This window comes from Salipiger sp. ABF4_146, from assembly GCF_056161345.1.
The window spans coordinates 1-110,155 of the sequence record NZ_JBSWYX010000003.1 but is presented as its reverse complement, the minus strand read 5'-3'; the positions used below and the strand labels follow the sequence as shown (position 1 = coordinate 110,155).

Annotated in this window: 110 protein-coding genes and 2 pseudogenes (1 of these 112 cut by a window edge); 65 read left to right on the top strand and 47 right to left on the bottom strand. The window is 65.9% G+C overall.

All coding sequences use genetic code 11. From position 1 onward, the window contains the following. The 4 genes in view from ACXAJT_RS05900 to ACXAJT_RS05885 are tightly spaced (each overlapping or abutting the next) and all read left to right on the top strand, a layout consistent with a single transcriptional unit that may run on beyond the window. Positions 1-805 carry the 3' portion of a branched-chain amino acid ABC transporter permease gene (locus ACXAJT_RS05900; RefSeq protein ID WP_475233777.1) on the top strand. The gene continues 116 nt to the left of window position 1, outside the view, so only the last 805 of its 921 coding nucleotides appear in the window; its start codon lies beyond the left edge, outside the window; the stop codon is at positions 803-805. Next, the gene (locus ACXAJT_RS05895) at positions 802-1,785 is read left to right on the top strand and encodes a branched-chain amino acid ABC transporter permease (protein WP_475233775.1); all 984 of its coding nucleotides are present in this window, start codon (positions 802-804) and stop codon (positions 1,783-1,785) included. Before ACXAJT_RS05900 ends, ACXAJT_RS05895 begins: the two co-directional genes overlap by 4 nt. Continuing rightward, a complete protein-coding gene (locus ACXAJT_RS05890; protein ID WP_475233774.1) occupies positions 1,778-2,527 on the top strand; it encodes an ABC transporter ATP-binding protein in 750 nt (249 codons plus the stop codon). The genes ACXAJT_RS05895 and ACXAJT_RS05890 overlap by 8 nt, the downstream gene beginning before the upstream one ends. Next, a complete protein-coding gene (locus ACXAJT_RS05885; protein ID WP_475233771.1) occupies positions 2,524-3,210 on the top strand; it encodes an ABC transporter ATP-binding protein in 687 nt (228 codons plus the stop codon). Before ACXAJT_RS05890 ends, ACXAJT_RS05885 begins: the two co-directional genes overlap by 4 nt. A 92-nt stretch (positions 3,211-3,302) precedes the next feature. On the opposite strand, the gene carB is transcribed toward ACXAJT_RS05885, so the two are convergent. After that, entirely contained in the window at positions 3,303-6,659 is a 3,357-nt protein-coding gene (gene carB / locus ACXAJT_RS05880; protein ID WP_475233769.1) for a carbamoyl-phosphate synthase large subunit, read from the bottom strand. A gap of 350 nt (positions 6,660-7,009) precedes the next feature. Next, positions 7,010-8,242 (bottom strand): class I SAM-dependent methyltransferase, encoded by a 1,233-nt coding sequence (locus ACXAJT_RS05875; RefSeq protein WP_475233766.1) that lies wholly within the window; start codon positions 8,240-8,242, stop codon positions 7,010-7,012. A 183-nt stretch (positions 8,243-8,425) separates the two neighbouring features. On the opposite strand from ACXAJT_RS05875, the gene aspS reads away from it, so the two are divergent. Then, the gene (aspS, locus tag ACXAJT_RS05870; protein WP_475233764.1) at positions 8,426-10,207 is read left to right on the top strand and encodes an aspartate--tRNA ligase; all 1,782 of its coding nucleotides are present in this window, start codon (positions 8,426-8,428) and stop codon (positions 10,205-10,207) included. Between the two features lie 17 nt (positions 10,208-10,224). After that, positions 10,225-10,956, top strand: a complete 732-nt coding sequence (locus ACXAJT_RS05865) for a BglII/BstYI family type II restriction endonuclease (protein WP_475233763.1) — start codon at positions 10,225-10,227, stop codon at positions 10,954-10,956. Positions 10,957-11,070: 114 nt separating this feature from the next. Here ACXAJT_RS05865 and ACXAJT_RS05860 read toward each other — a convergent pair whose 3' ends face one another. The 3 genes from ACXAJT_RS05860 to ACXAJT_RS05850 form a co-directional block, all read right to left on the bottom strand. Continuing rightward, positions 11,071-11,703: an MT-A70 family methyltransferase gene (locus ACXAJT_RS05860; protein WP_475234164.1), complete on the bottom strand. Its 633-nt coding sequence runs from the start codon at positions 11,701-11,703 to the stop codon at positions 11,071-11,073. 193 nt (positions 11,704-11,896) lie between these two features. Next, a complete protein-coding gene (locus ACXAJT_RS05855; RefSeq protein ID WP_475234162.1) occupies positions 11,897-12,373 on the bottom strand; it encodes a hemerythrin domain-containing protein in 477 nt (158 codons plus the stop codon). Between the two features lie 106 nt (positions 12,374-12,479). Next, positions 12,480-13,199, bottom strand: coding sequence for a response regulator transcription factor (locus tag ACXAJT_RS05850; protein ID WP_475233761.1), 720 nt, complete (start codon positions 13,197-13,199; stop codon positions 12,480-12,482). Between the two features lie 246 nt (positions 13,200-13,445). Between ACXAJT_RS05850 and mce the strand changes: the two genes are divergently transcribed. Beyond that, positions 13,446-13,850, top strand: a complete 405-nt coding sequence (mce, locus tag ACXAJT_RS05845; protein WP_475233760.1) for a methylmalonyl-CoA epimerase — start codon at positions 13,446-13,448, stop codon at positions 13,848-13,850. A gap of 9 nt (positions 13,851-13,859) precedes the next feature. Beyond that, positions 13,860-14,153, top strand: a complete 294-nt coding sequence (locus tag ACXAJT_RS05840) for a DUF1467 family protein (protein ID WP_475233759.1) — start codon at positions 13,860-13,862, stop codon at positions 14,151-14,153. A 42-nt stretch (positions 14,154-14,195) separates the two neighbouring features. Here the strand turns inward: ACXAJT_RS05840 and ACXAJT_RS05835 are convergent, their stop codons facing one another. Beyond that, positions 14,196-14,897, bottom strand: coding sequence for an EI24 domain-containing protein (locus ACXAJT_RS05835; RefSeq protein ID WP_475233757.1), 702 nt, complete (start codon positions 14,895-14,897; stop codon positions 14,196-14,198). Then, entirely contained in the window at positions 14,894-15,472 is a 579-nt protein-coding gene (locus tag ACXAJT_RS05830; protein WP_475233756.1) for a nitroreductase family protein, read from the bottom strand. The genes ACXAJT_RS05835 and ACXAJT_RS05830 overlap by 4 nt, the downstream gene beginning before the upstream one ends. 207 nt (positions 15,473-15,679) lie before the next feature. Between ACXAJT_RS05830 and ACXAJT_RS05825 the strand changes: the two genes are divergently transcribed. Further along, positions 15,680-15,937, top strand: coding sequence for a DUF167 domain-containing protein (locus ACXAJT_RS05825; RefSeq protein WP_475233754.1), 258 nt, complete (start codon positions 15,680-15,682; stop codon positions 15,935-15,937). 10 nt (positions 15,938-15,947) lie between these two features. On the opposite strand, the gene ACXAJT_RS05820 is transcribed toward ACXAJT_RS05825, so the two are convergent. After that, positions 15,948-16,193 carry a hypothetical protein gene (locus ACXAJT_RS05820; protein WP_475233753.1) on the bottom strand — a complete coding sequence of 82 codons (246 nt, stop codon included), beginning with the start codon at positions 16,191-16,193 and terminating at the stop codon, positions 15,948-15,950. 218 nt (positions 16,194-16,411) lie between these two features. Here ACXAJT_RS05820 and ACXAJT_RS05815 point away from each other — a divergent pair, with 218 nt between their 5' ends. The 12 genes from ACXAJT_RS05815 (at position 16,412) to ACXAJT_RS05760 (ending at position 26,322) form a co-directional block, all read left to right on the top strand. After that, complete coding sequence (locus ACXAJT_RS05815) at positions 16,412-17,122, top strand: M48 family metallopeptidase (RefSeq protein ID WP_475233752.1); 711 nt, start codon at positions 16,412-16,414, stop codon at positions 17,120-17,122. A 93-nt stretch (positions 17,123-17,215) separates the two neighbouring features. Continuing rightward, positions 17,216-17,473, top strand: coding sequence for a DUF6455 family protein (locus ACXAJT_RS05810; protein WP_475233751.1), 258 nt, complete (start codon positions 17,216-17,218; stop codon positions 17,471-17,473). A gap of 40 nt (positions 17,474-17,513) precedes the next feature. After that, positions 17,514-17,804: a DUF6455 family protein gene (locus ACXAJT_RS05805; RefSeq protein WP_475233749.1), complete on the top strand. Its 291-nt coding sequence runs from the start codon at positions 17,514-17,516 to the stop codon at positions 17,802-17,804. A 3-nt stretch (positions 17,805-17,807) separates the two neighbouring features. Next, entirely contained in the window at positions 17,808-18,062 is a 255-nt protein-coding gene (locus ACXAJT_RS05800) for a DUF6455 family protein (protein ID WP_475233747.1), read from the top strand. A gap of 231 nt (positions 18,063-18,293) precedes the next feature. Continuing rightward, a complete protein-coding gene (locus tag ACXAJT_RS05795) occupies positions 18,294-19,298 on the top strand; it encodes a TRAP transporter substrate-binding protein (protein WP_475233746.1) in 1,005 nt (334 codons plus the stop codon). Positions 19,299-19,399: 101 nt separating this feature from the next. Then, positions 19,400-19,897 (top strand): TRAP transporter small permease, encoded by a 498-nt coding sequence (locus ACXAJT_RS05790; protein ID WP_475233744.1) that lies wholly within the window; start codon positions 19,400-19,402, stop codon positions 19,895-19,897. Then, positions 19,897-21,177, top strand: coding sequence for a TRAP transporter large permease (locus ACXAJT_RS05785; RefSeq protein ID WP_475233742.1), 1,281 nt, complete (start codon positions 19,897-19,899; stop codon positions 21,175-21,177). Before ACXAJT_RS05790 ends, ACXAJT_RS05785 begins: the two co-directional genes overlap by 1 nt. Before the next feature lie 83 nt (positions 21,178-21,260). After that, a complete protein-coding gene (gene gpmI, locus ACXAJT_RS05780; protein WP_475233741.1) occupies positions 21,261-22,778 on the top strand; it encodes a 2,3-bisphosphoglycerate-independent phosphoglycerate mutase in 1,518 nt (505 codons plus the stop codon). Further along, a complete protein-coding gene (locus ACXAJT_RS05775; RefSeq protein ID WP_475233739.1) occupies positions 22,775-23,887 on the top strand; it encodes a murein hydrolase activator EnvC family protein in 1,113 nt (370 codons plus the stop codon). Before gpmI ends, ACXAJT_RS05775 begins: the two co-directional genes overlap by 4 nt. Before the next feature lie 7 nt (positions 23,888-23,894). Continuing rightward, on the top strand, positions 23,895-25,259 hold the full coding sequence (locus tag ACXAJT_RS05770; RefSeq protein ID WP_475233738.1) for a S41 family peptidase: 1,365 nt from the start codon (positions 23,895-23,897) through the stop codon (positions 25,257-25,259). A gap of 146 nt (positions 25,260-25,405) precedes the next feature. Further along, entirely contained in the window at positions 25,406-25,888 is a 483-nt protein-coding gene (locus ACXAJT_RS05765) for an RNA pyrophosphohydrolase (protein WP_475234161.1), read from the top strand. Then, the gene (locus ACXAJT_RS05760) at positions 25,885-26,322 is read left to right on the top strand and encodes a hypothetical protein (protein WP_475233736.1); all 438 of its coding nucleotides are present in this window, start codon (positions 25,885-25,887) and stop codon (positions 26,320-26,322) included. Before ACXAJT_RS05765 ends, ACXAJT_RS05760 begins: the two co-directional genes overlap by 4 nt. A gap of 1 nt (position 26,323) precedes the next feature. On the opposite strand, the gene ACXAJT_RS05755 is transcribed toward ACXAJT_RS05760, so the two are convergent. Further along, entirely contained in the window at positions 26,324-27,598 is a 1,275-nt protein-coding gene (locus ACXAJT_RS05755; protein ID WP_475233734.1) for a lytic murein transglycosylase, read from the bottom strand. A gap of 67 nt (positions 27,599-27,665) precedes the next feature. Continuing rightward, positions 27,666-27,953 (bottom strand): WYL domain-containing protein, encoded by a 288-nt coding sequence (locus tag ACXAJT_RS05750; protein WP_475233732.1) that lies wholly within the window; start codon positions 27,951-27,953, stop codon positions 27,666-27,668. A gap of 10 nt (positions 27,954-27,963) precedes the next feature. On the opposite strand from ACXAJT_RS05750, the gene ACXAJT_RS05745 reads away from it, so the two are divergent. Further along, complete coding sequence (locus ACXAJT_RS05745; RefSeq protein ID WP_475233731.1) at positions 27,964-28,131, top strand: hypothetical protein; 168 nt, start codon at positions 27,964-27,966, stop codon at positions 28,129-28,131. Positions 28,132-28,173: 42 nt separating this feature from the next. Here the strand turns inward: ACXAJT_RS05745 and rnr are convergent, their stop codons facing one another. Then, entirely contained in the window at positions 28,174-30,501 is a 2,328-nt protein-coding gene (rnr, locus tag ACXAJT_RS05740) for a ribonuclease R (RefSeq protein WP_475233730.1), read from the bottom strand. 221 nt (positions 30,502-30,722) lie between these two features. On the opposite strand from rnr, the gene dapE reads away from it, so the two are divergent. From dapE to ACXAJT_RS05720, 4 genes are all read left to right on the top strand, one after another. Continuing rightward, positions 30,723-31,880 (top strand): succinyl-diaminopimelate desuccinylase, encoded by a 1,158-nt coding sequence (dapE, locus tag ACXAJT_RS05735; RefSeq protein WP_475233728.1) that lies wholly within the window; start codon positions 30,723-30,725, stop codon positions 31,878-31,880. A 402-nt stretch (positions 31,881-32,282) separates the two neighbouring features. Next, a complete protein-coding gene (locus tag ACXAJT_RS05730; RefSeq protein ID WP_475233726.1) occupies positions 32,283-33,464 on the top strand; it encodes an aminotransferase class I/II-fold pyridoxal phosphate-dependent enzyme in 1,182 nt (393 codons plus the stop codon). A gap of 21 nt (positions 33,465-33,485) precedes the next feature. Then, entirely contained in the window at positions 33,486-36,953 is a 3,468-nt protein-coding gene (locus ACXAJT_RS05725; RefSeq protein WP_475233724.1) for a DNA translocase FtsK 4TM domain-containing protein, read from the top strand. Positions 36,954-37,262: 309 nt separating this feature from the next. Then, positions 37,263-37,844: a LolA family protein gene (locus tag ACXAJT_RS05720; protein WP_475233722.1), complete on the top strand. Its 582-nt coding sequence runs from the start codon at positions 37,263-37,265 to the stop codon at positions 37,842-37,844. A 57-nt stretch (positions 37,845-37,901) separates the two neighbouring features. Here the strand turns inward: ACXAJT_RS05720 and ACXAJT_RS05715 are convergent, their stop codons facing one another. Beyond that, positions 37,902-38,498: a transglycosylase SLT domain-containing protein gene (locus tag ACXAJT_RS05715; RefSeq protein ID WP_475233720.1), complete on the bottom strand. Its 597-nt coding sequence runs from the start codon at positions 38,496-38,498 to the stop codon at positions 37,902-37,904. 252 nt (positions 38,499-38,750) lie between these two features. On the opposite strand from ACXAJT_RS05715, the gene hspQ reads away from it, so the two are divergent. Further along, entirely contained in the window at positions 38,751-39,077 is a 327-nt protein-coding gene (hspQ, locus tag ACXAJT_RS05710; RefSeq protein ID WP_475233719.1) for a heat shock protein HspQ, read from the top strand. 52 nt (positions 39,078-39,129) lie between these two features. On the opposite strand, the gene ACXAJT_RS05705 is transcribed toward hspQ, so the two are convergent. The 7 genes from ACXAJT_RS05705 to ACXAJT_RS05675 form a co-directional block, all read right to left on the bottom strand. Further along, on the bottom strand, positions 39,130-40,173 hold the full coding sequence (locus tag ACXAJT_RS05705; protein WP_475233718.1) for a threonine aldolase family protein: 1,044 nt from the start codon (positions 40,171-40,173) through the stop codon (positions 39,130-39,132). Next, positions 40,174-40,644, bottom strand: a complete 471-nt coding sequence (locus ACXAJT_RS05700) for a YcgN family cysteine cluster protein (protein ID WP_475233717.1) — start codon at positions 40,642-40,644, stop codon at positions 40,174-40,176. After that, a complete protein-coding gene (locus ACXAJT_RS05695; RefSeq protein WP_475233716.1) occupies positions 40,641-41,573 on the bottom strand; it encodes a bifunctional riboflavin kinase/FAD synthetase in 933 nt (310 codons plus the stop codon). The genes ACXAJT_RS05700 and ACXAJT_RS05695 overlap by 4 nt, the downstream gene beginning before the upstream one ends. Positions 41,574-41,584: 11 nt before the next feature. After that, on the bottom strand, positions 41,585-43,054 hold the full coding sequence (gene pdxR, locus ACXAJT_RS05690) for a MocR-like pyridoxine biosynthesis transcription factor PdxR (RefSeq protein ID WP_475233715.1): 1,470 nt from the start codon (positions 43,052-43,054) through the stop codon (positions 41,585-41,587). Positions 43,055-43,247: 193 nt separating this feature from the next. Then, a complete protein-coding gene (locus ACXAJT_RS05685; protein ID WP_475233714.1) occupies positions 43,248-43,901 on the bottom strand; it encodes a YggS family pyridoxal phosphate-dependent enzyme in 654 nt (217 codons plus the stop codon). Next, positions 43,892-45,358: a tetratricopeptide repeat-containing sulfotransferase family protein gene (locus ACXAJT_RS05680; RefSeq protein ID WP_475233713.1), complete on the bottom strand. Its 1,467-nt coding sequence runs from the start codon at positions 45,356-45,358 to the stop codon at positions 43,892-43,894. Before ACXAJT_RS05680 ends, ACXAJT_RS05685 begins: the two co-directional genes overlap by 10 nt. Before the next feature lie 108 nt (positions 45,359-45,466). Next, on the bottom strand, positions 45,467-46,450 hold the full coding sequence (locus ACXAJT_RS05675; RefSeq protein WP_475233712.1) for a porin: 984 nt from the start codon (positions 46,448-46,450) through the stop codon (positions 45,467-45,469). A 280-nt stretch (positions 46,451-46,730) separates the two neighbouring features. Here ACXAJT_RS05675 and ACXAJT_RS05670 point away from each other — a divergent pair, with 280 nt between their 5' ends. Further along, positions 46,731-47,228, top strand: coding sequence for a DUF3576 domain-containing protein (locus ACXAJT_RS05670; RefSeq protein WP_475233710.1), 498 nt, complete (start codon positions 46,731-46,733; stop codon positions 47,226-47,228). Positions 47,229-47,330: 102 nt separating this feature from the next. On the opposite strand, the gene ACXAJT_RS05665 is transcribed toward ACXAJT_RS05670, so the two are convergent. Further along, positions 47,331-48,590 carry a glycosyltransferase family 4 protein gene (locus ACXAJT_RS05665; RefSeq protein ID WP_475233708.1) on the bottom strand — a complete coding sequence of 420 codons (1,260 nt, stop codon included), beginning with the start codon at positions 48,588-48,590 and terminating at the stop codon, positions 47,331-47,333. Between the two features lie 243 nt (positions 48,591-48,833). Here ACXAJT_RS05665 and leuS point away from each other — a divergent pair. The 4 genes and pseudogenes from leuS to holA form a co-directional block, all read left to right on the top strand. Continuing rightward, positions 48,834-50,603: pseudogene (gene leuS, locus ACXAJT_RS05660) on the top strand (leucine--tRNA ligase); the annotation flags it as partial. Positions 50,604-50,849: 246 nt separating this feature from the next. Continuing rightward, a pseudogene (locus tag ACXAJT_RS05655) lies at positions 50,850-51,560 on the top strand (class I tRNA ligase family protein); the annotation flags it as partial. Then, positions 51,547-52,044 (top strand): LPS assembly lipoprotein LptE, encoded by a 498-nt coding sequence (gene lptE, locus ACXAJT_RS05650; protein WP_475233707.1) that lies wholly within the window; start codon positions 51,547-51,549, stop codon positions 52,042-52,044. The pseudogene ACXAJT_RS05655 and the gene lptE, both read left to right, overlap by 14 nt. A gap of 38 nt (positions 52,045-52,082) precedes the next feature. Continuing rightward, the gene (gene holA / locus ACXAJT_RS05645; RefSeq protein WP_475233705.1) at positions 52,083-53,111 is read left to right on the top strand and encodes a DNA polymerase III subunit delta; all 1,029 of its coding nucleotides are present in this window, start codon (positions 52,083-52,085) and stop codon (positions 53,109-53,111) included. Here the strand turns inward: holA and ACXAJT_RS05640 are convergent. From ACXAJT_RS05640 to pyk, 6 genes are all read right to left on the bottom strand, one after another. Further along, on the bottom strand, positions 53,108-53,392 hold the full coding sequence (locus ACXAJT_RS05640; protein ID WP_475233703.1) for a YrhK family protein: 285 nt from the start codon (positions 53,390-53,392) through the stop codon (positions 53,108-53,110). The two genes, holA and ACXAJT_RS05640, sit on opposite strands and share 4 nt — an antisense overlap. 91 nt (positions 53,393-53,483) lie before the next feature. Further along, on the bottom strand, positions 53,484-54,554 hold the full coding sequence (gene pheS, locus ACXAJT_RS05635) for a phenylalanine--tRNA ligase subunit alpha (protein WP_475233701.1): 1,071 nt from the start codon (positions 54,552-54,554) through the stop codon (positions 53,484-53,486). 226 nt (positions 54,555-54,780) lie between these two features. Continuing rightward, positions 54,781-55,146, bottom strand: a complete 366-nt coding sequence (gene rplT, locus ACXAJT_RS05630) for a 50S ribosomal protein L20 (RefSeq protein ID WP_475233699.1) — start codon at positions 55,144-55,146, stop codon at positions 54,781-54,783. A 17-nt stretch (positions 55,147-55,163) separates the two neighbouring features. Next, the gene (gene rpmI / locus ACXAJT_RS05625) at positions 55,164-55,364 is read right to left on the bottom strand and encodes a 50S ribosomal protein L35 (protein ID WP_475233698.1); all 201 of its coding nucleotides are present in this window, start codon (positions 55,362-55,364) and stop codon (positions 55,164-55,166) included. 147 nt (positions 55,365-55,511) lie between these two features. Beyond that, the gene (locus ACXAJT_RS05620; protein WP_475233696.1) at positions 55,512-56,834 is read right to left on the bottom strand and encodes a methyl-accepting chemotaxis protein; all 1,323 of its coding nucleotides are present in this window, start codon (positions 56,832-56,834) and stop codon (positions 55,512-55,514) included. A 126-nt stretch (positions 56,835-56,960) separates the two neighbouring features. Continuing rightward, positions 56,961-58,406: a pyruvate kinase gene (pyk, locus tag ACXAJT_RS05615; protein WP_475233693.1), complete on the bottom strand. Its 1,446-nt coding sequence runs from the start codon at positions 58,404-58,406 to the stop codon at positions 56,961-56,963. Between the two features lie 215 nt (positions 58,407-58,621). Between pyk and ACXAJT_RS05610 the strand changes: the two genes are divergently transcribed. Next, positions 58,622-59,359 carry an N-formylglutamate amidohydrolase gene (locus ACXAJT_RS05610; protein WP_475233691.1) on the top strand — a complete coding sequence of 246 codons (738 nt, stop codon included), beginning with the start codon at positions 58,622-58,624 and terminating at the stop codon, positions 59,357-59,359. Positions 59,360-59,386: 27 nt separating this feature from the next. Continuing rightward, a complete protein-coding gene (locus ACXAJT_RS05605; protein WP_475233689.1) occupies positions 59,387-59,698 on the top strand; it encodes a DUF1244 domain-containing protein in 312 nt (103 codons plus the stop codon). A 167-nt stretch (positions 59,699-59,865) separates the two neighbouring features. Here the strand turns inward: ACXAJT_RS05605 and ACXAJT_RS05600 are convergent, their stop codons facing one another. Next, the gene (locus ACXAJT_RS05600) at positions 59,866-60,003 is read right to left on the bottom strand and encodes a hypothetical protein (RefSeq protein ID WP_475233687.1); all 138 of its coding nucleotides are present in this window, start codon (positions 60,001-60,003) and stop codon (positions 59,866-59,868) included. Here ACXAJT_RS05600 and ACXAJT_RS05595 point away from each other — a divergent pair. Beyond that, the gene (locus tag ACXAJT_RS05595) at positions 60,002-60,619 is read left to right on the top strand and encodes a glutathione S-transferase family protein (protein ID WP_475233685.1); all 618 of its coding nucleotides are present in this window, start codon (positions 60,002-60,004) and stop codon (positions 60,617-60,619) included. The two genes, ACXAJT_RS05600 and ACXAJT_RS05595, sit on opposite strands and share 2 nt — an antisense overlap. On the opposite strand, the gene ACXAJT_RS05590 is transcribed toward ACXAJT_RS05595, so the two are convergent. Beyond that, the gene (locus tag ACXAJT_RS05590) at positions 60,616-61,407 is read right to left on the bottom strand and encodes a helix-turn-helix transcriptional regulator (RefSeq protein ID WP_475233684.1); all 792 of its coding nucleotides are present in this window, start codon (positions 61,405-61,407) and stop codon (positions 60,616-60,618) included. The genes ACXAJT_RS05595 and ACXAJT_RS05590 overlap by 4 nt on opposite strands. Positions 61,408-61,493: 86 nt before the next feature. On the opposite strand from ACXAJT_RS05590, the gene ACXAJT_RS05585 reads away from it, so the two are divergent. From ACXAJT_RS05585 to ACXAJT_RS05555, 7 genes are all read left to right on the top strand, one after another. After that, positions 61,494-62,591 carry an ABC transporter ATP-binding protein gene (locus ACXAJT_RS05585; RefSeq protein ID WP_475233682.1) on the top strand — a complete coding sequence of 366 codons (1,098 nt, stop codon included), beginning with the start codon at positions 61,494-61,496 and terminating at the stop codon, positions 62,589-62,591. Beyond that, positions 62,591-63,508: an ABC transporter permease gene (locus tag ACXAJT_RS05580; RefSeq protein WP_475233680.1), complete on the top strand. Its 918-nt coding sequence runs from the start codon at positions 62,591-62,593 to the stop codon at positions 63,506-63,508. Before ACXAJT_RS05585 ends, ACXAJT_RS05580 begins: the two co-directional genes overlap by 1 nt. A gap of 187 nt (positions 63,509-63,695) precedes the next feature. Beyond that, positions 63,696-64,505 carry an ABC transporter permease gene (locus ACXAJT_RS05575; protein ID WP_475233678.1) on the top strand — a complete coding sequence of 270 codons (810 nt, stop codon included), beginning with the start codon at positions 63,696-63,698 and terminating at the stop codon, positions 64,503-64,505. A 43-nt stretch (positions 64,506-64,548) separates the two neighbouring features. Further along, on the top strand, positions 64,549-65,574 hold the full coding sequence (locus ACXAJT_RS05570) for an extracellular solute-binding protein (RefSeq protein ID WP_475233676.1): 1,026 nt from the start codon (positions 64,549-64,551) through the stop codon (positions 65,572-65,574). Positions 65,575-65,576: 2 nt separating this feature from the next. Then, the gene (locus ACXAJT_RS05565; RefSeq protein ID WP_475233675.1) at positions 65,577-66,338 is read left to right on the top strand and encodes a carbon-nitrogen hydrolase family protein; all 762 of its coding nucleotides are present in this window, start codon (positions 65,577-65,579) and stop codon (positions 66,336-66,338) included. Between the two features lie 3 nt (positions 66,339-66,341). Continuing rightward, on the top strand, positions 66,342-67,706 hold the full coding sequence (locus tag ACXAJT_RS05560; protein WP_475233673.1) for an aminotransferase class III-fold pyridoxal phosphate-dependent enzyme: 1,365 nt from the start codon (positions 66,342-66,344) through the stop codon (positions 67,704-67,706). Positions 67,707-67,800: 94 nt separating this feature from the next. After that, positions 67,801-68,511, top strand: coding sequence for a phasin family protein (locus tag ACXAJT_RS05555; protein ID WP_475233671.1), 711 nt, complete (start codon positions 67,801-67,803; stop codon positions 68,509-68,511). 132 nt (positions 68,512-68,643) lie between these two features. On the opposite strand, the gene ACXAJT_RS05550 is transcribed toward ACXAJT_RS05555, so the two are convergent. Together ACXAJT_RS05550 and ACXAJT_RS05545 are read right to left on the bottom strand one after the other, a co-directional pair. After that, positions 68,644-70,413: a PHA/PHB synthase family protein gene (locus ACXAJT_RS05550; protein ID WP_475233670.1), complete on the bottom strand. Its 1,770-nt coding sequence runs from the start codon at positions 70,411-70,413 to the stop codon at positions 68,644-68,646. Positions 70,414-70,560: 147 nt separating this feature from the next. Continuing rightward, the gene (locus ACXAJT_RS05545; protein ID WP_475233668.1) at positions 70,561-71,403 is read right to left on the bottom strand and encodes a DUF6473 family protein; all 843 of its coding nucleotides are present in this window, start codon (positions 71,401-71,403) and stop codon (positions 70,561-70,563) included. A 163-nt stretch (positions 71,404-71,566) separates the two neighbouring features. Between ACXAJT_RS05545 and ACXAJT_RS05540 the strand changes: the two genes are divergently transcribed. Continuing rightward, positions 71,567-72,442, top strand: a complete 876-nt coding sequence (locus tag ACXAJT_RS05540) for a 3-hydroxybutyryl-CoA dehydrogenase (protein WP_475233667.1) — start codon at positions 71,567-71,569, stop codon at positions 72,440-72,442. A 148-nt stretch (positions 72,443-72,590) separates the two neighbouring features. Here ACXAJT_RS05540 and ACXAJT_RS05535 read toward each other — a convergent pair whose 3' ends face one another. From ACXAJT_RS05535 to ACXAJT_RS05505, 7 genes are read right to left on the bottom strand one after another with little or no spacing between them, the layout of a single operon-like run. After that, positions 72,591-73,469, bottom strand: coding sequence for a lysophospholipid acyltransferase family protein (locus ACXAJT_RS05535; protein WP_475234159.1), 879 nt, complete (start codon positions 73,467-73,469; stop codon positions 72,591-72,593). A 36-nt stretch (positions 73,470-73,505) separates the two neighbouring features. Next, entirely contained in the window at positions 73,506-73,787 is a 282-nt protein-coding gene (locus tag ACXAJT_RS05530; RefSeq protein WP_475233665.1) for an HPr family phosphocarrier protein, read from the bottom strand. A gap of 35 nt (positions 73,788-73,822) precedes the next feature. Next, the gene (locus tag ACXAJT_RS05525; RefSeq protein WP_475233663.1) at positions 73,823-74,221 is read right to left on the bottom strand and encodes a PTS sugar transporter subunit IIA; all 399 of its coding nucleotides are present in this window, start codon (positions 74,219-74,221) and stop codon (positions 73,823-73,825) included. Further along, the gene (gene rapZ, locus ACXAJT_RS05520; protein ID WP_475233662.1) at positions 74,218-75,138 is read right to left on the bottom strand and encodes an RNase adapter RapZ; all 921 of its coding nucleotides are present in this window, start codon (positions 75,136-75,138) and stop codon (positions 74,218-74,220) included. The genes ACXAJT_RS05525 and rapZ overlap by 4 nt, the downstream gene beginning before the upstream one ends. Positions 75,139-75,140: 2 nt before the next feature. After that, positions 75,141-75,572, bottom strand: coding sequence for an HPr kinase/phosphorylase (locus ACXAJT_RS05515; protein WP_475233661.1), 432 nt, complete (start codon positions 75,570-75,572; stop codon positions 75,141-75,143). Between the two features lie 4 nt (positions 75,573-75,576). After that, a complete protein-coding gene (locus tag ACXAJT_RS05510) occupies positions 75,577-77,289 on the bottom strand; it encodes an ATP-binding protein (RefSeq protein WP_475233658.1) in 1,713 nt (570 codons plus the stop codon). Positions 77,290-77,292: 3 nt separating this feature from the next. After that, positions 77,293-77,994, bottom strand: a complete 702-nt coding sequence (locus ACXAJT_RS05505; protein WP_475233657.1) for a response regulator transcription factor — start codon at positions 77,992-77,994, stop codon at positions 77,293-77,295. 382 nt (positions 77,995-78,376) lie between these two features. On the opposite strand from ACXAJT_RS05505, the gene ACXAJT_RS05500 reads away from it, so the two are divergent. From ACXAJT_RS05500 to ACXAJT_RS05490, 3 genes are all read left to right on the top strand, one after another. After that, complete coding sequence (locus ACXAJT_RS05500) at positions 78,377-79,975, top strand: phosphoenolpyruvate carboxykinase (RefSeq protein ID WP_475233655.1); 1,599 nt, start codon at positions 78,377-78,379, stop codon at positions 79,973-79,975. After that, complete coding sequence (locus tag ACXAJT_RS05495; protein WP_475233653.1) at positions 79,975-80,541, top strand: DUF3859 domain-containing protein; 567 nt, start codon at positions 79,975-79,977, stop codon at positions 80,539-80,541. The genes ACXAJT_RS05500 and ACXAJT_RS05495 overlap by 1 nt, the downstream gene beginning before the upstream one ends. A gap of 453 nt (positions 80,542-80,994) precedes the next feature. Beyond that, positions 80,995-81,495, top strand: a complete 501-nt coding sequence (locus ACXAJT_RS05490) for a type III secretion system chaperone family protein (RefSeq protein ID WP_475233651.1) — start codon at positions 80,995-80,997, stop codon at positions 81,493-81,495. A gap of 25 nt (positions 81,496-81,520) precedes the next feature. On the opposite strand, the gene ACXAJT_RS05485 is transcribed toward ACXAJT_RS05490, so the two are convergent. Then, positions 81,521-82,450, bottom strand: a complete 930-nt coding sequence (locus tag ACXAJT_RS05485) for an L-lactate dehydrogenase (protein ID WP_475233650.1) — start codon at positions 82,448-82,450, stop codon at positions 81,521-81,523. 219 nt (positions 82,451-82,669) lie between these two features. Between ACXAJT_RS05485 and purE the strand changes: the two genes are divergently transcribed. Then, positions 82,670-83,161 carry a 5-(carboxyamino)imidazole ribonucleotide mutase gene (gene purE / locus ACXAJT_RS05480; RefSeq protein ID WP_475233649.1) on the top strand — a complete coding sequence of 164 codons (492 nt, stop codon included), beginning with the start codon at positions 82,670-82,672 and terminating at the stop codon, positions 83,159-83,161. A 287-nt stretch (positions 83,162-83,448) separates the two neighbouring features. Further along, positions 83,449-84,522 carry a 5-(carboxyamino)imidazole ribonucleotide synthase gene (locus ACXAJT_RS05475; protein WP_475233647.1) on the top strand — a complete coding sequence of 358 codons (1,074 nt, stop codon included), beginning with the start codon at positions 83,449-83,451 and terminating at the stop codon, positions 84,520-84,522. A gap of 28 nt (positions 84,523-84,550) precedes the next feature. Here ACXAJT_RS05475 and ACXAJT_RS05470 read toward each other — a convergent pair whose 3' ends face one another. Further along, positions 84,551-85,693, bottom strand: a complete 1,143-nt coding sequence (locus ACXAJT_RS05470) for an alpha-D-ribose 1-methylphosphonate 5-triphosphate diphosphatase (protein WP_475233645.1) — start codon at positions 85,691-85,693, stop codon at positions 84,551-84,553. 106 nt (positions 85,694-85,799) lie between these two features. Here ACXAJT_RS05470 and ACXAJT_RS05465 point away from each other — a divergent pair, with 106 nt between their 5' ends. The 7 genes from ACXAJT_RS05465 to ACXAJT_RS05435 all read left to right on the top strand — a co-directional run bounded on the left by ACXAJT_RS05465 (position 85,800) and on the right by ACXAJT_RS05435 (position 93,207). Continuing rightward, complete coding sequence (locus tag ACXAJT_RS05465; RefSeq protein WP_475233643.1) at positions 85,800-86,243, top strand: NUDIX domain-containing protein; 444 nt, start codon at positions 85,800-85,802, stop codon at positions 86,241-86,243. Between the two features lie 47 nt (positions 86,244-86,290). Then, complete coding sequence (locus tag ACXAJT_RS05460; RefSeq protein WP_475233640.1) at positions 86,291-87,235, top strand: ABC transporter permease; 945 nt, start codon at positions 86,291-86,293, stop codon at positions 87,233-87,235. After that, on the top strand, positions 87,232-88,047 hold the full coding sequence (locus ACXAJT_RS05455; RefSeq protein WP_475233638.1) for an ABC transporter permease: 816 nt from the start codon (positions 87,232-87,234) through the stop codon (positions 88,045-88,047). The genes ACXAJT_RS05460 and ACXAJT_RS05455 overlap by 4 nt, the downstream gene beginning before the upstream one ends. Next, positions 88,044-89,753: an ABC transporter ATP-binding protein gene (locus ACXAJT_RS05450; protein ID WP_475233636.1), complete on the top strand. Its 1,710-nt coding sequence runs from the start codon at positions 88,044-88,046 to the stop codon at positions 89,751-89,753. The genes ACXAJT_RS05455 and ACXAJT_RS05450 overlap by 4 nt, the downstream gene beginning before the upstream one ends. Further along, the gene (locus ACXAJT_RS05445; RefSeq protein ID WP_475233634.1) at positions 89,731-91,176 is read left to right on the top strand and encodes an aldehyde dehydrogenase family protein; all 1,446 of its coding nucleotides are present in this window, start codon (positions 89,731-89,733) and stop codon (positions 91,174-91,176) included. Before ACXAJT_RS05450 ends, ACXAJT_RS05445 begins: the two co-directional genes overlap by 23 nt. A 60-nt stretch (positions 91,177-91,236) precedes the next feature. Further along, entirely contained in the window at positions 91,237-91,977 is a 741-nt protein-coding gene (locus tag ACXAJT_RS05440) for an SDR family oxidoreductase (protein ID WP_475233632.1), read from the top strand. Between the two features lie 225 nt (positions 91,978-92,202). After that, the gene (locus tag ACXAJT_RS05435; protein WP_475233630.1) at positions 92,203-93,207 is read left to right on the top strand and encodes a P1 family peptidase; all 1,005 of its coding nucleotides are present in this window, start codon (positions 92,203-92,205) and stop codon (positions 93,205-93,207) included. A 51-nt stretch (positions 93,208-93,258) separates the two neighbouring features. Here the strand turns inward: ACXAJT_RS05435 and ACXAJT_RS05430 are convergent, their stop codons facing one another. The 4 genes from ACXAJT_RS05430 to ACXAJT_RS05415 are packed head-to-tail and all read right to left on the bottom strand — an operon-like array spanning position 93,259 to position 97,317. Continuing rightward, the gene (locus ACXAJT_RS05430) at positions 93,259-94,047 is read right to left on the bottom strand and encodes an SseB family protein (RefSeq protein WP_475233628.1); all 789 of its coding nucleotides are present in this window, start codon (positions 94,045-94,047) and stop codon (positions 93,259-93,261) included. Then, a complete protein-coding gene (locus ACXAJT_RS05425; RefSeq protein WP_475233625.1) occupies positions 94,044-94,649 on the bottom strand; it encodes a uracil-DNA glycosylase family protein in 606 nt (201 codons plus the stop codon). Before ACXAJT_RS05425 ends, ACXAJT_RS05430 begins: the two co-directional genes overlap by 4 nt. A 47-nt stretch (positions 94,650-94,696) precedes the next feature. Next, positions 94,697-95,566, bottom strand: a complete 870-nt coding sequence (locus ACXAJT_RS05420; protein WP_475233623.1) for a polysaccharide deacetylase family protein — start codon at positions 95,564-95,566, stop codon at positions 94,697-94,699. Then, positions 95,563-97,317, bottom strand: coding sequence for a carbamoyltransferase family protein (locus ACXAJT_RS05415; protein WP_475233621.1), 1,755 nt, complete (start codon positions 97,315-97,317; stop codon positions 95,563-95,565). The genes ACXAJT_RS05420 and ACXAJT_RS05415 overlap by 4 nt, the downstream gene beginning before the upstream one ends. A gap of 241 nt (positions 97,318-97,558) precedes the next feature. Between ACXAJT_RS05415 and ACXAJT_RS05410 the strand changes: the two genes are divergently transcribed. Continuing rightward, positions 97,559-98,218 (top strand): ABC transporter ATP-binding protein, encoded by a 660-nt coding sequence (locus tag ACXAJT_RS05410; RefSeq protein WP_475233619.1) that lies wholly within the window; start codon positions 97,559-97,561, stop codon positions 98,216-98,218. Continuing rightward, positions 98,196-99,902, top strand: a complete 1,707-nt coding sequence (locus tag ACXAJT_RS05405; RefSeq protein ID WP_475233618.1) for a capsule biosynthesis protein — start codon at positions 98,196-98,198, stop codon at positions 99,900-99,902. Before ACXAJT_RS05410 ends, ACXAJT_RS05405 begins: the two co-directional genes overlap by 23 nt. A 73-nt stretch (positions 99,903-99,975) precedes the next feature. Here ACXAJT_RS05405 and ACXAJT_RS05400 read toward each other — a convergent pair whose 3' ends face one another. After that, complete coding sequence (locus ACXAJT_RS05400) at positions 99,976-100,551, bottom strand: NADPH-dependent FMN reductase (protein WP_475233617.1); 576 nt, start codon at positions 100,549-100,551, stop codon at positions 99,976-99,978. Between the two features lie 238 nt (positions 100,552-100,789). On the opposite strand from ACXAJT_RS05400, the gene ACXAJT_RS05395 reads away from it, so the two are divergent. Beyond that, positions 100,790-101,578 carry a MauE/DoxX family redox-associated membrane protein gene (locus ACXAJT_RS05395; protein ID WP_475233616.1) on the top strand — a complete coding sequence of 263 codons (789 nt, stop codon included), beginning with the start codon at positions 100,790-100,792 and terminating at the stop codon, positions 101,576-101,578. A 70-nt stretch (positions 101,579-101,648) separates the two neighbouring features. Here the strand turns inward: ACXAJT_RS05395 and ACXAJT_RS05390 are convergent, their stop codons facing one another. The 3 genes from ACXAJT_RS05390 to ACXAJT_RS05380 form a co-directional block, all read right to left on the bottom strand. Next, a complete protein-coding gene (locus tag ACXAJT_RS05390; RefSeq protein WP_475233615.1) occupies positions 101,649-102,575 on the bottom strand; it encodes an electron transfer flavoprotein subunit alpha/FixB family protein in 927 nt (308 codons plus the stop codon). After that, entirely contained in the window at positions 102,575-103,333 is a 759-nt protein-coding gene (locus tag ACXAJT_RS05385; RefSeq protein ID WP_475233613.1) for an electron transfer flavoprotein subunit beta/FixA family protein, read from the bottom strand. Before ACXAJT_RS05385 ends, ACXAJT_RS05390 begins: the two co-directional genes overlap by 1 nt. A gap of 391 nt (positions 103,334-103,724) precedes the next feature. Further along, positions 103,725-106,040 (bottom strand): DNA topoisomerase IV subunit A, encoded by a 2,316-nt coding sequence (locus ACXAJT_RS05380; protein WP_475233612.1) that lies wholly within the window; start codon positions 106,038-106,040, stop codon positions 103,725-103,727. Between ACXAJT_RS05380 and ACXAJT_RS05375 the strand changes: the two genes are divergently transcribed. From ACXAJT_RS05375 to ACXAJT_RS05345, 7 genes are all read left to right on the top strand, one after another. After that, complete coding sequence (locus ACXAJT_RS05375) at positions 106,039-106,236, top strand: hypothetical protein (protein WP_475233609.1); 198 nt, start codon at positions 106,039-106,041, stop codon at positions 106,234-106,236. The genes ACXAJT_RS05380 and ACXAJT_RS05375 overlap by 2 nt on opposite strands. Beyond that, the gene (locus ACXAJT_RS05370) at positions 106,233-106,796 is read left to right on the top strand and encodes an SH3 domain-containing protein (protein ID WP_475233606.1); all 564 of its coding nucleotides are present in this window, start codon (positions 106,233-106,235) and stop codon (positions 106,794-106,796) included. The genes ACXAJT_RS05375 and ACXAJT_RS05370 overlap by 4 nt, the downstream gene beginning before the upstream one ends. A gap of 92 nt (positions 106,797-106,888) precedes the next feature. Next, on the top strand, positions 106,889-107,764 hold the full coding sequence (locus tag ACXAJT_RS05365; protein ID WP_475233604.1) for an SDR family NAD(P)-dependent oxidoreductase: 876 nt from the start codon (positions 106,889-106,891) through the stop codon (positions 107,762-107,764). A gap of 89 nt (positions 107,765-107,853) precedes the next feature. Beyond that, a complete protein-coding gene (locus tag ACXAJT_RS05360; RefSeq protein ID WP_475233602.1) occupies positions 107,854-108,054 on the top strand; it encodes a twin transmembrane helix small protein in 201 nt (66 codons plus the stop codon). Continuing rightward, positions 108,055-108,630, top strand: a complete 576-nt coding sequence (locus tag ACXAJT_RS05355; RefSeq protein WP_475233600.1) for a cob(I)yrinic acid a,c-diamide adenosyltransferase — start codon at positions 108,055-108,057, stop codon at positions 108,628-108,630. Between the two features lie 297 nt (positions 108,631-108,927). Beyond that, a complete protein-coding gene (locus ACXAJT_RS05350; protein ID WP_475233598.1) occupies positions 108,928-109,623 on the top strand; it encodes a hypothetical protein in 696 nt (231 codons plus the stop codon). Positions 109,624-109,743: 120 nt separating this feature from the next. Further along, positions 109,744-110,155: GTP-binding protein (locus tag ACXAJT_RS05345; RefSeq protein ID WP_475233596.1), on the top strand; the 412-nt coding region annotated here is incomplete at its 3' end.

The following is a 110,155-nucleotide window of genomic DNA, read 5'->3' as shown; positions in this document are numbered from 1 at the left end:
CGCCCATGGCTCGCTCTACATGGTTGGTGCTTTTGCCGCTGCCGCCACCGCTGCCGCCACCGGCTCTTTCGCGCTGGCATTGGTCGCGGCGCTGGCCGCCGCCGCCGCTGCGGGGGCGCTGGTCGAGCGGCTGGTGATCCGCAGGCTGTATGATCGCGACCACCTCGATCAAGTGCTGGCCACTTTCGCGCTGATCCTGATCTTCTCGGAAGGCACGCGCTGGATCTTCGGATCCTTCCCGCTCTATCTCGACATCCCCGAGGCGCTGTCGGGGCCGGTCACCTTGCCGGGGGGCATTCAGTACCCGCTCTACCGGCTGTTCATCATCGGCATGGGCCTTGTGGTCGCCGCGCTGCTGTTCTGGCTGATTGCCCGTACCCGTCTGGGTATTCGCATCCGCGCCGGCGAGAACGACCGCGAGATGATCGCCGCGCTTGGCGTCGACATCGCGCGGCTCTACACGCTGGTCTTTGCGCTTGGCGCGGCGCTGGCAGGGCTGGCGGGAGCGCTCGTGGGCGCGATCCAATCGGTGCAGGTGGGCATGGGCGAGCCGGTGCTGATCCTCGCCTTCGTGGTGATCGTCATCGGCGGCATCGGCTCGATCGAAGGGGCGCTTGTCGGGGCGCTGCTCGTCGGTCTGACCGACACGTTGGGCGGCATCTTCCTGCCGCAGCTGTTTGGCCTGTTCATGGAGCCCGCCGCCGCCACGCAGACCGGCGCGGCGCTGGCCTCGATGGCGATCTACGTGCTGATGGCGGCGGTGCTGGTCTGGAAACCCACCGGCCTCTTCGGAGCGAAATCATGAGCCGCGAACGTCTACTGGGCGCTGCCGTGCTGCTGGCGCTCGGCCTCGTGCCGCTGGCCGCGCATGTCATGGGCGAGCCCTTCACCATCACGCTGGCGACCCGCGCCGCGATCCTTGCGCTGGCGGCCGTGGGCCTCAATATCGCGCTGGGGATCGGTGGGCTGGTGAGCCTCGGCCACGCCACCTTCTTCGGCATCGGCGGCTATGCCATGGGCATCCTCGCCAGCCACGTGCAGAACTACGAGCCGATGTTCGAATGGCCGTTCCTGTTCGAAGGCTCGACCTCGATGCCGCTGATCTGGCTGGTGGGGGTGCTGGCCTCGGCGTTGGCAGCGCTGCTGATCGGGCTTTTGGCGCTGCGCACCTCGGGCGTCTACTTCATCATGATCACGCTCGCCTTCGGGCAGATGTTTTACTTCTTCTCGATCTCGTGGAGCGCCTACGGCGGCGAGGACGGGCTGTCGATCTACGTGCGCAACGGCTTTCCGGGGCTGAACACGCTCGACCCGATCCAGTTCTTCGGCCTGTGCTACGCGGTGCTCTGCCTCGTGCTGCTGGGGGCCCACCTGCTCGCGCGCAGCCCTTTCGGCCTTGCCCTCGGCGCGGCGCGGCAGAGCCCGGACCGGGTTCAGGCGGTGGGGCTGGATCCCAAGCGTCTGCGGCTGGTGGGCTTTGTCATCTCGGGGGCGGTGACCGGCCTCGCAGGGGCGCTCTTTGCCGACCTCAACCGTTTTGTCAGCCCCACCATGTTCAGCTGGCAGACTTCGGGTGAGATCATGGTATTCATCATCCTTGGCGGCGTCGGGCGGCTGTTCGGCCCGGTGGTCGGCGCGGCGGTCTTCGTCATGCTGGAGCATTTCCTCGGCGACATGTCCGAGTTCTGGCACATCTGGCTGGGGCTATTGCTGCTTGCGGTGGTGCTTTTCGCGCGTGGTGGCATCGTCGGGCTGCTGGCCGGACGGGGGCGCGCGCATGACTGACGCCATTCTTGAAACCCGTGGGCTGGTGAAGAGCTTCGGCGCGTTGCGCGCCTCGGATGGCATCACCCTCGACCTGCGCCCCGGTGAGATCCATGCGGTGATCGGCCCCAATGGCGCGGGCAAATCGACGATGATCAAGCAGTTGTCGGGCAATATCGCGCCCGACGAGGGCACGGTGCATTTCCTCGGGCGCGATGTGACCGGCCTCAGCACCATGGCTCGCGCCCGCGTCGGGCTTGCGCGGACCTTTCAGGTCTCGGCGCTGGCGATGGAGGACACGGTGCTGCAAAACGCGCTGCTTGGCGCGCTCGGCGCGTCGAGCTCGCCCTACCGCTTCTTCCGTCCCGCCCTGAAGCGGGCGGAGTTGAAGGACCGCGCCATGGCCGCGCTGGAGCGTATGGGGCTGGCAGAGCACGCCGCCACGGTGGTCAGCGAACTGAGCCACGGCCAGCGCCGCCAGCTTGAGGTGGCGGTGGCGCTGACCCTACGCCCCAAGGCATTCCTGATGGACGAGCCGATGGCGGGCCTTGGCGGCGAGGGTTCGCAGCGGCTGACGGGCATCCTCGACCGGTTGCGCGCCGAGGCGCCGATCCTGCTTATCGAGCATGACATGGACGCGGTCTTTGCCCTTGCCGATCGCATCTCGGTGCTGGTCTACGGGCGCATCATCGCGACCGGCACCGTCGACGAGATCCGGCGTAGCCCGGAGGTGCGCGAGGCCTATCTGGGAGATGCGGCATGAGCCTGCTGGAACTGCATGATCTGACCGCCTCCTACGGTGCTTCGCAGGCTCTCTTCGGGGTGTCGCTGGAGATTGCCGAGGGCGAGGTGCTGGCGCTCATGGGCCGAAATGGCATGGGCAAAAGCACCACGGTGCGCTGCCTCTGTGGAATGATGCCGGCGGGTGGTCAGCGGCGCTTTGACGGGCGGGACATCGGCAGGCTGCCCTCGCATAAGGTGGCGCGGCTGGGGATCGGGCTGGTGCCCGAGGGGCGGCGCTGTTTCCGCGATCTTTCGGTGACCGAGAACCTGATCGCCGCCGCGCGCCCGGGCCATTGGGATCAGGGCCGGGTCGAGGCGCTGTTCCCACGCCTTGCCGAACGGCGCGGACAGGTGGCGGGCACGCTTTCGGGTGGCGAGCAGCAGATGCTCGCCATCGGGCGCGCGCTGATGACCAACCCGCGGCTGCTGGTACTGGACGAAGCGACCGAGGGGCTCGCGCCGCTGGTGCGGCAGGAGATCTGGGACGCGCTGGGGGTGCTCAAGCGCGACAGCGGCCTGTCGATCCTCGTGGTGGACAAAGCGCTGTCGGAACTGGCGCAGGTGGCGGACCGCGCGGTGATCCTCGAGCGGGGGCGGTCCGTCTGGGACGGGGTGTTCGCCGAGGTGAAGGGCGAGGTCGCGGAGAGGTATCTGGGGGTCTGAACTCGCCCGGCTCCCGCAGGACAAACGAAGCAGGACAAACGAAAAGGGGCGGGAGAATTCCCCGCCCCTTTGCTGTCTTTGATCCCGAAGGCTCAGGCCTGCAGCGACTTGACCACCAGCTCGCCTTCTTCGCGGGCCTGCATTGCCTGCGCAGCGGCGTGGGCGCCCGCGGCGGTGGTGAAGTAGGGGATCTTGTCATAGAGCGCGACCGAGCGAATTTCGCGCGAGTCGGAGATCGACGCCGCGCCTTCGGTGGTGTTGAGCACCAGCTGCACATCACCGTCCTTGAGCAGGTCAACCACGTTCGGACGGCCCTCGTAGACCTTCTTGACCACCTCGCAGGTGATGCCCGCGTCCTTGAGGAAGTTGGCGGTGCCGACGGTCGCGAGGATCTTGAAGCCGAGCCCGGCGAGCATCTGCGCGCTCTCGATCATCTGCGGCGTCTTGTCCTCGTTGCGGATCGAGATGAACACCGTGCCGGTCGTCGGCAGGTGCGTGCCCGCACCCATCTGCGCCTTGAGGAAGGCACGCGGGAACGAGCGATCCCAGCCCATGACTTCCCCGGTCGAGCGCATTTCCGGGCCGAGGATGGTGTCGACGCCCGGGAAACGGGCGAAGGGCAGCACGGCTTCCTTCACCGAGAACCACGGCATGTTCGGATCGGCCAGCGTCATCGGATCGGCCAGCGGCAGCGCCGTGTCGTAATCGGCGTTCTCGGGGTAGGGCGCGCGCAGCGGGAATTCCGAGAGCTTTGCGCCCGCCATGATGCGCGCGGCGATCGAGGCGATGGCGCTGTCGGTGGCCTTTGCGACGAAGGGCACGGTGCGCGAGGCGCGCGGGTTCACCTCGATGAGGTAGATCTCGTCGCCTTTGATCGCGAACTGCACGTTCATCAGGCCGACGACGTTCAGCGCCTTGGCCAGCGCCTCGGTCTGGCGCTTGATCTCTTCAATCACCTCGGCCGAGAGGGAGAAGGGGGGCAGCGAGCAGGCGGAGTCGCCCGAGTGCACGCCGGCCTCTTCGATGTGCTGCATGATGCCCGCCACGTGCACGTCGGTGCCGTCGCAGAGCGCGTCCACGTCCAGTTCGGTCGCACCCGACAGGTAGCTGTCGAGCAGCACCGGGCTGTCGCCCGAAACCACCACGGCCTCGGCGATGTAACGCTCCAGATGTGCCATGTCGCGGACGATCTCCATCGCCCGTCCGCCCAGCACGTAGGAGGGGCGGATCACCAGCGGGAAGCCGATCTCTTCGGCGATGGCCAGCGCCTGCGCGTCGGTCGAGGCGATGCCATTGCGCGGCTGCTTGAGGCCGAGCTGGTTGACCAGCGCCTGGAACCGCTCGCGGTCTTCGGCAAGGTCGATCGCGTCGGGCGTGGTGCCGAGGATCGGGATGCCTTCGGCTTCCAGAGCATTGGCCAGCTTCAGCGGCGTTTGGCCGCCGAACTGCACGATGACGCCGTGCAGCGAGCCATTGTCCTGCTCGACGCGCAGGATTTCCATCACGTGCTCGAAGGTCAGCGGTTCAAAATACAGCCGGTCCGAGGTGTCGTAGTCGGTCGACACGGTCTCGGGGTTGCAGTTGACCATGATCGTCTCATAGCCGGCGTTGGTCAGCGCGAAACAGGCGTGGCAGCAGCAGTAGTCGAACTCGATGCCTTGGCCGATACGGTTCGGACCACCGCCGAGGATGACCACTTTCTTGCGGTCAGAGGGGCGCGCCTCGCATTCGACCTCGCCCATCATCGGCATTTCGTAGGTCGAGTACATGTAGGGCGTCTGCGCCTCGAATTCGGCGGCGCAGGTGTCGATGCGCTTGAAGCTGGCGACGATGCCCAGGTCGGTGCGGCGCTTGCGCACGTCCTTTTCCGCGAAGCCGGTGAGCGCGGCGAGGCGGGCATCGGTGAAGCCCATGATCTTCAGCGCGCGCAGCGCGTCGGCGTCGGTCGGCAGACCGTTCTGACGCACTTCGTTCTCGGTCTCAACGATCTCGCGGATGCGTGCGAGGAACCATGGATCGAAGCTGGTGACGCCGTGAATCTCATCGTCCGACAGGCCGTGACGCATCGCCTGCGCGATGGTGCGCATGCGATCGGGGGTCTGCTGGCTGATCGCCTTGATCACAGCCGATTTGTCGGGCGCGGTCGTCCACGCATCGACGTCGACGCCGGGGATTTCCACCTCGTCAAAGCCCGACAGGCCCGATTCCATCGAGCTCAGCGCCTTCTGCAGAGATTCGTGGATGGTGCGGCCAATGGCCATCGCCTCGCCGACCGATTTCATCGCGGTGGTGAGGAACGGCTCGGAGCCGGGGAACTTTTCGAAGGCGAACTTCGGGATCTTGGTGACCACATAGTCGATGGTCGGCTCAAAGCTCGCCGGCGTCACCTTGGTGATGTCGTTGTCCAGCTCGTCGAGCGTGTAACCCACGGCCAGCTTCGCGGCGATCTTGGCGATCGGGAAGCCGGTGGCCTTGGACGCAAGCGCCGAGGAGCGCGACACGCGCGGGTTCATCTCGATCACGACCATCCGGCCGTTGTCGGGGTTCACCGCCCATTGCACGTTGGAGCCGCCGGTCTCGACGCCGATCTCGCGCAGCACGGCGATCGAGGCCGTGCGCATCATCTGGTATTCCTTGTCGGTCAGCGTCAGCGCCGGGGCGACGGTGATCGAATCGCCGGTGTGCACGCCCATCGGATCGACGTTCTCGATCGAGCAGACGATGATCGCGTTGTCCGCCTTGTCGCGGACGACCTCCATTTCATACTCTTTCCAGCCCAGCAGCGACTCGTCGACGAGGATCTGGTTCACCGGCGAGGCATCCATGCCCGAACGGCAGTAGTGCATGTAGTCTTCGCGGTTGTAGGCGACGCCACCGCCGGTGCCGCCCAGCGTGTAGGCGGGACGGATGATCGCGGGCAGGCCGATATCCTCGAGCGCATCCAGCGCGATTTGCACGCCCGCGTCGAGATCGACCTTGCCGTTGTCCTTCTTCGGCGCGGTGACGATGGTGGCGCGCGGGTTCTCGAGGCCGATGCGGTCCATGGCTTCGCGGAACAGGGCGCGGTCCTCGGCCATCTCGATGGCCTCGCGCTTGGCGCCGATCATCTCGACGCCGAATTTTTCCAGAACGCCCATTTCCTCAAGCTTCAGCGAGGTGTTGAGGCCGGTCTGGCCACCCATGGTGGGCAGCAGCGCGTCGGGGCGCTCTTTTTCGATGATCTTGGCAACGACTTCCGGGGTGATCGGCTCGATGTAGGTGGCATCGGCGAGCTCGGGATCGGTCATGATCGTGGCCGGGTTCGAGTTTACCAGGATGACCCGGTAGCCTTCCTCGCGCAGGGCCTTACACGCCTGAGCACCGGAATAGTCGAATTCGCAGGCTTGCCCGATGATGATGGGCCCCGCTCCGATGATCATGATGGATTTGATATCGGTTCTTTTAGGCATGGGGGCACCTTTATGTCATGTCGATCACGGTCGGGCAGGGGGCAGCACGCGACGGAGTCGCCGCTCCCCGCAAATTGTCGTGCGTTATAGACAGAAGCTTTGCCCACGCAACCCCAGATCCGCCTTGTTTTCCTCTGCAGAGCAAAACTTGGTGACGGCAGTACGACAGCCGGTCTGCCGCGGCGTCATTCGTGGGCCGGAAAAGGGGGCTGCGCCGCTATGGCAAGACAAGATCAGTGCGGGCACTGCCGTTGTTTGGTTGCGCCGCGCCGCCAAGGCAAAGCGCCGACCCGTGGCTGCGGGCCGGCGCTTTGTCGGAGGCTGGCGAAGTGTCTGCGAACGGAGGGTTTTTACTGCGCGGCGTGCAGCATTTCCTGCGCGTCGTGGCCGTAGAGATAATCGCGGGTGGTCGGCACGGCGTATTGCTTATGTGCGATCTGCAGGTGGAACACGCCCTGCCGCGTTTCCTCGAAGGCCGCCTCGCAGACCGCAAGATAAAAGCGCCACATGCGGATGAAGCGTTCGTCATAGCCCATCTCGCGCACTTTCGGCAGCGCCGCCTCAAAGCGTCGGCGCCAGTGGTTCAGTGTCGGGCCGTAGTGGCCGCGAAGCACCTCGATGTCGGCAGCCCAGAGGCCGGATTTCTCGAGCGAAGCGGACACTTCCGAAAGACTGGGGATGTAGCCGCCGGGGAAGATGTACTTGTCGATCCACGGAGAGGTCGGCACCGGGGGCGCGGTGTGGCCAATGGTGTGGATCAGCGCCACGCCGTCGGGCTGGAGCAGGTCCTGCACCTTCGAGAAATATTCCTGCAGGTGCGGGAATCCCACGTGTTCAAGCATGCCGACCGAGACGATGCGATCGAATTTGTCCTCGATCTTGCGATAATCGAGCAGACGGAAATCCGTCTTGTCGGCCAGCCCGAGCTCTTCGGCGCGGCGTTTGGCGGTGGCCAACTGGTTCTCTGACAAAGTCACCCCGGTGACATGCACGCCGTAATCGCGGGCCAGCGTCAGCGCCATGCCGCCCCAGCCGCAGCCGATGTCCAGCACCTTCATGCCGGGCTTCAGCAACAGCTTGTGGGCGATGTGATCCTTCTTGGCGCGCTGCGCATCTTCGAGGCTCAGGTCCGGAGCGCGGAAATACGCGCAGGAATACTGCATATCTTGGTCGAGGAAGAGCCGGTAGAGATCGTCAGAAATGTCGTAGTGGTGTTGAACGTTCGATTTCGAACGCAGCGGGTTATTGCGCTGTTCAAGACCGCGCAGGCGCACACGCAGCCTGTCCACCGCGCTGAACCACGACGGCATCCGCCCGGATTGCTGGTTGCGGATCAGAAGGGCGAGGAAATCGTAAAGCTTGTGCGGCGGGCACTCGATGCGACCGTCCATGTACCCCTCACCAAGCGCCATAACAGGATGCTTGCAAAGGTCCTTGATGATCGAGACGTCGGTGATCGTGACCTCGGCTTCAGGGCCGCCACCCGGGCCGTATTCATGCACCGTGCCGTCGGGGGCCGTGATCCTGAGCCGACCTTCAACAATCAGCCGTTTCAAGATTCTTTCGAGTATGGATACCCACATAATCAGACCCCCTTAACTCGGATTTGTTTGAAAACGGTCGAAAACGTTTGGAATCGCAAAAAGGTTCCCAGACGTTACAACACGAATGAAATATGGCAAATCCAAGTGGCCTCCCTTGACTTCCCGCCGCTCTAGCGGTGTATCGGCGCCTAACTTTCCAGCAGTTTCCGAAGGGCAAGACCCATGCATGCCTATCGCAGCCATACCTGCGCAGATCTGACCAACGCCAACGTCGGCGAGACCGTCCGCCTTTCCGGCTGGGTGAACCGCATTCGCGATCACGGCGGCATCCTGTTCATCGACCTGCGCGATACCTACGGGATCACGCAGGTGCTGTGCGATCCCGACAGCCCCGCCTTCGCCGAGGTCGAAAAGGTGCGCGCCGAATGGTGCATCCGTATCGACGGTGAGGTGAAGGCCCGCGATCCCGAACTGGTGAACCCCAAGCTGCCGACCGGCGAGATCGAAGTGTTCATCCGTGACATCGAAGTGCTGGGCGCCTCGAACGAGCTGCCGCTGATGGTCTTTGGCGATCAGGAGTACCCGGAAGAAACGCGCCTGCGCTATCGCTACCTCGACCTGCGCCGCGAGGCCATGCAGCGCAACATGACCCTGCGCTCGGACGTGGTCGCCTCGATCCGCCGCCGCATGTGGGACAAGAATTTCCGCGAGTTCCAGACGCCGATCATCACTGCGTCGTCGCCCGAAGGCGCGCGCGACTTCCTCGTGCCGTCGCGCCTGCACCCGGGCAAGTTCTACGCGCTGCCGCAGGCCCCGCAGCAGTTCAAGCAGCTGATCATGGTGTCGGGCTACGACAAGTACTTCCAGATCGCGCCCTGTTTCCGCGACGAAGACCCGCGCGCCGACCGCTCGCCCACCGACTTCTACCAGCTCGACATGGAGATGAGCTTCGTCGAACAGCAGGACGTGTTCGACACGATCTCGCCGGTGATCGCGGGCATCTTCGAAGAGTTCGGCGGTGGCCGTAAGGTCGACGCGCCGAACGAGTGGCCGCAGATCTCCTACCGCGACGCGGCGCTGTGGTACGGCACCGACAAGCCCGACCTGCGAAACCCGATCAAGATGCAGGACACCTCCGAGCACTTCCGCGGCTCCGGCTTCGCGATCTTCGCCAAGCTGCTCGAGCAGGAAGGCACCGAGGTCCGCGCCATCCCCGCGCCCACCGGCGGCTCGCGCAAGTTCTGCGACCGGATGAACGCCTTTGCCCAGAAAGAGGGTCTGCCCGGCATGGGCTACATCTTCTGGCGCGATCAAGGGCAGGGCATCGAAGCGGCCGGCCCGCTGGCCAAGAACATCGGCCCCGAGCGCACCGAGGCGATCCGCCAGCAGCTCGGCCTCGACGTTGGCGATGCCGCCTTCTTCCTTGGCGGCAAGCCCTCGAGCTTCGAGCGGGTGGCGGGAAAGGCGCGCGACGTGATCGGTGCCGAGCTGAAGCTGACCGACGAGAACCGTTTCGCCTTCGCTTGGATTGTCGACTTCCCGATCTACGAGAAGGACGAGGAGACCGGCGAGATCGACTTCGAGCACAACCCGTTCTCGATGCCGCAGGGCGGTATGGACGCGCTGAACGGCGATCCGCTCGACGTTCGCGGCTTCCAGTACGACCTCGCGTGCAACGGCTACGAGTTGGTCTCGGGCGCGATCCGGAACCACAAGCCGGATGTCATGCTGAAGGCCTTCGAAATTGCCGGCTACGGCGAGGACGAGGTGAAGAGCCGCTTTGGCGCGCTCTATCAGGCGTTCCACTACGGCGCGCCGCCGCACGGTGGCTGCGCCGCGGGCATCGACCGGATCGTGATGCTGCTGGCGGATGAGCAAAACATCCGCGAGGTCATCATGTTCCCGATGAACCAGCGCGCCGAGGACCTGATGATGCAGGCGCCCTCCGAGCCCGCTTCGGACCAGCTGATGGAACTGTCGCTGCGGGTCATCCCGCAGGAGTGACGGCAGGAGGCGACCCGGTGCTAGAGACGCTCAGAACCCGCGGCTTCGATGTCGAAGTGCGCAACCACGCCGCGGCGATTCTGAGCGTCGACTTCCCCGAAGAGACTGCCGAACTGGTCGAGACCCTGTCGGCGTTCAGCATCGAACTTTCGGAGCTGATCGCCGGCGGTGGCGGCGAGTCGGGGCAGACCCAGCGGTTGCGGCGCGCGCTCAGCGCCCGCGGCTGGGAAAAGCACAACTTCCTTGTTCAGACCATTGTCGACGGCGTCGAGCGCGACTCGATCTCGCATGAGATCGACCACGTGCGCCGCGCCGGGGCAGGACGGCTGGCGCTCGAGATCGAGTGGAACAACAAGGACCCGTTTTTCGACCGCGATCTCGAGAACTTCCAGCGTCTGCACGCGCAGTCGGCGATCTCTCTTGGCATCGTGGTGACGCGCGGTTCGTCGCTTCAGGAGCGCATGCTGCCGCGCATCCGGGGTTGGCTGGAGGCGAAGGGGCTGCAGTCCGAAGAGGATTTGCAGCGGCTCGGCATCGGTGATCGCACCGCCAAACAGCGCGCGGCGGTCGAGGCGCAGGTGGCCAAGGGCATGTCCTTCCCCGAAGCCTTCGCCCGCAAGTTCGTGGCCGACAAGTTCGGTACAGCCACCACCCATTGGTCGAAGCTTGAAGAGCGCGTGCGCCGCGGCGTCGGCAATCCCTGTCCGCTGGTGCTGATCGGTCTGCCGGAACAGATTCTCAACGGCTGACCAGCGCGCCGGACACCAAACCAAAACGCCAGCCCGAGGGCTGGCGTTTCTTCGTTCCAAGCATCTTCCAAGGCGGGACGACTGCCCGGACGGAGAGTGCGGAGCGAGCCGCGCTTACTCCGCTGCGACGCCCGAGTTGTAGCTGTAGGTCTTCCACGTCGGCTTGTAGTCGGCATCGGCCTGATTGCCCCAGACCGTCCAACCCTCTCGCACGCCGCGCCCGAACATTTCCAGATACGGCCCTTTCGAGCAGCTCTCGATCAATTCGTACTGTTCATCCGGCTTGCGCGAATGCTCGCGCTTGCGGGTCTGGATCATGTTGACCTGACGTCGGCCCGGCGCCTCGGTGCGTGCGTTCTTGCCGCGGGTGCCGAACAGCAGCAGCTCGGTCACATTGCGGAAGTAGAAGCCCACGCCGCGCCCGTCAGAGCCGCCGTCTTTGCGAATCTTGTGCCAGACGATGTTCGACTTGTAATCAAAGCCCCAGGAATTCAGCACCTGCAGCCCTTCGGGCAGCAGTGCGTTGGGCACCCAGAGGTAGCAATGCGCCATGTCCTGCAGGTGATCGGCCACCGGCAGCGCGCAAATCTCCTCGAGCGTCATCGTGGGATACCGCGCAAGGCGCTTGTGTTCGGGGGCGACTTTTCCGGTGCGATTGGTGAAACGCCACGGCGGATCCGCCATGACGGTCCCAAACCGATCATCCCCCAGAAACTCGGACAAATGTTGCGCAGCGCTTTGTGTCATTGCCGAAATATAGACCCCCAGACGCCCCTTTGTCACGCGGCTTTCGTGCCGCGCATGGCGCATTTGCGCTCTATGCGGCATTGCGAACAAAAATGGAACGGGCGGGCGGCCTGCTGCGAAGAAAAAGAGGCGCGACGCCGCAGCGTCGCGCCTCGGTCTATGGTCGGGGGCGTGCCGGCGGGATCCAGCGCGATCAGTCTTCGAGGTGGTCGGCCTTCTTCTTCTCGATCAGGCCGAGTTCCTTGTCCTTGCGGTCGAGAAACCGCTTGCCGTAGGCGTCATTCTCTTCTTGGCCCACGACCTTCTTTGCACGGGCGAACACCTCTTCTTCTTCCTCTTCCATGTGGTGCTCGTAGTCGTGCTTGAGCGTGCGGAAGCGGGTGAGCCAGCCCGGCGAAGACATGTCCATCTCGTTTAGCTCTTCGAGAATCTCGTCCATTTCGGCGTGTTCGTGCACCGAATGGCGCGCGGCGTCTTGACCCCATGTCTCTTTCAGCAGCGCCGAGTAGAACTCTTCCTCTTCGGCGGCGGAATGCGATTTGATCTCGCGGTAGAATTCGTTCCACGCTTCGCGGCGTTCCGGGCTGTCGCCTTCGGTCTTGTCGATCCGGCCCAGAAGGGTGCGGTGATGGTTATGGTCCGAGGTGATGGCATCGTAGATCGAGGTCATTTGGCGCTCCGCATGCAGGTGGCTGATGATCGGATTGGCACGGATCGTGCCTTGTCCGCCCTGCAACGCATCAGCCATGCGGCTGGTTCCGCCCTAGGGGCGCGCGCTAGATCGCGATGCGCCGGTCGAGCCGGTCGCGCAGCACAGCGGCAAGGCGCGACAGCGCATGCTCGGCTGGGCGCTTCGCGGCGCACTCCTCGGCCAGATGCGCTGCCGCAGCCTCAAGCCCGGCATCCCCGGCGCTGCGCCCGAGGCCGCCCAGGAATTGCGCCAGATAGTCGGCGACCTGCGGCGCGGGCGGGCCATCGAGCAGGGTTGCGGCATGGGCGATGTCGTCGTGATATGCCAGCGGATCGGGTCGGATCGGATCCTCCGAAACGAGCCGGATGCCGCTTGGCCTGCGGCTCGGCGGCAGGGCGGCGATGATCGCGTTCTGGAAATGCAGAAGGTTGCGCAGTGGCTTCTCCAGAAAACCGTCGGCCCCCGCCGCCAGCATCACCGGTTCGGCAAACGGATCGCCGCTGGTGCCCAGAAGCACCGGCAGGCGCGGGTTGCGGGCGGCGAGATCAGAGATCAGCCCGGCGCCAGACCCATCGGGCAGGCCGAGATCGATCACCGCGATGGTCGGTCGATAGAGGGACAAATGCCGCTGCGCCGCGCGCAGACAGTCGGCGCGGCGTATTCGGGCCCCGCTGCGCAGCGCCATCAGGCGCAGAGCATCACAGGCATATCGGCTGTCTTCCACCGCCAGCACCGTCATGCCCAGCAGCGGGCGCGTGGCGGTGGGGCGGGGTGGATGCGGCGGTTGGCGGTCACTGTCGCTCATTGTTGTCACCATCGCTCTTTTGGGGGCGCTCGTCTGGCGGCGCATTGGGCTGCATCTTTGCTTGGTGCAGAGGCGGTCCCTGCACCGCTGGCTTGTGCCACCGCCCGGACCTCTTTGCGGCGCGTCGCGGCGGTGATCCCATCCTGCGCCTCCGTGGCTAATGGGCGGTTAATGGACGCACCCGCTTGCGGCAGGGGGGCAGAGCGCGCGATAACCGGGCGACGCGAGGATTCGAGGGAGAGTGTCATGATCGGTCGTCTCAACCATGTCGCCATTGCCGTGCCCGATCTCGAGGCGGCCTCGGCGATGTATCGCGACACGCTGGGCGCCAAGGTGGGCGCGCCGCAGGACGAGCCGGACCACGGCGTGACGGTGGTGTTCATCGAACTGCCCAACACCAAGATCGAACTGCTCTATCCGCTCGGAGACGAGTCTCCGATCAAGGGCTTCCTCGACAAGAACCCCTCGGGCGGCATCCACCATGTCTGCTACGAGGTCGATGATATCCTCGGCGCGCGCGATCACCTGAAGGCGCAGGGCGCGCGGGTGCTGGGCAACGGCGAGCCGAAGATCGGCGCGCATGGAAAGCCGGTGCTGTTCCTGCACCCCAAGGATTTTCAGGGCACGCTGGTCGAGCTGGAACAGGTCTGAGGGCGCATCATGGCGATCACATCGGGCATCGTTCTTTTCGCAGTCATCTGGTTCATGACCTTCCTGTGCGTGATACCGGTGCGGCTGAAGACCCAAGGGGATTTGGGGGAGGTGGTGCCGGGCACCCACGCGGGCAGCCCCGAGGTCCACAATCTCAAGCGCAAGGCGTGGATCACCACCGGCATCTCGGCGGTGCTCTGGGCGGTCGTTGCATCGATCATCTTCAGCGGGATGATCAGCGTTCGCGACATCGACAGCTGGATGTTCAACCGGATGGGACCTGCGGTCACATGCGGAGAGTAAACGCCACGCCGCGCCGAGGAGCGGGCGTGGCGCTGTGTCGGCTCAGCCCACTGGGCGCTCGCCGTGGATGCGGTGGTAGATGTGGGTGAAGGTCGCGGCCCCGAGGATCGGGATCAGCAGGTTCACCAGCGGCACCGACAGTGGCAGCGCCATCAGCACGCCAGCCACCCAGATCGTCGGTAGGTGTCGGCGGCGCAGCACGGCGGCCTGCTCGCGTCCGACGCGGCGCATCGCGGCGAGCGTGAAGTACTCACGCCCCAGCAGAAAGCCGTTCAGTCCCCAAAAAATGAACAGCGCGAAGGGCGCGAAGAGGATGTAGAGCACCAGCGCCACAAGGTTGGCGGCGATCATCACTCCCAAAAAGCTCAGCGTGTCGCGCAGCGCTTCGCCCCAGCCGACTTCCTTGGCCGGGCCGAGTGCCGGATAATGCCGGTCTTCGACCGCCTGCGCCACGTCGTCGAGGAAGAACGAGGTGATGGCAGAGGCCACCGGCACCATCAGCACCACCGATAGCAGCAGCATCAGCGGCACCGCGCCCCAGCTGATCGCGGTGTCGACCCATGTCACGTCGCCGATCCACGGCAGGGTGACGGTGTCACCCACCAGCCATCCGACGACGGTGACGAAAACCACATAGATCAGCACAAAGAGCCCGACCGTCAGGCCGAGCCCCTTGAGCAGCACGGAGCGAAAGCGCGCGTCGCCAATCTGTCCGATGGCCGCGAGGAAGGACGCCGGGATCATGCGTCCATCCAAGTGGTGATCGCCTCGAGGTCGGGGCGCGGGCGCTCGGGCGGGGCCGAGGTCTCGGTGCCGATGTGCACAAATCCCGCGACGCTTTCGTTTGCGGCAAGGCCCAGCGTCTCTTCGACGAAGGCGCGGTCATGCGAAGCCCAGCCGGTCAGCCAGTTGGCGCCCCAACCCGAAGCCAGCGCGGCGTTGAGTAGTGCAAGGCAGGCGGCCCCTGCGGAATAGGTCTGCTCGAGCGCCGGGATTTTGGGACTGTCCTTTTGCACCTCGATCACCGCGACGCAGAGCGGGCTGTCGGCGAAGGCGGCGCGCGCTTTGGCGGCCTGATCGGGGTCCAGGCCAAGCGCCTCTGCGCGCGGGCCGACGGCCTCGGCCAGCCGGTCGAGCGCGGCCCTTTGCAGCACGATGAACCGCCACGGTTCGAGCTTGCCATGGTCCGGGGTGCGCGCCGCCGCGGTGAGCAGCGGCAACAGCGCCTCGCGGTCCGGTGCGGGGCCTTTCAGGGTCTTGGCCGGGCGCGAGCGTCGGCTGAGCAGGAAGTCCATCGCCTGCGGGTTGGGGGTGGGCATCGCTGTCTCCTCATTCAATCGCTTCCTATGTCTGCGTTTGACGGGGCGGATTCAACCGCTTGAGGTGGCATGTATTGTCAGGCGCGCCCCGCGGCCTCGCCTTGATCGCGGCAAGAGTGGCGGCTTGTGAATTGAAAGAGCAATTCGGCTCTAAGGGCGTGCCCGGTGCGAGGCCGAATGCTAAACGCGTCTTAAAGGAGCTCCGCCATGGCCAAAACCGATCTTTCGCATCTCGCATCGCCCGGCGCAGTGCTGGAGTTGCGCGTTACGCCCAAAGCTTCGCGCAATGAGGTGCGCGAGGAGGACGGGCAGATCCGCGTCTACGTCACCACCGTGCCGGAGAACGGCAAGGCCAATGCGGCGGTGGTCAAGCTGCTGTCAAAGGCTCTGGGCGTGCCGAAATCGCGCCTTACGCTGGTGCGGGGCGCGACATCTCGGGACAAGGCTTTTCGCGTGGAGGCGTGATTGCCACGGCTCACTCGCCAGTGTCGCTGCCCTGGCGGGTATAGACACCCTCGGGGAGACTGATCGCGGCGGCGAGATCGCGCATCTGGGTCATCGAGAGGGTGATCTTGTTCACCTTATCGGTGCGCGGGTCATACTGCTCGACCGTGACGCACTCCTCGAAGCTCGAGACGATTACGTCTTCCTGAAGGTGCGGATCGCCCTCGTCGACGAGGGTGACCACGGTGGCGTCGAATTCGTGCTCGATACTGAACATGTCCCCAGCCTAGACGCGCAATGCGGCGGCGGACAATCGCGAATTTGCGGCAGGCTATGAATTTCCTGTGGTTCGTGTCGCCGTGGGTCAGCGGGCAGGCAGGCCCTGCGCAGGAGACGCCGAAAGCACAATGCCGCTATCGAGTGACGGCGAGACTAGCGTGAGCCGCTGCCGCCGCCTATCCTTCCGATAGTCCCAGACCCGGAGCGAGCCGCCACATGCGCCGAATTCTGCCCCTGCTGTTTGTCCTGATGTCTGCCTGTACGGCGGTGCCGATCTCTTCGGTGCCTAGCGGCGGCGGACCGCTGTCCGGCACCGGATCGCGCGCCGCACAGCAATTTGTCGAAGTGGTGGACCGCGTCGAGCCGGTGGCCGAAAGGCAGTGCCGCTCGATTGCCTACAGCGGATCAAACTGCGATTTCCTGATCGTGGTGGATGACCGCCCCGACGAAGAGCCCAACGCCTTTCAGACCCGCGACAGTCAGGGCCGCCCGGTGCTGGCCTTCAACCTCGCACTGATCCGAGATGCGCAAAACGCTGACGAACTGGCCTTCGTCATGGGGCATGAGGCGTCGCACCATATCCTCGGGCATCTTGATCGGGTGCAGGAAGATGCCGCCATCGGCGCGATCATCTTCTCGGGCATCGCCGCGATGACCGGGGCCGACGAGGCGTCGGTGCGCAGCGCCGAAGAGTTCGGCGCCTCGGTGGGGGCGCGCACCTTCACCAAGAATTACGAGCTTGAGGCGGACGAACTGGGCACGGTGATCACCATGCGGGCGGGCTTCGATCCGATCCGCGGCGCGCGATTCTTCGAACGCCTCCCCGATCCGGGCAACCGCTTCCTTGGCACCCATCCACCGAATGGCGCCCGAATCGACGTCGTGCGCCGCACTGCGGCGGCTGTTCAGTCTGGCGGCGGGGTCTGACGTTGATGTGCATCAAGGGCAGGGGGCGCGGCCTCTGTTAGGATCATCCCCGATGAAACGGCCAATAGGGCCGAACAAACGGGGAGACATGCCATGCCCGGAGCGAAAGACTTCAAACGCCACGCCGCGCTTGTTGACCATATGGCCAGCACCGTCGGGGTTGATCTCGAAGAACAGATGATGCGCGGTCGGTTGAGCTTCACCGCGCTTGAGGACGCGGTGTTTGCCTGCACCGGCTGCACCCATCCCGACACCTGCGCGCATTGGATGGCCGCGCAGAAAGGCACCGCCGAGTCGGCGCCGTCCTATTGCCGCAACACCGAGTTGTTCCGCCAGCTTGCAGGGAGGTGAGCCGATGATTTCCGCCTGCATGAAACGCGGAGCGCGTCCGATGCCCCTGGGCGACGAGCGCGCGCATTTCTGGCGCGTGCAGCGCATGGCGCGTGCCACCGGGGTCGATCTGGTTGCGGCGCAAGATCATGGTCTGTTGCCGCAGGGCGATTGGGCCGAGATGGTCGGGCGCTGCCGCGGCTGCCTCTGGGCCGAGGGCTGTGACCGCTGGCTGGACCGGCGGGTGCCGCTCGACGCCGAGGCAGAGCACACGCCCGATGAAGTCCCCGAAGACTGCGTGAACCGGCGTACCTTCGCGGCGCTGCAAGGTGAACTCGTCCAAGAGGTGTGAGCGATGCTTGGAGACACGGCGCGGCATTTCTGGATGACCCGAAGCGTCGCACGGGTGATGGGCGTCAACCTCAGCACGGCGATGCGCCAAGGTCACCTGAGTGCCAAAGACTACGAGGTCATGGTGGCCGCCTGCCGCGGCTGCGCACTGGTCGAACAATGCGAGAAGTGGCTGGCAGCGCGGCATGATCTGGCGAAAGCGCCGCCACCGGGCTGCCGCATCGCGGGGCCGTTGACGCGGCTGCGGCGCCTGCACTGAGCTAGGTGCACTTTTTTGAGAGGGGAGTGCATCCGACTGCGGCCCGTTTCCTGGCAAGCGGGCCGCTTTTTTGTGGCGGGACGGGCTCGCTTGCGAAGGCGCGGCATGCCCAAATTCTGCCCATCGCGCGGCGGCATCGGCCTGCGCCAACGGCTCACGCGCTGTTCACTTTGACTTGCGCGCACCTCGCCCGGTAGCTAGTGCCGTCGAAAATTTCTGGAGTACCCCCGCATGGTCAAGACCCGCTTCGCGAGCGCTGCGCTCGCGCTCGCCCTTTCGCTCGGCTCCGGTGCCGCTTCGGCGCAGGACTTCGTGGCCCGGATCGGCCATCTCGAAAGCACTGCGCAGAGCCGCCACGTGCATCTCGAGAAGGTCGCTGAACTGGTCAAGGAGCGCACCGACGGCGCGGTGGAACTGCAGATCTTCCCGCAAGGCCAGCTCGGCAACCAGCGCCAGATGAACGAGGGTGTGCAGCTTGGCACCATCGAAGGTACCGTTGCCCCCGCCGCCTTCCTTGGAGGCTTTAACCCGGCGGTCTCGATCCTCGACATCCCCTATCTGCTGCCCGAGGACGCCGCCGAGGCGCAGGCGCTGCGCGAAGGCCCCTTCGGCCAGGCGCTGCTGGAGACCTTCGCCGACAAGGGCATGGTGGCGCTGATGCTCTGGCCGAACGGCAAGAAGCAGTTCACCTCGAACAAGCCGCTGGACAGCCTTGCCGACTTCGCCGACCAGAAGTTCCGGGTGATGGACAGCTCGATCCTCATCGAGCAGTTCAACGCGCTGGGTGCTTCGGCGATCGCGCTGCCCTTCGGTGAGCTTTACACCTCGCTGCAGACCGGCGTCGTGGACGGCGAAGAGAACCCGCTCGACACCATCAAGAACATGAAGTTCTACGAGGTGCAGGAGAACGTGGTGATCTCGGATCACGGCGCGATGGAAGACGTGGTGCTGTTCAACCCGATGTTCTGGGAGAGCCTCACGCCCGCCTATCAGGAAGCGATCACCGGTGCCTTCGCCGAAGTCATCCCCGAACTGACCGCCCACAAGGCCGCGGCCGTGGAAGAAGCGCTGCAGGTGATCGAGGAATCGGGCACCAATGTGCGCGTCGCCTCGCCCGAAGAGCGCGCCGAGCTGCGCGAGCTGACCTGGGGCCCGGCGTCCGAGGCCTATCTCGCCAAAGCCGGTGAGGCCGGCGAGGCGCTGCTGACCGCTTACGAAGAGGCCACCGCCGAGTAAGCCCGTGCCCTGCACGTAGATTTATCAAGACCTTGAAAGGCGCCCGGTTCTCCGGGCGCCTCTTTGCAAGCCGCCGTCCGACAACGCTCCGGAGATCACCCATGACATTCCTCAACCTGCTGCGAAGGATCGAGCGCACCATCCTTGTGGTGCTGTTCCTGACTATGGTGGCGCTGTTCTTCGGCTCGGTGGTGATGCGGGAATTCGGCGGCACGCTGGCCAGCCGCTTCGCTTGGATCGAAGAGGCGGTGCGGCTGATGAACCTCTTTCTGGTCTTTCTCGCGCTTGGTCTCGCGCTGGAGCGGGGCAAGCACGTCGGCATCACCAACCTGCGCGACAAGCTGCCAGAGGCCGCGCGGCGCTGGCTGCTGCGGGGCATCGACACGGTGGGCCTGCTGTTCTCGCTCTACGTGGCGTGGCTGGGCGTGCAGATGGTGCAGTTCGTGCTGAACTCGGGCCAGACTTCGCCAACGCTGGGTATTCCCATGGGGCTGATCTACCTCGCACCGGTCATCGGCTTCTTGCTGCTGGCGCTGCGCTACGGGCTGAGTCTGTTTGGTGTGATCGACCGCTTTGCGGCGCAGGCGGAGGCCGAGTGATGCTGGTTCTTGTCATTCTCCTCGCCGTTCTGCTGCTGCTTGCAGGGTTCGAGATGCTGCTGGTGCTGGGCGTGCCCGCGCTGGCCTACAAGGAGCTGTTCTACGCGCGTCTCCCCGACCCGGCGATTGTGCAGAAGATAGTCGGCGGCATCGACCATACCACGCTGCTGGCCATTCCCTTCTTCATCTTTGCCGCCAACCTGATGGGGGCGGGGCAGATCGCCGCGCAGCTGGTGAACGTGGTGAAGGCTCTTGTCGGCCACACCCGTGGCGGCATTGGCCATGTGGTCGTCGGCGGTTCCATGGCCTTTGGCGCGGTCTCGGGCTCGGCCCCGGCCACCGTCGCGGCCATGGGCCGGATGGTCTACCCCGAGATGAAACGGGCCGGCTACTCCGACAAGTTCAGCCTCGGCCTGCTGGTGGCCAGCGCCGAGACCTCGCTGCTGATCCCGCCGTCGATCACCCTCATCGTTTACGGCTGGATGACCGGCACCTCCATCTCCCAGCTTTTCGCCGGCGGGCTTGCGGTGGGCATCGTGCTCGGCCTCGCCTTCGCGCTCTTCGTCTGGCTGGAAGCCGGCAAGGGCGGGGTGTCGCGCGAGCCGCGCGTGCCGTGGTCCGAGCGCCTGCGGGCGATCTGGCAGGCGAAATGGGCGCTGGGAATGCCGGTGATCATCTTGGGCGGCATCTACTCGGGCTTCATCACCCCGACCGAGGCGGCGGCGGTCAGCGTGGTCTATGCCATCGTTGTCGAGGCCGTCATCCTGCGCAGCCTGACCTGGAGCGATCTGTTCAAGATCACCGAGCGCAGCGCCATCAACACCGCGATCATCTTCGTGCTGCTGGCGATGGGCGGGCTGATCTCCTTCTTCGTGACGCTGGCGCAGGTGCCGAACTCGATCATCGGCCTCCTCGAGAGCGTGGACGCGGGCTGGATCACCTTCCTGATGGTGGCCAACTTGTGTTTCTTTATCGCGGGCATGTTCATCGACCCGAACTCGGCGCTGCTTGTGCTGGTGCCGCCGCTGTTTCCTGTGGCGCAGTCGCTGGGGATCGATCCGGTACACTTCGGCATGATCGTCACGCTGAACATTTCGCTGGGGATGATCACGCCGCCGTTCGGGCTGGATATTTTTGTCGCCTCTTCGACGCTGGGCAAACCGGTGACGCAGATCATCGCCGGGGTCTGGCCGTTTGTCGTGGTCAACGTGATCGTGCTGCTGCTGATCACCTACCTGCCGCAAATCTCGCTCTTCGTGCCGAAACTTATCTTCGGCTAAGCGCAGCGGCGCGGCGGCTCTCCACATCGCCGCGCCGGGCTGCTACACCCCTCGTGACATTGAGAGCATGAGGGCGTTGCAGCATGACCACTCCGAAACCCGTTGTCCTGACCATCCTCGACGGCTGGGGCCTGCGCGACGAGACGGCGTATAACGCCCCGGCGCTGGCCAAGACGCCGACCATGGACAAGCTCTACGCCAGCTGCCCGCATGCCACGCTAACCACTTTCGGGCCGGACGTGGGCCTGCCTTCGGGGCAGATGGGCAACTCGGAAGTGGGCCACACCAATATCGGTGCGGGCCGGGTGGTGGCGATGGATCTGGGGCAGATCGACCTGTCGATCGAGGACGGGTCCTTCTTCAAGAACGAGGCCATTCTGGCGTTCGCCTCCAAGGTGAAGGACGCGGGCGGCCGCGCGCATCTTATGGGCGTGGTCTCGGACGGCGGCGTGCATGGTCATATCGAGCACATCAAGGCGGCGGTGAAGCTGCTGGTGGATCAGGGCCTTGAGGTGGTGCTGCACGCGATCACCGATGGCCGCGATGTCGCGCCGAAGTCGGGCGAGGGGTTCATGAAGGACCTTGTCGCGAGCCTGCCCGACGGTGCCAGCATCGGCACGGTGATCGGCCGCTACTACGCTATGGACCGCGACAACCGCTGGGAGCGGGTCGAGACGGCCTATGACGCGATGATCAAGGGCGAGGGCGAAAACGCCCCCGATGCTGTGACCGCGGTCAGCCAGAACTACGCCAAGGACAAGACCGACGAGTTCGTCCCCGCCACCGTCGTCGGCGGCTATCAGGGGCTGAAGGCGGGCGACGGTTTCTTCTGCCTCAATTTCCGCGCCGACCGCGCGCGAGAGATTCTTGCCGCCATCGCAGCGCCCGACTTCGACGGGTTCGCGCGTGAGACGCCCGAGCTTTCGGCGCTGCTCGGGATGGTCGAGTATTCCGACAAGCACAACGAATACATGACCACCGCCTTTCCGAAGCGGGTGATCGTCAACACGCTGGGCGAATGGGTGGCCAAGCAGGGGCTCAAGCAGTTCCGCCTCGCCGAGACCGAGAAATACCCGCATGTCACCTTCTTCCTCAACGGCGGCAAGGAGACCCCGGAGGACGGCGAGGACCGCTTCATGCCCAAGTCGCCGAAGGTGGCGACCTACGACCTGCAGCCCGAAATGTCCGAGCCCGAAGTGGCCGAACGCTTCGTCGATGCGATCGAGAAGGGCTATGACCTGATCGTCACCAATTTCGCCAACCCCGATATGGTCGGCCACACCGGCGATCTCGATGCGGCGATCAAGGCCTGCGAGGCGGTGGACGAAGGGCTTGGCAAGGTCGTGGCGGCGCTGGAGAAGGCGGGCGGCGCGATGGTTGTCATCGCCGACCACGGCAACTGCGAGACGATGTGGGACGAGGCAACCGATGGGCCGCACACCGCGCACACCACCAACCCGGTGCCGGTGATCCTCTTCGGCGGCCCCGAGGGCGCGACGGTGCATGACGGTATCCTTGCCGACGTCGCCCCGACGCTGCTGCAGCTGATGAACCTGCCGCAGCCCGAGGAGATGACCGGGAAGAGCCTGATCGACACATGAAAGCCGCGGCGCTGATCCTCTGCCTTCTGGCGGGCCCCGCACTGGCGCAGGCGCCCGGTGACGCCGCGCGGGCCGCGGCACGGGCACTGGAAGAGGCCTCGCTGCAACTTGATGCCGCCGAAGGCTCGCGCGATCGGGTGCGGGCGCTGACGCAGACCGTTACCGCCTACGAGGATGGGCTGGCGGCGCTGCGCGACGGTCTGCGCGAGGCGGCTGTGCGCGAGACCGAATTGAGCCGCCGTCTGGAGGCGCAGGACGAAGAGATCGCGCAGCTTCTGGGCGCGCTGTCGAGCCTTGGCAGCACCGCCGCGCCAGAGGCATTGCTGCATCCGGCGGGGCCGGTGGGCTCGGCGCGGGCGGGCATGCTGTTGGCTTCTGTGACGCCGGGGCTGGCGCAGGAGGCGCGGGCTCTGCGGTCCGATCTTACCGAGGTCGCCGAGTTGCGTGCCTTGCAGGAGAACGCCGCGCAGACGTTGCGCGAGGGGCTGGCGGGCGTGCAGCGGGCCCGCACCGAGCTCAGTCAGGCGGTGGCCGACCGCACCGACCTGCCGAAGCGTTTCACCGAGGACCCGGTGCGCACTGCGATCCTGATCTCGGCCACCGAGACGCTTGACGGGTTTGCATCGGGGCTGGCGCAGATCACCTCGGACGAAGCGCCGAACTCGCTGCCGCCGGTGGATGAACTCAAGGGCGCGCTGGAACTGCCGGTGCGCGGACAGGTGCTGCGCGGCGCGAACGAGGCGGATGCGGCAGGGGTCCGGCGCCCCGGCATCGTGGTCGCGACGCGGCCGCAGGCGCTGGTCACCACGCCGACGGCGGCCACCGTGCGCTATTCCGGGCCGCTGCTCGACTACGGTCTGGTGACCATTCTCGAGCCGCAGCCCGATCTTTTGTTCGTGCTGGCCGGGCTGGACGAGAGCTATGCCGAGACCGGCGAGATCCTGCCCGAAGGCGCGGCGGTGGGGTTGATGGGCGACGCGGCATCTGACAGCGCGTCACTGTCACGTGAAGGTTCCGGCGCTGGACGCACGGAAACCCTGTATATAGAGGTAAGAGAGGGCGACGCCCCCGTGGACCCGCTAGAATGGTTCGCCAGCGACAAGGGATGATCTGAGGATGAACAAGTTTCTGATGGCCGCTCTGGGCGGCACCGTGGCAGGGGTTGTGGCGACGACGCAATTCGTCGGCCCGCTGCTTGCGCAGGAGGCCGAAAAGAACACCTCCGTCTACGAGCAGCTCGACCTCTTCGGCGACATCTTCGAGCGCATCCGTGCGCAATATGTGACCGACGTCGATGACGAGAAGCTGATCGAGGCCGCCATCAATGGCATGCTCACCTCGCTCGACCCGCATTCGAGCTATTTGGCGCCCGACGATGCCGCCGACATGCGCGTGCAGACGCGCGGCGAGTTCGGCGGTCTGGGCATCGAGGTCACGCAGGAAGATGGCTTCGTGAAGGTCGTCTCGCCGATGGACGGCACCCCGGCAGACGAAGCCGGCGTCGAGGCCGGCGACTTCATCACCCATGTCGATGGCGAGTCGGTTCTGGGCCTGTCGCTCGACGAGGCGGTGGACAAGATGCGCGGGCCGGTCGGTTCCGAGATCCTCATCACCGTCGTGCGTGAGGGCGAGGAAGAGCCCATCGAGATCTCGATCATCCGCGACACGATCACCCTGACCGCGGTGCGGACGCGCCGCGAGGGCGACACCGTCGTGCTGCGCGTGACCACCTTCAACGACCAGACCTATCCCAACCTCGCCGAGGGGCTGGCCAACGAGATCGAGGAAGCCGGTGGCATGGACAAGATCAACGGCATCGTCGTCGATCTGCGCAACAACCCCGGTGGCCTGCTGACCCAGGCGATCAAAGTGGCCGACGCGTTCCTCGACAAGGGCGAGATCGTCTCGACCCGCGGTCGCAACCCGTCGGACGGTGACCGCTACAACGCGACCGAGGGGGACCTCTCGGAAGGCAAGCCGATCGTGGTGCTGATCAACGGTGGCTCGGCGTCGGCATCGGAGATCGTCGCGGGCGCGCTGAAGGATCACCGCCGCGCCGTGGTTGTGGGCACCAAGAGCTTTGGCAAGGGCTCGGTGCAGACGGTCATGCCGCTGCGTGGCGATGGTGCAATGCGCCTGACCACCGCGCGCTATTACACGCCGTCGGGCCGGTCGATCCAAGCGCTTGGCGTGTCGCCCGACATCGTCGTGGAGCAGCGTCCGCCGGAGCCGGAGAGTGACGAGGACGCCCCCGCAGGCTTCAGCCGCTCCGAGGCCGATCTGCGCGGCGCGCTGGACAACGACAGCCTGACCGAAGACGAGGTGCGCCAGATCGAGGAAGATCGCGCCAAGGCCGAGCAAGCGGCGCAGCTGCGTCAGGACGATTACCAGCTGGCCTATGCGATCGACATCCTCAAGGGCCTCAGCGTGCTGGGCGACGAGCAGGCGCTGATGCAGCAGGCCGAGGCGCGCGACGAGTAAGACCTCGACACCGTGCAACACCAAGGGCGCGTCCGCTGGGCGCGCCTTTTTTGTTATGGCGTGGGCGGCTGGCCAGCGCGGGCCTTTTCCCCGCGCCGCCGCGGCGCTAGCTTGCGCCGCAAAGCAAGGAGTCGCCGATGAAGACCATGAGCCCCGAAGAGATCGCCGCGTTGCCCTATCGCCGCAATGTCGGTGTCATGCTCGCCAATGCCGACGGGCATGTCTTTGTCGGCCAACGCATCGACAGCGACGTGCCCGCTTGGCAGATGCCGCAGGGCGGGATCGACAAGGGCGAAGAGCCGCGCGAAGCCGCACTGCGCGAGCTGGAAGAAGAGATCGGCGTCAGCCCGGCGCTGGTCACCGTCGAGGCCGAGACCGACGGCTGGATCGCCTATGACCTGCCGCATGACATCGTGCCGCGCATCTGGAAGGGCCGCTACAAGGGGCAGGAGCAGAAATGGTATCTGCTGCGCTTTCAGGGCAGCGATGCGCAGGTGAACATCGCCACCGAACATCCCGAGTTCTCGGAATGGTGCTGGCTTCCCGCCGACGAGGTGCTGGAGCAGATCGTGCCCTTCAAGCGCGCGGTCTACGCGCAGGTCATCGCCGCCTTCCGGGACAAGCTGTGATCCGGGCATTGCTGCTGGCGCTGATGTGCTGCGCCGCCGGCCCCGCGCTGGCGCTCAAATGCCTTGCGCCCGATGTGGCCCGCGACGTGCGCGCGGCGGCGGCGGACGATGCGTCGTGGTTGGCGGTCAACGGCGTGCTGGAAACCGGCCCGGTGCCACCGCGGGGCGGCGAAGTCGCCGCGCGGATCTGGGGCTGGGCCTTGGGCGATGAGGGCTTCAGCCGTCCGTTCGACAGCCGCATTACCCTGCGCGCCCTGTGTTTTGGCCCGTGGTGCGGCGAGGCCACCAGCGGCAAGCTGGCGGCACTGCTCAAGCGCGAGGGCGACCGCTACGTGCTGATCGCCGATCCCTGCGGTGCCAATCTCTGGCCCGAGCCGCGCAAGCGCCAGATCGAGACCCTGCGTCGGGCCTGCCTCAAGGCGGGCTGCAAATGACCTAGCGCAGCCGCCGCAGCACCTCGAGCGAGGCGTAACCGTCGGGCACCACACCCACCGCGCGCTGATAGTCGCGCAGCGCCTTGATGGTCATCGGGCCGATCCGCCCGTCGACCCCGGAAGGATCGAAGCCCGCCTGCTTCAGACGCATCTGCAGTTCCTTGCGCTCGCCACTGGTCAGCGCGCGCTCGTCATCGGGCCATGCTGAACGGATCGGCCCGCCGCCGAGGATACGGTCGGCCAGATGCCCGACGCCGATCACATAGGCGTCGGCGGCGTTGTAGCGCGAGATCACCTTGAAGTTCTTGAAGGTCAGGAAGGCCGCGCCCCTGTGCCCCGCGGGCAGAAGCAACCGCGCCGTGCCATAGTCGCGTACCGGCTGGCCATCCATTCCGACGACCCCGAGCCGGGCCCAGTCCGAGGGCATCCGCGCAGCATTGCCATCTGCCAGCCCGTAATCGAAGCCCTGCGGCAGCTGTACCTCGACGCCCCAGGGCTGGCCGTGGATCCAGCCGCTCTCGGCCAGATAGTTGGCGGTGGAGGCGAGCGCATCTGCCGGATCGTCCGACCAGATGTCGCGCCGCCCGTCGCCGGTCCAGTCCACCGCCAGCGCGCGATAAGACGAAGGGATGAACTGCGTGTGACCCATGGCCCCGGCCCAGCTGCCGGTCATCTGCTCGGGGGTGGTGTCGCCGTTCTGCACGATGCGCAGCGCGTCGATCAACTGCCCTTCGAAGAACTTGCCACGGCGCGAGCCATAGGCCAGCGTCGCCAGCGCCGGGATCACCGGATGCGTGCCGCGGTGGCTGCCATAGGCGCTTTCCATGCCCCAGATCGCCACCACCACCTGCCGGTCGACGCCATAGCGCGCCTCGATCTGCTGCAGCAGATCGTCATGGGCGATCATCGCCGCGCGCCCGTTCTGGATACGGCTCTCGGAGACGGCAGACCCGAGGTACTCCCAAAGCGTCTTGGTGAATTCGGCCTGATTGTTGATCTTCGCCAGCGCCTCGGTGTCGAGGTGGGGCGTGCGGAAAGCGGCGTTCAGCGTGGCCTCGCTGATCCCCTCGGCGCGGGCCCGGCTGCGGAAGGCATCGATCCAGCGCAGATACTCGCGGTCGACGGTCGCCTTGGGCACCACCTCGGCGGTGCTCAGAACCGCAGGGCGCAGCGTCGGGCGTTGCGAGGCGAGGGGCGCGGAAAAATCGGCAAGGCGGTCGGCGGCGGCCTGACTGGCCGTCAGGCAAAGCGCGAGGCCGAAAAGGCTCGGTTTCATGGGGGTCACCTGCTGCTCGTTTTTTATGGGCATAAGGCTATCGCGGCAGAGGTGATTTGCGAAGATGCTACGACGCCCACCGGCCGCCCCATCGGCAAGAGATCGCGGATGCGGTGCGGCGGGGGGCTGGACGCAAAGCCTGAGGGGGCGGAGGCCCGCGCCGGGCCCGAGCGGGCAGGTCGGCGCTCACAGCTTGATTGAACAAGTCCCGATCTCGGCCTTCCAGAGCCGCCATGAAGGCGCGGAGCATCGGCACGTGCGCGGGGCGGAAGAAGGTTTCCAGCGCCTCCATCGCGGCCATCCGGTCAAGCCGGAAGGTGCGGCAATCAGTCCGCAGCAGGCACCAGCCGATCACTCAGTGCGCATTGTTCAGCAGCAGCGAGAGCGGCTGCACCTCGCGCTGCGTCGCCGCCGCATGCGCGGCGCAGCAGCGCGGCTTCGACGCTACCGCACGCGGCATGGCACAGGCGGTGATGCGCATGGCCGAAGACAGCTTGCGCCGCGCCGGGCGCTGCGCGCGCGGCAGCCGCTGATGGACTAGGTCGCGCGCGGGCGAGAGGCGCTCTACGCGCCGCTCACCGCTGGGTCTTGCGTGTCCGGCTGACCTTGCGGGCGGTCTTTTCGCCCTTCTTGCGGGCCTGCACGTCCTTGCGGCGTGCGGGTCCTTTGCCTTTCGGCCCGCCCTTGCCCTTGCCGCCGGGGGTCTTCTTGAAGCGCCCGTAGCCCGCGGGCTTGCGGTGGCGCGGCGCTTCGACCGCTTCGCCAGCCAGTTCCAGCAGTTCCAGCCCGATGCCGCCGGTCACCGGCGTCACGTCCACCAGCTTCACCCGCACGCGCTGGCCCAGCGTGATCAGCGTGCCGGTGTCGGCGCCCATCAGCGTGCCTGCCTCGCGATCGAAGTGGAAAAACTCGTTGCCCAGATTGCGGATCGGCACCAGCCCGTCGGCGCCGCTCTCGTCGAGCTTCACGAAGACGCCGAACTTGGCGATGCCGCTGATCCGCCCGCCGAATTCCGCGCCCACGCGCTCCGACAGGTAGGCGGCAAGGTAACGATCAGTGGTGTCGCGCTCGGCCATCATCGAGCGCCGCTCGGTGTCGGAAATATGCTCGGCGGTCTGCTGCAGGCGTTCCATATCGGACTGCGACAGCCCGTCGTCGCCCCAGCCGTGCGCGGTGATCAGCCCGCGGTGTACGATGAGGTCAGAATAACGCCGGATCGGCGAGGTGAAATGCGCGTAGTTCATCAGCGCGAGGCCGAAGTGCCCGAAGTTCTCGGGGTTGTAATAGGCCTGCGTCATCGAGCGCAGCGTGGCGAGGTTGATCAGCTCTGCATCCTCGCGCCCCGCGGCGTCATGCAGCAGCTTGTTGAGATGCGCGGTCTTCAGCACCTGCCCCTTGGCAAGGTTGAGCCCGGCTGCCTGCGCCGTCTCGCGCAGCGCGTCGAGCTTTTCCATCGGCGGCTCTTCGTGCACCCGGAACAGCAGCGGCGTGCGCTTGGCGACCAGCGTCTCGGCGGCGGCGACATTGGCCAGCACCATGAACTCTTCGATCAGCTTGTGCGCGTCCAGCCGGTCGACGAAATTGACCGAGGTGACGGTGCCGTCCTCGGCCAGCACGATCTTGCGCTCGGGCAGTTCCAGATCCAGCGGCTGGCGGCGGGCACGGGCGTCGCGCAGCGCGTGATAGGCGGCGTAGAGCGGGCGGATCACATCATCGAGCAGCGGTCCGGTGCGGTCGTTGGGCTGGCCGTCCATCGCCGCCTGCACCTCGCCATAAGTCAGCGAGGCGGGCGAGCGCATCAGTCCGCGCACGAAGCTGTGGCTGCGCTTGTTGCCATCGGCGTCGATCACCATGCGCACGGCGAGGCAGGCGCGCGGCACGCCTTCGTGCAACGAGCACAGATCGCCCGACAGCCGGTCCGGCAGCATCGGCACGACGCGGTCGGGGAAGTAACTGGAATTGCCGCGCTTCTTGGCTTCGCGGTCAAGCTCCGATCCGGGCCGCACGTAATGCGCCACATCGGCGATGGCCACCCAGATCACATGACCGCCGGGGTTCTTCGGATCGTCGTCGGGCTCGGCGAAACAGGCGTCGTCGTGGTCGCGGGCGTCGGCCGGGTCGATGGTCACCAGCGGCAGATCGCGCAGGTCGGTGCGGCCCTTGAGGCCCGCCGGTTTCATCCGGTCCGCCTCCTCCAGCACCTTGGGCGGGAAAGCGTCGGGGATGCCATGCTGGTGGATGGCGATGAGCGACACCGCCTTGGGCTCCGACGGATCGCCAAGGCGCATGACGATGCGGGCCTTCGGCAGCCCCATGCGCGAGGCGCGCGGCCCGGCCTGCTCGGCCTCGACCAACTCGCCTTCCTGCGCGCCGCCCATGGCGTCGGGCGCGACCAGCCATTCCTTGTCGGCGCCCTTGTCGATCGGCACGATGCGTCCGCCCTCGGGCCCCTTGCGAAAGATGCCGACGATCTTGCGCGGGCTGACGCCGATCTTGCGAATGAGCCGCGCTTCGTAGTTGTGGTCTTCCTCGTGCACCACCTGCAGCTTGGCAAGGATGCGGTCGCCCTCGCCGAGCGCCGGATCGGTGGCGCGCGGCACCAGCAGCACCGCGGGCTCGACGCCCTCGCCGTGCCATTCCAGCGGCTGCGCGAAAAGATCGCCGTTCTCATCCGGTGCCTTGACCTGCAGCACGGTGACCGGCGGCAGCCGGTCCGGATCGCGATAGGTCTTCTTGCGCTTTTCCAGATGACCCTCGGCCTCAAGCTCCTTGAGGATGCGCTTGAGGTCGATCCGCGCAGCGCCCTTGATGCCAAAGGCCTTGGCGATGTCACGTTTTGCGGTCTGGGTCGGGTGCGCCATGATCCAGTCGAGGATCTCGGCTTTCGAAGGCAGTTTGCTCATGCCGCAGCCGTAGCACGCGCCGCGGCCAGCGTCATCGCGATTCTGAGCCCGCATGCGGGGCCATCGCGGCTTCGTCTAGACACAAATATCCCGGGGGCGACGCCGCAGGCGGCGGGGGCAGCGCCCCCTTTTGCCAGGCCGCCGCCGCAGGCCGCATCATCGGGTTTGCACGCCCCGCGGCGGCGGGGTAGCCAATGGGGAAACTGCCTCGGAGATGCCCTATGACCACCGCTTCCAAGCCCCTCGATCCCGTTCAGCTGACCGCCGACCTCATCCGCTGCCCGACGGTCACACCCGAAGAAGGCGGCGCGTTGGTGCTGCTGCAGGGCCTTCTCGAAGACGCCGGGTTTGCGTGCACACGGGTCGACCGCAATGGCGTGTCGAATCTCTTCGCCCGCTGGGGCGAAAAGGGCCATACCAAGAGCTTTGGCTTCAACGGTCACACCGATGTGGTGCCGGTGGGCGATCTTTCCGCATGGACCTGTGATCCCTTCGGTGCCGAGGTGAAGGATGGGGTGATGTACGGGCGCGGGGCCACCGACATGAAGTCCGGCGTTGCGGCCTTTGCCGCCGCCGCCGTCGATTTCGTGCGAGACACCCCGCCCGAGGGGGCCATCGTTCTGGCGATCACCGGCGACGAGGAAGGCGACGCCGTCGACGGCACCACGGCACTGCTTGACTACATGGCTGCCGAGGAGGAGCGCATGTCGATTTGCATCGTTGGCGAGCCGACCTGCCCCGAAGAGATGGGCGACATGATGAAGATCGGGCGGCGCGGCTCGATGAACGCCTTTTTCACCGTGACCGGCAAACAGGGGCATTCGGCCTATCTGCACCGCGCGCTCAACCCGATGCCCGCCATGGCGCGGCTGATGGACCGTCTGTCGAGCCATGTGCTTGACGAGGGCACCGAGCATTTCGATCCGACGACGCTGGCAGTGGTGACCATCGACACCGGCAACCCGGCGACCAATGTGGTGCCGGCGCAGACCCGTGCGACGCTCAACATTCGCTTCAACGACACCCACACCGGTGCGTCGCTGTCGGAATGGCTGCGCAGCGAGGCGGCCAAACTCGATGCGGAGTTCGGCACCAGCACCGAGGTATCGATCAAGATCTCCGGCGAGGCTTTCCTCACGCCGCCGGGCGCGCTGTCGGACCTCGTGGCGAAGGCGGTGGAGGCCGAGACCGGGCGCACGCCGGACCTGTCGACAACCGGTGGCACCTCGGACGCGCGTTTCATGCGGCACCATTGCCCCGTGGTCGAGTTCGGCCTTGTCGGCAAGACGCTGCATCAGGTGGACGAAAACGTCGAGATCGCGCAGATCGGCCAGCTCAAGGCGATCTACACCCGGATGCTGCGCGACTACTTCGCTTAGCGGCGCAGTCCGATCGGGGCTCAGACCTTGGCAGACGGCCGGTGGCCAAGGCGCGGTGAGCGCGGCGCAGGGGCAGGGCGGTTTCGGGCGCGCGCTCTGTGCGGCTCGCCTGCTTTTGGCCCGTGTCGCGCCAAGTCTGGGGCACTCGACCTGAGGCATGTAAAGCGATGCGGCAGTCACCGGGGCCGGGCAGGAAGGCTGCTGCGCCCCGGCGGCTAAGCTCCGGAACTCCCGCTTGAATTCCCGGCGTGCCGATTTGGCCGCAAAAATTTTGCTACGCTGCGGCATTCGCGCCACAGCGCTTTGGCCACGTGGACTTGCGGTAGACGAAACGCACCGCCTTGCGTATCCTTGCGGCAAAACGGGGCGTAAACGATCCCGGATCATAGAGGCAGTACTGGCATGTTCCCCGAACGGTTTTCGAACCTTCCGGCTTACGCGTTTCCGCGCCTGCGGGCGCTCATCGACTCGTTCGAGCCGGGCGGCGAGGTCATTCACATGACCATCGGCGAGCCCAAGCATCCGTTTCCCGATTTCGTCGGGGAGGTGCTGGCCGCGAGCGTGCAGGAATTCGGCAAATACCCGCCCAATGACGGCACCGCAGAACTGCGCGAAGCAATCGCCGCATGGGTGGCGCGCCGCTATGGCGTGACCATTGATCCCGCGACCCAGCTGACTCCGGTCAACGGCACCCGCGAGGGGCTCTACAACGCCGCCATGGCGCTGTGCCCCGAAACGAAGAACGGTCAGCAGCCCGTGGTGCTGATGCCCAACCCCTTCTATCAGGTCTACGCCGTGGCGGGCCTGTCGGTCGGGGCCGAGCCGGTCTATGTCAACGCCACCGCCGAAACCGGCCATCTGCCCGATATCGCCGGGCTTTCTGAGGATCTTCTGGCGCGCACCGCGCTGCTGTATATCTGCTCTCCGGCCAACCCGCAGGGCGCTGTGGCCGACCGTGCCTACTGGCAAAAGCTGATCGCGCTTGGCGAGACGCATGATTTCCAGATCCTCGCCGACGAGTGCTACTCCGAGATTTACCGCGGCGAGGCCCCGATAGGCGCGCTGCAGGTGGCGCAGGAGATGGGCGCCGACCCAGAGCGAGTGGTGATCTTCCACTCGCTGTCGAAACGCTCGAACCTGCCGGGCCTGCGCTCGGGGTTCATCGCGGGCGGTGCCGAAAGCCTGCGGCGGATCAAACAGCAGCGGGCCTTTGCCGGTGCGCCGCTGCCCCTGCCGGTGCAGCGCGTTTCCGAAAGAGTCTGGGCCGATGAGGCGCATGTCGCAGAAAACCGTGCGCTTTATCTCGAAAAGTTCGAGCTTGCGGACCGAATCTTCGGCAATGTGCCGGGGTACGTGCCGCCGCAGGCGGGATTCTTTCTGTGGTTGCCGGTCGAAGACGGCGAGGCGGCGGCGCTGAAGCTTTGGCAGGAGACCGGCGTGCGGGTGCTCCCCGGCGCCTACCTGTCGCGAGACACCGCGGACGGAAATCCGGGGAAGGGGTATATCCGGGTCGCCCTCGTGGCGCCCCGCGACGAGACCGAACAGGGGCTGACCCGCATCCGGGACTGCCTGTACGGGCAATAAGAAAAGACGACGAGGCGAGCGATGGCATATCAGGTGAAAGGGCGCGACCCGCTCTTCGACAGCAACATGCAGGCCGCGATCGAGAAGCGGGGCAAAGAGCTGGGCGGACTGGCCCTGATCGTGCTCGGCCTTCTGGCCGCGGCGATGATCGGCTCTTACACCCCCGATGATCCCTCTTGGCTGTCGGCCACCGACGCACCGGTACAGAACTGGCTGGGCCGGCTTGGCGCGTCGATCGCCGCACCGCTGTTCATGATCGTCGGTCTGGGCAGCTGGGGGCTGGCGCTGGTGCTGCTGGTCTGGGGCGCGCGCCTCGCGCTGCACCGGGGGGACGAGCGCGCGCTGCCACGTATCGTTTTCGCGCCGATCTGGATCGCGCTGGCCTCGGTCTATGCCGCGGGTCTGGAAACCGGCCCCGAATGGACTCACAGCTTCGGCCTTGGCGGGCTGTTCGGTGACATGATGATGGGCACCGCGCTTGGCATCCTGCCGCTCAGCGCCGGGTTCGGGCTGAAACTGCTGACCGTTCTGCTGGGCGTTGGCCTGCTGGCGCTTGGGGCGTTCGTGCTGGGCTTCACCAAGTTCGAACTGCAAAGCATCGGGCGCTTCCTGCTGGTCGGTCTGATCATGTCCTACGCCTCGCTGCTGAGCCTTCTGGGCCGCGGGGCAGGCGGTGCGATGCAGGCCGCGCATCGCGCGCAGGCCGCCCATTCCGAGCGTCGCGCCCGCCGCGCCGAAGAGGCCGCCGAGGCAGAGGCATGGGCCGCCGCGCAAGGGGAGTACCCCGAAGACGACCACGCGCTGCCCGAATACGCTTATGCGCAGGAACAGGCTTACCCGCAGGACCATGCCGAAGCGCCCGACCCTGCGCCGCAGCGCACCACTTCGCGGGTGCGCCGCGCTGCGCCGCCGCCGCTGGAGCTGGAGCCCGAAGAGCCCGAGCTGCTCGATGAGGACGACGCCTATGCCTACGCGCAGATGCAGGCGTGGGAAGAGGCCGCTTCGGCACCGGCGCCCGTCGCGCCGCCACGTCCGGCGCCCGAACCTGCCAAGAAGCCGGGCCTGCTGGCGCGCATCACCCGCCGCGCCGAGCCCGAGCCCGATCTTTACGACGACGAGGTGGAACTGTTGCCCGTGGATCCCGACACCGGCGAAGACCGTATCCGCGCCAAGATCGCCCACGCGGTGAAGACCCGCCGCCGCGGTGAGGCGCCCACTTTTGGCGCATCGCGCTCCGAGGACCCCAGCAAGCCGCTGACCAAGGGCCGTGGCCGTGGCCCGCAGCCGCTGATCTACAAGCCCGCGCAGCTGCTGCGCGCCGAGCCGCCGCTCACCGCCGCGCAGGCTGCTCAGCAACTGCCGCCCGAGCCGCCGCTGACGTCTGGCGAGACCCGCCGGGGGGTGCCGCCCGCGCCCGAGCATCGCGGCGCGTACGCCGCGCAGCCGCAGGGCTACGCGCAGCCCGCGGGCCCGGCGCCGTTCACCCATGCCGAAGACCCCTACGATCAGGACGCGGCGGGCGACTTCGACGACTACCGTGACTTTGACGATTATGGCGACGAGGCGCCCGCCGCGTTCCGCGCCGAAGCGCCTCGTGCGCAACCTCAGCCGGCCGCTCCGGCAGAGCCCGCCTATGCCGAGCCAGACCACGGTGCCGAAACCTACGCCGAGGCCGACTACGACGACGGCTCCGACGCACAGGGCTCCGACGCACAGGGCTTTGACGCCGGTTACCAAGACGCAGGCTATGATGACGCGGCGATGCCCGGCGGCCAGTTCGACGCCGAAGACGACGACGGCTATGACGTCCAAAGCTGGGCCGCCGAGCCTGCGCCGCAGCCCGCGCCGCGCCCCGCCATCCCCGTCGCGCAGCCAAAGAAAGTGGTGCAGAAGTCCGAACCCAAGCCGATGCAGCCGTCGCGCCGCGCTCAGGAAGAGGCGCAGCCCGGTCTCGGCTTCGACGAGAAGGCCGTGGAATACGAACTGCCGCCGCTGCACCTGCTCGCGAACCCCGAGAACATCGAGCGCCATGTGTTGTCGGACGAGGCGCTGGAAGAGAACGCGCGGATGCTGGAGACGGTGCTTGACGACTATGGCGTGAAGGGCGAGATCGTTTCGGTGCGCCCGGGCCCTGTGGTCACCATGTACGAACTGGAGCCGGCGCCGGGCCTGAAGGCGAGCCGCGTCATCGGCCTTGCCGACGACATCGCCCGCTCGATGTCGGCGCTGTCGGCGCGCGTCTCGACCGTGCCGGGCCGCTCGGTGATCGGCATCGAACTGCCCAACGACAAGCGCGAGATGGTGTCGTTCCGCGAGATCCTCTCGAGCCGCGACTACGGCGATGGCAACCAGCGCCTGCCGCTGGCGCTCGGCAAGGACATCGGCGGCGATTCGGTTGTGGCCAACCTCGCCAAGATGCCGCACCTGCTGATCGCCGGCACCACGGGCTCGGGCAAGTCGGTGGCGATTAACACGATGATCCTGTCACTGCTCTACAAGCTGTCGCCCGAGGATCTGCGGCTGGTGATGATCGACCCGAAGATGCTGGAACTGTCGGTCTATGACGGCATCCCGCATCTGTTGTCGCCGGTGGTCACCGACCCCAAGAAGGCCGTTGTGGCGCTCAAGTGGGTCGTCGGCGAGATGGAAGACCGCTACCGCAAGATGTCGAAGATGGGTGTGCGCAACATCGACGGCTACAACGGTCGCGTCGCCGAGGCACTGAGCAAGGGCGAAATGTTCAAGCGCACGGTGCAGACCGGCTTCGATGACGAGACCGGCGAGCCGGTGTTCGAGACCGAGGAATTCGAGCCCAAGAAGATGCCCTACATCGTCGTCATCGTCGACGAGATGGCCGATCTGATGATGGTCGCGGGCAAGGAGATCGAGGCCTGCATCCAGCGTCTCGCGCAGATGGCCCGTGCGTCGGGCATCCACCTGATCATGGCCACCCAGCGCCCCTCGGTGGATGTGATTACCGGCACCATCAAGGCCAACTTCCCGACGCGCATCTCCTTCCAGGTGACCTCGAAAATCGACAGCCGCACGATTCTTGGCGAGATGGGCGCCGAGCAACTGCTGGGCATGGGCGACATGCTCTATATGGCCGGCGGCGCGCGCATCACCCGCTGTCACGGTCCCTTCGTGTCGGATGAAGAGGTCGAGGAGGTGGTGAACCACCTCAAGGCCTTCGGACCGCCCGAATATGTTTCGGGTGTGGTGCAGGGCCCCGACGAGGAAAAGGCCGACAACATCGATGCGGTGCTGGGCCTCAACACCGGCGGCAACACCGATGGCGAGGACGCGCTCTACGATCAGGCGGTGGGCATCGTCATCAAGGACCGCAAATGCTCGACCTCCTACATCCAGCGCAAGCTCGGCATCGGCTACAACAAGGCCGCGCGCCTTGTGGAGCAGATGGAAGACGAAGGGGTGGTCTCGGCGGCCAACCACGTCGGCAAGCGCGAGATCCTCGTGCCCGAGCAATAACGCAGGCGGCGCGCGCCGAGGTGCTGCGCCTTGCGTATTTGAAAAAGAGAAGAAGCCCGGGGGTCGCCGCTCCCGGGCTTCTTCTCTTTGAAAATACGCCGGGGGAGCGGGCCCGGCAGGGCGCGCGGGGGCGGAGCCCCGTCTTGCCGCGTGGGCGAAGTGACGCCGCCGCGAGGAAACGTGCCCCCGGCAGGCCTTTGATCGTCGGTCCGGGCGCCCTAGATAGGCGACAACGCCTGCCTGCTATCGCATAACACCGGGGGGCGTGCGACATGGATGGCAGACCCCGAGCAAGAGGACCAAACGGAAATGATCCGCACTTTCATCGCCGCGCTCACGGCGCTTGTGCTCACCACGCTGCCGGCGGCGGCGCAGAAGCTCTCGCTGGGCGAGGTGTCGCAATATCTCAATTCGATCCAGTCGGCGCAGGGCCAGTTCACCCAGATCAATGGCGACGGCTCGATCTCCACTGGCACGATCTCGATCAAGCGGCCTGGCAAGGTGCGCTTCGAGTATAAGCCGCCCGAACAGGCGCTGGTTCTGGCATGGGCCGGGGCGGTCTATGTCTTCGACAAGAAGCTGGGCGGCCAGCCCGAGACCTATCCGCTTAGCCAGACGCCGCTGTCGATCATCCTTGCGCGCAACGTCAACCTCGGCCGCGCCGGCATGGTGACGGGCCACAGCTATGACGGCACCGCCACCACGGTCACCGCGCAGGACCCGCAGCACCCCGACCGCGGGTCGATCCAGATGAAGTTCACCGGCAATCCGGTGCAGCTGCGCCAGTGGGTGATCACCGACGCCAACGGCTCGAAGACGACCGTCGTGCTGGGCGCGCTGGCAGACAAGAACCTGCCCAACTCGGTGTTCGACGTGAACCGGGTACAATAAGCAAAAGGCCGGGCGCTGCGCCCGGCCTTCTATCACTCTCGCGACCTTTTCGCCGCGTTACCAGCGGCGCGCCTGCCGGCAGTTGGCCAGTTGCACCTCGTAGACCACGGCGCGGTTGCCGACATCCTCGGCCACACGCATCAGCCACGACTTGCCGTTGTAGGTGCCACGGGCATAGCCGGTGCGGCCTTCGTGATAGGCCAGATACTGGTTGCGCGCATCGCGCAGGCTGATGCCCAGCCGTTCGCGGCTGCCGGACATGTACCAGCCCATGAAATCGGTCGCGTCGCGGATGTCGTCGCGATCTGCGCGCCAGCGCCCGGTTGCCTCGACGTATTCGTCCCAGGTGCCGTCCAGCGCCTGACTGTAGCCGTAGGCCGAGCTTTGCCGGCCGTAGGGGATCACCCCGAGCGCATAGCGGAACGGAGTCCGCGCGTCCGAGATGAACTTGCTTTCCTGATAGATCGTCGCCATCTGCACATGCACCGGAACGCCCCATTTGCGTTCGGCTGCGCGGAAGGCGCGGATGTAGTTCGGGCGCTCACGGATGATGGCGCAGGCGTCCTCGAGGTTGTTGGGTGCCCGTCCGGCACCACCCCCTCCGCAGGACGCAGCCAATAGCACCAATGCCGCCGCGCGAAGCCATCTGCTCATCTGCCTCTCGCTTTTTCTGCTCTTGTGATGTTTTTTGCCTTTTATTGAGAGCTAATTTAGCTCAAAGGCGCCCTCGTTGGAATCACAATTCCTTCAATCCCGGGACCTCCCGGCCGGGGCGTGTTAAGAGGGGCGACCGGCGGGCGATCGCCGAACTGTCGGCCCCGGGTCCACAGTGTGTTTCCGGGCAAACGGCGCTCGGCGTTGGACAAGTTGCCCAAAAAATGTCAAAAATTGTTCTCAGAGGTAGCCATGCACACACAGCGCGCGAAATATCATCTGGGCCAGGTCGTCCGCCATCGCAAGCACCCGTTCCGGGGTGTGGTCTTTGACGTCGATCCCGAGTTCAGCAACACCGAAGAGTGGTATGAGGCGATTCCCGAAGAGGCGCGCCCCGACCGCGAGCAGCCGTTTTACCACCTGCTGGCAGAGAACGAGCAGAGCTTCTACGTCGCCTATGTGTCCGAGCAGAACCTGATTGCCGATTATTCTGGCGAGCCTGTCGAGCATCCGGATATCCCGGACCTTTTCGGCGCCTTCATCGACGGCAGCTACGAGCTGCATTTCCAGCTGAACTGAGGCAAGAGCCGCGAACGGCTCTTGCGATCGTCTTCCAATGAACCGTGCCGGCTCAGAGGGCCGCGCGCACCGCGGCGAGGAAGGCGCTGATGTCCTCGGGCTCCAGCGACCAGTCGCAGACCAGACGCCCGGTCAGCAGCTCCGCGCCGTCTCCCTCCAGATCACCGGACACATAGTAGGTGGCGCCCGCCGCCTGCACCTTGAGATGCGCATCGCGTGGCATCTCGACGAAGGCCATGTTGGCGTAGCTGTCGGTCAGCACCGAAACGCCAAGCTGTTGCAGCCCCTGCACCAGTTGCTCGCAGCGCGCGTTGGCCCGCTCGGCGAGGTCTTTCCACAGATCGCCCTCTAGGTAAGCGTCCATCTGCGCGGCAAGGTAGCGGTGTTTTGAAAAGAGATGCGCGCCGCGCTTGCGGCGATACTCGAACTCCTGCGCCACCTCGGAATCGAAGATCACCACAGCCTCGACGCCCATCAGCCCGTTCTTGGTGCCGCCGAAGACACATATATCGACGCCGGATTTCCAGCTCATCTCGGCCGGTGTCGCACCGAGCTTCACTGCGGCATTGGCGAAGCGCGCGCCGTCGAGATGCACCGGCAGCCCGTACTCCTTGGCGACGGCGGTCAGCGCCCGCAGGTCTTCGAGCGTGTAGGCGTTGCCCTTCTCGGTGAGCTGGGTGATCGACACCGGGCCGCGCTTGGGACCGTGCACGCCGCGGTTCTGCTCGCCTTCGATCACCGCGCGCAGCGCCTCCGGGGTCATGCGGTCGTCGCCCGGCACCAGCGTCAGCTTGGCGCCGCCGGAGTAGAACTCGGGCGCGTTGCACTCGTCCTCGTGGATATGCGCCACCGGAGAGCAGAACACCGTGGCGTAGGGCGGGCAGAGACAGGCCAGCGCCAGCGAGTTCGCCGCCGTGCCGGTGGGCACAAGGTAGACCGCCGCGGAGGGGGCCTCGAACAGCGTGCGAATGCGTTCCGCGACCTGCATGGACAGCGCATCGGAGCCGTAGCCCAGCGTGTGACCTTCATTCGCGCGGGTGAGCGCCTCCAGCACCTGCGGGGGGACGGGGCCGGAGTTGTCGGAGGCAAAGAACATTCAGATGGGCTCCTCGATGATATGGTCTTCCCAATCGTCCTCGCCGACTTCGAACTCGGGAACCGTGCGGCCGCGCATCGACACGCCCGCCGCGTGTACCGTCTCGGGGTCGCCCGAGATCAGCGGGTGCCAGTCGTAAAGCGGGCGGCCTTCCCAGAGCAGCCGGTAGGCGCAGGTCTGCGGCATCCAGTAGGCGTGCTCGTCGATATTGTCGGGGCGCAGGACGATGCACTCGGGCACGAACTGGTGCCGGATTTCGTATTGCGAGCACCGGCAGCTGGAATCGTCGAGCAGGCGGCAGGACACGCAGGTCAGCGCGACCTCGCCGCTGTCTTCGTCCTCGAGCTTGTTCAGGCAGCATTTGCCGCAGCCGTCGCAGAGCGCTTCCCATTCGGCCTCGCTCAGCTTGTTCAGCGGCTTGCGCTCCCAGAAGCGCGGCGCAAGGCCCTTGCGGTCGATCGGGTCGCTCATAGCGCCTCCAGAATCCGTCGCGCCTCGGCGCAGTCGAGGTCCATCTGCGCCACCAGCGCCTCCAGCCCTTCAAACTTCAGCTCGGGGCGCAGGAACTCCACCAGCCCCACCGACAGAGTGGCGCCGTAGAGATCGCCGGAGAAGTCGAAGAGGAAGGTTTCGAGATTGGCGGTGTTGACGCCGAACATCGGCCGCACGCCCAGCGAGGCGGCGCCGTGGTAGCTGCCCGCATGCGGCCCGTCGAGCACGTCGACCAACACCGCGTAGACCCCGAAGCGCGGCGGGTGCAGCCCGTCGATAGACATATTGGCCGTGGGGTAGCCGAGCTTGCGTCCAAGCTGCTGGCCGCCGCCCACCTCGCCTTCGATGCGGTGCCAGTGACCGAGCTGCGCCGCCGCCGAACGCGGATCGCCTTCGGTCAGCGCGGTGCGGATCGCGGTCGAGCTGATCTGCGCGCCGCCCTGATCGAGAATCTCGGCCACGGTCACGCCAAAGCCCATCTCGGCGCCGAAGCGCTGCAGGTCCTCGACCTTGCCCGCGCGGCCTTTGCCGAAACAGAAATCGGCGCCCACCACCACATGGCTCAGGCCCAGCCCGTCGCTCAGCACATCGCGGGCGAATTGCTCGGGCGTCAGCGCGGCCAGCGCGGCGTTGAAGTTGAGCTCGAAGAGCCGCTCGACGCCGAGCTTCTCCAGCCGCGAAGCCCGTGCCTTGGCAGACATCAGCCGGAAGGGCGGGGCGTCGGGGGCGAAGAACTCGCGCGGGTGCGGCTCGAAGGTCAGCACGCCGAAGGGCGCGCCGTCCGCCTTCTCGCGGGCCTGTTCGATCACCGCGCGATGGCCAAGGTGCACGCCATCGAAATTGCCGATGGCGACGCTGCTACCCCGGTCGCGAGGTTCGGTGAATTGGTAATCACGAATGGTCCGCATGGGGCAAAGCCCTAGCCCCGACTGCAGGGACGTGCAAGCGCCTGTGCAATGCGCTGCAACCCGGGCGCGATGCGCTCGGACGGGATAGAGCTGTAGCCCAATCTATAGAAGTTCCGCGGCCCGTCCGGGCGTTGGAAAAACGGTGCGCCCGGCTCGATCAGCACACTGTCGCGCTGCAGATCGGCGGCCAGCGCCTTGGTATCCACGCCGCGCGGCGCGCGCATCCAGAACGACGAGCCACCATGCGCGGGGGCCCCCGCGACCTGAAGCCCGTTGCGCGCGATCTCCGCCTCCATCACCTGCCGACGCTCTCCCAAGGCGCGACCGATTCGCCGCACCAGACTGTCGTAATGCCCGAGGCTGAGGAAATGCGCGGCGGTGCGCTGGATGTGGCCGGGCGGGTGGCGCAGCACCGAGGCGCGCAGCGCCCGTGCCTCGCGGATGAACGGCTCGGCGCCAACAAGATAGCCCAGCCGGAGGCCGGGGAAGAGCGATTTCGAAAAGCTGCCCACATAGACAACCCGGCCGTCGCCATCGAGGCTCTTCAGCGCTGGGGTTGGCGGCTGAAGATAGGCCATCTCAAACTCATAATCATCCTCGACGATCACCGCCCCCAGATCGCGGGCGCGCTCCAGCAGGGCATGGCGGCGGGCCAGCGGCAGGGTGGCGCCGCTGGGGCACTGGTGGCTGGGCGTGGTGAAGATCACGTCGGTGCCCTCGGGCACCGCCTCGGGCGGCAGCCCCTCGCTGTCGACGGCGATCGTAGTGCGGGCGCAGCCGGTCTGGTCGAGAAGCACGCGCAGGGCCGGGTAACACGGGTCTTCCACCGCAGCGCGGCGCTCGGGGCTGAGCAGGATCTGGCTGGCCAGCCACAGCGCGTTCTGCGCGCCCAGCGTGATCAGGATCTCTTCGGGCCGGGCCTGAATGCCGCGCCGGGGCAGGGTCTGGCGGGCGAGGAATTCCACCAACTGCGGGTCGTCGCGATCGTAATAGTCCTGCGTCAGCGCGCCGAAGTCCCGCGCCCCCAGCGCCTGCACCGCGCAGAGCCGCCAGTTGGCATGGTCGAACAGCTTCGGATCGGCCTGCCCGTAGATAAAGGGGTAGCGGTAGCTGGCCCAGTCGGCGGGCCGCTCGGGCACCGCCCCGGCGGCAAAGCGCCGGCCCATGACGCGCTGCCAGTCGACCCGTTCGGCGCGCGGCGTTTCGGGGAAATTCGGCGGCTCCGGCGCGCCGTCCGAAATGTAATAGCCCGAGCGGTCGCGCGCGGTGAGATAGTCCGAGGCCTGCAGCTCGGTATAGGCCAGCGCGACGGTGATCCGGCTGACCCCCAGATGCGCCGCCAGCTTGCGGGTCGAGGGCAGTTTCTCGCCGCGCTGGAAGCGGCCAGACAGCACGCCCTCGGCCACCATCTGCTGGATGCGGGCCTGCAGCGTGCCTTGGCCGTCGGGGCGCAGGAAAAAGGTCTCGACCGGGATGGCCATCGGATCAGTTACCTCCGGCATCGCCGGGACGGGAAAGGGGCAGGGGGGCGCTGCCCCCCTCGGCGCGGGGCGCCTCACCCCCCGGGATATTTGGGTCTAGACGAAGAGAGCCGCCTCCGGCCTTCGTCTAGACCCAAATATCCCCGCCGGAGGCAGGCGGTCCGGCGCCGCACGGGCTGCGCCGGACATGGGCTCAGCCGTAGTCGCGCGCGCCAAAGATCGCCGAGCCAACGCGCACATGGGTGGCGCCAAGCGCGATGGCCTGCTCGAAGTCTGCGCTCATGCCCATCGACAGCCCTTCAAGCCCGTTGCGCTCGGCGATCTTGGCGAGCAGTGCGAAATGCAGGCTCGGGGTCTCGTCGACCGGCGGGATGCACATCAGCCCCTTGAGCGGCAGGTCGAGATCGCGGACCTCTTTGATGAAGGCGTCGGCCTCGGCGGGCAGGATGCCGGCTTTCTGCTCTTCTTCTCCGGTGTTCACCTGCACGAAAAGATCCGGGCAAGCGCCCAGATCCTGCGCCAGCCGTGCCAGCGTCGTGGCGAGCTTTGGGCGGTCGACCGAGTGTATCGCTGAAAACAGCTGCATCGCCTGCCGCGCCTTGTTGCTTTGCAGCGGGCCGATGAGATGCACCTTTGCGTCCGGGAACTGCTCCTGAAAGGCAGGCCATTTGCCCGCGGCTTCCTGCACCTTGTTCTCGCCGAACAGCCGGTGACCCTCTTCGAGCACCGCCTCGACGCGTTCGTTCGGCTGCACCTTGCTGACCGCGATCAGCTGCGCCGAGCCGGGGGCGCGGCCCGCCTCTTTCTCGGCCTTGGCAATGCGGTCTTTGATCTTTTTCAGTCCCATGGTTCCTCTCCCCAGGCCTCGATGAAAGGCGCCAGTTCGGTTTCGTATTTCTTCCATGCCTGCGCCGAGCCCCGATAGATCGGCTGCCGCGCCTGGCTGACGCTGAGCGTTTTCACCGGCCCGCTGGCTTCATGCGACGAGAGGCACGCATCGTCCCAGTCCAGCCCTGCAGCGGCGACCAGTGCTCTGGTCTGCGGCTCGGAATCGGTGACGAGGTCTTCGTAGTGTATCTCGTGGATGCGGCCGGGCAGGGCGGTTTTCCAATGCGCGACATTGCTGCGGAAGCGTTTGATCGCGGTGGCGATCATCGGCAGATCGTTGGCATAGCGATGCGTGCCGGTGGCGAAGTGGTTCTTGTAGATCGACAGCGCGATGTCGCGCGGGTCGCGCTGCACGACGATGATGCGCGCGCCCGGCAGCGCGTGATCGAGCAACCCGAAGATCAGGTGACACAGGATCGATTTGTCGGTGATCACCCCGGCGCTGCGCCCGGTGTCGCGGGCCGCAAGGCGCATGTACTGCTCGGCAAAGGCGGCAATGCGGGCGGGGGGCTCGTCGGCGATGCGGCGCATCTGCTCGCCCGCGCCGAAGTGACCGTAGGCCAGTTTCACCGCGTGACCAAGCTCGCCACCGGCGGTGACCTGCGGGTGCGCGCCGAGGATGCGCTCGACCAGCGTGGTGCCCGAGCGCGGCATGCCGGTGACAAAGACCGGGCGCAGCGCTGGATCGGCCGGGGCCCCCGGTGTCAGCCCGTCCTGCGCGGCCCGCACGGCGGCGAACTCGCGGGCCTGCGCCGCGCTGTCGAACGGTGCGGCCTTGGCCTGCAGCGCGTTCGCCCGGCGCAGATAGGCGAAGACCTTGCCGGTCTGGCCGGTCTCTTCCATCGCCTTGGCCAGCGCAAAGCCCAGATGCATGCGCTGCCCGTCGGGCAGATCGCGGCGCGCCCAGAGCTTTTCCATGGCGCGCAGCAGCGGATCGCCCGGGGACACCTTCTTGCTGGCGAGGAAGATGCGGTAAAGCTCGGCGGCGTTGGGGTGGCGTTTGATCAGCGCGCGAAAAAGCGTCTCGGCCTCGTCGAAACGCCCCAGCAGTTGCAGGTAATGCGCTTTGTCGGCGCGCGGCTTGATCGCCTTGGGATCGGCCGCGATCTGCCGGTCGTAGGCGGCAAGCGCCTGCTCGGGGCGCCCGAGCGCGCGGTAGCGTTCGACGGCAAGGGCGGTGACCTGCGGCTGGTCTGGGGCGAGAGCCACGGTGCGGTCGAGATTGGCGAGACAGGCGTCGCGGTCACCCTGCTGGTAGCAGATCTGCGCCAGCTGGAAGGCAAGGTCCCCGCGGCGCGGCTCCATAGTCAGCACCTGTTCCAGCGCCGCGCGGGCCTCGCCGAGCTTGCCTGCGGCCAGGGCGGGGCGGACGGATTTCAGCAGGCTGGCCGTGCGCGCGGCCGAGAGTGGCAGCATGGGGGTCTCGTCTTGTGTTGTGATGCGCCCGTTGTGCCCGGTGCAGGCGCAAAAGAAAAGAGCGGGCCGAAGCCCGCTCTTCCCTAATCAGTCTAATCTCAGGAGAGATTAGAAAGACATTGCCAGGCCGAGCGAGAACGTGTCGTCGTCCGAGCCGTCAGCGTATTCGCTGTAGCCGTAGCCGGCCTGTGCAACGAGACCGCCGCCCAGGTCGTAGTTGGCTGCGAGGCCGTAGCCTTCACGCTCGCCTTCGTCTTCGAAGTCGTACTTGCCGTAGTTCAGGCCGATCGAGAACGCGTTCATCGAGTAGCCGAAGCCGAGGCCCCAGTGATCGCCGGAGTCGACGGGGAAGCCGTCTTCGCCTTCGATGTCGCTGTAGGTCGCGCCGACTTCAAAGCCGCCTGCGAAGCCTGCGGTGACGCCCATGCCCCACACTTCGACCCACTCGTCGAGCTTGAGGTAGCCAAGGCCAGCGCTCAGGTCGACGCCCGAGAAATCAGCCGAGTAGCCAACGCCTGCCGACCACAGGGTCTCGCCGGAGTCGAGTGCGCCTGCGTCTTCCGGCTTGGAGCCGTCTGCGATCTGCTCAGCCGACACCGAGAAGGTGAACGCATCGTAAGCGTAGTCGAAACGAGCGATCTGACCGTCGGAGCCGTTCACGCCCCCGTCGAACTCTGCGCCGTCGTTGAAGCCGGCGTGGATGGTTTCGTCGTCAGCCAGCGAGCCTGCGCCGCCGAGGTTCATCTCGGGGATGACGCGGTCGTAGGACGAGTCGGTGTCGCCCATGGTCAGGGTCGCGCCGCCGTAGGACACGAACAGAGCTTCACCGCCCTGGGTCCACGGGTCGGAGAATGCGTTGTCGGCTTCGTCGAGGTCGATGTTCGCACCGAAGACCAGGCCGTTGTCGGCTTCGCCGGACATGGTGAAGGTCAGGTCGATGTCGGTGAAGAACTGGACTTCGTCGTTAGCTTGGTCGAAACGCTCACCCGGGTTGTAGATACCCATCTCGGCGTAGCCCGAGAGCGTAACTTCTGCCGCGGCGACGCCTGCGGTTGCAACCAGCGCGGTGGAAGCAAACAGAATCTTTTTCATTGTTTCCCTCATGTGTTCTAAGGCACGTACCAATCCGGGTAGCCCGGCCTTGATGGAAGCTTCTATGCGCTTTGGCTGGCCGATCTGGCAACCCGCAGGAACGGACGCCCCGGCATCAAGCAATTCAGTGATGCGCAATTGCCACAAAAATATCGCGGCCCTTTCAAGGCGCTGCCGGGCGCTACGGGGGCTTGGGCAAGGCACGGATTGTCCGCTTGTGATACGCGGTGCCGGCGAGTATGCAGGGGCAACCAACCGGACGGTCAGGAGCTTTGGTTTCATGGAATATAAGCGGTTTGCGAAGGGGCTTGCGCTGACACTGGCGATGCTCGGGGTGACGGCCTGCAGCCAGCAGACATCCACGCAGACGGTGCAGACCCGCTCGGCCGACGAGATCATGGAAGCGGATGTCTACGATGGCCGCGGCGCGCCGGATTCGACGATTTGGGACATTTTCAAGTCCAAGCCCGATGCGGGCCGAGTCGGCGCGGTGAACAAATACATCTGGACCGCCTCGCTTGAGGTGCTGGATTTCCTGCCGGTCGAATCCGTCGATCCCTTCACCGGAGTGATCACCACCGGCTACGGCACCCCGCCGGGCGGCGGCACCGCCTACCGGGCGACGATCCTCGTTTCGGACCCGGCTTTGGATGCGCGCTCGCTGAACGTGGCGCTGACAACCCGCTCCGGCCCGGCCAGCGCTTCGACGGTGCATGCGGTCGAGGATGCGATCCTTACCCGGGCGCGGCAGATCCGGGCGGTCGACAGCCGCATCTGAGGCGTCAGAGGCGAAACACTAGTCAGAATTGCGAAAGGCCCGGGGATTGCCCCGGGCCTTGTTGATTCCTGTTGAGCCCGGCAGGAGGGGCGGAAGAGCCGGTCAGTCCTGCGGCGGACGCGGGGGCATGTCGCCGAGTTGGGTCACCCAATCGACGTGCCGGGGCAGGCAACGGCTGCGCAGGTCGTAGTGCTCGCGCACGTGGGCCCGCGCGGCGTCCCCGAGTCGGCGGCGCGTTTCGGGATCGTCGAGCAGCGCGCAAAGCCGATCCACCAGCGCGGCGCGATCGAAGAAATCCACCATCCAGCCGGTCTTATCCTCTGACAGCGCCTCGCGCACCGGGGCGGTGTTACTGGCGAGGATGGCGCAGCCCGCGCTCATCGCCTCGAGCAGCGACCAGCTGAGAACGAAAGGGTAGGTCAGATAGACGTGCACCCGGCTCACCTGCATCATCGCGAGGAACCGCTCGTAGGGCACCCGGCCAAGGAAATGCACCCGCGCCCAGTCGGCATCGGGGATCTGGCCGCGCACCTCGTCGATGAAGATCTGCTTCCAGCTTTTGCCGTCCGGCGGTTTCGCGCCGTAGCTTACCTCGTCACCGCCGATGAGCGTGATCTGGGCGTTCGGGCGGCGGCGCAGAATCTCGGGCAGGGCGCGCATGAACACGTGATAGCCGCGGTAGGGCTCTAGGTTGCGGTTGATGAAGGTGATCACCTCGTCGTCGCGGGTGAGCACCCTGCCGTCGTCCAGTTCGAGCCGCGCCGCGGGATCGGGGGCCACAAGGTCGGTGTCGATGCCATCGTGCGCGACGGTCAGGCGGTCCTGCCAGCGGGCGGGGAAGGTGCCCGCCTGAAACCGCGTCGGGCTGATGCCAGCGTCCATCACCTCTTCGTGCAGGCGGTTGTTGAGGTTCTTCATCCGGATTCGCTGCGCCTCGTGGAGCGAGGCGGGCTTGCTGAACTCGGGGTCGAAATCGATGAAGTCGGGCGAGGTCAGGTGATATAGCTCGCAATAGAGCCCCAGCCGTGCGTTGGGCCAGACATCCTTGAGAAACAGGCTCTCGCCCCAGCCATGGTGGGCCAGAATCACATCCGGCTCATAGCCCGTCTGCCGCAGTTGCAGCGCCGCGTTGCAGCAGCTGACGCCGCGCAGCACTTTGGTTTCGAAGTCCGTCAGGTAGGGATGGATGCCGCGCGTGCTGCCGCCGCGGATCTCATAGGGGATCACCTTCACGCCGTTCCAGACGGTGGGCTTCTTGACCTTCGGCGTCAGCGCCGTGACCTCATGGCCAAGACGCACCAGTTCCGGGGCAAGGTGCTTGTATTGGCCGGGGAAATTCTGGTGGATGCAAAGTATTTTCATGATTTACGCGACATGCCCTCTAATGGCGGGAGTGTTTCACGCCGCCTTGCGCAAACCAATGCGAAACGCCCGGAAATTGCCAGATTGATCCAGATTGGCGCAGATTGGCCATGGCAGGTTGCGGAAATGTCGCCGTGAGCGCCCGCGCGCCGGGAGAGGGCACTGGACGCCCGGCGGGGCCTGCCCTATCACCCGGCAAGACCCATCCGCACCGACCCCATCCGCTCTGAGGGACAAGAGATTATGTCGCGCTACGACCCCGCCACGATCGAGCCGAAATGGCAGGCCGCCTGGGAAGAGGCCCTGACCTTCAAGGCCACCCGCTCGGCAGACACGCCGAAATACTACGTGCTCGAGATGTTCCCCTATCCTTCGGGCCGCATCCACATCGGCCACGTGCGGAACTACACGATGGGCGACGTGATCGCCCGCTACAAAAAGCAGAACGGCTTCAACGTGCTGCACCCGATGGGCTTTGACGCCTTCGGCATGCCCGCCGAGAACGCCGCCATGGCCTCGGGCGGCCACCCCAAGGATTGGACCTATTCCAACATCGACACGATGGTCGAGCAGATGAAGCCGCTGGGCTTTGGTCTCGACTGGTCGCGCATGTTCGCCACCTGCGATCCGGAATACTACGGCCAGCAGCAGGCGCTGTTCCTCGACATGCTGGAAAAGGGCCTCGTCTACCGCAAGAACGCCGTGGTGAACTGGGACCCGGTCGACATGACCGTGCTTGCCAACGAGCAGGTCGAGAACGGCCGCGGCTGGCGCTCGGGCGCGCTGGTGGAGCGCAAGGAACTCACCCAGTGGTTCTTCAAGATCTCCGACTTCTCGGGCGAGCTTCTGGATGCGCTCGACACGCTCGATGACTGGCCCGCCAAGGTGAAGCTGATGCAGGCGAACTGGATCGGCCGCTCGCGCGGGTTGCAGTTCTCCTTCGACACGCTGGCTGCCCCCGAGGGCTTCGAGCAGATCGAGTGCTACACCACCCGCCCCGACACGCTGCACGGCGCGTCCTTCGTCGGCATCTCGCCCGACCACCCGCTCGCGAAAGAGCTGGAGCAGGGCAACCCCGAGCTTGCCGCTTTTGTGGCCGAGTGCCGCCGCATGGGCACCTCGGAAGAAGATCTGGAGAAGGCCGAGAAGCGCGGCTTCGACACCGGTCTCAAGGTGCGTCACCCGTTTGATGAAAGCTGGGAACTGCCGGTCTACATCGCCAACTTCATCCTGATGGATTACGGCACCGGCGCGATCTTCGGCTGTCCCGGCCACGACCAGCGCGACCACGACTTCTGCAGCAAGTACGGCCTGCCGATCGTGGAAACCTTCGTGCCGCTCGAAGGCGAAATCGACATTCAGGCAGAGCCCTTCGTGCCCGCCAAGACCGAGAAGGTGCGCTACACCCGTCTCGTCGCGGGCGACGAAGTGCAAACAGGTGAAGAGGGCGTCAACGCCGCTGTCGACTTCTGCGAGAAGAACGGCATCGGCGAAGGCGTGACCAAATACCGCCTGCGCGACTGGGGCCTGTCGCGCCAGCGCTACTGGGGCTGCCCGATTCCCGTGGTCCATTGCGAGGCCTGCGGCGTGGTGCCCGAGAAGAAGGAGAACCTTCCGATCGCGCTGCCCTACGACGAGGATGGCACGCCGATCGACTTCTCGGTGCCCGGCAACCCGCTCGACCGTCACCCCTCGTGGCGTGAGTGCACCTGCCCGTCCTGCGGCGCGCCGGCACGGCGCGAGACCGACACGATGGACACGTTCGTCGATTCGAGCTGGTACTTCGCTCGCTTCACCTCGCCGCGCGCCGACACGCCGATCGACATGGCCGAGGCTGAGTACTGGATGAACGTCGATCAGTATATCGGCGGCATCGAGCATGCGATCCTGCACCTGCTCTACTCGCGCTTCTTTGCCCGCGCGATGAACATCACCGGCCACCTGCCGGAAAAGAGCAAAGAGCCGTTCAACGCGCTCTTCACCCAAGGCATGGTGACCCACGCGATCTATAAACTCCGCATCGGGGTAAACCACCCGGGCATCGGGCTTGAAGAGCTCAAAACTCAGAATCCCACACGCGACAAATTCCTTTATCCCGAGGAAGTTGTGGAGTTCACTGATCCGAATGGGGCGAAGAAAGCAGTTCTGAAAACGTCCGCCGAAGCAGCAGGTATCTCTGCAAACGATACCGGCGCGCTTCTTGAGTTGTGGCTTGCAGAGAGCGAAGCACAAGATGAAGCGCGGGATTTCGGTCGCGAAATCGAGATCATCCCCTCGGCCAAGATGTCCAAGTCCAAGAACAACGTGGTCGACCCGGTCGCGATCATCGGCCAGTACGGCGCCGATACCGCGCGCTGGTTCGTGCTGTCGGACAGCCCGCCCGAGCGTGACGTGGAATGGACCGCTTCGGGGGCCGAGGCCGCGTCCAAACACCTCGCACGGGTCTACCGCATCGCCGCAGAGATCGCCGAGTCGGACGCGCCCGAGAGTGCAGAGGACAAGGCGCTGCTGCGCGAGATGCACAAGGCGATCCACGACGTGACCATGGGCGTCGAAAGCTTCGGCTTCAACGCGGCCATCGCCAAGCTCTACGCCTTCACCGGCGTGCTGGGAAAATCCAAGGCAGGATCCGCGGCCAAGAAAGAAGCGGCGAAGGTCCTCGCGCAGCTGATGTCGCCGATGACCCCGCACCTGTCCGAGGAAATCTGGCAACTGCTCGGCAGCGAAGGCCTCATTGCCAACGCGCCGTGGCCCAAGGCCGACGAGGCGATGCTGGTCGAAGACAGCGTGACCATGCCGATTCAGGTCAACGGCAAGCGCCGCGGCGAACTCACCGTTCCCAAGGACATGGCCAAGGAAGAGATTGAAAAACTCGCCTTGGCGCATGAAGCTGTGGTGCGGACCCTCGAAGGGGCCGCGCCGAAGAAGCTCATCGTAGTGCCGGGCCGGATCATCAATGTGGTCGCCTAATCGTCGAACCTTTCTCGCAGCCTGCGGCGCCCTGGCGCTCGCAGGCTGCGGCTTTACCCCGGTCTATGGGCCGCAGGGCGGCGGGCAGGCGCTGCTTGGACAGATCGCGCTGAGCGATCCCGAAAGCCCCAACGCCTATCTCTTCAACCGCCGTATCGAAGAGCGTCTGGGCCGCGCGCCAAGCGGGGCGCCGTACCGGCTCGAGACGGTGATCCAGACCGAAAGCACCGGGCAGGGCGGGCTTGCCGATGGCAACACCACCCGCATCCGCGTGGTCGGCACCGCCAGTTTCCAGCTGCGCGACACGGCAACCGCCGAAACGCTGACCGAAGGCAGCACCTCGTCCTTCACCGGCTATTCCACCACCGGCTCGACCGCCGCCACCGAGGCGTCGGAGCGCGATGCCAACGCGCGGCTGATGGTCATGCTCGCCGACCGGGTGATCGACCGCTTGATGCTGACCGCCGCCGACCTGCCGCAATGACGCCGAAGGACTGAAGCTCACCGCATGAAACACGCTGCATGAAACTTACCGGGCGCGACGCACAGGCCTTCTTTCGCAAACCGGATCCGGCGCGGTCCGGCGTGTTGCTCTACGGCGAGGACGCCATGCGCGTCGCCCACCGCCGTCAGGAGGTCATCGCCGCGCTCGTCGGTCCAGAAGCCGAGGCCGAGATGCGACTCACCCGTATGTCCGGCGCCGATCTGCGCAAGGACCCCGCAATGCTGCTCGACGCGGTGAAGGCGCAAGGCTTCTTTCCGGGCCCGCGCGTTGTCTTCGTCGAAGAGGCCACCGACGGTCTTGCCAAGACCATGGGCGCGGCGCTGACCGACTGGCGCCCCGGCGATGCGCAGATCATTGTCACCGCCGGCCAGCTCAACGCAAAGTCGGCGCTGCGCAAGCTCTTCGAAGCCGCCCCCGAGGCGCTGGCCATCGGCATCTACTCCGACCCGCCGGGGCGCGACGAGATCGAGGCGGCGCTGCAAAAGGCTGGTCTGACGCAAGTTGACCGCGCCGCCTTCGACGCGCTCGACCATCTCGCCCGCGCGCTCGAGCCCGGCGATTTCCGGCAGGTGCTGGAGAAGCTCGCGCTCTACAAGCTCGACGATCCCGCGCCGCTCACCCCCGAGGAGGTCGCCGCCTGCGCCCCCGCCTCGATCGAGGCAGAGCTTGATGACATCCTCAACGTGGTGGCCGAGGGCCGCTCGCCCGAGATTGGCCCGCTGATGCAGCGGCTGGAAGGGCAGGGGGTCGCGCCTGTCACCCTGCTGATCATGGCGATGCGGCATTTCCGCGTGCTTTATGCGCTGGCCTCGGCGCAGGGCGGTCCGCAAGCCGGGGTGCAGCGCCTGCGCCCGCCGCTCTTCGGCCCGCGCCGCGACCGTATGCTGCGGCAGGCGTCGGGCTGGAATGCCGACCGGCTGGAAGACGCGCTGTCGATGCTAATGGAGACCGACCTGTCGATCCGCTCCGCCGGCGCCCGCGCGCCTGCCATGGCGCTGGTCGAACGTAATTTCGTGCGCCTCGCCTGGCTCGCCTCGCGGCGCTAGCCGTTCTGGTCGCGCTCGGCCAGCTTCTCGATCTGCCCCATCCGCCAGAGCTTGATCTCGCGCGCCAGACGCAGCGTGGGTTTCACCATGAACAGCACAGAGCCGACGGTGAAGAGCCAAATGGCGGCGGTTTCATACTGCTTCCAGAAAAACAGCACCGAGCCGATGGTGAAACAAAGCGCGGCGCCGAAATCCACCGCCGTATGGGCGATCTCGAAAAGGGCGTAGACGCGCCGCGTGTCGGCGTTGCGCTGCCGGTTGGCGTGATTGAAGAGTTTCATGCGGCAGAAGATGGCGCGACAGGCGCAAAAGGAAAAGGCCCGGCGCTTTCGCACCGGGCCTCGAGATCTTCATACGCATGCGCCTCAGCGCTTAGCGCGACAGGCCACCATGCAGCGTCGGCACGTCGAGCGAGGCAAAGCCGTAATGGCGCAGCCAGCGCAGGTCCGAATCGAAGAAGGCGCGCAGGTCGGGAATGCCGTATTTCAGCATGGCGATGCGGTCGATGCCCATGCCGAAGGCAAAGCCCTGCCACTCGTTGGGGTCAATGCCGCCGGCCTGCAGCACCTTGGGGTGCACCATGCCCGAACCGAGCACTTCCAGCCAGTCGTCACCCTCGCCGACGGTGACCGATCCGTCCTTCCACTGGCACTGGATGTCCACCTCGGCCGAGGGCTCGGTGAACGGGAAGTGCGAGGCGCGGAAACGGGTCTTCACCGAACGACCGAAGTAGGCCGAGAAGAACTCTTCCAGCACCCACTTGAGGTTCGCCATGGAGATGTCCTTGTCGATGGCGAGGCCTTCGACCTGATGAAACATCGGCGTGTGGGTCTGGTCGTAATCGGCGCGGTAGACGCGGCCCGGGCAGATGATCCGCGTCGGTGCGCCGCCCGCTTCCATCGAGCGGATCTGCACCGGCGAAGTGTGCGTGCGCAGCACATGCGGGTCACGCTCGTCGCCCTCGGCGCGGTGCATGTAGAAGGTGTCCATCTCGGCGCGGGCCGGGTGGTGGCCGGGAATGTTCAGCGCGTCGAAGTTGTACCAGTCGGTCTCGATCTGCGGGCCTTCTGCGACGGCAAAGCCCATGTCGGCAAAGATCGCGGTGCATTCTTCCCAGACCTGGCTGACCGGGTGGATGCTGCCGCGGCGACCGCCGCGCGCAGGCAGCGTCACATCCAGCCATTCGGCCTGCAGGCGCTCGTTCAGCGCCGCATCCGCCAGCGCGGCCTTCTTGGCACCAAGGGCGGCGTTGATCTCGTCCTTCAGCGCATTGAGCTTCGGTCCCATGACCTGACGCTCTTCGGGGCTCATCTTACCCAGCTCACGCATCTTCAGGCTGATCTCGCCCTTCTTGCCGACGGCCTGCACCCGCAGATCCTCAAGCGCGGGTTCATCCGCCGCCTTGCCAATCAGATCGATATACTTGTCGCGCAGGTCGTCCATTCCGGGCCTCTTCCGAGCATCTCTTCGGGATCGTGCAGTACCGGCTGCAGGTCCGGCGCGCAAGGGCAGGGACCCTGCCTGCTTCGTCTAGATGAAAATATCCCGGGGGAGCCGCCTTCGGCGGCGGGGGCAGAGCCCCCATAGGCCCGGTTCCGTTGAAGACGACCAAAGAAAAACGCCGCCCCCCGAAGGAGCGGCGTTTCGAAATTCAGCCGTTGGCGCCGGTTCAGGCGGCCAGCGCGCCTTTCGCCTGATCGACGATGGCGTTGAAGGCTTCCGGCTCGTGCACGGCGAGGTCCGCCAGCACTTTACGGTCGACTTCGATGCCAGCCAGGTTCAGGCCGTTGATGAACTTCGAGTAGGTCAGAGCCTCGTCATGCGCGCGCACTGCAGCGTTGATACGCTGGATCCACAGCGCGCGGAAATTGCGCTTGCGGTTCTTGCGGTCGCGGGTCGCGTATTGGTTCGCCTTGTCGACGGCCTGTGCTGCAACCTTGAAGGTGTTCTTGCGACGGCCGTAGTAGCCTTTTGCCGCCTTGATGACCTTCTTGTGACGGGCGTGGGTGACGGTACCACCTTTGACTCGTGCCATTGATCAGATCTCCTCTATCAGCGGTCGTAGGGCATATAGCCCTTGACGATTTTCGCGTCGGGAGCCGACAGCGTGGTGGTGCCGCGTGCATCGCGGATGAACTTGGTGGTGCGCTTGATCATGCCGTGGCGCTTGCCGGCCTGACCTGCCATGACCTTGCCGGAGCCGGTCACCTTGAAGCGCTTCTTGGCGCTCGACTTTGTCTTCATCTTGGGCATTTTCGTCTCCTTAACGAAGTGCGTTCAGCGCGACTCGGCATGCCGCTGGAGCCGGCCGCGCGGTTAGAGGCGCCCCTATAGGCGGCAAGGGACGTCGATGCAAGCGTGAATCGCAGATGGGTTCAGTGGAGGGAGCGTTGAAACCTGTCAGGCGGCCGCTTGCCCTGCGCCGCCGCTCTTGCCATCCTTCGCGTCGACGGGCAAGCGGCCCTGTGGCGTTCCCATGCCTTCACCGGTTTCGGACTGGAAGTCGGAGATCCTGTCGTTGATCGCCGCGACGCGCGACTGAAAGGCACGGACATGATCGGCGGCGCGGTTCACCGCCGCGGCGTTGTCTTGGGTGATGGCATCAAGCTGCTGCTGCACGGCACCAACCTGCGCAACGGTCTCGCTCTGCTCGCCGGTGGCCTGCTCGATCCGCGCGAATCCGGCAACCATTGCCTCCATCACGGCCACCAACTCATCAAGGCTACTGTCCATCCGGTCCGAGCGCTGCGAAATGGTCTGTACGCGGGTCACGATGTCGGTGATCGCCTCGGCCACCTCGCCAGCGGCGTCGGTGGTCTGCTCGGCGAGCGCGCGAACCTCGGTGGCGACCACGCCAAACCCGCGCCCGTACTCACCGGCGCGCGCCGCCTCGACCGAGGCATTGAGGGCAAGCAGCTTGGTCTGCAGCGCAATTTTATCGATTACGTTGATGAAGTTGCGGATATTGCCGGTGCTTTCATCCACTTCGGCAATGGCGCTGCGGGTGCGGCGGACCTCGTCCTGCGCGGCGCGCGTGCGTTGTTCGGCCTGTTCGGCAGAGCGCGCAGACGAGCGCGCGTTCTGCGCGGTATCGGCGACGGTGTCGGTCAGCTCTGTCAGCGAGGCGGTGTTCTCTTCCAGCGAGGCGGCCTGATTCATCGTCCGCTCCGACAGGCTGTCGAAAGTCTGGCGCAGTTCCGCCGCCATCGTCGCGAGCGCGCCTGTGTCGCCACCGATGCCGCTGAACAGCCTTTCAAGCAGCGCCTCCCGCTCCTGCGCGGCGCGCGCCTCCTGCGCGGCGAAAAAATGGTCGAGCGTGACCGCTGCGTCGCCCATGGTGGCAAGCTGCACCAAGGCCGTGGCGCTTGGCAAAGCCATGGGCAACGTTGCGGCGCGCTCGAGAACCAGTCCGAGAATGCCCGCCTGATAATGCGCATAGCCGATCATATAGGCCGGATAGTCGAGCCCCGCCTCGATGAGGTTGCGGGCGATACCGGCCTGCACCTTCTCATAAGCCTCAGAAAAATCACCGCGCAGGATGAAGCCGAACTTCTGTCGCTCAACCTCCACCGTGTCGGCGGGCACGTCAGCGGGCGCGATACCGAGCGCCGTGGCATAGACCTGACGGATCATCGGCTCGAAGCCGGGCAGAATCGCGCCATGCAGTGCTGCGCCCTGATGTCTCTGCTCGTCCGTCCAGCTTTGGGAAATCGCGGGATGCATGGGCCCTCCAGATCGCTTCTCGGCACTTTAGGTGTCGAAGGCTAATCCGGAGTTAAGCCGCGCCCGCCGCAGCCCCCGGAGGGCGCGGCGGGCGCATCATGTGAGGCGTGCGGGCCTACGCCGACCTCACTCGGGGTCGGTGGAGTAGATCAGCCGCTCATCGCAGGGCGCAACGCGCAGAATGTTGGTGGTGCCCGACATGTTGAAGGGCACGCCGGCGGTCACGATGATATTGTCCTCGGTGCCGGCATAGCCCTGCGCCCGCGCCGCCCGCGCCGCGTTCACCACCGCCTGCTTGAAGCGCTCAAGCTCGCCGGTCATCACGCAGTTGGTGCCCCATGTCAGCGACAGCCGTCGGGCGGTGCCGCGCAGCGAGGTCATCGCGATGATCGGCACCCGCGGGCGCTCGCGTGCCACCAGCGCGGCGGTGGTGCCCGACGAGGTGAAGCAGCAGATCGCTTTCACGTTTGCGGTCTCGGCGATCTCGCGCGCTGCGGCGACGATGCCGTCGGCAACAGTATTGCGCTGAATGCTGCGCGAGTTTTCCATGACCTCGGTGAAGGTCGGGTCCTTCTCGACGCTGATCGCCACGTTGTTCATCGTGGTCACCGCTTCCACCGGGTACTGCCCGGCGGCGGATTCGGCCGAGAGCATCACCGCGTCGGCGCCCTCGTAGATCGCCGTCGCCACGTCCGAAACCTCGGCACGGGTCGGCATCGGGCTTTCGATCATCGATTCGAGCATCTGGGTGGCCACGATCACCGGCTTGCCGGCGGCGCGGCACTTGCGGATCAGCCGCTTCTGGATCGGCGGCACAGCCTGCACAGGCAGTTCGACGCCCAGATCGCCGCGCGCCACCATGATGCCGTCAGAGACCGCGAGGATCTCGTCAAAGGCCTTGGTCGCGGCGGGCTTCTCGATTTTCGACAGGATCGCGGCGCGGCCGTCACACAGCTTGCGCGCCTCTTCCACGTCCTCGGCGCGCTGCACGAAGCTCAGCGCCAGCCAGTCGACGCCAAGCGCCGCGGCAAACTCCAGATCGCCCCGGTCCTTTTCCGACAGCGCCGCCAGCGGCAGCACAACGTCGGGCACGTTCACCCCCTTGCGGTTGGAGATCGTGCCGCCCGCTTCCACCACGCAATTGGCGAAATCCGGGCCGCATTCCTCGACCCGCATGCGGATCTTGCCGTCGTTGACCAGCAGGTGCGCGCCGACGCCAAGCGCCTGAAAGATCTCGGGATGGGGCAGGCAGACGCGCTTTTCGGTGCCCGGCGCCTCATCGAGATCGAACCGGAAGGTGGCGCCCCATTCGATCTCTTCCGAGCCGTTGGCAAACTCGCCGACGCGCAGCTTCGGCCCCTGCAGGTCTGCAAGGATGGCGATCGGACTGTCGAGATCCTTCTCCACCTGCCGGATCGCGCGGTGCAGCTTGGTGATGTCCTCGTGGCTGCCGTGGCTCATGTTCAGGCGAAACACATCCGCCCCCGCCTCATGCAGCGTACGGATCATCTCGTAGGTGTTGCTCGCCGGGCCAAGCGTGGCCACGATCTTCACTTTGCGCAAACGTCTCATCTGGAACTCCTCGACCTCCTGCCGCGGCCGCATCGGACCGCCTTGCTGTGGAGCAGCGTATTCTTACTCAGCGTAGTGGTTCAAAGTTAAACTATCCACCACCCGCCACGTTTCGGTTATCGCTAACAGCTGTGCCTTTTATTGTCGAATTCCCTTCGTGGCGCAACTGATCTAGACATGGCACGCCATAGATGACGGCAAAGTGCAAAGCGATCATGACTCATACCTCCTATCACATCGAAGGTGCCGAGCGGAAAGGCAGGTTCGTGGTGACCTGCGATCATGCGACAAATACAGTGCCAGATGAGCTTGGGGGAACCCTCGGCTTGTCCGAGGCCGACATGGCCCGCCACATTGCCTATGATATAGGCGCGCTTGGCACCGCGCGCGCCCTCGCCGCCGCGCTCGACAGCCCTTTGGTCTGGTCGGATTTTTCGCGTCTGGTGATCGATCCCAACCGCGGCGAAGACGATCCCACACTGCTGATGCGCCTCTACGACGGCTCTGTCATCCCCGGTAATCGCCACGCCGGCGAGAAAGAGCGCGCCCGCCGCATCGCCGCCTATTGGCGGCCCTATCACGATGCTGTGGAGCGGCTGCTGCAGAGCCGCCCCGAGGCGGCGCTGGTGTCGGTGCATTCTTTCACGCCGCAATTGCGCGGGCGCCTGCCGCGGCCGTGGCATGTGGGGATTCTGCACGCGTGGGATGCACGGCTTTCCGACGCGCTGCTTGAATTGCTCGCGCAGCAGCCCGATCTGGTGGTGGGACGCAACCAGCCCTATCCGGGGCATCTGCCGGGGGATTCGGTGCACCAGCACGCGTTGAACCACGGTCGCCACAACGCGCTGATCGAACTGCGCAACGATCTGATCGAAGGGGCAGAGGATCAGGCCGACTGGGCCGCCCGGCTGGCCCCGCTGCTGAAGACCGCGCTGTCCCGCGCGCCCGGCTGACACGAACTGACACGAGAGGAGATCAAAATGGACGACCAGACCCGCATCGAGCTCGAGGCCGCTGCCTTCCGCCGACTGCGCCAGCACCTGATGGAAGACCGCCCCGACGTTCAGAACATCGACCTGATGAACCTCGCCGGTTTCTGTCGCAACTGCCTGTCGCGCTGGTACGGGGAAGCCGCCAACGCACGCGGCATCGACATGAGCAAGGCCGAGGCCCGCGAGGTCTTCTACGGCATGCCCTACGACGAGTGGCGCGCCCAGCAGGAAGCCGCGACACCAGAGCAGAAAGCCGCCTTCGAGAAGGCCTTCGCAGAGAACGTCACCAACAAGTCCTGACCTCTGCGCTTCGTCTAGACGAAAATATCCCACGGGGGTCCGGGGGTGTGAAACCCCCGGTCCCTCCCTGTCTTGTCCTGTCCTGCGCTGTCCGGTTCAGCGCGCCGCCGCAGCGTGCCTTAACAAACCGTTGCAAACCAGCCCGCAAACAGCACGCAAGGGGCCGATCAGTCGGTCTCCAGCGCCTCGAAACCGTTGATCGAGCGGGGGTCATCACGCTTGGTGATCGGGGTGGGCACGAATGCGCGTTTGACCGAAGCCCGCGCCGCAGGTGATCTGACCAAAGCAGCGCAAGGAGCGGACATGACCGACATAACCCTCTACGGACACCCCGACAGCGGTCACGCCTGCAAGGTGGCGCTGGCGCTCGCCTTGGCCGGGATCGACCATGAGGCCGTCTTCGTAGATATCTGGGCTGCGCCGGAGACCCGCCCTGCCGCCTTCCTCGCGGCCAGCCCCTTGGCGCAGGTGCCCGCGCTGGTGCTGGATGGCGTTGCGCTGACGCAATCGGGCGCGATCCTGCTGGAGATCGCCACGCGATGGCGGGTTCTGGGCGGTGAGAGCGTGGAGGGCCTGCGCCGCGGCGCGGAACTGCTGATGTGGGAGGCGAACCGCATCGGCATGTGCCTGCCGCAGTTGATCGAAGCGCGGCGTCCCCGCGGGGACAGCTTTCCCGACGGCGCGGTGGCGTGGCTCACCGGGCGCTACGAGACCGACCGAGAGACCTTCGATCGGCTCCTCGGCGCGGACGCGTTCTTCCATGGCGCGGCCCCGGGGATCAGTGATTGCGCGGTCTGGGGCTACGTGCAGTGGCTTCACAAGGCCGGGGTTGCGCCGTCGCAGGCGATGGCCGCGTGGCGCACGCGGATGCAGGCGTTGCCCGGCATGGCCTCCGCCGAGGCCTTCTTTCCCCGCATTTAGTCCGACAGTAGCGGCAGGATCAGCGAGAACAGTTCTCCCTGCGAGGAGATGCCGCATTTGCGGTAGAGTTGCTTGCGGAACACCTTCACCGTCTGCGGGCTGATCTCCAGCCGCAGTGCGATCGACACGGTGCTGTGTCCCCGCAGGATCAGCAGCGCCACCTCTGCCTGTCGTGGGCTGAGGGGGATGTCGTGCCGGGCGTGCAACGCGGTGATCAAACGCTCGGTCACCGCCGCGTCGGTGTAGTCACCCGACGAAGAGAGGTTCGACCATTGCTTGTTGCACAATCCGCAAGCAATCGGGGCGATTTTTTGTGCATAATCGAGGTCGCGGGCGGAAAAGCTGCGCCCCGAAGAGGCGTCGCGCCCGAGACAGACATGCACCGAGACCCCTTCGGCTGGGTAGGCCACATAGGCGATCTCGTCGATCAAGGTGGTGCGCTGGTAGTAGGCGGCGAAATACTCGTTCCGCAAGAAGGCGTCGGGGGCGATGTCGCGCAGCCGGTAGAGCCCGGCGGGGACTTTCCGCACATGCAGATCATGAAAGGGGTCTAGAAGGTAAGCCCCTGAAAGATAATCTTCTTCCAGACGCTCATGCACCCGCTTTTCGCGCGACTGGGTGAACAGAACCTGCGGCCTTCGCGCCTGAAAATAGGCCAGCATCGTGGTGTTATCGATCTCGAAGCTGCGCGACAGCCACTGGTAAAATGCCGCCGCGAAATCCTCGTCGCCAAGCGCCGCGATGGTGCGACCCAGATGGTCCTCGGCTGAGTTGGGCAGGTGCAGCATCATACCTCCTTGGGGGTATATACCCCCTGATGTGCCGGTTTATAGCGTGATCCTCCAGAAACCGGGGGTATAGGCAAGGAGATTCGATGCCTGTGGACGCAACTTCACCAACTGCAGAACCAGCGGCACACGCGGTCGAGATCGACAATGTGGTGAAGCACTACGGCACGTTCACCGCGCTGCATGGCGTGTCGATGCAGATCGGCGATGGCGAGTTTTTTACCCTGCTCGGTCCCTCGGGCTGCGGTAAGACCACGCTGCTGCGCTGCATCGCCGGGTTCGAGGACGTCTCGGAGGGCGCCATCCGTCTGCGGGGTGAAGACATCGCGCCGCTGCCGCCGCACAAGCGCGAGGTGAACACGGTCTTTCAGCAATACGCGCTGTTTCCCCATATGACGGTCCTTCAGAACGTCATGTTCGGCCTACAGCGGCGCGGCTGGAGCGCATCGGACGCGGGCGCGCGGGCCAAGCAGGTGCTCGAACTGGTGCAGCTTGGACAGTTCGCCGACCGCCGCCCGGGGCAGTTGTCGGGCGGCCAGCAGCAGCGCGTGGCACTGGCCCGCGCGCTGGCGCCACGGCCCAAGGTGCTGCTGCTTGACGAGCCGCTGTCCGCGCTCGATCTCAAGCTGCGTCAGGCGGTGCGCACCGAGCTGAAGGCGATCCAGCGCGAGACCGGCATCGCCTTTGTCTTCGTCACCCACGATCAGGAAGAGGCGCTGACCATGTCCGACCGCATCGCGGTGATGTCGGCGGGCCATGTGCAGCAGATCGGCACCCCGCGTGAGATCTACGAGGCCCCAATGAACCGTTTCGTGGCGGATTTCATCGGCGAGACCAACCTGCTGGATGTGAGTGTGCAGCACGTCTTTGATGACCGGGCCGAGATTGTCCTGCCCGGAGGCGCCACGCTGACCTGCCCGGCGGCGTTGGGCGCTCGGGCGGGACAGGGGCATCTGTCACTGCGGCCCGAACGGCTGGGGCTTTGCGCTGCGGGGCAGGGGCAATTGCAGGGCAGAGTCGAGGATCATGTCTATCTGGGCACCGACACGCAGTTGCACACCCGCCTGTCGGATGGCGAAGCGCTGGTGCTACGGGTGCAGAACGGCGAGGGAGCCATCCCCGAGCGCGGCGCGCAGGTCGGTATCGAGATCGAGGCAGACGCAGCGCGTCTGCTGTCGGACTGATGGCGGGCGGCGCGCCGGCGGGCGCTTCCAATTCCGAGATCTACAAGGGCAACGGGCCGAAGCTTCTGCTGCCGGCGTGGGTGTTCATTGGCATCTTTCTGGTGATGCCGGTGGCGATCATGGCGGTCTATTCCTTTCTTACGAAGGAATTTCGCGGCGGCGTCATCTGGGAGTTCACTTGGGCCGCCTACGACCAGTTCTTCCTCAATCGCGGGCTGTTCGGGGACGAGCCGCCAAGTATCGAATGGACCTATATCGGCATCTTCTGGCGCTCGATCTGGCAGGCCGGTCTGGCCACGCTGCTGTGCCTGCTGATCGGCTTTCCCACGGCGTGGTTCATCGCCACCCGCGCGGCGCGGGAGCGGTCTGTCTGGCTGTTCCTGATCACCGTGCCCTATTGGGTGAACCTGCTCATCCGCACGGTGTCGATGAAGTTCCTGATCCGCGACACCGGGCCGCTGAACGAGTTCCTGCTGGCGCTTGGGGTGATCGACACGCCGCTGGCGCTGGTGAACACCAATTTCGCGGTGCAGCTGGGGCTTTTTTACAGCTACCTGCCGTTCATGGTGCTGCCGATCTACGCGGCTGTCGAGCGCTATGACTTCTCGCTGTCGGAGGCGGCGGCGGACCTTTACGCCAGCAGTTGGCAGACGCTGCGGCTGGTGATCCTGCCGGTGGTGAAGCCGGGGATCGTGGCGGGCTGCATCCTCGTCTTCGTGCCATCGCTGGGGGCGTTTCTGGCGCCCGACCTTCTGGGCGGTGCCAAGACCTTCATGATCGGCTCGCTGATCGAAGAGCAGTTCAAGGGCGCGGCTGGGAACTGGCCGTTCGGGGCGGCGGCCTCGATGATCCTGCTGACCATCGTCATGGGCGTGCTGCTGGTGCACGCGCGGGCGCAGACGAAGGGGGCGCGGTGATGGTGGCTCTGGTGCAACGCAAGCCGGGCGAGCGTCGGCCCGTGGGATGGCGCTGCGGCCTTGGGCAAGGGTGCTTTATGGAGGCCAAATTCTGCGTCGTCGGAGTATCGCGCGCGGATGACAAAGCGCCAGCCCGCCGGAACGGGCCGGGCGCGGCCCTCCGCCCGCAACTCGGGGGGGCGTTCTGATGGCCAAACCCGTCGACCTGCGCCGCTTCACCGGCTTTCGCGCGATCACATGGCTGTGCCTTTTCGTGCTCTATGCGCCGCTGGTGATCGTGGCGATCTACAGCTTCAACGACAGCACCTCGATCACCCGATGGGGCGGCTTCTCGCTGAAGTGGTACGTGGATGTCTTCACCGGCCCCGAGGCGCCGAAGTTCCGCGACGCGGCGATCAACAGCTTCACCATCGCCATCGGCGCCGCGATCTGCGCAACGCTGATCGCCACCGCCGCCGCCGTGGCGATGAACCGGGCCGGGCGCTTCAGGGGCAAGACCGCCAGCCTCGCGCTGATCAACCTGCCGCTCATGGTGCCGGAGATCGTCACCGCCGTGGCCTCGCTGGTGTTCTTCATCACCATCGGCTTCAAGACCGGGCTGCTGACCATCTTCATCGCGCATGTGGTGTTCTGCATCCCCTTTGCCTACCTGCCGATCTCGGCGCGGATGCAGAGCGTGCCGGACATGTACGAGCAGGCAGCGATGGACCTCTACGCCACCCCGTGGGAGGCGTTTCGGCTGGTGCTGCTGCCGCTGATGGTGCCGGGGATCCTGTCGGGGTTCCTGCTGGCGTTCATCATCTCGCTCGACGACTTTTTGATCACCAATTTCGTCAAGGGTGCCGGGGTCGAGACCCTGCCCACGGCGATCTTTGGATCGGTCAAACAGGGCATCAAGCCCAACATCATGGCCATATCGACCCTGCTTCTGGGGGTCTCGGTGGTCTTCGTCACGCTCTCCTGGATCATCGGGCGGGCGGGGCAATCCAAACGATAAAAAACAAGACACCTTCCAACAGACCAACAGCGGAGACTTTGACATGAAGACCTTCCTCACCACGTCCGCGCTGGCGCTTACGCTGGCGAGTGCCGCAAGCGCCGAGGGCAGCCTCTCGCTCTACCACTGGTTCGAGTACATCCCTCAGGAATTGCTCGACAAGTTTTCCGAGGAGTACGACGTCGAGGTGACCATGGACACCTTCGACAGCAATGAGGCGCTGCTGGCTTCTCTGAAGGCGGGCAAGATGGGCAGCTACGATCTGGCCGTGCCGGGCGATTACATGGTCAAGATCATGGGCGACGAGGGCATGCTCGACACCTTTGAGCCGGAGGAACTCAGCAACTTCGACAATATCGAGGACAAGTGGCTGAACGTGGAGTTTGACCCGGGCCGGCAGTCGTCGATCCCCTACCAATGGGGCTCGACCTCGTTTTCGGTGAACAAGGAGGTCTATGACGGCCCGCTCGACAGCCTGTCGCTGATCTTCGAGCCTCCGGCGGAGTTGAAGGGCAAGATCAACGTGCTCGACACCTCGGGCGAGACGCTGACGCTGGCGTCGCTGTATCTGGGCATCCCGCAGTGCACCTCGGACCGCGAGCAACTGAAGGAGCTGAATGCACTCGTGCAGGCGGGCAAGCCCGATTGGGCGAGCTTTGGCTCGGATGTGGCCAAGGACGTGCTGGTGTCGGGCGATGCTGCAGCCGGCATGATCTGGTCCGGTTTCTCGGCCAAGGCCCGCGCCGAGGGCGCGCCGATTGAATACGTCTTCCCCGATGAAGGCATGATCGTCTGGATGGACAACGTGGTGCTGCTCAAGGACGCGCCGAACCGCGAGAACGCGCTGAAGTTCATGGATTTCCTGCTCGAGCCCGAGAACGCCGCCGCCGTAACCAATTACGCGCAGTACACCGCGGGCGTGAAGGGTGTCGAAGAGTTCCTTGAACCGGAGGTTGCCAATTCGCCGGAGTCGAACCCGCCGGCGGACGTGAAGGGTGTCTTCGTCGAGGCCTGCGCCCAAGAGGTGCAGGAAATGTACGATGCAATCTGGACCAACCTGAAGAAGTGAAGATGAAACTAGCCCTTTATCAGGGGCCGCCGATCGGCGGCGACATCGAGGCGGGACTGTCCCGCCTCGGCACCCAATTGGCCGCCGCTGCTGCGGCTGGAGCGCGCATGCTCGTTGCGCCGGAACTGTTCCTGCCCGGCTACAACCAGCCTGATCTGCATGGCGCGCTGGCGCAGCCGCGCGATGGCGACTGGGCGCACCGGCTGTCGGCGCTTGCGCGCGAGAGCGGCTGCGGCCTGTGCGTCGGCTGGGCCGAACGCGAGGGCGAAGCGGTCTACAACGCTGCCACCTGCTGGGACGCCAGCGGCACCGAGCTGGGCCACTACCGGAAAATCCAGCTGTTCGGCCCGATGGAGAAGGCCAGCTTTGTGCCCGGCTCCGAGTACTCCCTGTTCGACCTGGACGGCCTGCGGGTGGCCATGCTGATCTGTTACGACGTCGAGTTCGCCCCGCATGTGAAGGCGCTGGCGGAACGCGGCGCCGAGTTGATCCTCGTGCCCACGGCGAACCCGGCGGGCTTTGAACATGTGTCGCGCGCCTTCGTGCCTGCCCGCGCGGCCGAGATGGGCGTGACGATTGCTTATGCCAATTTCTGCGATACCGAAGCCGGACTCTCCTACGGCGGAGAGTCCCTGATCGCCGGACCGGACGCGCGGCCCCTCGCCAGCGCGGGCACCGGCGAGACGCTGCTGATTGCCGAGGTCGGGGTGCCCATCGCGCCCGACCTGCGCTCTACCCAACTTCAGGACTTTAGGGAGGTCTAACCCATGTCGCTCGATCTCGACATTTCCACCGATGGCGTGCTCACCGCCGACACCAACCTCGTGCAAAGCTGGGCCGATCTCAACGCGCTCAAGCAATCGGGCGCGCGCACGGTCATCGTCAGCGCCGAGGGCGCGATGGTGCGCGACAGCGAGGGCAACGAGCTGATCGATGGCATCGGCGGGCTGTGGTGCGTCAACGCCGGGCATCGCCGGCCCGAGATCATCGACGCGATCACCGAGCAGCTCAACACGCTGGATTTCTACTCGACCTTCTACAACTTCACCCACCCCACCGCCGCGGCGCTGGCGGTGAAGCTGGCGGAGCTTGCGCCCGGCAATCTCAACAAGGTGCACTTCGGCAATTCCGGCTCGGTCGCCAATGAAACCGCGATCCGCATCCTGCACCACTATTACAACCGTCTTGGTCAGCCCAAGAAGAAGCGCATCCTGTCGCGCCACGGCGCTTACCACGGCTCGACCAACCTCGCCGTGGCGATGACCACGCCGAGCTATTCGGACGGCTGGGACAAATCGGACGAATGGGTCCACCACCTGCGCTGTCCGCACCACTGGCGCGAGGCGCCCGAGATGACCGAGGCGGAGTTCCTCGACGCGCTGAAACAGGACCTGCTGGACACCATCACGTATTACGGAGCCGAGACCATCGCCTGCATGGTCGCCGAGCCAATCATGGGCGCTGGCGGGGTCATCGTGCCGCCCGAGGGCTATCACGCCGAGATGGCCGCGATCTGCCGCGCGCATGACATCAAATATGTCACCGACGAGGTGGTCACCGCCTTTGGCCGCCTCGGACATTTCTTCGCCTCCAAGGACGTCTTCGGCGTCGAGCCCGATATCATCAACACGGCCAAGGGGCTGACCTCGGGCTACCAGCCGCTTTCCGCGACGATCATGTCGGATGAGATCCACGAGGTGATCTCGGGGCCCGGCGGGATGTTCTTCCACGGCATGACCTACTCCGGTCACCCCGCAGCGGCGGCGGCCGGTCTTGCCAATATCGCGCTGATGGAGCACGAGCAGATCCCGCAGCGCGTGCAGGTGACCGGCAAGCGTTTCGAAGCGCTGCTGCGAGAGCTTGAGACGTTCGATATCGTCGGCGAGGTGCGCGGCAGCCACTTCATGATGGGCATCGAGTTCGTGAAGAACAAAGACACCAAGGAACCCTTCGCGCCCGAAGAGATGATTGGCCTGCGCACCGCGCGCGAAGCTCAGAAGCGCGGGCTGATCGCGCGGCCGCTGGGCAACATCCTGATCCTCTCGCCGACGCTGATCATGGACGAGGCGATGATCGACCGGGTTGCCGACATCCTGCGCGAGAGCATTGCTGCATTGCAGAGCAGCCTGTGACAAATTGGCCCGTAGCGGGACACGCAGCGTCCCGCTCGGGCCTCACCTGTGGTAAAGGTGGGCCTGTACTATCCTGCTTGGAAGGAGCCCAGACATGGATAATTCGACCCCCCGCAAGACCAGCACGCGTGCCAAGTCGACCACGTCGCGGGGCAGCACGACCCGCCGCCGCAGCCCGGTGAAGGCCGCCGCTGCGAGCGACACGAAGACGACAACTTCCGTTACAAAAGAAACACCTGAGACGCCGAAGGTGGAAAGCGCCGCGGTGCCCGAGACGCCGACGGCAGAGCCAGCGGCAGCTGCCGCGCCGAAGGAGGCCCCGGCCAAACCCGCGCCGAAACCGCGCGCCGCGCCGCGCCGCAGTGCTGCGAAGCCGGCCGAATCGGCCAAGCCCGCCGAGGCGAAGACGGCGGCGCCTGCTGCAGCTGCGAAGCCGCCGGCCAAGAAGCCCGCGGTGGTGCACGCCTCGACGCCGAAACCCGTGGCAAAACCGGCCGCCGCGAAGACGGTCGCCGCAAAGGCGGCTCCGGCCGAGCGCGAGTTTCGCCTCAGCTGGAATCTCGAGCCCTACGCTGCCACCGACATCGTCGACACGATGCTCGACATCGGCGCCGAGATGCAGAGCTTCACCGCCGAGCGGGTGCGCGAGGATGTGGCAACCCAGCACGCCATGTTGCACTGCAAGACCCCGGCCGAACTGATGCACATCCAGAGCGCTTTCTTCCAGAAGGCCAGCGAGGATTATCGCGCGCATTGGGGCCGTCTGGCAGAGCTTGGGGGCAAGCTGCCGTTCTTTCCCGGCTAAGCCAAAGCTCTGCCTTGGCTGAGGCGACCTGTTAAAGCGCAGGCCGGGGCGATCTAGCCCTGGCCAACCCCGCCTTGTGCCCCCCCGCATTGTGCCCCTGTGGCTCGGCAGTCTGGCGCTCAACGAGCGTGATCAGCCGAAGACGTAACGCCCCGGCGCAGCCCCAAGCGGCGGCAGCGGGCAGGCTCCAGCGGCGCGTTCCCGGCCATTGCCGCGCTGCCGCAACCAAGACGTCCATTCCGGCCACCAGGACCCGTCTTGCTGCGGATGTGACGCGACCCAGTCTTCACGGTCGGCGGCGTGAAGCGCGACCTCTCCGATGCGGTAATGGCGGTTCTTGTGCCCGGGCTCGGACACGATGCCCGCATTGTGCCCGCCGCTGGTCAACGCGAAGGTCACCGGCCCGTTGAAGAAGCGGCTGACCTTCCACACCGAGGGCCATGGCGCGATGTGGTCCTTCTCGGTCCCTATGGCGAACACCGGCAGGTGGACGTCCTCCAGCGCCACCGGGTCGCCACCGATTTCGAATTGCCCAAGCGCCAGCCGGTTCTCGAGGAACAGCTGCCGCAGGTATTCCGAATGCATCTTCGCGGGCATCCGCGTCGTGTCGGCGTTCCATGCGATGAGGTCGATCATCGGGCTGCGTTCGCCCAGCAAGTAGTCGTGGATGGTGCGCGACCAGATCAGATCGACCGACCGCAGCATCTGAAACGCCCCGGCCATCTGGTCCGAACGCAGATAGCCCTGCTGCGCCATCGTATCCTCGAGAAAGGCCACTTGGCTGTCGTCGATGAACAGGGTGATCTCTCCGGCCTCGGTGAAATCCACCTGCGCTGCGAGCAAGGTCAGCGAGGCAAGCCGATCCTGCCGTCCATCGCGGGCCAACGCCGCCGCGGCAATCGACAAAAGCGTTCCGCCAAGGCAATAGCCCGCCGCATGCACCCGCTCTCCGGGGACAGCCCGGCCGATGGCGTCGAGCGCCTCATAAATGCCGAGCCGCACGTAATCCTCCAATCCCATCTCCGCCTCCGGCTCGCCGGGGTTGAGCCAAGAGATCATGTAGACCTCAAAGCCCTGATCGGTCAGGTGGCGTACCATGGAATTGTGCTCCGACAGATCAAGAATGTAGTATTTCATGATCCACGCGGGCACGATGAGCAGCGGCTCGGCCTGCAGTTTCTCGGTGGCCGGCGTGTAGCGGATAAGCTCCATCAGCGCGGTGCGGTGTACCACCTCGCCCGGGGTCGCCGCCAGCGTTTCGCCCACCTTGAAATCGCCGGTGTCGGGCTTGCCGCCCTGCGCCAGCTGCGACAGGTCCTCGAGGTAATTGTGCAGCCCGCGCATCAGGTTGGCGCCCTGTTCTTCCTGCGTGCGTTTCAGAACGACGGGGTTGGTCGCTGCAAAGTTCGACGGTGCCACCGCATCTAGCAACTGCCGCGCGGCGAAATTGACCAACTGCGCGTGGCGCGGGTTCATCCCTTGCACGCCGCTGGTGGCGCAGTCCCACCACGCCTCGGTCAGCTGAAAGCAGCGGGCACCGAGATCGAAAGGCCAGTGCTGCCATGCGGGATCGGCAAACCGCCGGTCCTGGCTCAACGCGGCATGGGCAAACGGTGCGGTCCCGAGCGCGCAGCCCACCGCGTTCTGCAGCGCTCGCGCAGCGCCAGAAATTGCCTCTTCCTGCAGCGCCGCCTGTTTTGCCGGAGAGCCGGAGAGATGCGCAGCCCAATCGAACCACGCTGTGGCCAGCCCCATGGGTGACAGCCCGCCGGTCAGATTGGCCAGCGCCGCGTGAAAGGCGCGGTCGATGCCGCCATGCGCGTCTTGCGCTGGCGCATCTGCCGGGCATTCAGCGGGAGCGGGGCTGGGTCTGGCGGGGGAGGGGGGAACGATATGCTGCATGGTTTCTCCGATGACATGCGTGGACCTGCCGCGCCTTGATCCGGCGCAAATCGCCGTGGCGTCGTGCCCAAGATGCGCGGCGCAGGTCACAGGCGGATGTCGCCTGTCCCGCTAGTGCCGCCACCGAGATGTGACCTGCCGCAGTGCTCAGCGCAGCAGGCGCACCAGAGCGGGCACGAGCGCCTCCGCGATCTCGGCATGGCCAGCAGGGCGCAGCGATTCCGCCGCCGCCGCCGCCTCGAAATCGGCGAAGATCATGCCTTCGGTCGCGCCAGCCAGCGCGTCCTGCGACAGCGGAAGTTCCAGCACCGCGGCGGCGCGCGGGCGCAGCGCTTCGATCATGCCGCGTTCGATGAAAAGCGGGTTGGCGGAAAGATCGTCCACATGGGTGTCGGGCGGCACATGCCCGGCGGCCCAGAGCAGAACCACCCGTCCGCCGAGTAGGGTCAGCAGGTGCTTCATCCGCGCCACCCACGCGAGCCGTAACTCGGCGGTGACCTCGGCGAAACGCTGCGGCGAGATCTCCCGCAGCCGCCCCAGCATGTGCAGGGTGAAGTGGAACTCGGTGAAATCCACCTCGGGATAGAGCTGTTGCAGCCGGTCGGAGGCATGCAGAAAGCGGTCGTTGCGCCGCGGGTGCACCCCGTAGAAGCGGTTCGACATATTCTGCGCCCCCATCACCTGCAGCACACACAGATCGGCCTGATCGGCCAGCGCCATCACCGCCGGGTCCCCTAGATACAGGTCGATGCCCGCATTCACCGCGCCAAGGTTGACGCAGGACCGCGGCTGCCCGGCCTCGGCGAGGGCTGTCTCGACCCGAGCCGGAAACGGCTGTTCGACAAAGCGTCCATAGGTTTCCGCGCCGCCCAGAAACGCCAGATACGGCACCTGCAGATCGCGTTTCGGTCCGCGGAACAGCATGCGCGACCGGCCATAGCGGCAGGGGAAATACTCAAGCGCACCCGCAACGGAGTCGGCATAGGACATGACGCCCCCCAATTCTGATTCCCATTCACCCGGAGCGCAGGATCGCCGCCGCGCCCCAACAATTTGCTAATGCGAAAAAGCGCGCAAAAATTGCCCGGCCCCGGCTTGCAGCCGGCGGGGGCGGGCGCATAAGGTTGCCGCGCATCAAAGCGGGGTAGGTCCCATGGAAATCAAGAGCATCGGTGTCATCGGCGCAGGACAGATGGGCAATGGCATTGCCCATGTCATGGCGCTGTCGGGCTACGAGGTGCGCCTGTCGGACGTCAGCCAAGAGGCGCTGGACAAGGCGCTGGCGCTGATCACCCGCAATCTCGACCGTCAGGTCAGCCGCGAGAAGGTCACCGCCGAGGCGCGCGACGCGGCGCTGGCGAAGATCTCCACCACGCTCGACACGGTCGAGGTGGCCCGCACCGATCTGGTGATCGAGGCCGCCACCGAACAGGAGGCGGTGAAGACCAAAATCTTCGAGGGGCTGCTGCCGCATCTTCTGCCGCACACGATCCTGACCTCGAACACCTCTTCGATCTCGATCACCCGGCTCGCGTCGCGCACCGACCGGCCCGAAAAGTTCCTCGGCTTTCACTTCATGAACCCGGTTCCGGTGATGCAGCTGGTCGAGTTGATCCGCGGCATCGCCACCGACGAGCCGACCTACAAGGCCTGTTTGCAGGTGGTCGAGAACCTCGGCAAGACCGCCGCTTCGGCCGAGGATTTCCCGGCCTTCATCGTCAACCGCATCCTCGTGCCAATGATCAACGAGGCTGTCTACACGCTCTATGAGGGCGTCGGCAACGTGCGCTCGATCGACATGGCGATGAAGCTTGGCGCGAACCATCCGATGGGCCCGCTGGAGCTGGCCGATTTCATCGGCCTCGACACCTGCCTTGCGATCATGAACGTGCTGCACGACGGGCTGGCCGACACCAAATACCGTCCCTGTCCGCTGCTCACAAAATACGTCGAGGCTGGCTGGCTGGGCCGCAAGACCAAGCGCGGCTTTTACGACTACCGCGGTGACGAGCCGGTCCCGACCCGCTGAGGCCGGCGCGCCGAAGCCCGCGGCTTCTTCTCTTATGAAAATACGCCGGGGGTGAGCCCGGCACGGGCGAGGGGGCAGCGCCCCCTCTCTTGCTATTTGTCGGAGTGCGGCGCGCTTACTGCAGACTGGCTGCAGACTGGCGAGGGGGTTACTGCTCTTTCAGCGCCAGCGTCTTCTCACGCAGCCAAGCGACGAACTCGCGCTGTTTGCCGGTCCAGTTCTTGAGCTCGTCAGGGCTGACAGGCGTGCCGACCACCGGTGCCTGCGGCTTGCCACAGGCGTGCATCACCTCGTGGATCAGCAGGCCTTGGCGCAGCGTCGGAGAGAGCTTGTTCGCGATCTGATAGGCCCGGCTGTTCTGGCCGGGAAAGTAGATCGGCAGAACCGTGGCGCCCGAGCGCTGGATCATCTTGGCGGTGAACGGGTTCCAGCCTGCCTCGACCGCCGGGCCGAACATGTTTTCCGACGCCGCCACGACGCCCGAGGGAAACAGCGCGATCACCCCGCCGCGCTTCAGGTGGTCCATCGCCGTGGCGCGCATCTCGAGGCTCTGCTCGCGGGCCTTTTCCTCGTGCGGGAAGGGCACCGGGATCATGAACTGGCCGATCTCCTGCACGCCGGTCAGCAACGAGCGGGTGAGGATCTTGTAGTCGGTGCGGACACGCCCGATCAGCTCGGCAAGGATCATCCCGTCGACCAGCCCGTGCGGGTGGTTGGCCACCACGATCACCGGCCCGCTGCGCGGAATGCGGGCAATCTGCTCGGCGGGGGTTTGCAGGTCGATGCGCATCATCTTCAGCGCCTGCGGCCAGAACGCCTGCCCCTCGGGCACGCCCGCGCGTTCGAACTTGCGCACCAGCCGGATCATCGGGATCTTGCCGGTCAGCCACTCCAGCGCACGGATGGTGTTGGCCTTCCACGGATTGGTGAACGTGTTGGCGTAGCTCAGCTTGCGCTTGTCATAAGGCGCATGGACCGGGTTGACCGAAGTCTCCCGATTGGCCGTGGCCTCATGGCTGTCGAGCATCTTCCGCCCCTGTTCTTTCATGCACCCATCCGGGGGTCAGTTGTCCTCTCCGAACCGGTTCGCCACGAGCGCCTCGAGCGCATCGGCGAGGGCTTCGGCATCCGGACCGGAGGTCTCGACCTCAATAGAGCTTCCCTTGGAAGCTGCCAACATCAAAAGCCCCATGATGCTGTCGCCACCGGCGCTCATCCCGTCCTTGGACACTTCGGCGTGTGCGTCGAACCCTTCGACCACCTCGACCAGCTTGGCGGAGGCGCGGGCGTGAAGCCCCTTTTCGTTGACGATGTTCAGCACGCGGCGAACCGATGTATCACTCATGGTGGGTCTCTTGATTGCTTGGCCGTTGCGCGGCCTCAGACGGCATCAGGTTTGACGTTCTGACTGTCAATGTATTTCCGCCCCGCTTCGAGCGCGCCGCGCACGGCATCGGGCACCGGAAGTTGCCGGGTTTTGGCCAGCTTGATCAGCATGGGCAGGTTCATGCCGTACAGGATGCGGCGATTTTCGGGCTGACAGGCGAGCAGGCTGAGGTTTGACGGCGATCCGCCAAAGAGATCGGTCACCAGAACCACGCCGCCGCCGGTATCCACCGCATCTGCGGCGCGGCAAATCTCGGCCTGCTTCTTGCCGCGATCGTGATCGGCCTCGATCGAGATCGCCATAATTCCGGGCTGCACCCCGACCACATGCTCCACGGCTGCGAGATATTCCTTCGCCAGCCCCCCATGCGCCACGATCACGATGCCGATCACGCTTGCGACCTTTCCGTTCCAGTTGCCACGCCCTTGGCGGTCTGGCCGCGGCGCTCGAGTTCCCGGTGCCTAGTTGACACCTGCCAGCCGCGCTCCGCAAGGGCGCGGGCGACGGTTTCCGTCACCATAACAGACCTATGTTGCCCGCCGGTACACCCAAAGCCGAACGACAGATGCGCCTTGCCCTCTTCGGTGCAGGCCGGAAGCATGAAAAGCGCGAGGCCGACGATCTTGTCGATGAACGGCGCAAAGCGCGGATCGGCCTGCACGTGGGCGCGCACCTCCGGGTCAAGCCCGGTCTTGGCGCGCAGCGCGGGCACCCAATGCGGATTGTCGAGAAAGCGGCAGTCGAAGACTGTGTCGAGCCCCTGTGGCAGGCCGCGCTTGTAGGAAAAGCTTTGCACCGAGACCGCCAGTTGCTGCGCTTCGTCCTGCGCGAACCATCCGGCCAGTTGCGCGCGCAGATCGTGCGGGCTCAGTTCTGAGGTGTCGATCAGGATCTCGGCGGCGCTGCGCGCGGGCTCGAGCAGCGCCAGTTCGCGCGCGATGCCATCGGTATAGGCGCTGTCGGGTGACAGCGGGTGGCGGCGGCGGGTCTCGGAATAGCGCCGGGCCAGCACGTCGGGGGCGGCATCGAGGTAGAGCAACTGCGCTTCGACCAGCGGCCGCCCATCAAGCGCACGGCGCAGGTCCAGCAGCCCTTCAACGGCGAAATCGCGGTTGCGGATGTCGACGCCAAGCGCCAGCGGTCGGCTCAGCGCCGGTCCGTCCAGCAGCCGCGGAATGAGCCCCAGCGGGATGTTGTCGATCGCTTCAAAGCCGAAATCCTCCAGCGCGTTGATCGCGGTGGAGCGCCCGGCGCCTGAGGGGCCGGTGACCAGCACCACGTGCTGGGGGGCTTTTGGCGAGTCGTCCATGGCTACGGATCCCTTGCTGCACCCTTCAGATATTGAACAAGTGCTGCGGGAAAATAGGGATGCGCGGCATTGTGAAGCAAGCGGAGATTTTGCCCCTGCAGCACGATTTCGCGGCGCTGCGGCAGGCGCTCGGTCTCGGCGATGTCGAGATCGAGCAGCGCGCTCACCTCGGCGCGCGGCAGGTGCTCGGCGGGCAGCAGGCCCAGACCGCGCGCTTCGATCAGCCCGGCGATCGGGGCAGGGGGCGCGGCCCAGAGGGTGCCGTTTTCGCGCGTCAGCACCACCCGATCATCCGCCACCAGCTGCGCCCCGCGGGCCATCATCTCGAGCGCGAGACCGGATTTTCCCGCACCGGATCGCCCGCGAATGAGCAGCGCGCGACCCGCCACAGCCACGGCGGTGGCGTGCAGGATGAGCGGCTCGGGCATGGTCATGAAATCAGATCGGCAGGCCGACGACGAAGCGCGCGCCCAGAGGCTCGGAGGTGATGTCGGCCTCGGTCGGGCGGATGTTTTCGGCCCAGATCACGCCGCCATGGGCCTCGACGATCTGTTTCGAGATCGCAAGGCCAAGCCCGGAGTTGTTGCCGAAGTCATTCTCGGGGCGTTGCGAGTAGAAACGCTTGAAAATCTTCTGCAGCGCCTCTTCGGGGATGCCCGGACCGGTGTCCTCGACCACCACCAGAACGCGGTTGTCGCGGCGGCGGGCCCAGACGCGGATCGCGTCGCCATCCTCGCAGAACGAGATGGCGTTGGTGATCAGGTTGACGAATACCTGCGCCAGCCGCGGCTCCAGCCCGTTGATCGAGATCGGCTTTTCCGGCAGGTCGGTAATGAACTCGATGCCCTTCTTGCGCGCATCCTCGCCAAGGAACTGGCCGAGGTTGCCGAGCATCTCAAGCAGGCTGAACTCCTGCTCCTCTTCCTTGACCAGTTCGGAGTCGAGCCGCGAGGCGTTGGAGATGTCCGAGACCAGCCGGTCGAGGCGGCGCACGTCGTGCTCGATCACGTTGAGCAACTTGTCGCGGTGCTCTTCCTTCTTGACGATGCGCAGGCTGCCGATCGCCGAGCGCAGGCTGGCGAGCGGGTTCTTGATCTCATGTGCGACGTCGGCGGCGAACTGTTCGTTGGCGTCGATCCGGTCATAGAGCGCCGCGACCATGCCGCGCAGCGCGCCCGACAGGCGGCCGATCTCGTCGGGACGGGCGGTCAGGTCGGGTATGCGGATCCGGCGCGAGTTCCCCTGCGACTTGTTGCGGTCACGGCCGATTTCTGCGGCGTCGGCCAGATCGGAGATCGGGTTGGCGATGGTCGAGGCCAGCACCAGGCTCAGGCCGATCGACACCAGCGTGGCGATGACGAACATCTGCAGCACGCGCTCGCGTTCGGCGCCGACGGCGGTATCGATTTCGGGGGCAGGCGACACAAGGGCGACGCTGCCGATGACGTTGCCACCCTGCAGGATCGGTGAAAAGGCAGTGAACAACGTCTCGGCCATGCTGCCGGTGCCGCTTTCCACCCGCGGCACGGCGGGATCGCCAGCTTCGAGTTGCTGGCGCAGCTGGTCTTCAAGCCCGAGCGAGGTTTCTTCGCTGAAATAGGCAAAAAGGCCAGAGACGCCGCGCCACAGCTGATCGAGGAAGTCAGAGATAATCGTCTCGCGCCCGGCGGGCGCCGTATCGTGGGGCGGGCCGCTGGTTTCGCCGACGAGGAAGTTGCCGCTGTCGAACACCATCACCTGCGCGCCGCGGCGCAGGTTCAGCCCTTCGAGCGTGGCTGCCACATCGAGACCGTCCGCCGAGCCGAGGCTGAGCGGCGCCCCCTCTGGCAGCTGCAGCTCGAACATGTGCGAGATCATCTCGGCCTGTGCCAGCGTCGCATCGGCGCGCTGCAGCGCCAGCGTATCGCGCGAGGAGTTGAGCCAGAGAATCCCGGCCGCCAGCACATTCAGGGCGATGAGGTTGAAGGTGATGATCTTGCGCGTGAGCGGCGAACGGTTGAGCGAAAACAGCGAGCGGCGGGCCCGGCTGTCGCGCAATTCCTGCTCGACCGTGCTGTCCGGCGCGACCCAATCGTCACCCAGAACAACATCGGCATCAGGTCGTTCGCCCGACTTTTCGTCGCGCATCAACATCCTCTCGGCCAGGGCCATCGTTTACTCTTCGTTGTAACGATACCCGATACCGTACAGGGTTTCGATAGCAGAGAAATCCGCATCGACGGTCCGCATCTTCTTGCGCAGGCGCTTGATGTGGCTGTCGATCGTGCGGTCGTCGACGTAGACCTGATCGTCATAGGCCACGTCCATCAGCTGGTCGCGCGATTTGACGAAGCCGGGACGCTGCGCCAGCGCCTGCAGCAGCAGGAACTCGGTGACGGTCAGCGAGACGTCCTGACCCTTCCAGCTGACCGCGTGGCGCAGCGGGTCCATGGTCAGCGAGCCGCGGGTCATCAGCTTGGTTTCTTCGGTGTCCCCTACCACCTCACCTTCCTGCGCTTCCTGACGGCGCAGCAGCGCGCGGATGCGCTCGACCAGCAGGCGCTGGCTGAACGGCTTCTTGACGTAATCGTCCGCCCCCATGCGCAGGCCGAGCACCTCGTCGATCTCGTCGTCCTTGGAGGTCAGGAAGATCACCGGCATGCGCGACTTCTGTCGCACGCGCTGCAGCAGATCCATCCCGTCCATGCGTGGCATCTTGATGTCGAAAACCGCCATATCAGGCATCTTCTTGCTGAACGCATCCAGCGCAGACTGCCCGTCATTATACGTCTCGACTTCAAACCCTTCCGCCTCGAGTGTCATGGACACGGATGTCAGGATGTTCCTGTCATCGTCCACCAGGGCGATTTTAGACATAGCACTTCATCCTTGTACTGCTCTGTAAAGCCTTCTTTTTCCGCGCACTATGCGAAGTTTCGGATTGCGCAACAATCCCCCGCGGCGAATCAGACCAGAGCTGCGACTTAATTGCAGCGGAAATAGCGTAACGAATGGCTAAAATGTCTCACCTTTCTAGTGCAACTGCCGTGTCGATGACCGATGGTAACGCTAGCCGCAAGCGATGCTAACGCTAAAGCGATTTTGGTTGCGCTAACTCGGTGGATGCGTCCTGTTCTTGATCGTTCCCAGCATGTTAAAGCCACTGATACCGGTGGCGGGCGCTGCCGGTGGACGGCCTCTGATGCGCCGCCCCGATTGACTACCGCCGCCGATTATCGCGGCTACAGGAGCTTGGCAGATGACATTTGGACGGGTGAACCCGCAATTCCGGCTTGAAGATCAAGGGATCGAAGGGCTGGGCAATGTCTATTACAATCTTATGGAGCCCGCGCTGATCGAGGCTGCCCTGAAGCGCGGCGAAGGCACGCTGGGCAAAGGCGGGGCCTTCTACGTCACCACCGGCAAGTTCACCGGCCGCTCGCCGCAGGACAAGCATGTGGTGAAAACGCCTTCGGTTGAAGACAACATCTGGTGGGAAAACAACCGCGCCATGACGCCCGAGGGCTTCGACGCGCTGCACGCTGACATGCTCGAGCACATGAAGGGCCGCGACTACTACGTGCAGGACCTCACCGGCGGCGCCGACCCGGCGCATTCGATCAAGGTGCGCATGGTGACCGAGCTGGCATGGCACGGCCTGTTCATCCGCCACATGCTGCGCCGCCCCGAGCGCGAGCAGCTGGATGAGTTCATCGCCGATTTCACCGTCATCAACTGCCCCAGCTTCAAGGCCGACCCGGCCAAGCATGGCTGTCGCTCCGACACCGTCATCGCGCTGAACTTCGACAAGAAGACCATCCTCATCGGCGGCACCGAATATGCCGGCGAGAACAAGAAGTCGGTCTTCACGCTGCTCAACTACATGCTGCCGCTCAAGGGCATTATGGCGATGCACTGCTCGGCCAACCACGCGCCGAACAACCCGGTCGACACCGCCGTCTTCTTCGGCCTCTCGGGCACCGGCAAGACCACCCTGTCTGCCGACCCCGAGCGCGTGCTGATCGGCGACGACGAGCACGGCTGGTCCGATCGCGGCACCTTCAACTTCGAGGGCGGCTGCTACGCCAAGACGATCAACCTCTCGGCCGAGGCCGAGCCCGAGATCTACGCCACCACCTCGAAGTTTGGCACGGTGATCGAGAACATGGTTTTCGACGAGGAGACTTTCGAGCTCGACTTCGAAGACGACAGCCTGACCGCCAATATGCGCTGCGCCTATCCGCTTGAGTACATCTCGAACGCGTCGTCCACGGCGCTCGGCGGGCATCCGAAAAACATCATCATGCTGACCTGCGACGCCTTCGGTGTCCTGCCGCCGATCGCGCGGCTGACCCCGGCGCAGGCGATGTACCACTTCCTGTCGGGCTTCACCTCGAAGGTGGCAGGCACCGAGCGTGGCGTCACCGAACCTCAGCCGACCTTCTCGACCTGCTTCGGCGCGCCCTTCATGCCGCTGCGCCCGGAAGTCTACGGCAACCTGCTGCGCGACAAGATCGCCAAGCACGGCGCGACCTGCTGGCTGGTCAACACCGGCTGGACCGGCGGCGCCTATGGCACCGGTCACCGCATGCCGATCAAGGCGACCCGCTCGCTGCTGCATTCGGCACTGAACGGCTCGCTGGCCAAGGCCGAGTTCCGCAAGGACCCGAACTTCGGCTTTGAAGTGCCGGTCTCGGTCGAGGGCGTGCCTGAACTGCTGCTCGATCCGCGCCGCACTTGGTCCGACAAAGAGGCCTTCGATGTGCAGGCTGAAAAGCTGGTGAGCATGTTCGCCGAGAACTTCGCGCAATACGTGCCCTACATCGACGATGACGTGAAAGCCGCCGCGATCGGCTGATGCGCCTTCTCGCGCTCATTCTGATGCTGGCCGGTTCCGCTCTGGGCGGGGCCGGCCCTTCTTTTTCCGGATCCTCTGAAATTGCCGGTCAGAGCTTCGTCACCGCGCCGATGCAGCTGCTCGAGCGGGGAGTGATCTGCCAGATCACCGCCGAAGGCGCGCGCCCGGCGCCAGAGACCGAGCAGGGGGTGATCAACCTTGTCCAGCCCGGCCGCCGGATCGACATCGCCACACAGGTTGTTCCCGCGGCGCTGGGGATCAGCTTTGGTATCCGTTTCATGCTGGCCGAGACCGCTCCGCCGATGGCGCTGCGCGTGGTGGTCACCCACCCGCCGATGGGATCGCGCGCCATCGAGCGCGAAAGCTGGCTGACCAGCGCCACGCCGGGCGCGCCGGGGCTCAGCCTCTTCACCTTCGAATACCCCTACGAAATGGTGCAAGGTCCGTGGACCATGGCGCTGGAGGCGGGCGGCGAGCGGCTGTTGGAACAGCACTTCACCGTCGTCCCAGCCGAGGCCGCCGCCCCGGTTCTGGCCGCCTGCGCAGGCCCTGCGCCAATGTCCTGACCCGCTCCCGCCCACACCTTCATCTTTCCCCAAATACTCAAAACCCGCCGGGCCCCCGCCCCGCGCAGGCTTCATTGTTCCCAAAAACACGCAAAACCTGGCTTTGCCGGCCCGCGGAACGGCTGGTTTTCTCCCCGACCGACGCACGCGCGCGGGCAATTTCATCCACAGTGGCGGGGCCGGAGTCATCTGTCTGAAAAGACTCGCAACCTTGCTTCCGGCGGCCCCGCGACTCCCCAAGCTTGCCCACATATGGGGACGCTTCATGTTGATTAAATAACAGATCACTCCACAACTTATTGCGGGTGTCGCGAACATTTCGCTTTACATAAGAGCCGCGCCACAGGCACCATATATGGTAAGAGATAAGGGGTTGACCCCAAATCTCTAGAGCAGGCACCTAGCTTTAGGGACGCTGCCGAGCCCCAAAGCTACAACCATAAGAGGTGGCGCATGGCACTGTCAGAAGAATTCCTCAGCGAAGAGCTTCACCCCATCGATATCGTCGAGACCCTCGCCGAGCACAACGAATGGGATTTCGACCGCGTGGCCGAAGACCAGATCGCCATGGCGGTCGTGGGTCAATGGCGCACCTATTCGATCACGCTGGCATGGTCGCCCTATGACGAGACGCTGCGGATGATCTGCAGCTTCGAGATGGAGCCGCCCGAGGACTCGCTTCCCGAGATCTACGCCGGGCTCAACGGGGTCAACGACCAGTGCTGGGCAGGCGCGTTCAGCTACTGGCCCGATGCCAAGCTGATGGTCTATCGCTACGGTCTGGTTCTGGCCGGTGGTCAGGTGGCGAGCGCCGAGCAGATCGACACGATGATCGGCGGCGCCGTGGCAGCCTCCGAGCGCTACTACCCCTGCTTCCAGCTCATTGCATGGGCTGGCAAGACCGCAGGCGAGGCACTGCAGATCGCCATCGCCGAGGCCTACGGCCGGGCCTGAGGGGCCGTGAGGGCCGCGCCCGGGGTCAGCCGATCCCCAGCGCGGTTTCCTTCAACATCTCGGCCGAGGCGCGCAGCGCCTCGGCTTCGCCGGTCCCAAGCGCCGGCATCAGTGTCTCAAGCACGCCATCGCGGCCCACGACGCGCGGCAGGCTGAGCGCGACATTCTCCACCCCCTCCACCTTCGGCGTGACCACCGACACCGAGAGCACCGCGCGCTGGTCGTCGCGCACCGCCTGCACGATGCGCGCAAGTCCCGCACCGATGCCGTACCACGTGGCGCCCTTGCCCTCGATGATCCGATAGGCGGCGCGGCGCACCGCCTCGTCGATCTCGCTGCGGACCGCCTCGGTGATCGGCGCGCGGACCTGATCGGCGAACTCGTCCAGCGACAGCGCCCCGGCGCGGGCCGAAGCCCAGCTCAGCACCTCGGAGTCCCCATGCTCGCCCAGCACGTAGGCGTGGACAGATTGCGCCGCGATGCCCAGATGCCCGCCAAGCAGCGAGCGAAACCGCGCGGTGTCGAGAATGGTGCCCGATCCGATCACCTGCCCGATGGGCAGCCCGGAGGCGCGCAGCGCCACCTCCGTCATCACGTCCACCGGGTTCGACGCCACCAGCAGCATCGCCTGCGGCGCGGCCTTCTGCACCCCCTCGATGACCTGCGCAAACACATCTGCGTTGCGCGACAGCAGGCTCAGGCGGCTCTCCCCGGGCTTCTGCGCCACCCCTGCGGCGAGGATGACGATCTCGGCGCCATCCAGCCGCTCGTAGCCGCCGGAGCGCACCTGACAGGGGCTGGCAAAGGGCACCGCATGCGCGATGTCCTCGGCCTGCGCGCGGGCCAGCGCCTCGCTCTTGTCCACCAGAACGATCTCGCTGGCACCGCCGCGCAGCGCCAGAGCGTAGCCCGCCGCCGAGCCGACCATCCCCGCGCCGACGATTCCGACTTTCATGGCTGTCTCCTTTTCCCCGAGGTTTGGCCGCAGCTTGGCACGGCTGTGTGACGCAACCAAACCGCACGCGACGGTTTTGACGCGAAAACCCGTGGTTTTCCGCGCGTTGCCCAGAGCGCACGCAGGGTCGAGCAGGGCCCTGCAGGCGGAGGGCTGACGCATGGACACCGGGGGCAGGGCGGCTATAGTGCCGCTTTCCGCAGGCAATGAGGGCAGAAGATGTCGGAAGAGGTAAAGGTCGGGATCATCATGGGCAGCCAGTCGGATTGGCCCACGATGCAGGAAGCGGCGCAGATGCTCGACGAGCTGGGCGTGGCCCACGAGGTCAAGATCGTCTCGGCGCATCGCACGCCGGACCGGCTGTGGACCTACGGCAAAGAGGCCGCCGGGCGCGGCCTGCAGGTGATCATCGCGGGCGCTGGCGGTGCGGCCCATCTGCCGGGGATGATGGCCTCGAAAACCCGCGTGCCGGTGATCGGCGTGCCGGTACAGACGCGGACGCTCTCGGGCGTCGACAGTCTTTACTCGATCCTGCAGATGCCGCGCGGCTTCCCGGTGGCGACCATGGCGATTGGCGCGGCCGGCGCGGCCAATGCCGGGCTGATGGCGGCGGGCATCCTCGCGCTGCAGGACCCGGCGCTGGCCGAACGGCTCGACGCATGGCGCCAGGCGCTGTCGGAGTCGATCCCCGAAGAACCCGTGCGGGACTGATCTTTCAGTAGTACGAGCCGGGCGAGCGTCGGCCCGTGGGGTGGCGCTGCAACGATTGAGGTCGGCGCTTTATGGCTGCCACGTTCGCGCGATATCGTTCCGCTGCTCTTGGGTGATCAAGCGCCAGCCCGCCCGGACGGGCCGGCGCTCGCCCGGCGGCCTGCGGCCTGCGGCCTTGCTCCGGGCGTCGGTGCGTTTTGCCTCCGCTTTCCACACAAACGGGTGTTGCAAGCGGCGCCGATCCGCAGGAAAAGCGGCCAAACCCCGAACCGCGCAACGGAGGCCCCATGACTGACGCTCTTCCCCAAGGTGCAACCATCGGCATTCTCGGCGGCGGACAGCTGGGACGGATGCTTTCCGTTGCCGCCAGCCGCCTCGGCTATCGCACGCATATCTTCGAGCCGGGCGCAGAGCCGCCCGCCGGTCATGTCGCCCACGCGGTGACCACCGCCGCCTACGACGACAAAGCGGCGCTGACCCGCTTTGCCGAAGCAGTCGATGTGATCACCTATGAGTTCGAGAACATCCCGACCGAGGCGCTCGACACGCTGCAGGCGCTGCGCCCGATCCGTCCGGGCCGAGAGGCGCTGCGGGTCAGTCAGGACCGGATGACCGAGAAGGAATTCCTGCGCGACCTCGGCCTGCGCACCGCACCCTTCGCCGCGGTGGACACCGCCGAGGATCTCAACAACGCGCTGGAACTGATCGGCACGCCCGGCATCCTCAAGACCCGCCGCTTCGGCTACGACGGCAAGGGACAGGCGCGGATCAAATCCAAGGACGATGCCGCCGATGCCTTCGAGGCGATGCAGGGCGCGCCTTCCGTGCTCGAAGGCTTCGTCGAGTTCTCGCACGAGGTCTCGGTGATCGCGGCGCGCGGCACCAACGGCGAGGTCGCCTGCTTCGATCCCGGCGAGAACGTGCACCGCGACGGCATCCTGCGCACCACTACCGTGCCCGCACGCCTGACCCCGGCGCACCGGCAAGACGCCATCTTGCTCGCAGGCCGCATTCTCAACGCGCTGGACTATGTGGGCGTGATGGGGGTCGAGCTCTTCGTCTGTCCCGACGGGCTGGTCGTGAACGAGATCGCGCCGCGGGTGCACAATTCCGGTCACTGGACGCAGAACGGCTGCAGCGTCGACCAGTTCGAGCAGCACATCCGCGCCGTAGCGGGCCTGCCGCTGGGTGACGGATCACGCCACAGCGACGTGCAGATGGAGAACCTCATCGGCGCCGATATGGACCGCGTGCCCGAACTGCTGAAAGAGGCCGACACCGCGCTGCACCTCTATGGCAAGGCCGAGGCCAAGGCGGGTCGCAAGATGGGGCACGCCAACCGCATCGTACGCGGCGGCTGAGCCCGTCGCAGGTGCTGTCCGGCGCGCTTCAGCCGAAGAAGCGCCCGGCCACATCCCCCGACATATAGGCCACCCGGCCCCCGGCCAGCGTTGCCACGATGCGCCGGCTCGCCTGGTCGCGGATGATCAGATCGGCGCGCAGCCCGGGCTCGATCCGGCCGCGGTCGGTCAGCCCCAGCAGCCGCGCCGGGCCTTCGGACACGAGCCGCCACGCGGTGGCCTCATCCAGCAGCCCAAGCTCGACACAGCGCCACGCGGCGCGCGCCGGGGCGGGGTAGTGGTAATCCGAGGCCAGCGCGTCGCACAGCCCCATCTGCACCAGTTCCAGCGCCGAGACATTGCCCGCATGGCTGGCGCCGCGCACCACATTGGGCGCACCGAGCACGATGAAGTCTCCGGCATCGCGCGCCGCCTGCGCCGCCTCGACGGTCTCGGGAAACTCCGACACAAACGCACCGCGCCCGCGCCACTGGGCACGGCCTTCGGCGGTGCGGTCGTCATGGCTGCCCATGGTCACGCCCCGCGCCGCAAGCCGTGTGCTGAGCGCGTCCAGCGCGCCGGGCACTTCGTCGCCGCGCTGGTGCAGCGCGGTCATCATCGCCAAATGCGCCTCGGGGCTGCGCCCGCTCTTCAGCGCCTGCCCGGTGAGACGCGGCGGCTTGCGTCCTTCGGACAACCGCTGGTGCGGCAGGTGGTCGTTGAACACCACGTAGGAGATGCCCCAGCGGTCCACCGCGGCCTCGGCCCCGGCGAAACCATCGAGGAAATGCGTCTCCAGCCGCAGCTGCAGGCGCAGATCCACCGGCACCGTGGGCGCGACCTCCGAGACCGCGGCAAAAACCTCTTCGGCGAACTCGGGCCCGCGCATGCCGCCTTCCCACGACCAGAACTGCGCCAGAGCGGCGGTGGTGATGCCGCAGGCCGCCAGTTCCGAGGCGCAGGCCAGCACGCCGCTGTCACGCTCGCGCAGCGCACCGCGCCGCGGCGCCATGTGCCGCTCGAAGCCGTCACCATGGGCATCGACGATGCCGGGCAAAACCTCATAGCCCGACAGGTCCACCGGCTTACCCGTGGCTGCGTTGCCAAGCTGCCCGACGGCGATGGACAGCGGCGCTTCGCTCCAGCCTTCAGGGCGCAGGACGCGGGCGTTGTGAAAGCAAAGATCGAGCACCGGGCAGGGACCTTTCGAGGAAGATGTCGTGGCAGGGCGGGTCGGCGCTTGAGATACGCGCCCGCCCGGCCCTATGAAAGGGGCAAAAGGACAGGCCGAAAGCGCTATGCACAAATCTCCCCGTCTCGCCGCCCGCGCCGTGCTGCTGCACGAGGACCGCCTGCTGCTGGTCAACGCATGGCCGGGCGGCACCAGCGATCTGTGGTGCGCGCCCGGCGGCGGTGTGGAGCCCGGTGCCTCGCTGCCCGACAACCTCGCCCGCGAGCTGCGCGAGGAGACCGGGCTGGAGGTGAGGGTCGGCCCGCCGTGTCTGATCAACGAGTTTCATGATCCCAAGAGCGGCTTCCATCAGGTCGAGGTCTTCTTTCGCTGCCGCATCGCCGCCGGGCGGATCGACGCAGCGTGGCAGGACCCCGAAGGCGTGGTTACCGAACGCCGCTTCGTGACGCGGGACGAGATGGACAGCCTGCGCTTCAAGCCCGACAGTCTTCCGCATGTGGCTTGGGGCCGGGGATTTGGCTACGACCCGCTGGAATTGATCCAGCAATGAGCACGCGCCCGCTGGACCGCGCCGGGCCGCGCGCATAACGTGCCCCCATGCTTGGCTATGCGCTCAAACGTCTGACCTCGCTGGCGCTTTCGCTTCTGGCCGCGTCGCTGGTCATTTTCCTTGTGGTCGAGGTCGCCCCGGGCGATCCGGCCAGCTACATGCTGGGGATGAACGCACAGCCCGACACGGTGGCGGCGCTGCGCAGCGAACTGGGGCTCGATCTGCCAAAATGGCAGCGCTATCTGAGCTGGCTCGGAGGCATGGTCTCGGGCGATTTCGGCACCTCCTACACCTACCGCACGCCGGTGGCGCAGATGGTGGCCGACCGCATCATCGTGTCGCTGCCGCTGGCGCTCTATGCGCTGGTGCTGTCTGTGCTCGTCGCCTTTCCAGCGGGCATCTACGCCGCGGCCTGCCGCGGCAAGGCCGGGGACGCAGGCGTGATCGGCGCGACGCAGCTTGGCATCGCCATCCCCAATTTCTGGTTCGCCATGCTGCTGGTGCTGCTGTTTGCGCTGAAGCTGCGCTGGTTCAGCGCCGGCGGCTTTCCCGGCTGGGACGACCCCCTTTTGGCGCTGAAATCGCTGACTCTTCCGGCGGTGGCGCTGGCGCTGCCGCAGGCGGCGATCCTCGCGCGGATCATGCGAAGTTCTCTCATAGACATTCTGTCCGAGGATTTCATCCGCACCGCCCGCGCCAAGGGGCTCTCGCGGCGGCAGGCGCTGTGGCGGCACGGGTTGCGCAATGCGCTGATCCCGGTGCTGACCATCCTCGGGCTGCAGTTCTCCTTCTTGCTGGCCGGGGCGATCATCATCGAACAGGTGTTCTTTCTGCCCGGCCTCGGGCGTCTCATCTTCCAGTCGATCACCCAGCGCGACCTGATCGTGGTGGAAAGCGTGGTCATGCTGCTGGTCTTCGCGGTGATCGCGGTGAATTTCCTGACCGATCTGGCCTATGCGCTGGTCGATCCCAGGCTGAGGCGCGCGCGATGAAACCCACGCTTCTCCTCGGTGCCGTGCTGACTCTCACCTTCGCCGCCGCCGCGTTGCTGTCGTTCCTCTGGACACCGGGCGACGTCGAGGCGGTGAACATCGCCGCCCGCCTGCAGCCGCCTTCGGCGGCGCATCTGCTGGGCACCGATCACTTGGGCCGCGACATGCTGAGCATGATCATGACAGGCGCGCGCACGTCTCTGGCGGTGGCATTGGTGGCCGTGGGCCTCGGCATGGGGCTGGGCGTGCCGCTCGGGCTCGCCGCCGCGGCGCGGCAGGGCGGCTGGCTCGACGAGTTGGTGATGCGCACCAATGACCTGATCTTCGCCTTTCCCTCACTGGTCATCGCCATCCTGATCACCGCTATCTTCGGGCCGGGCGCGCTCAATGCCATCCTCGCCATTGGCATTTTCAACATTCCCGTCTTCGCGCGGCTCACCCGCGGCGCGGCGCTGAGTTTCTGGCGCCGCGAGTTCATCCTCGCCGCCCGTGTCGCCGGCAAGGGCGCGCCGCGCATCAGCGCCGAGCACATCCTGCCCAACCTCGCCAACCTGCTGATCGTGCAGGGCACCATCCAGTTCTCGCTCGGCATTCTCGCCGAGGCTGGGCTCTCTTACGTCGGCCTTGGCGCGCAGCCGCCGGTGCCGAGCTGGGGCCGCATGCTGGCCGACGCGCAGACCATGGTGGCCCTTGCGCCGCATGTGGCCATCGTGCCCGGCCTCGCCATCGTGCTGACCGTGCTCGGCCTCAACCTGCTTGGCGACGGGTTGCGCGACGCCCTCGATCCCCGTCTGAGGCCCTCGCGCGCATGATGTCTTCGTCTAGACCCAAATATCCCGGGGAGCGCGGCGCGCCAGCGACGCGCGGGGCAGAGCCCCCGGTCCGGCAGGCGTCAGAGGCGCTTCTGGAGATCGAGGGCCTGAGCCTGTCCATCGGCGAGACCCCGATCCTGCAGGACGTCTCCCTTTCGCTGCCGCAGGGCGAGATCCTCGCGCTTACCGGCGAGTCGGGGTCGGGCAAGTCGATGACCGCGCTCGCCGCGATCGGGCTGCTGCCCGAGCGGGCCGAGACCGCCGGCCGCCTTCGGCTCTCGGGACAGGACCTGCTGACATTGCCGGAAAGCGATCTCTGCGCCCTGCGCGGGCGCGAGGTGGGCATGGTCTTTCAGGAACCGATGACCGCGCTCAACCCGGTGCAGCGCATTGGCGATCAGGTGATGGAAACGATCCTGATCCACAAGGCGATGCGGCGCGACGCCGCCCGCGCCCGCGTCGCCGAGGTTATGGCCCGCGTCGGGCTCGACCCTGAGCGCATCCCGTTTTCTCGCTACCCGCACGAGCTTTCGGGCGGGCAGCGTCAGCGCGTCGGCATCGCCATGGCCATCGCTCTGCGCCCGAAGCTGCTGATCGCCGACGAGCCCACTACGGCGCTGGACGTCACGACGCAGGCGCAAATCCTCGAACTGCTCACCGGGCTGGTGCGCGAAGAGGGCATGGGACTGCTGATGATCACCCATGACCTTGCCGTGGTGGCCGGCATGGCCGACCGCCTCGCGGTGATGAAGCAGGGCCGCATCGTCGAGCAGGGGCCGACGCCGCAGGTGCTGGCCGAGCAGCGCCACCCCTATACCCGCCAGCTTTTCGAGGCCTCGCGTCACCAAGCGCCGCTGGTCGCGATGACGCCCGGAGAGATTCAGCTTAGCGTGCAGGGGGCCGTCCGCGACTACCCGCTGCCGCGCAAACATCCTTTCGCACCCCGCCGCGCGTTCCACGCCGTGAAGGGCGTCAGCTTCGACATCCGCCGCGGCGAGCGCGTCGGCCTCGTGGGCGAGTCGGGCTGCGGCAAGTCCACGCTCAGCCGGGCGATCCTCGGGCTGGAGCCGCTGCAGGCCGGAACGATCACCCTCGACGGCAGGCCGATCCTCTCGCACGGCAAGCCCGACCCTCAGATCCGCCGCCGCGTGCAGGTGGTGTTTCAGGACCCCTATGGCTCGTTCAATCCGCGCCACAGCGTCGGGAGGATCATCGCCGAGCCCTTCCACCTGCTGCCCGATCCCCCGAAGGGCGCGGCGCGGCAGGCGGCCATCGCCGGAGCGCTCAGCGCCGTGGGGCTGAAGCCCGAGCACGCGGAGGCCCCGATCCATGCCTTTTCCGGCGGGCAACGCCAGCGCATCGCCATCGCCCGCGCGCTGATCATCGAGCCCGAACTGGTGATCTTCGACGAGGCGGTCTCGGCGCTCGACGTGCGGGTGCGGGCGCAAATCCTCGATCTGGTGGCCGAGCTGTCTCGGACAAGGGGCCTCAGCTATCTCTTCGTGAGCCATGATCTGTCCGTGGTGCGCTCGATCACCGATCGGGTGCTGGTGATGCGCGAGGGCGAGATTGTCGAGCGCGGTGACACAAGCGACGTGTTTGACAATCCGCGGCACTGGTATACCAAATCGCTCATGGAGGCGGCGCCGAAACTTCCGGTGCCGGAGACGGAAGGAGATGACGATGCCAGAGGGGAGCCCCTTTGACAGCGCTCGCGTGCTCATTGGCGGCACGTGGCGCGAGACCGCGGACACGCTGCCGCTGAGCGATCCATCCACGGGCGAAGAGATCGGACGCATCGCCCGCGGTGGCGCTGCTGAAATCGACGCAGCCGTGGCGGCGGCGCAGGCGGCGCTCGACGGGGAGTGGGGGGCGATGACCGCGCTGGAACGCGGGCGCATCCTCACCCGCATCGGTTTGCTGGTGCTCGAGAATGTCGACCTGCTCGCCCGGATCGAGGCGCAGGACGTGGGCAAACCGCTGAGCCAAGCCCGTGCCGACGCGGTGGCTCTGGCGCGCTACTGCGAGTTCTACGGCGGCGCGGCGGACAAGATCCATGGCGAGACCATCCCCTATCAGGGTGGCTACACCGTCTACACGCTGCGCGAGCCGCATGGAGTCACCGGCCATATCGTGCCTTGGAACTACCCGATGCAGATCATCGGCCGCTCGGTCGGCGCGGCGCTCGCCATGGGCAATGCCTGCGTGCTGAAACCGGCCGAAGACGCCTGCCTGACGGCGCTGCATTTCGCTGATCTGGCGCAGCAGGCAGGTCTTCCGGAGGGGGCGCTCAACGTGGTGCCGGGGCTTGGGTCTGAGGCGGGCGCGGCGCTCTCGTCTCACCCCGGCGTGCAGCACATGAGCTTCACCGGCTCGGTCGCCACCGGCGCCGCCGTGCAGCGCGCGGCCTCGGACAATGTGATCCCGGTGACGCTGGAGCTTGGCGGCAAATCCCCGCAGCTGGTCTTCGCCGATGCCGATCTCGACGCAGCGCTGCCGTTCCTGGTGAATGCCGGGCTGCAGAACGCCGGACAGACCTGCTCGGCCTCCTCGCGTATCCTCGTGCAGCGCGAGGTGCTGGACGAGGTGATGTCCCGCATGGCGGCCGCTTACGAGGCGAAGGTCGTCGGTCCGGCCACAGAGGACCGCGATATCGGCCCGCTGATCAACGCCACCCAGAAAGAGCGCGTCGAGGGGTTTCTCGCGCAGGGTGCCGATCTTCCGGTGCTGGCGCGCGCGCGGCTGGCCGAGGGGCTGCCAGACGGCGGGCACTACGTTGCGCCCTGCCTTTTTGGCCCGGTCCCGGCGGAGCACGCGCTGGCGCAGGACGAGGTTTTCGGCCCGGTACAGATGATCATCCCCTTCGAGGATGAGGCGGAGGCGCTGCGCATCGCCAATGGTACTGCCTACGGGCTGGTCGCCAGCGTCTGGACCCGCGACGGCGCGCGGCAAATGCGGCTGGCGAAGAAGCTGAAGGCGGGTCAGGTGTTTCTCAACAACTACGGCGCCGGGGGCGGGGTGGAGCTTCCCTTCGGCGGGGTCGGCAAGTCCGGCCACGGACGCGAGAAGGGCTTCGAGGCGCTCTATGGTTTTTCGGTGCTGAAGACGGTGGCGGCGCATCACGGCTGAGCCTGCGGTTGCAGGGCACGGCTGAGCGCCGCAGGTGACGACATGAGGGAGGAGACAGGCATGAGACTGGACGGGAAAACCGCCATTGTGACCGGTGCGGGGTCGGGCTTCGGCGCGGGCATCGCGCGGCGCTTCGCGGCAGAAGGCGCGCGGGTGATGGTCGCCGACATCAACATGGAGGGCGCCATGGAGGTGGCCGCCGAGTTCGGCGGCGTGGCGCATGAGGTGAACGTGGCCGATGGTGCCTCGGTCGAGGAGATGGCGCTGCGCGCCGGGGCCGAGCTGGGCCGGGTCGACATTCTGGTGAACAACGCCGGGGTGACGCATTTGCCGGGCTTCATGGAAGAGATCAGCGAGGCGGATTTCGACAGGGTCTGGGCGGTGAACTGCAAGTCGGTTTACCTGACGGCCCGCGCGCTGGTGTCGGGCATGAAAGAGCGCGGCGCAGGGGCGATCCTCAACGTCGCCTCGACCGCCGGGGTCTCGCCGCGGCCGAAGCTCAACTGGTACAACGCCTCCAAGGGCTGGATGAACACCGCGACCAAGGCGATGGCGATCGAACTTGCTCCTTTCGGCGTGCGGGTCAACGCGCTGAACCCGGTGGCGGGCGACACGCCGCTGCTGAAGAGCTTCATGGGCGAGGACACGCCGGAGATGCGCGAGAAATTCCTCTCGACCATTCCCATGGGCCGCTTCTCGACCCCGGAGGATCTGGCCAATGCGGCGCTCTACCTATGCTCGGACGAGGCCTCGCTGGTCACCGGCGTGTGCATGGAAGTGGACGGCGGGCGCTGCATCTGAGGCGTTGCGGTTGGGGGCGCTGCCCCCGCCGCGGCTGCGCCGCGACTCCCCCGGCGTATTTGGCAAGAGAAGAAGGCCGGGCTTTGCGCTTTCCATCGGGCCATGGGCGGCATAAGGCCTTTCATTGTGCGCGAAATACGCGAAGGAGCGCCTGCGACAGCGGGCGCCCTTGTTTTTTGCCGCAGCGCAGCAAAATATCAACCTGTGGCTGCAAGGAGTGGTTTCATGCGACCCGGTCCCCTCAATCTGATCACCGACGTGCCCGGTCTGAAGGTCGGCAATGCCGAGGACTCCCTGCTCAAGTCGGGCGTCTCCGTGGTAGCCGCCGAGGCACCGATGGTGGCGTCTGTCTCGGTCATGGGCGGCGCGCCCGGCACGCGCGAGACCGATCTGCTGGCACCAGACAAGACCGCGCCGGGCGTCGATGCGCTGGTGCTGTCGGGCGGCAGTGCCTTCGGTCTGGCGGCGGCGCAGGGGGTGATGGACGCGCTGCATGAAGAGGGGCGCGGCTTTGAGGTGTTCTCGGCCCGCGTGCCGATCGTGCCTGCGGCGATCCTGTTCGATCTGCTCAACGGCGGCGACAAGCACTGGGGGGTGAACCCTTACCCGGCGCTCGGACGGCAGGCGCTGACGAACGCCCGGACGGATTTCCGTCTTGGCTCGCGCGGGGCGGGATGCGGGGCGCAGACCGCGCAGCACAAGGGCGGGCTGGGCTCTGCCTCGCTGGTGCTGGAGGGTGGGATCACCGTCGGGGCGCTGGTGGCGGTGAACCCGATGGGCAGCGTGATGACGCCCTCGGGCCGGCATTTCTGGGCCGCGCCCTTCGAGATCGGCGAGGAGTTCGGCGGCCTTGGGACCGAGCCGGCGTCGGGGTTCCACGAGATGCCGCAGAGCCGCAAGGTCGGCGCCATGGCGGCCTTGGGGAATACCACGATCGCCGTGGTGGCGACCGATGCGCAGCTGGACAAGGCGCAGGCGCATCGTATGGCGGTGGCGGCGCAGGATGGGATTGGCCGGGCGATCCACCCGGCGCATTCGCCGATGGACGGGGATCTGGTGTTTGCCTGTGCCACCGGCCAGCGGGCGCTGGTCGAGCCGGCGCTGCAGCTGTCGCAGATCGGCCACGCGGCAAGCCTGTGCCTTGCACGGGCCATCGGGCGCGCCGTCTGGGAGGCGAGCCCCGCGCCCGACGACACGCTGCCGACGCTGCGCGAGGACTTGGGCCTGTAGCGCTTTTCCGCGTCGTCTTGACTGAAGCGCGCTGCGCGGCGCCTTGGCGGATCAGCGCAGGATCGGCGGGCTGTCGGGGTCGGACCCGGGAGCGATGCGCTCGACCCGCTGCGGCTCTTCGATCTCTGGCAGGTCGAAGCGCAGGCCGACGCGGGTGAGGCTGGCCGCAAGCTCGTCGCTGTCGCGCAGGAAGAGCACGTCGAGCGCCCCTGCCTCGATGCCCGAGAACACCAGCGCCTCGTTCACCGCGCGTGCCAGCGCATCCTCGGCGCCGGGGACGGTGCCGGCGAAGGCGAGGATATGGCCACGTCCGCCGCCCTCATAGGCGGCGCTTGCCAGCCAAGCGCAGCGGGCGAAGCCGGCGGCGGTGGCGAGCTTGGTGTCGAGCGCGGTCAGCAGGGCCTCGGGCAGGCCGGCGGGCCGAGTGACCTCTTCGATCCGTGCCTCACTTTCCGACGGGCCATGGCCCAGCGTCGCCGCCAGCCAGTCCACCGCTTCCGCGGGCAGCAGGGTGGCGGCGTCGGACACCTCGATGTTCACCGCCAGCCCGATGCCCTGACCGGCGAGCATGTTGGCCACCGCGCGGCCCGAGAGCGCCGCATAGGGCGCGGCACGGCCGACGAATTGCGACAGGCGCTCTTCGCGGTCGAAGACCAGCACGAAGCGCGCGTCGCCCACATCAAAAAGCTCGGGTTCGATCTGGTCGCCGTCGATCTCGCGGGTGAGCAGCAGGAACATCTCGCCATCGGCAAGCCGCTCGTAAAAGCGCAGGCGGGCGTTGTCGTCCTCGGGCGCGGCTTCCATTGCGGCAAGAGCGGCGTCGAGCGGTGTGGTGGTCATGTCAGTACCTCGCGGACACGGGCGCGCAGGACGGGCAGCAGCTCGGCCTCGAACCACGGATTGCGTTTGAGCCAAGCCGTATTGCGCCACGACGGATGGGGCAAGGGGCAGGCGTCCGGCATATGGGCGCGCCAGGTCGCCACGGTCTCGGTGACGCCGCGTTTCGTGCCGAGATGGTAGCGGTGCGCATGGCCGCCGACATAGAGCCGCAGCGGCAGCGGACCGAGCGCCTTGAACAGCGGATCGTGCCAAGTGGCACGGCAAACGGGCGGGGGCGGCAGGTCGGCGCCCTTGGCGTCGTAGCCAGGGAAACAGAAGGCCATGGGCACGATGGCGACGCGGCTCTGGTCCCAGAACTCCTCTTCCGAGAGTCCCAGCCACGCGCGCAGCCTGTCTCCGGAGGGATCGTTGAACGGGCGGCCCGAGGTGTGCACGCGCATCCCCGGTGCCTGCCCGGCGATCAGCAGCCGCGCGCCGGGTCGGAACCAAGGCACTGGGCGCGGCGCATGCCGGGTCGCGGTGGCGGCGAAGCGCGGCGCGCAGAGCCGGCAGGCGGCGATTCCGGCGTGCAGATCGCTGAGGGTATCGGAGGTGTCAGACATGGCGCAGAGGTAGGGGCTGCTGCACGGCGATACCAGTGGCGGCGCGCTCAGGCGATCTCGGCGGCGTCGAGGTGATCGCACAGGCGCCCATAGAGGCCAAAGCGGCGGCAGATGCGGTCGAGTTTGCTTTTCAGCCCGGCATTGCCGAGGGTGCTCCACTGGTGCTGGCGCAGGCCCCAGTAGGCAGCGGTTCGGCGTCCCAGCGGGGCGCGCTCGGCGCGGCTCAGCAAGAACTCTCCACCATCGGTGAACTCATAGGGGTGCAGGTAGATGTGCGGCGGCATGCCAGCGTTCTCGCAGCCAGCCAGAAGACGGTCGGCAAAGGCCGCGGGAAAGAGCTTCAGGTAGGAGCCGCCGAGCTTCATCTCGGGCAACCCTTCGAAGGGCGGCGCGGCATAGATCGGCAGCAGTTTCAGCGTGGTCAGCCCCATGCGCTGGCGAAAGGCGCGCACCGCGCCGCGGCTGTCGGCGAAGAATGAGGAATCATAGGCGAAGTGCTTTTCCACCACGCGGTATTGCGCCGGGTCGGACTTTTCGATGCGAAATTTCGGCGCGCGGAAGCCCTGTACCGGTGCGTTGGCGGCGCTTTCCAAAGCGGCTTTGGCGCGTTGCAGGTTGCTGTCGATCTCGGCGGCTGACTGCTTCCGCAACTCATCGTGGAAGTGGTAATGGCAGGCCACCTCGTGCCCGTCGCGGGCGATGCGCGCGATCAGGTCGGGCAATTGGTCGGCGATAATGCCGGTGCAGAAGAAGGTGGCGCGCGCGTCGTGGTCGCGCAGGAAGCCGTCGATGCTCTCATAGCCGGTCCAGAGCGCGTCGCCGCGCAGCGGGCCGGTTTCCCACAGCCCGAGGTCTCGCTTCAGATCATGGGCGAAATCCTCAAAGTCGATGCTCAGGAAAAGATCGGGCTCGCTCATGTCAGCGCCTCGCGGGTGACGATATAGGGGCCGATCATCAGGGCGTCGACGCCCGAGGCGCGGAAGGTGGCCAGCGCGTCGGCGGGGCTGTGCACGATCGGCTCTTGGATGTTGAACGAGGTGTTGAGCAGCACCGGCACGCCGGTCAACTCGCCAAAGCGCGACAGCAGCGCGTGATAGCGCGGGTTGGCCGCCGCCGAGACGCTGTGCACGCGGGCGGTCTGATCCACATGGGTGACCGCCGGGATCGCTTCGGCCTTCTCGTCGCGCACGCGCGCGACGATGTTCATATAGGGGCTGGGCTGATCGATCTCGAAGAAAGTGCTCGCGGCCTCTTCGGTGACGCTGGGGGCGAAGGGGCGGAAAATCTCACGCTTCTTGATCTTGCGGTTCAGCTCTTCGCGCATCTCGTCGCGGCGCGGATCGGCGAGGAAGCTGCGCGATCCCAGCGCGCGGGGGCCGAACTCGCTGCGGCCCTGAAACCACGCGATCACCAGCCCGTCGGCCAGCATCTGCGCGGCTTGATCGACAAGGGCGGTGTCGGGCAGCGCGTCCGGCACCGGCAGACCGGCGTCGGTGATGGCGCTTTCGAGCTCGGGCTCGCTGTAGCCCCGGCCAAGGTAGGGCAGACGCACAGGCTCGGGATCGGCTTTGACGCCGCGCGCGGCCAGATCGGCCATCGCTGCGCCGATGGCACAGCCAGCGTCATGCGGCGCAGGGGGGATGATGATCTCGTCGAAGAGGCCCTTGGCCAGCAGCTTGCCATTGGCCGTGACATTCAGCGCGCAGCCCCCCGAGATCACCAACCGCCGAAGTTCAGGGTGGCGGTCGCGAACCGGCGCGAGCAGGTGTTCAACGGCTTCTTCTTGGACATGCTGGACCGAGGTGGCCAGATCCACATGGCCCTGCTCCGGCTCGGCATCCGGGGCGCGGCGCGGGCCGAAGTGCTGTTCCATCTCGATTGGAAACACGCCTTTCAGCGCGGCATGGTAGTCGCACAGCCGGGTGTTGAGCGCGTAGCGCCCGCCGGGCTGCAGGCGCAGCGCGTGGCTGCGCAGCGCGTCGGCGTATGTGGGGTTGCCGTAGGGCGCGAGCCCCATCATCTTGTATTCGCCCTCGAGCATCTTGAAGCCCAGATAGCCGGTGAAGACGCTGTAATAGTGGCCCAGAGAATTGGGCCAGCGGTGGCGCGAGATCAGTTCGCGCTGGCCGTCGCGGACGACATGCAGCACGGTCGAGTTCTCTTCGCCGCCGCCGTCGTAGGACAGCGAGACAAACGCGTCCCAGTCGCGCATCGCCTCGGCATAGAGCTGATGGCATAGGTGGTGGTCGTGAAAGCTGATCTTCGCCTCGACCGGGCCGAGCCGTTCGCGCAGCATCCGGCGCAGGCGGAAAAGATCGCTCCAAGAGCCGGACACCTCGTTTTCCGGCGTGTCGGGCGTGTTGATGAACATCTGCCGGGCGCGTGCGACAATGGCCCCGCGGGCCTGCGGCGATCCGGCCATCTTGCGCAGCGTGCCGAAGCCACGCGTGGCAAGGCGCCACGGCTGCCAGTAGACGGCGATGCGATCGATCTGCGCGGCGCTGATCCCGGCCATGGACAGGCATTCGTCGATGGCCAGCCACGGAAACGCGCCGTCGTTCTTGATCCGGCTGAGGCGTTCGTTCTCTACCGCGGCGATGAGCTGGCCGTTGTGAAAGAGCGCCGCTGCGCTGTTGTCCATGGTCGCGAGGCCAAGTGTGTAGCTCATGCGCTATGGGCTCCTGCCGTCTTTCGTTTCCCGCGAACCATACAGGCTTCGTCAGGGGCTTAAAGCGCGATTCGACCGGCCATGGCGCAGGCCCGCCGCGAGGATTTATGTGGTTTCGCGATCAGTGCCGGGGATCTCATGGCGTTGTTGCAAATTTTGGTCATAATCTAACCCAATTCGCCAAATAACCGTCACGTAACCCGAGCGCCGTAGTATGCAGGCCGCTCGAAGGGGGTGGGTGATGATCGAGTTCGACATGGTCAGCAAGTCCTTCTGGACCGGAGAGCGCCGCAAGGTGATTCTCGACCGTGTCTCGTTCAACGTCACGCTTGGCGAAAGCGTCGGCATCCTCGCTCCGAACGGCACCGGCAAGACCACCTTGATCCGCATGATGGCAGGGCTGGAGAAGCCGGATGAGGGAGAGATCCGGCGCACGTCGCGAGTGTCGTTTCCACTCGGTTTCATGGGCGGGGTGATCTCGAAGATCTCGGCGCGCGAGAACGCGCGGTTCATCGCCCGGATGTACGGGCTCGATCCAGAATATGTCGAGGCGTTCTGCCGCTGGCTTTGCGGGCTGGGCGAGTATTTCGACCAGCCGATCGGCACCTATTCGTCGGGGATGAAGGCGCGGTTCACCTTTTCGCTGATGCTGGCGCTGGATTTCGATATCTACCTGATCGATGAAGGCATGCCGAGTTCCACCGACGTCGAGTTCAACCGCAAGGCCGGCGAGATCCTTGCCGAACGATTGCGCACCACGACCATCGTGATCGTCTCGCACCAGCCCGCGCTGCTAGAGAAATTTGCCCGCAAGGCGGCGGTCCTGATGGACGGTAAGCTGCACCAGTTTGAAACCTTGGAAGAAGCGAAACAGCTCTATGACTACGAAACCCAAGGCTAAGAAGTTCCGCATCCGCCGCCCCGAGCCCACGCAGCCCGCCGATCCCGCGCCCAAGGGGGCCGCACCAAAGCCCGACGGTCTGCCGCGGTTTTCCAACACCACGCCCGGCGCCACCGAGGCGCACGGGTCCACCGCGCCGCAGGCGAACACCGCGGCGAAAACAGAGCCCAAGCCAGAGGCAGCTCCGAAGGCCGGAGCCACCGATCTCGAGGCGATCCGCAGCGAAGGGCTGACCGGGCGGCAGCTGCGCCTTGCCCGGCGGGTGGCGCAAAAGCACGGGCTCGAACCTGCGTCCGACCATGACGCGGTGCGCCTGCTGCGTGCCCGTGGGATCGATCCGTTCCGCCGCAGCACGATGCTTGAACTGGTGGTGCCCGAAACGGCTGCTGGTGGCGGCGGCAAGGGCGGCGGTGCGGCGCCGGAGGCCGGCGTGCCGGCGGTGCAGCCGGGCGGACGCAAACCGGGCAACCAGTTGCCGCAGACCGTACCGGCGGGCAAGGACAACCTGCCGTCGACGCAGACCGCCAGCCCGGCCGAACGCCGCGCCGCGGAGATCATGAAGATCCAGCAAGAACTGGCAAAGCGCCGCCGCAAGAAGATGGCGCTGCTGCTGAGCCGGCTGGCCTTCTTCGTGCTGCTGCCGACGCTGATCGCGGGCTATTACTTCTATGTCGTCGCGACGCCGATGTACGCCACGAAATCCGAGTTCCTGATCCTCAAGGCGGAAAGCTCCGGGGCGTCGATGGGCAGCCTCTTCTCTGGCACGCAATTCGCCACCAATCAGGATGCCATCGCGGTCCAGAGCTACCTGATGTCCAAGGATGCCATGCTGCGGCTCGACCGCGATGAGGGCTTCAAGGCGCACTATCAGCAGGCGTGGATCGATCCCATTCAGCGGCTCGACGACGACGCCTCGACCGAGGATGCCTTCGCCGTCTACGAGCGCAACATTGACATCGGCTATGACCCGACCGAGGGCGTGGTGAAGATGGAGATTCAGGCCGCCGATCCTGAAACCGCGGCGCGTTTCAGCCGGGCGCTGATCGGTTATGCCGAAGACCGCGTCGACAACCTGTCGCTGCGCAAGCGCTCGAACGCCGTGACCGATGCCGAGACCGGATTGGAAGAGGCGCAGGCCGAGCGTCAGGACGCGCAGGAAAAGCTGGTGCGGTTGCAGCAGCAGGGTTCGGTGATCGATCCCGAGGGGCGGATCGCGGCGTTGCGCACGCAGATCAGCAACATCGAGGTGCAACTGCAGGAAAAGCGCCTGACGCTGCAGGCGTTGCTCGACAATGCGCGCCCCAACAGCAGCCGGGTCGAGGGCGCGCGCGGCGACGTGCGCCGGCTCGAGGCGCTGCTGGATGACCTCAACGCGCAGATGAACACCGCCACCACGGGCGAGGATTCGCTGGCCGAGAAGGCGGTGCAGATCCAGCTGGCGCAGGCCGATCTGGCGACGCGCGATCTGATGCTGCAGACCGCGTTGGAGCGGCTGGAACAGGCGCGGCGCGATGCCGACAGCCAGGCGCGCTATCTGACCACCTCGGTCGAGCCGGTGGCCGCCGAGGATCCCAGCTACCCGCGCAGCTTCGAAAACACCATTCTGGCGTTTCTGATCTTCTCGGGCATTTACCTGATGATCTCTCTCACCGCGTCGATCCTGCGCGAGCAGGTCTCGACCTGATCGACGCCGCTGGCAGAAAGCAAAACGCCCGGCCATTGGCCGGGCGTTTTCGTACTCTGCAGGCCGGGTAGGCTCAGGCGGCTTCGGCGCGCGCGGGCTTCAGCGCCTCGCCCCAGGCTGCCAGCTCGCTGAACATGCCGGACATGCCGTCAAGCACCGGCTGCTCGGGGCGCAGCACACCGTCTTCGCCGATGTAGTTGAACACGAAGGGCACCGGCACCGACTGCGGCAGCGCCATGACGTTCATGTTGACCAGCAGCTGGCGCAGCTCTTGCGCGGCGCGCATGCCGCCCGAAACACCGCCGTAGCTGACCACGGCCGCGACCTTGCGTTCCCATTCCACGGCGAGGCACTGGATGGCGTTGACCACGGCGGCCGAGGGGAAGCTGTTGTATTCCGGGGTGAGGAAGATGAAGGCGTCGGCTTCGTTCACCTTCTCGGCCCACTTGCGGGTGTGCGCGTGCTCGTAGGCTTGGGCGCGCGGGTGGCCAGCTTCGTCGAGCAGCGGCAGGTCGATCTCCTTGAGGTCGACGACTTCGACGTCGAAGCCGTTCTGCTGCTTGGCGAGGTCTTCGACCCATTTGCCGACGATGGGCACGATGCGGCCGGGGCGGGTGGAGCCGAGGATGATTTTCACTTTGAGAGCCATGGGAGGGCCTTTCGAATGGGGTTGCGGTGAAGCGACCCCGGGAGGCGGGCCGCGACTTGACCGGATACCTACGCTCTCTGCGCTGCGGCACAATAAGCCGGAACGCACAACGCGGGTGCGCCTGTGCACGAGCTGCCGCGCGGACGTCTGCGCGAGACCCGCGCGGCGATCTGCCGATCTCAGGGAACCCGGCGCGCGGGGGCGCGCGTTGAGATCGCATAGACGCGGAGGACAAAGCATGCCTGAAGGAAACGCAGCCGACACCGCCCAGAGCACTGGCCAGAACACCGGCCAGAAGGCGGACCTCTATCGCATGGTGATGCCAAAGCACCTGTGCCCCTGGGGGCTGAAGACCAAGGACCTGCTGGAGCGCGAGGGATACGACGTCGAGGATCACCCGCTGCGCAGCAAGGACGAGACACAAGCTTTTCAACGCGAGCACGATGTAAAGACCACCCCGCAGGTGTTCATCGGCGGGCAGCGCATCGGTGGCTACGAGGAGCTGCGGCGCCACCTCGGCAAGCCGGTTCGTGACCCCGAGGCGACCTCCTACACGCCGGTCCTCGCGATTTTTGCCGCGGCCTTCCTGATGGCGCTGGCGGTGAGCTGGCTGGTGCTGGGCACGTTGCTGTCGTGGCAGGTGATTGAATGGTTCGTCGCCTTCGGCATGGTGCTGCTGGGGCTGCAGAAGCTGCAGGACGTCGAGAGCTTTCAGACTATGTTCCTGAACTACGATCTGCTGGCGCAGCGGCAGGTGCGCTACGGCTACGTCTATCCGTTTGCGGAAACCGGCGCGGGCTTGCTGATGCTGGCGGGCGTGCTGACATGGCTCGCGGCGCCAGTGGCCTTGGTGATCGGCACGGTCGGCGCGGTGTCTGTGTTCAAGGCGGTCTACATCGACAAGCGCGAACTCAAATGCGCCTGCGTGGGGGGCGGTAGCAACGTGCCGCTGGGGTTCGTTTCGCTGACCGAGAACCTCGCGATGATCGGTATGGGGCTTTGGATGCTGCTTAAGTTGGCGCTCTGAGGTGCCGTGATTCCCCAACGAAAAAGGCCCGCCGGTCTGGCGGGCCTTTTGTTGTTGAGAGTGGTGCGGCTCAGACCTTCTCGGTCAGTTCCGGCACCATGGTGAAGAGGTCGCCCACGAGGCCATAGTCCGCCACTTGGAAGATCGGCGCCTCTTCGTCCTTGTTGATCGCGACGATCACCTTGGAGTCTTTCATGCCCGCGAGGTGCTGGATCGCGCCCGAGATGCCGACCGCGATGTACAGATCCGGTGCCACGACCTTGCCGGTCTGGCCGACCTGCCAGTCGTTCGGGGCAAAGCCGCTGTCCACCGCGGCGCGCGAGGCGCCAACGGCGGCGCCGAGCTTGTCGGCCAGAGCCGAGATCAGCGCGAAATCCTCTTCCGAGCCGACGCCGCGGCCCCCCGACACGACGATCTTCGCCGAGGTCAGCTCCGGGCGATCGCTCTCGGCCATCTTGTCCTCGACCCATTCGGACAGGCCCGGGTTGTCGCCCGCGCCGATGCTCTCGACCGCGGCCGAACCGGTGCCGCCGGCGGCGTCGAAGGTCGAGGTGCGGAAGGTGATGACCTTCTTGGCATCCTTCGATTTCACCGTCTGGACCGCGTTGCCGGCGTAGATCGGGCGCTCGAAGGTGTCGGCGTCGACCACGGCGGTCACATCGGTCAGGATCATCGCGTCGAGCAGCGCGGCGACGCGCGGCAGGATGTTCTTGGCGTCGGTGGTGGCCGGCGCGACGATGTGGCTGTACTCACCGGCGAGCGACACGATCAGCGCCGCGACCGGCTCCGCCAGACGATGGCCATAGAGCGCATCCTCGGCGACCAGCACCTTGGCCACGCCGTCGATCTTCGCGGCCTCTTCGGCGGCGGCAGCAGCCGAAGCGCCCGCGGCCAGAACGGTGACGTCACCCAGTTTCGCCGCAGCGGTCACCGCCTTGGCAGTGGCATCGAGCGACAGCGCGCCGTCGTTGATTTCGGCAAGAAGAAGAACAGCCATCAGAGTGCCCCCGCGTCTTTCAGTTTCGCCACGAGCTCGTCGACCGAGCCCACCTTGATGCCGGCTGCGCGCTCTTCGGGCTCCGAGGTCTTGACGATCTCAAGGCGCGGCGAGACTTCGACGCCGAAGTCGGCGGCGGTCTTCTCGTCGAGCGGCTTTTTCTTCGCCTTCATGATGTTCGGCAAGCTCGCATAGCGCGGCTCGTTGAGGCGCAGGTCGGCGGTGATGATCGCCGGCAGGCCGACCTTGATGGTCTGCAGTCCGCCATCGACCTCGCGCGCCACGGTGGCCGCCTCGCCGTCCACATCGAGCGAATTGGCGTAGGTCGCCTGCGCCCAGCCCAGAAGACCGGCGAGCATCTGGCCGGTGGCGTTCATGTCGTTGTCGATCGCCTGCTTGCCCATGATGACGAGGCCGGGGGCCTCTTCCTCGACGATCTTGGCGAGGATCTTGGCAACGGCGAGCGGCTCGATGTCGGTGTGCACGTCTTCGGCAGCGGTCACCAGAATGGCGCGGTCGGCGCCCATGGCCAGCGCGGTGCGCAGGGTTTCCTGGCTTTGCTTGACGCCGATGGAGACGACGATGACCTCTTCGGCCTTGCCGGCTTCCTTGAGGCGGATCGCCTCTTCGACGGCGATCTCGTCGAAGGGGTTCATCGACATCTTGACGTTGGCAAGATCGACGCCCGTGCCATCCGCTTTCACGCGGACCTTCACGTTGTAGTCGATCACGCGCTTCACGGGCACAAGCACCTTCATGAGCGGATCTCTCCCTAAGTTTCGCCGCGCCTTGCACGGCACTTCGTGGTTCTCCCGAGGGGTGATAACGAAGTGAACGCGGCGGAAACAGTGCCAATTTGCCCAACCGCAGCAAAACGCCGCGCCACTGGCGCGAGGTCAGCGGGGCGGACCGCTGGAATGTCGCGACGGAATTTCGAACGGTCGGAAACGCTTTTCGGCAGGGTTCTCTGTCTGCTCAAAAATTAAGCAAGAAGAGCTACCTCTCAGAATTCTCCCGGGATTGCGCCGTGAAAAGATGATTCGCGAAGCCGCTATTTTGACCGCTGACACCGCCTTTGGGCGCGTGAAAACGAAGCGGGGCCGCGTGTCGCGGCCCCTGCAATGCTCTTTGCCTGAGGCGATCTGAGGGTCAGGTGAAGGTGTTGTCGCGGGGGAAGCCGCGCGGCGCCATGCGACCGGCGGTGGCGCGCTTGGCGATCCACTCGGACAGGTCGGACTGGGTGCGTGTGCGCCCGGCCGGGTCTTTCCAAGTCAGACCGTCGGCCAATGTGAAGGTGGTGAGGTCCGACAGGCCGCCGTCCTTGTACTTCTGCAGGCGCACGCCCTTACCACGGCCCATCTCGGGCAGTTCGTCGAGCATGAAGACCAGAACCTTGCGGTTCTCGCCGACCACCGCCACCGCATCGCCGGTCACCGGCTTGCAGATCTTCGCCACGGCGGGCTCGCGCACGTTCAGCGCCTGCTTGCCGCCGCGGGTCTGGGCCAGCACGTCAGCCTCGGGCACCACGAAACCGTCGCCCGCCGAAGAGGCCAGCAGCAGCCTGCGGCCCGGCACATGCGCGAAGATGTCGATGATCTGCACCTCGTTGGGCAGGTCGACCATCAGCCGCAGCGGCTCACCCATGCCGCGCCCGCCGGGCAGGTTCGCGGCGGAAACCGTGTAGAAACGCCCGTTCGAGCCGAACACCAGCAGACGGTCGGTGGTCTCGGCGTGGAAGATGAAACGCGGGCCGTCGCCATCCTTGAACTTCAGTTCCGAATTCAGGTCGATATGGCCCTTCATCGCGCGGATCCAGCCCATCTGCGAGCAGACCACGGTGATCGGCTCGCGCTCGATCATCGCTTCCAGCGGCACCTCTTCGGCTTCGCCGGCTTCGGCAAAGCTGGTCAGGCGGGCGCCGCGGTCGAGGTCCTTGGCGAAGGCCTTCTTCACGTCGCGCAGTTCACCAGAGATGCGCTTCCACTGCAGGTCCTCGCTGGCAAGCAGGTCTTCGAGCCCGGCGCGCTCTTCCATCAGCTTGTCGCGCTCGGCGACCAGTTCCATCTCCTCGAGCTTGCGCAAGCTGCGCAGGCGCATGTTTAGGATTGCCTCGGTCTGCACTTCGGTGAGGCCCAGATCCTCGTCGCCCGACACCGGGGCAGGGGAGACGTAATCGGCCTCGGAGGTGGCGCGGGCAAACTCGCGGCCCCAGTCCTCGCGCATCAGCGCCGCCTTGGGGTCCTCGTCGTAGCGGATGATGTCGATGACCCGGTCGAGGTTGAGGAAGGCGATGATCAGGCCTTCCAGCACCTCCAGCCGGTGATCGATCTTTTCCATGCGATGCTGCGAGCGGCGGCAGAGCACGTCGCGCCGGAAATCGAGGAAGGCGCGCAGCACCTCCTTCAGCGAGCAGACCTTCGGCGTCACCCCGTCGATCAGCACGTTCATGTTGAGCGAGAAGCGGATTTCCAGATCGCTGTTCTTGAACAGCAAGTTCATCAGCAGCTCTGGATCGACGTTCTTCGTCTTGGGTTCCAGAACCATGCGGATGTCTTCGGCGCTCTCGTCGCGGATGTCGGCGAGGATCGGCACCTTCTTGGTCTGGATCAGCTCGGCGAGCCGCTCGACCAGCTTCGATTTCTGCACCTGATAGGGAATCTCGGTGACCACCACCTGCCATTGCCCGCGGCCGAGGTCCTCGACCTCCCACTTGGCGCGCAGCCGGATCGAGCCACGGCCCGTTGCATAGGCCTGCGCGATGTTCTCGCGCGGCTCGACGATCACCCCGCCGGTGGGGAAATCGGGGCCGGGCACATATTGCAGCAGCGTCTCGTCCAGCGCGTTCGGCGATTTGATGAGATGCAGCGAGGCATCGATCAACTCGCCGATGTTATGCGGCGGGATGTTGGTCGCCATGCCCACCGCGATGCCCGAGGAGCCGTTGGCCAGCAGGTTCGGGTAGGAGGCCGGCAGCACCACCGGTTCTTCGAGACGGCCATCATAGTTCGGGCGGTAGTCGACCGCGTCCTCGTCGAGACCCTGAAGCAGCGCTTCGGCCATGATGGTCATCCGCGCCTCGGTGTAGCGCGAGGCCGCCGGGTTGTCGCCGTCGATGTTGCCGAAGTTGCCCTGACCGTCGACCAGCGGGTAGCGAATGGTGAAATCCTGCGCGAGGCGCGCCATGGCGTCATAGATCGCCGCGTCGCCGTGCGGGTGGAAATCCCCCATCGTGTCGCCGGAGATTTTTGCCGACTTCAGGAAGCCCCCGCTGGAACTAAGTCGCAGCCGGCGCATTGCATAAAGGATACGACGATGCACGGGCTTGAGCCCGTCCCGGGCGTCTGGCAGCGCCCGGTTCATGATCGTCGACAGAGCATAGGTCAGGTACCGCTCGCCGATTGCCCGGCGCAGGGTTTCTGCCACGTTACGAGGGTTCATGTTGGGGTCATCGACGATATCGTTCATGCATATTGTGATACCTGCGCAGAAAAGCGCGGGCAAGCGATCCGCACCGCGAATTCCGCTCAGAGCGGATTTTTCCAGATTCTCGCTTAAGGCGAGCGCGCAAATCGGCTATGCTGGGCACGACGCCGAGTATTGGAACGGTGCGCCCGCGGCCTTTTTCAGCCAGCCCTATTCTGTTCAGGAGATTTCCGCATGAAACGCCTCATGGTGCTCACTTTTGGCCTTTTGGGCTGGGCTTGGTACGCGATGTCCGGGGGCGCGGAGTTCTCCGCTGGCACCAACGGTGTCGATCTGCCCGTGATGGTCCGCAGCGCCGAGGCCGAACCACAGCCAACCGTATCGCCCGAAGCCACCTCCGCCGCGCCCGAAGTGACCCGAGCCAGCACCGCATCGCTGACGGATGTCGGCTCGGCCGAATCGGAGCCGGCGGTGACCAAGGCTGTGGCCCAAAGGCCGGAGCCGGATGTGAGCGGCCTCGCTCTGGCTGCCGTACCCGACAAGCCCATCGCCGCCAGCTTCGAGCCCGAAAGCGCGGCGCCCGAAGCCGCCCCCGTCGATCTGCGCGAGGTGACCGGCAGCCGGGTCAACCTGCGCTATGGCCCGGGCACCGGATATTCGGTTGTCGGGCAGCTGATCGAGGGCGACCGGGTCGAGGTGCTCAGCGATCCCGGTGACGGCTGGGTGAAACTGCAGGCTCAGGGCGGCGGCTCGGCGGGCTGGATGTACGATGCCTATCTGGCCGCAGCGGTGAATTGAGCCGCTGACTCAAGGCGGCGGGGCGCGCGTGCGAAGATTGCAGCCTGCGCGCCGCTGCCCTATCCCGGTCTCAACGAACAGGAGACCGGCGCATGGCATCGAGCCTCGAATCGAGCCCAGAACAGGCTGTACAAGACACCCGAAAAACCATTCTGATCACCGGTTGCTCGTCCGGCATCGGCGCGGCGGCGGCTCGCGGGCTGCGCGCCCGCGGCTGGCGCGTCTTCGCCAGTTGCCGCAGCGAAGAGGATTGCGCCCGGCTGCGCACCGAGGGCTTCGAAAGCCCGCGGCTCGACTACGCCGATGAGGCCTCGATGGAGGCGGCGCTAGCCGAGGTGCTGGCGGCGACCGGGGGCACGCTGGATGCGCTCTATAACAACGGCGCCCATGCGATGCCCGGCGCGCTCGAAGACCTGCCCACCGGCGCGCTGCGCGAGATCTTCGAGGTCAACCTCTTTGGCTGGCACACGCTGACCCGCAAGGTGATCCCGGTGATGCGGGCGCAGGGCCACGGGCGGATCATCAACTGCTCGTCGGTCCTCGGGCTGGTGCCGATGCCCTGGCGCGGCGCCTATGTGTCGAGCAAACATGCGCTCGAGGGGCTGACGGATGTGCTGCGCATCGAGATGTCCGACACGCCGATCAAGGTGATCCTCATCGAGCCCGGCCCGATCACCTCGAAGATCCGCGCCAACTCGGTTCCGCATTTCGAAAAATGGGTCGACTGGCAGGCCAGCCCGCGCCGCGCGCAATACGAGGGCTCGCTGCGCAAGCGCCTCTATGCGGCTCCGAAGGAAGACACGTTCGAACTGCCCGCCTCGGCCGTCACCGAGAAACTGATCCTGGCACTGGAAAGTGCCCACCCCGCGCCGCGCTACTACGTCACCACGCCGACCCACGTCATGGGCGCGCTGCGGCGTCTGTTGCCGTCGTGGCTGCTTGACCGGATCATCGCGCAGGCCCGCTAGGGCAGGGCGCGCTATGGTCGCAGCCGCGCGGCTTCGCTTTTTGCACCGAAGCGGCTATGTGGGAGACAAGAGGATAGGGAGGCAATTCCATGCGTGATGACCCGCTGTTTCTGGTGGTCGCTGTCGTGATGATGGCGGTCGTGGGCATCCTGCTCTTCGGCATCGGCTCGTTCGCGAAGGGAGGCACCTTCAACAAGAAATACGCCAACAAGGCGATGCGTTGGCGCATCATCGCGCAGTTTGCGGCGGTGGTGCTCATCCTCGTCTTCGTGCTGATACGGAGAAGCTGAATGATCGTGCTCAACAAAATCTACACCCGCACCGGCGACAAGGGCGACACCGCGCTGGTCGACGGCTCGCGCGTGCCCAAACATTCGCCGCGTGTTGAGGCGTATGGCACGGTGGACGAGCTCAACTCGGTGGTGGGGCTGGCGCGGCTGCACGCGGACGCGGCGCTGGATGTGGCGCTTGCGCGGATCCAGAACGATCTTTTTGATCTCGGCTCCGACCTCGCGCGCCCGGACATGGCCAAGGATGCCGAGGCCGGTTACCCCGTGCTGCGCGTGACGCAGGCGCAGGTGGAGCGGCTCGAGGCCGAGATGGACGCGATGACCGCCAAGCTCGAGCCGCTTCGCAGCTTCGTGCTGCCCGGCGGCACCGCCGCGTCGGCCTTCCTGCACCAATGCCGGACCGTCGCCCGCCGCGCCGAGCGCCGCGCGGTCGAGCTTGCCTCCGTGGAAGACGTTAATCGCCCCGCAGTGACCTACCTCAATCGGCTCAGCGACTGGTTCTTCTGCGCCGCGCGTATGGCCAATGACGGTGGCGCGTCGGACGTGCTCTGGGTGCCGGGCGCCAACCGCGAGTGAGCAAAGAAGGGGGCGCTGCCCCCTCGCCGCTGCGCGGCTCACCCCCGGCGTATTTTTCAAGAGAAGAAGCGGGATGACGCCCCCGGCTTCTTCTCTTCACAAATACGCACATCTCCCACAGCTCCGTTCGAGCGGCCTTCGGCTCCTGGGCGCGGCTCTGTGCATCGGCGGCGTCCCGATCATGCCACAGGTCTAGGGGGAAGATAGCGGGAACAGGCCTGGGTGTCTCGGTAGCATTGCCAGCGGCGCGGCCGCCGGGCTATCGCTCGGGGCCGAAAGTCGTTGGAGAGTTTGCCGATGTTCCGCCTTGCTGCCGCCCTTGCTGTGCTCCTCGGGCTCGCCGCCTGTGCCGACGGTCAGCGCAATCTGGAAAAACCGGTTGAACCGCTGGGCGATTTCAAACTCGGGTTTTCCGAGGTTGTGGCGCCCAATCTCGTCAGGGGACCGCTGTCGCGCGAGGCCAGCGCTGAGGCGTGGATCAGGGCGGTCGATCACGCGATTGAGGAGCGGTTCGACCGCCAGCGCGGCGGGAAATATTACCATATCGGAACCAGTGTCGAAGGCTACGTCTTGGCCCAGCCCGGCGTGCCGCTGGTGTTCAGCCCGAAGTCGGCGCTGATCCTTCGGGTCACCGTCTGGGACGATGCGGCCCAGAAAAAACTCAACGAGGCGCCCGAGCAGATCACCGTGATGGAGGCGATCACCCCCGAGACCTTGGCCGGTTCCGGTCTCACCCAGTCGAAGGCCGAGCAGATGCGGAACCTCTCGGCCAATGCGGCGCTGCAGATCGAGATGTGGATGCGCCGTGAGCTGCGCGCGCAGGGCTGGTTCGGCGGGGTCACGGCGCAAGAGGCGGCGGAGGCGCAGTTGGCCGGTGCAGGCGAGGCCGCCGGGGCGAGTGCGGATGGCGCCAGTGAGGCGGCGCCGGACCCCTCGCGCGCGGCCGCGTCACCGGCAAAGGCGGGCCGAGAGCGCGAAACCGTGACCGAATAACCGCGTTTCGAGGGGGCCATTTGCCAACGAACGCTTGATTTTCTGCTCTCGACTCAATAAACGGCCCGCGATGCGAAACCGGGTCGCAGTCGACCCCCTAGAGGTGAGACGTCTGTAAAGATGGCAAAGGAAAAGTTTGAGCGCGGCAAACCGCACTGCAACATCGGCACGATCGGTCACGTTGACCACGGCAAAACCACGCTGACCGCAGCGATCACCAAGTACTTTGGTGACTTCCGTGCGTACGACCAGATCGACGGCGCGCCGGAAGAGAAGGCACGCGGCATCACGATCTCGACCGCGCACGTGGAATACGAGACCGAAGCGCGTCACTACGCGCACGTGGACTGCCCCGGCCACGCCGACTACGTGAAGAACATGATCACCGGCGCGGCGCAGATGGACGGCGCGATCCTGGTTGTGAACGCAGCTGACGGCCCTATGCCGCAGACCCGCGAGCACATCCTTCTGGGCCGCCAGGTGGGCATCCCCGCCATGGTCGTGTTCCTGAACAAGGTTGACCAGGTGGACG

Bases quoted from the DNA above. Each gene is read 5' to 3' on its own strand.
- ACXAJT_RS05895 (WP_475233775.1), top strand. From the start codon at position 802: ATGAGCCGCGAACGTCTACTGGGCGCTGCCGTGCTGCTGGCGCTCGGC.
- ACXAJT_RS05890 (WP_475233774.1), top strand. From the start codon at position 1,778: ATGACTGACGCCATTCTTGAAACCCGTGGGCTGGTGAAGAGCTTCGGC.
- ACXAJT_RS05885 (WP_475233771.1), top strand. From the start codon at position 2,524: ATGAGCCTGCTGGAACTGCATGATCTGACCGCCTCCTACGGTGCTTCG.
- carB (WP_475233769.1), bottom strand. From the start codon at position 6,659: ATGCCTAAAAGAACCGATATCAAATCCATCATGATCATCGGAGCGGGG.
- ACXAJT_RS05875 (WP_475233766.1), bottom strand. From the start codon at position 8,242: ATGTGGGTATCCATACTCGAAAGAATCTTGAAACGGCTGATTGTTGAA.
- aspS (WP_475233764.1), top strand. From the start codon at position 8,426: ATGCATGCCTATCGCAGCCATACCTGCGCAGATCTGACCAACGCCAAC.
- ACXAJT_RS05860 (WP_475234164.1), bottom strand. From the start codon at position 11,703: ATGACACAAAGCGCTGCGCAACATTTGTCCGAGTTTCTGGGGGATGAT.
- ACXAJT_RS05855 (WP_475234162.1), bottom strand. From the start codon at position 12,373: ATGACCTCGATCTACGATGCCATCACCTCGGACCATAACCATCACCGC.
- ACXAJT_RS05850 (WP_475233761.1), bottom strand. From the start codon at position 13,199: ATGAGCGACAGTGACCGCCAACCGCCGCATCCACCCCGCCCCACCGCC.
- mce (WP_475233760.1), top strand. From the start codon at position 13,446: ATGATCGGTCGTCTCAACCATGTCGCCATTGCCGTGCCCGATCTCGAG.
- ACXAJT_RS05840 (WP_475233759.1), top strand. From the start codon at position 13,860: ATGGCGATCACATCGGGCATCGTTCTTTTCGCAGTCATCTGGTTCATG.
- ACXAJT_RS05835 (WP_475233757.1), bottom strand. From the start codon at position 14,897: ATGATCCCGGCGTCCTTCCTCGCGGCCATCGGACAGATTGGCGACGCG.
- ACXAJT_RS05830 (WP_475233756.1), bottom strand. From the start codon at position 15,472: ATGCCCACCCCCAACCCGCAGGCGATGGACTTCCTGCTCAGCCGACGC.
- ACXAJT_RS05825 (WP_475233754.1), top strand. From the start codon at position 15,680: ATGGCCAAAACCGATCTTTCGCATCTCGCATCGCCCGGCGCAGTGCTG.
- ACXAJT_RS05820 (WP_475233753.1), bottom strand. From the start codon at position 16,193: ATGTTCAGTATCGAGCACGAATTCGACGCCACCGTGGTCACCCTCGTC.
- ACXAJT_RS05815 (WP_475233752.1), top strand. From the start codon at position 16,412: ATGCGCCGAATTCTGCCCCTGCTGTTTGTCCTGATGTCTGCCTGTACG.
- ACXAJT_RS05810 (WP_475233751.1), top strand. From the start codon at position 17,216: ATGCCCGGAGCGAAAGACTTCAAACGCCACGCCGCGCTTGTTGACCAT.
- ACXAJT_RS05805 (WP_475233749.1), top strand. From the start codon at position 17,514: ATGCCCCTGGGCGACGAGCGCGCGCATTTCTGGCGCGTGCAGCGCATG.
- ACXAJT_RS05800 (WP_475233747.1), top strand. From the start codon at position 17,808: ATGCTTGGAGACACGGCGCGGCATTTCTGGATGACCCGAAGCGTCGCA.
- ACXAJT_RS05795 (WP_475233746.1), top strand. From the start codon at position 18,294: ATGGTCAAGACCCGCTTCGCGAGCGCTGCGCTCGCGCTCGCCCTTTCG.
- ACXAJT_RS05790 (WP_475233744.1), top strand. From the start codon at position 19,400: ATGACATTCCTCAACCTGCTGCGAAGGATCGAGCGCACCATCCTTGTG.
- ACXAJT_RS05785 (WP_475233742.1), top strand. From the start codon at position 19,897: ATGCTGGTTCTTGTCATTCTCCTCGCCGTTCTGCTGCTGCTTGCAGGG.
- gpmI (WP_475233741.1), top strand. From the start codon at position 21,261: ATGACCACTCCGAAACCCGTTGTCCTGACCATCCTCGACGGCTGGGGC.
- ACXAJT_RS05775 (WP_475233739.1), top strand. From the start codon at position 22,775: ATGAAAGCCGCGGCGCTGATCCTCTGCCTTCTGGCGGGCCCCGCACTG.
- ACXAJT_RS05770 (WP_475233738.1), top strand. From the start codon at position 23,895: ATGAACAAGTTTCTGATGGCCGCTCTGGGCGGCACCGTGGCAGGGGTT.
- ACXAJT_RS05765 (WP_475234161.1), top strand. From the start codon at position 25,406: ATGAGCCCCGAAGAGATCGCCGCGTTGCCCTATCGCCGCAATGTCGGT.
- ACXAJT_RS05755 (WP_475233734.1), bottom strand. From the start codon at position 27,598: ATGAAACCGAGCCTTTTCGGCCTCGCGCTTTGCCTGACGGCCAGTCAG.
- rnr (WP_475233730.1), bottom strand. From the start codon at position 30,501: ATGAGCAAACTGCCTTCGAAAGCCGAGATCCTCGACTGGATCATGGCG.
- dapE (WP_475233728.1), top strand. From the start codon at position 30,723: ATGACCACCGCTTCCAAGCCCCTCGATCCCGTTCAGCTGACCGCCGAC.
- ACXAJT_RS05730 (WP_475233726.1), top strand. From the start codon at position 32,283: ATGTTCCCCGAACGGTTTTCGAACCTTCCGGCTTACGCGTTTCCGCGC.
- ACXAJT_RS05725 (WP_475233724.1), top strand. From the start codon at position 33,486: ATGGCATATCAGGTGAAAGGGCGCGACCCGCTCTTCGACAGCAACATG.
- ACXAJT_RS05720 (WP_475233722.1), top strand. From the start codon at position 37,263: ATGATCCGCACTTTCATCGCCGCGCTCACGGCGCTTGTGCTCACCACG.
- ACXAJT_RS05715 (WP_475233720.1), bottom strand. From the start codon at position 38,498: ATGAGCAGATGGCTTCGCGCGGCGGCATTGGTGCTATTGGCTGCGTCC.
- hspQ (WP_475233719.1), top strand. From the start codon at position 38,751: ATGCACACACAGCGCGCGAAATATCATCTGGGCCAGGTCGTCCGCCAT.
- ACXAJT_RS05705 (WP_475233718.1), bottom strand. From the start codon at position 40,173: ATGTTCTTTGCCTCCGACAACTCCGGCCCCGTCCCCCCGCAGGTGCTG.
- ACXAJT_RS05700 (WP_475233717.1), bottom strand. From the start codon at position 40,644: ATGAGCGACCCGATCGACCGCAAGGGCCTTGCGCCGCGCTTCTGGGAG.
- ACXAJT_RS05695 (WP_475233716.1), bottom strand. From the start codon at position 41,573: ATGCGGACCATTCGTGATTACCAATTCACCGAACCTCGCGACCGGGGT.
- pdxR (WP_475233715.1), bottom strand. From the start codon at position 43,054: ATGGCCATCCCGGTCGAGACCTTTTTCCTGCGCCCCGACGGCCAAGGC.
- ACXAJT_RS05685 (WP_475233714.1), bottom strand. From the start codon at position 43,901: ATGGGACTGAAAAAGATCAAAGACCGCATTGCCAAGGCCGAGAAAGAG.
- ACXAJT_RS05680 (WP_475233713.1), bottom strand. From the start codon at position 45,358: ATGCTGCCACTCTCGGCCGCGCGCACGGCCAGCCTGCTGAAATCCGTC.
- ACXAJT_RS05675 (WP_475233712.1), bottom strand. From the start codon at position 46,450: ATGAAAAAGATTCTGTTTGCTTCCACCGCGCTGGTTGCAACCGCAGGC.
- ACXAJT_RS05670 (WP_475233710.1), top strand. From the start codon at position 46,731: ATGGAATATAAGCGGTTTGCGAAGGGGCTTGCGCTGACACTGGCGATG.
- ACXAJT_RS05665 (WP_475233708.1), bottom strand. From the start codon at position 48,590: ATGAAAATACTTTGCATCCACCAGAATTTCCCCGGCCAATACAAGCAC.
- lptE (WP_475233707.1), top strand. From the start codon at position 51,547: ATGTGGTCGCCTAATCGTCGAACCTTTCTCGCAGCCTGCGGCGCCCTG.
- holA (WP_475233705.1), top strand. From the start codon at position 52,083: ATGAAACTTACCGGGCGCGACGCACAGGCCTTCTTTCGCAAACCGGAT.
- ACXAJT_RS05640 (WP_475233703.1), bottom strand. From the start codon at position 53,392: ATGAAACTCTTCAATCACGCCAACCGGCAGCGCAACGCCGACACGCGG.
- pheS (WP_475233701.1), bottom strand. From the start codon at position 54,554: ATGGACGACCTGCGCGACAAGTATATCGATCTGATTGGCAAGGCGGCG.
- rplT (WP_475233699.1), bottom strand. From the start codon at position 55,146: ATGGCACGAGTCAAAGGTGGTACCGTCACCCACGCCCGTCACAAGAAG.
- rpmI (WP_475233698.1), bottom strand. From the start codon at position 55,364: ATGCCCAAGATGAAGACAAAGTCGAGCGCCAAGAAGCGCTTCAAGGTG.
- ACXAJT_RS05620 (WP_475233696.1), bottom strand. From the start codon at position 56,834: ATGCATCCCGCGATTTCCCAAAGCTGGACGGACGAGCAGAGACATCAG.
- pyk (WP_475233693.1), bottom strand. From the start codon at position 58,406: ATGAGACGTTTGCGCAAAGTGAAGATCGTGGCCACGCTTGGCCCGGCG.
- ACXAJT_RS05610 (WP_475233691.1), top strand. From the start codon at position 58,622: ATGACTCATACCTCCTATCACATCGAAGGTGCCGAGCGGAAAGGCAGG.
- ACXAJT_RS05605 (WP_475233689.1), top strand. From the start codon at position 59,387: ATGGACGACCAGACCCGCATCGAGCTCGAGGCCGCTGCCTTCCGCCGA.
- ACXAJT_RS05595 (WP_475233685.1), top strand. From the start codon at position 60,002: ATGACCGACATAACCCTCTACGGACACCCCGACAGCGGTCACGCCTGC.
- ACXAJT_RS05600 (WP_475233687.1), bottom strand. From the start codon at position 60,003: ATGTCCGCTCCTTGCGCTGCTTTGGTCAGATCACCTGCGGCGCGGGCT.
- ACXAJT_RS05590 (WP_475233684.1), bottom strand. From the start codon at position 61,407: ATGCTGCACCTGCCCAACTCAGCCGAGGACCATCTGGGTCGCACCATC.
- ACXAJT_RS05585 (WP_475233682.1), top strand. From the start codon at position 61,494: ATGCCTGTGGACGCAACTTCACCAACTGCAGAACCAGCGGCACACGCG.
- ACXAJT_RS05580 (WP_475233680.1), top strand. From the start codon at position 62,591: ATGGCGGGCGGCGCGCCGGCGGGCGCTTCCAATTCCGAGATCTACAAG.
- ACXAJT_RS05575 (WP_475233678.1), top strand. From the start codon at position 63,696: ATGGCCAAACCCGTCGACCTGCGCCGCTTCACCGGCTTTCGCGCGATC.
- ACXAJT_RS05570 (WP_475233676.1), top strand. From the start codon at position 64,549: ATGAAGACCTTCCTCACCACGTCCGCGCTGGCGCTTACGCTGGCGAGT.
- ACXAJT_RS05565 (WP_475233675.1), top strand. From the start codon at position 65,577: ATGAAACTAGCCCTTTATCAGGGGCCGCCGATCGGCGGCGACATCGAG.
- ACXAJT_RS05560 (WP_475233673.1), top strand. From the start codon at position 66,342: ATGTCGCTCGATCTCGACATTTCCACCGATGGCGTGCTCACCGCCGAC.
- ACXAJT_RS05555 (WP_475233671.1), top strand. From the start codon at position 67,801: ATGGATAATTCGACCCCCCGCAAGACCAGCACGCGTGCCAAGTCGACC.
- ACXAJT_RS05550 (WP_475233670.1), bottom strand. From the start codon at position 70,413: ATGCAGCATATCGTTCCCCCCTCCCCCGCCAGACCCAGCCCCGCTCCC.
- ACXAJT_RS05545 (WP_475233668.1), bottom strand. From the start codon at position 71,403: ATGTCCTATGCCGACTCCGTTGCGGGTGCGCTTGAGTATTTCCCCTGC.
- ACXAJT_RS05540 (WP_475233667.1), top strand. From the start codon at position 71,567: ATGGAAATCAAGAGCATCGGTGTCATCGGCGCAGGACAGATGGGCAAT.
- ACXAJT_RS05535 (WP_475234159.1), bottom strand. From the start codon at position 73,469: ATGCTCGACAGCCATGAGGCCACGGCCAATCGGGAGACTTCGGTCAAC.
- ACXAJT_RS05530 (WP_475233665.1), bottom strand. From the start codon at position 73,787: ATGAGTGATACATCGGTTCGCCGCGTGCTGAACATCGTCAACGAAAAG.
- rapZ (WP_475233662.1), bottom strand. From the start codon at position 75,138: ATGGACGACTCGCCAAAAGCCCCCCAGCACGTGGTGCTGGTCACCGGC.
- ACXAJT_RS05515 (WP_475233661.1), bottom strand. From the start codon at position 75,572: ATGACCATGCCCGAGCCGCTCATCCTGCACGCCACCGCCGTGGCTGTG.
- ACXAJT_RS05510 (WP_475233658.1), bottom strand. From the start codon at position 77,289: ATGGCCCTGGCCGAGAGGATGTTGATGCGCGACGAAAAGTCGGGCGAA.
- ACXAJT_RS05505 (WP_475233657.1), bottom strand. From the start codon at position 77,994: ATGTCTAAAATCGCCCTGGTGGACGATGACAGGAACATCCTGACATCC.
- ACXAJT_RS05500 (WP_475233655.1), top strand. From the start codon at position 78,377: ATGACATTTGGACGGGTGAACCCGCAATTCCGGCTTGAAGATCAAGGG.
- ACXAJT_RS05495 (WP_475233653.1), top strand. From the start codon at position 79,975: ATGCGCCTTCTCGCGCTCATTCTGATGCTGGCCGGTTCCGCTCTGGGC.
- ACXAJT_RS05490 (WP_475233651.1), top strand. From the start codon at position 80,995: ATGGCACTGTCAGAAGAATTCCTCAGCGAAGAGCTTCACCCCATCGAT.
- ACXAJT_RS05485 (WP_475233650.1), bottom strand. From the start codon at position 82,450: ATGAAAGTCGGAATCGTCGGCGCGGGGATGGTCGGCTCGGCGGCGGGC.
- purE (WP_475233649.1), top strand. From the start codon at position 82,670: ATGTCGGAAGAGGTAAAGGTCGGGATCATCATGGGCAGCCAGTCGGAT.
- ACXAJT_RS05475 (WP_475233647.1), top strand. From the start codon at position 83,449: ATGACTGACGCTCTTCCCCAAGGTGCAACCATCGGCATTCTCGGCGGC.
- ACXAJT_RS05465 (WP_475233643.1), top strand. From the start codon at position 85,800: ATGCACAAATCTCCCCGTCTCGCCGCCCGCGCCGTGCTGCTGCACGAG.
- ACXAJT_RS05460 (WP_475233640.1), top strand. From the start codon at position 86,291: ATGCTTGGCTATGCGCTCAAACGTCTGACCTCGCTGGCGCTTTCGCTT.
- ACXAJT_RS05455 (WP_475233638.1), top strand. From the start codon at position 87,232: ATGAAACCCACGCTTCTCCTCGGTGCCGTGCTGACTCTCACCTTCGCC.
- ACXAJT_RS05450 (WP_475233636.1), top strand. From the start codon at position 88,044: ATGATGTCTTCGTCTAGACCCAAATATCCCGGGGAGCGCGGCGCGCCA.
- ACXAJT_RS05445 (WP_475233634.1), top strand. From the start codon at position 89,731: ATGCCAGAGGGGAGCCCCTTTGACAGCGCTCGCGTGCTCATTGGCGGC.
- ACXAJT_RS05440 (WP_475233632.1), top strand. From the start codon at position 91,237: ATGAGACTGGACGGGAAAACCGCCATTGTGACCGGTGCGGGGTCGGGC.
- ACXAJT_RS05435 (WP_475233630.1), top strand. From the start codon at position 92,203: ATGCGACCCGGTCCCCTCAATCTGATCACCGACGTGCCCGGTCTGAAG.
- ACXAJT_RS05430 (WP_475233628.1), bottom strand. From the start codon at position 94,047: ATGACCACCACACCGCTCGACGCCGCTCTTGCCGCAATGGAAGCCGCG.
- ACXAJT_RS05425 (WP_475233625.1), bottom strand. From the start codon at position 94,649: ATGTCTGACACCTCCGATACCCTCAGCGATCTGCACGCCGGAATCGCC.
- ACXAJT_RS05420 (WP_475233623.1), bottom strand. From the start codon at position 95,566: ATGAGCGAGCCCGATCTTTTCCTGAGCATCGACTTTGAGGATTTCGCC.
- ACXAJT_RS05415 (WP_475233621.1), bottom strand. From the start codon at position 97,317: ATGAGCTACACACTTGGCCTCGCGACCATGGACAACAGCGCAGCGGCG.
- ACXAJT_RS05410 (WP_475233619.1), top strand. From the start codon at position 97,559: ATGATCGAGTTCGACATGGTCAGCAAGTCCTTCTGGACCGGAGAGCGC.
- ACXAJT_RS05405 (WP_475233618.1), top strand. From the start codon at position 98,196: ATGACTACGAAACCCAAGGCTAAGAAGTTCCGCATCCGCCGCCCCGAG.
- ACXAJT_RS05400 (WP_475233617.1), bottom strand. From the start codon at position 100,551: ATGGCTCTCAAAGTGAAAATCATCCTCGGCTCCACCCGCCCCGGCCGC.
- ACXAJT_RS05395 (WP_475233616.1), top strand. From the start codon at position 100,790: ATGCCTGAAGGAAACGCAGCCGACACCGCCCAGAGCACTGGCCAGAAC.
- ACXAJT_RS05390 (WP_475233615.1), bottom strand. From the start codon at position 102,575: ATGGCTGTTCTTCTTCTTGCCGAAATCAACGACGGCGCGCTGTCGCTC.
- ACXAJT_RS05385 (WP_475233613.1), bottom strand. From the start codon at position 103,333: ATGAAGGTGCTTGTGCCCGTGAAGCGCGTGATCGACTACAACGTGAAG.
- ACXAJT_RS05375 (WP_475233609.1), top strand. From the start codon at position 106,039: ATGCATATTGTGATACCTGCGCAGAAAAGCGCGGGCAAGCGATCCGCA.
- ACXAJT_RS05380 (WP_475233612.1), bottom strand. From the start codon at position 106,040: ATGAACGATATCGTCGATGACCCCAACATGAACCCTCGTAACGTGGCA.
- ACXAJT_RS05370 (WP_475233606.1), top strand. From the start codon at position 106,233: ATGAAACGCCTCATGGTGCTCACTTTTGGCCTTTTGGGCTGGGCTTGG.
- ACXAJT_RS05365 (WP_475233604.1), top strand. From the start codon at position 106,889: ATGGCATCGAGCCTCGAATCGAGCCCAGAACAGGCTGTACAAGACACC.
- ACXAJT_RS05360 (WP_475233602.1), top strand. From the start codon at position 107,854: ATGCGTGATGACCCGCTGTTTCTGGTGGTCGCTGTCGTGATGATGGCG.
- ACXAJT_RS05355 (WP_475233600.1), top strand. From the start codon at position 108,055: ATGATCGTGCTCAACAAAATCTACACCCGCACCGGCGACAAGGGCGAC.
- ACXAJT_RS05350 (WP_475233598.1), top strand. From the start codon at position 108,928: ATGTTCCGCCTTGCTGCCGCCCTTGCTGTGCTCCTCGGGCTCGCCGCC.